At 68.6% G+C, this 113,754-nt stretch carries 109 protein-coding genes, 3 tRNA genes and 1 other RNA gene (2 of these 113 only partly in view); 64 read left to right on the plus strand and 49 right to left on the minus strand.

All coding sequences use genetic code 11. The features are described 5' to 3' along the window. The 3 genes from ASE16_RS06520 to ASE16_RS06530 form a co-directional block, all read left to right on the plus strand. Positions 1-503: the 3' portion of a UPF0182 family protein gene (locus tag ASE16_RS06520; RefSeq protein ID WP_200949583.1), read on the plus strand. The gene continues 2,437 nt to the left of window position 1, outside the view; the window shows 503 of its 2,940 coding nt (coding positions 2,438-2,940); its start codon lies off the left edge, out of view; its stop codon occupies positions 501-503. A gap of 197 nt (positions 504-700) precedes the next feature. Further along, a complete protein-coding gene (locus ASE16_RS06525; RefSeq protein WP_082581282.1) occupies positions 701-1,897 on the plus strand; it encodes an ROK family transcriptional regulator in 1,197 nt (398 codons plus the stop codon). Beyond that, positions 1,897-2,439 (plus strand): hypothetical protein, encoded by a 543-nt coding sequence (locus ASE16_RS06530; RefSeq protein WP_200949584.1) that lies wholly within the window; start codon positions 1,897-1,899, stop codon positions 2,437-2,439. The genes ASE16_RS06525 and ASE16_RS06530 overlap by 1 nt, the downstream gene beginning before the upstream one ends. 10 nt (positions 2,440-2,449) lie before the next feature. On the opposite strand, the gene ASE16_RS06535 is transcribed toward ASE16_RS06530, so the two are convergent. Continuing rightward, entirely contained in the window at positions 2,450-3,589 is a 1,140-nt protein-coding gene (locus tag ASE16_RS06535) for an ROK family transcriptional regulator (protein ID WP_055892546.1), read from the minus strand. A gap of 131 nt (positions 3,590-3,720) precedes the next feature. On the opposite strand from ASE16_RS06535, the gene ASE16_RS06540 reads away from it, so the two are divergent. Continuing rightward, positions 3,721-4,239 (plus strand): isochorismatase family protein, encoded by a 519-nt coding sequence (locus tag ASE16_RS06540; RefSeq protein WP_055892549.1) that lies wholly within the window; start codon positions 3,721-3,723, stop codon positions 4,237-4,239. Between the two features lie 13 nt (positions 4,240-4,252). On the opposite strand, the gene ASE16_RS06545 is transcribed toward ASE16_RS06540, so the two are convergent. Together ASE16_RS06545 and ASE16_RS06550 are read right to left on the minus strand one after the other, a co-directional pair. Continuing rightward, a complete protein-coding gene (locus ASE16_RS06545) occupies positions 4,253-5,569 on the minus strand; it encodes a hypothetical protein (RefSeq protein ID WP_157480175.1) in 1,317 nt (438 codons plus the stop codon). 35 nt (positions 5,570-5,604) lie between these two features. Continuing rightward, entirely contained in the window at positions 5,605-7,467 is a 1,863-nt protein-coding gene (locus ASE16_RS06550; RefSeq protein WP_162255969.1) for a DUF2207 domain-containing protein, read from the minus strand. 75 nt (positions 7,468-7,542) lie between these two features. Here ASE16_RS06550 and ASE16_RS19865 point away from each other — a divergent pair, with 75 nt between their 5' ends. Then, positions 7,543-7,827, plus strand: a complete 285-nt coding sequence (locus tag ASE16_RS19865) for a hypothetical protein (protein WP_162255970.1) — start codon at positions 7,543-7,545, stop codon at positions 7,825-7,827. A gap of 26 nt (positions 7,828-7,853) precedes the next feature. Next, the gene (locus ASE16_RS06560) at positions 7,854-8,534 is read left to right on the plus strand and encodes a pyridoxal 5'-phosphate synthase (RefSeq protein ID WP_055892559.1); all 681 of its coding nucleotides are present in this window, start codon (positions 7,854-7,856) and stop codon (positions 8,532-8,534) included. A 118-nt stretch (positions 8,535-8,652) separates the two neighbouring features. Here ASE16_RS06560 and ASE16_RS06565 read toward each other — a convergent pair. Continuing rightward, positions 8,653-8,729: transfer RNA gene (locus ASE16_RS06565), tRNA-Met, on the minus strand. 170 nt (positions 8,730-8,899) lie between these two features. Here ASE16_RS06565 and ASE16_RS06570 point away from each other — a divergent pair. From ASE16_RS06570 to ASE16_RS06595, 7 genes are read left to right on the plus strand one after another with little or no spacing between them, the layout of a single operon-like run. Then, positions 8,900-9,967 carry a response regulator gene (locus tag ASE16_RS06570; RefSeq protein ID WP_055892562.1) on the plus strand — a complete coding sequence of 356 codons (1,068 nt, stop codon included), beginning with the start codon at positions 8,900-8,902 and terminating at the stop codon, positions 9,965-9,967. Next, positions 9,964-10,965: an ATP-grasp domain-containing protein gene (locus ASE16_RS06575; RefSeq protein ID WP_055892564.1), complete on the plus strand. Its 1,002-nt coding sequence runs from the start codon at positions 9,964-9,966 to the stop codon at positions 10,963-10,965. The genes ASE16_RS06570 and ASE16_RS06575 overlap by 4 nt, the downstream gene beginning before the upstream one ends. Then, entirely contained in the window at positions 10,962-11,807 is an 846-nt protein-coding gene (locus ASE16_RS06580; protein ID WP_235500394.1) for a PHP domain-containing protein, read from the plus strand. The genes ASE16_RS06575 and ASE16_RS06580 overlap by 4 nt, the downstream gene beginning before the upstream one ends. Further along, positions 11,804-11,959 (plus strand): hypothetical protein, encoded by a 156-nt coding sequence (locus ASE16_RS19725; RefSeq protein ID WP_157480177.1) that lies wholly within the window; start codon positions 11,804-11,806, stop codon positions 11,957-11,959. The genes ASE16_RS06580 and ASE16_RS19725 overlap by 4 nt, the downstream gene beginning before the upstream one ends. Continuing rightward, complete coding sequence (locus ASE16_RS06585; protein ID WP_055892567.1) at positions 11,956-12,351, plus strand: two-component system response regulator; 396 nt, start codon at positions 11,956-11,958, stop codon at positions 12,349-12,351. The genes ASE16_RS19725 and ASE16_RS06585 overlap by 4 nt, the downstream gene beginning before the upstream one ends. Further along, positions 12,348-14,111, plus strand: coding sequence for a sensor histidine kinase (locus ASE16_RS06590; protein ID WP_055892570.1), 1,764 nt, complete (start codon positions 12,348-12,350; stop codon positions 14,109-14,111). The genes ASE16_RS06585 and ASE16_RS06590 overlap by 4 nt, the downstream gene beginning before the upstream one ends. Beyond that, positions 14,111-14,941: a carbon-nitrogen hydrolase family protein gene (locus tag ASE16_RS06595; RefSeq protein ID WP_055892573.1), complete on the plus strand. Its 831-nt coding sequence runs from the start codon at positions 14,111-14,113 to the stop codon at positions 14,939-14,941. The genes ASE16_RS06590 and ASE16_RS06595 overlap by 1 nt, the downstream gene beginning before the upstream one ends. A gap of 24 nt (positions 14,942-14,965) precedes the next feature. Here ASE16_RS06595 and ASE16_RS06600 read toward each other — a convergent pair whose 3' ends face one another. Further along, positions 14,966-16,162 (minus strand): pyridoxal phosphate-dependent aminotransferase, encoded by a 1,197-nt coding sequence (locus ASE16_RS06600; RefSeq protein WP_055892576.1) that lies wholly within the window; start codon positions 16,160-16,162, stop codon positions 14,966-14,968. A 171-nt stretch (positions 16,163-16,333) separates the two neighbouring features. Here ASE16_RS06600 and ASE16_RS06605 point away from each other — a divergent pair, with 171 nt between their 5' ends. From ASE16_RS06605 to ASE16_RS06620, 4 genes are all read left to right on the plus strand, one after another. Beyond that, positions 16,334-18,055, plus strand: coding sequence for a S1C family serine protease (locus ASE16_RS06605; RefSeq protein WP_055892579.1), 1,722 nt, complete (start codon positions 16,334-16,336; stop codon positions 18,053-18,055). 130 nt (positions 18,056-18,185) lie between these two features. Further along, positions 18,186-19,229: a glycosyltransferase family 2 protein gene (locus ASE16_RS06610; protein ID WP_055894350.1), complete on the plus strand. Its 1,044-nt coding sequence runs from the start codon at positions 18,186-18,188 to the stop codon at positions 19,227-19,229. A 2-nt stretch (positions 19,230-19,231) separates the two neighbouring features. Then, entirely contained in the window at positions 19,232-20,050 is an 819-nt protein-coding gene (locus tag ASE16_RS06615; RefSeq protein ID WP_055892583.1) for a CDP-alcohol phosphatidyltransferase family protein, read from the plus strand. After that, positions 20,043-20,924, plus strand: a complete 882-nt coding sequence (locus ASE16_RS06620) for a glycosyltransferase family 2 protein (protein WP_055892586.1) — start codon at positions 20,043-20,045, stop codon at positions 20,922-20,924. The genes ASE16_RS06615 and ASE16_RS06620 overlap by 8 nt, the downstream gene beginning before the upstream one ends. Before the next feature lie 7 nt (positions 20,925-20,931). Here ASE16_RS06620 and ASE16_RS06625 read toward each other — a convergent pair whose 3' ends face one another. From ASE16_RS06625 to ASE16_RS06650, 6 genes are all read right to left on the minus strand, one after another. Further along, complete coding sequence (locus ASE16_RS06625) at positions 20,932-21,906, minus strand: hypothetical protein (protein WP_235500395.1); 975 nt, start codon at positions 21,904-21,906, stop codon at positions 20,932-20,934. Between the two features lie 112 nt (positions 21,907-22,018). After that, positions 22,019-22,303, minus strand: a complete 285-nt coding sequence (locus ASE16_RS06630) for a helix-turn-helix domain-containing protein (RefSeq protein ID WP_235500396.1) — start codon at positions 22,301-22,303, stop codon at positions 22,019-22,021. Positions 22,304-22,436: 133 nt separating this feature from the next. Then, a complete protein-coding gene (locus ASE16_RS20075) occupies positions 22,437-22,757 on the minus strand; it encodes a hypothetical protein (RefSeq protein ID WP_235500397.1) in 321 nt (106 codons plus the stop codon). A 139-nt stretch (positions 22,758-22,896) separates the two neighbouring features. Next, a complete protein-coding gene (locus ASE16_RS06640) occupies positions 22,897-23,634 on the minus strand; it encodes an ABC transporter ATP-binding protein (protein WP_055892593.1) in 738 nt (245 codons plus the stop codon). Continuing rightward, the gene (locus ASE16_RS06645; RefSeq protein WP_402848953.1) at positions 23,634-24,443 is read right to left on the minus strand and encodes an ABC transporter permease; all 810 of its coding nucleotides are present in this window, start codon (positions 24,441-24,443) and stop codon (positions 23,634-23,636) included. Before ASE16_RS06645 ends, ASE16_RS06640 begins: the two co-directional genes overlap by 1 nt. Before the next feature lie 71 nt (positions 24,444-24,514). After that, on the minus strand, positions 24,515-25,207 hold the full coding sequence (locus tag ASE16_RS06650; protein ID WP_055892599.1) for an NTP transferase domain-containing protein: 693 nt from the start codon (positions 25,205-25,207) through the stop codon (positions 24,515-24,517). Between the two features lie 281 nt (positions 25,208-25,488). On the opposite strand from ASE16_RS06650, the gene ASE16_RS06655 reads away from it, so the two are divergent. Genes ASE16_RS06655 through ASE16_RS06665 form a run of 3 tightly spaced genes read left to right on the plus strand, consistent with a single transcriptional unit; the run spans position 25,489 to position 28,597 of the window. Continuing rightward, positions 25,489-26,715 (plus strand): ABC transporter ATP-binding protein, encoded by a 1,227-nt coding sequence (locus ASE16_RS06655; protein WP_235500398.1) that lies wholly within the window; start codon positions 25,489-25,491, stop codon positions 26,713-26,715. Continuing rightward, complete coding sequence (locus tag ASE16_RS06660) at positions 26,691-28,268, plus strand: hypothetical protein (protein WP_235500399.1); 1,578 nt, start codon at positions 26,691-26,693, stop codon at positions 28,266-28,268. The genes ASE16_RS06655 and ASE16_RS06660 overlap by 25 nt, the downstream gene beginning before the upstream one ends. Positions 28,269-28,312: 44 nt before the next feature. After that, positions 28,313-28,597, plus strand: a complete 285-nt coding sequence (locus tag ASE16_RS06665; RefSeq protein ID WP_055892605.1) for a DUF3039 domain-containing protein — start codon at positions 28,313-28,315, stop codon at positions 28,595-28,597. Positions 28,598-28,612: 15 nt separating this feature from the next. Here the strand turns inward: ASE16_RS06665 and ASE16_RS06670 are convergent, their stop codons facing one another. After that, a complete protein-coding gene (locus ASE16_RS06670) occupies positions 28,613-29,920 on the minus strand; it encodes a nicotinate phosphoribosyltransferase (protein WP_055892609.1) in 1,308 nt (435 codons plus the stop codon). A gap of 102 nt (positions 29,921-30,022) precedes the next feature. Between ASE16_RS06670 and murI the strand changes: the two genes are divergently transcribed. The 4 genes from murI (at position 30,023) to ASE16_RS06690 (ending at position 33,292) form a co-directional block, all read left to right on the plus strand. Further along, positions 30,023-30,844: a glutamate racemase gene (murI, locus tag ASE16_RS06675; protein ID WP_055892613.1), complete on the plus strand. Its 822-nt coding sequence runs from the start codon at positions 30,023-30,025 to the stop codon at positions 30,842-30,844. Between the two features lie 40 nt (positions 30,845-30,884). Then, positions 30,885-31,640: a ribonuclease PH gene (rph, locus tag ASE16_RS06680; RefSeq protein WP_055892615.1), complete on the plus strand. Its 756-nt coding sequence runs from the start codon at positions 30,885-30,887 to the stop codon at positions 31,638-31,640. Then, positions 31,640-32,239 (plus strand): RdgB/HAM1 family non-canonical purine NTP pyrophosphatase, encoded by a 600-nt coding sequence (gene rdgB, locus ASE16_RS06685; protein ID WP_055892618.1) that lies wholly within the window; start codon positions 31,640-31,642, stop codon positions 32,237-32,239. The genes rph and rdgB overlap by 1 nt, the downstream gene beginning before the upstream one ends. A gap of 150 nt (positions 32,240-32,389) precedes the next feature. After that, entirely contained in the window at positions 32,390-33,292 is a 903-nt protein-coding gene (locus tag ASE16_RS06690) for a cation diffusion facilitator family transporter (protein ID WP_055892622.1), read from the plus strand. Positions 33,293-33,365: 73 nt separating this feature from the next. Here the strand turns inward: ASE16_RS06690 and ASE16_RS06695 are convergent, their stop codons facing one another. The 4 genes from ASE16_RS06695 to ASE16_RS06710 all read right to left on the minus strand — a co-directional run bounded on the left by ASE16_RS06695 (position 33,366) and on the right by ASE16_RS06710 (position 36,733). After that, positions 33,366-34,091: a DedA family protein gene (locus ASE16_RS06695; protein ID WP_055892624.1), complete on the minus strand. Its 726-nt coding sequence runs from the start codon at positions 34,089-34,091 to the stop codon at positions 33,366-33,368. 125 nt (positions 34,092-34,216) lie between these two features. After that, positions 34,217-34,298, minus strand: a tRNA-Leu gene (locus ASE16_RS06700). Positions 34,299-34,315: 17 nt separating this feature from the next. Continuing rightward, complete coding sequence (locus ASE16_RS06705; protein WP_055892627.1) at positions 34,316-35,353, minus strand: LLM class flavin-dependent oxidoreductase; 1,038 nt, start codon at positions 35,351-35,353, stop codon at positions 34,316-34,318. Between the two features lie 105 nt (positions 35,354-35,458). Further along, entirely contained in the window at positions 35,459-36,733 is a 1,275-nt protein-coding gene (locus ASE16_RS06710) for an MFS transporter (protein ID WP_055892630.1), read from the minus strand. 72 nt (positions 36,734-36,805) lie between these two features. On the opposite strand from ASE16_RS06710, the gene prfB reads away from it, so the two are divergent. The 6 genes from prfB to ASE16_RS06740 all read left to right on the plus strand — a co-directional run bounded on the left by prfB (position 36,806) and on the right by ASE16_RS06740 (position 41,920). Then, on the plus strand, positions 36,806-37,921 hold the full coding sequence (gene prfB / locus ASE16_RS06715) for a peptide chain release factor 2 (protein WP_055892633.1): 1,116 nt from the start codon (positions 36,806-36,808) through the stop codon (positions 37,919-37,921). Beyond that, complete coding sequence (locus tag ASE16_RS06720) at positions 37,918-38,358, plus strand: GNAT family N-acetyltransferase (RefSeq protein WP_055892635.1); 441 nt, start codon at positions 37,918-37,920, stop codon at positions 38,356-38,358. The genes prfB and ASE16_RS06720 overlap by 4 nt, the downstream gene beginning before the upstream one ends. Before the next feature lie 97 nt (positions 38,359-38,455). Then, entirely contained in the window at positions 38,456-39,688 is a 1,233-nt protein-coding gene (gene ftsE / locus ASE16_RS06725; RefSeq protein WP_055892639.1) for a cell division ATP-binding protein FtsE, read from the plus strand. Further along, on the plus strand, positions 39,685-40,590 hold the full coding sequence (gene ftsX / locus ASE16_RS06730; protein WP_055892641.1) for a permease-like cell division protein FtsX: 906 nt from the start codon (positions 39,685-39,687) through the stop codon (positions 40,588-40,590). Before ftsE ends, ftsX begins: the two co-directional genes overlap by 4 nt. A gap of 70 nt (positions 40,591-40,660) precedes the next feature. Then, positions 40,661-41,137 (plus strand): SsrA-binding protein SmpB, encoded by a 477-nt coding sequence (smpB, locus tag ASE16_RS06735; RefSeq protein WP_055892644.1) that lies wholly within the window; start codon positions 40,661-40,663, stop codon positions 41,135-41,137. 42 nt (positions 41,138-41,179) lie between these two features. Next, positions 41,180-41,920, plus strand: a complete 741-nt coding sequence (locus ASE16_RS06740) for a tyrosine-protein phosphatase (RefSeq protein WP_055892647.1) — start codon at positions 41,180-41,182, stop codon at positions 41,918-41,920. Positions 41,921-41,961: 41 nt separating this feature from the next. Here the strand turns inward: ASE16_RS06740 and ASE16_RS06745 are convergent, their stop codons facing one another. Next, entirely contained in the window at positions 41,962-42,630 is a 669-nt protein-coding gene (locus ASE16_RS06745) for an SIMPL domain-containing protein (protein ID WP_055892649.1), read from the minus strand. Positions 42,631-42,757: 127 nt separating this feature from the next. Here ASE16_RS06745 and ssrA point away from each other — a divergent pair. From ssrA to ASE16_RS06765, 5 genes are all read left to right on the plus strand, one after another. Continuing rightward, positions 42,758-43,153, plus strand: a transfer-messenger RNA (tmRNA) gene (gene ssrA, locus ASE16_RS19375). An 87-nt stretch (positions 43,154-43,240) separates the two neighbouring features. Further along, complete coding sequence (locus ASE16_RS06750; protein WP_055892650.1) at positions 43,241-44,023, plus strand: thioesterase family protein; 783 nt, start codon at positions 43,241-43,243, stop codon at positions 44,021-44,023. A gap of 105 nt (positions 44,024-44,128) precedes the next feature. After that, positions 44,129-44,887, plus strand: coding sequence for a GntR family transcriptional regulator (locus tag ASE16_RS06755; protein ID WP_082581286.1), 759 nt, complete (start codon positions 44,129-44,131; stop codon positions 44,885-44,887). Between the two features lie 126 nt (positions 44,888-45,013). Beyond that, a complete protein-coding gene (locus ASE16_RS06760) occupies positions 45,014-47,182 on the plus strand; it encodes an alkaline phosphatase family protein (RefSeq protein WP_055892653.1) in 2,169 nt (722 codons plus the stop codon). 101 nt (positions 47,183-47,283) lie between these two features. Further along, on the plus strand, positions 47,284-50,598 hold the full coding sequence (locus tag ASE16_RS06765) for a LamG-like jellyroll fold domain-containing protein (protein WP_055892657.1): 3,315 nt from the start codon (positions 47,284-47,286) through the stop codon (positions 50,596-50,598). A gap of 75 nt (positions 50,599-50,673) precedes the next feature. Here the strand turns inward: ASE16_RS06765 and ASE16_RS06770 are convergent, their stop codons facing one another. From ASE16_RS06770 to ASE16_RS06780, 3 genes are all read right to left on the minus strand, one after another. Then, the gene (locus ASE16_RS06770; protein ID WP_235500401.1) at positions 50,674-51,558 is read right to left on the minus strand and encodes an alpha/beta fold hydrolase; all 885 of its coding nucleotides are present in this window, start codon (positions 51,556-51,558) and stop codon (positions 50,674-50,676) included. A gap of 65 nt (positions 51,559-51,623) precedes the next feature. After that, entirely contained in the window at positions 51,624-52,127 is a 504-nt protein-coding gene (locus ASE16_RS06775) for a hypothetical protein (RefSeq protein WP_055892659.1), read from the minus strand. Beyond that, positions 52,124-53,545: an MFS transporter gene (locus tag ASE16_RS06780; RefSeq protein ID WP_055892662.1), complete on the minus strand. Its 1,422-nt coding sequence runs from the start codon at positions 53,543-53,545 to the stop codon at positions 52,124-52,126. The genes ASE16_RS06775 and ASE16_RS06780 overlap by 4 nt, the downstream gene beginning before the upstream one ends. A 137-nt stretch (positions 53,546-53,682) precedes the next feature. Between ASE16_RS06780 and ASE16_RS06785 the strand changes: the two genes are divergently transcribed. Beyond that, a complete protein-coding gene (locus ASE16_RS06785; RefSeq protein ID WP_055892665.1) occupies positions 53,683-55,530 on the plus strand; it encodes a glycoside hydrolase family 15 protein in 1,848 nt (615 codons plus the stop codon). Here ASE16_RS06785 and ASE16_RS06790 read toward each other — a convergent pair. Beyond that, positions 55,502-56,728, minus strand: a complete 1,227-nt coding sequence (locus ASE16_RS06790) for a hypothetical protein (protein WP_235500402.1) — start codon at positions 56,726-56,728, stop codon at positions 55,502-55,504. The genes ASE16_RS06785 and ASE16_RS06790 overlap by 29 nt on opposite strands. Before the next feature lie 47 nt (positions 56,729-56,775). Then, on the minus strand, positions 56,776-57,786 hold the full coding sequence (locus tag ASE16_RS06795; RefSeq protein ID WP_055892667.1) for an adenosine deaminase: 1,011 nt from the start codon (positions 57,784-57,786) through the stop codon (positions 56,776-56,778). A 63-nt stretch (positions 57,787-57,849) separates the two neighbouring features. Between ASE16_RS06795 and ASE16_RS06800 the strand changes: the two genes are divergently transcribed. Further along, the gene (locus tag ASE16_RS06800; RefSeq protein ID WP_055892672.1) at positions 57,850-58,296 is read left to right on the plus strand and encodes a DUF2809 domain-containing protein; all 447 of its coding nucleotides are present in this window, start codon (positions 57,850-57,852) and stop codon (positions 58,294-58,296) included. On the opposite strand, the gene ASE16_RS06805 is transcribed toward ASE16_RS06800, so the two are convergent. The 3 genes from ASE16_RS06805 to ASE16_RS06815 are packed head-to-tail and all read right to left on the minus strand — an operon-like array spanning position 58,199 to position 61,295. Beyond that, entirely contained in the window at positions 58,199-59,179 is a 981-nt protein-coding gene (locus ASE16_RS06805) for an NAD(P)H-quinone oxidoreductase (RefSeq protein WP_055892675.1), read from the minus strand. The genes ASE16_RS06800 and ASE16_RS06805 overlap by 98 nt on opposite strands. Further along, positions 59,179-60,420, minus strand: a complete 1,242-nt coding sequence (locus ASE16_RS06810) for an ABC transporter permease (RefSeq protein ID WP_055892677.1) — start codon at positions 60,418-60,420, stop codon at positions 59,179-59,181. The genes ASE16_RS06805 and ASE16_RS06810 overlap by 1 nt, the downstream gene beginning before the upstream one ends. Next, positions 60,420-61,295 (minus strand): ABC transporter ATP-binding protein, encoded by an 876-nt coding sequence (locus tag ASE16_RS06815; RefSeq protein ID WP_055894360.1) that lies wholly within the window; start codon positions 61,293-61,295, stop codon positions 60,420-60,422. Before ASE16_RS06815 ends, ASE16_RS06810 begins: the two co-directional genes overlap by 1 nt. 130 nt (positions 61,296-61,425) lie before the next feature. Between ASE16_RS06815 and ASE16_RS06820 the strand changes: the two genes are divergently transcribed. Together ASE16_RS06820 and ASE16_RS06825 are read left to right on the plus strand one after the other, a co-directional pair. Continuing rightward, a complete protein-coding gene (locus ASE16_RS06820; RefSeq protein WP_055892680.1) occupies positions 61,426-61,785 on the plus strand; it encodes an ArsR/SmtB family transcription factor in 360 nt (119 codons plus the stop codon). Next, positions 61,782-62,258: an SRPBCC family protein gene (locus tag ASE16_RS06825; protein ID WP_055892683.1), complete on the plus strand. Its 477-nt coding sequence runs from the start codon at positions 61,782-61,784 to the stop codon at positions 62,256-62,258. Before ASE16_RS06820 ends, ASE16_RS06825 begins: the two co-directional genes overlap by 4 nt. A gap of 94 nt (positions 62,259-62,352) precedes the next feature. Here ASE16_RS06825 and ASE16_RS06830 read toward each other — a convergent pair whose 3' ends face one another. Further along, positions 62,353-63,150 (minus strand): inositol monophosphatase family protein, encoded by a 798-nt coding sequence (locus tag ASE16_RS06830; RefSeq protein WP_055892686.1) that lies wholly within the window; start codon positions 63,148-63,150, stop codon positions 62,353-62,355. Between the two features lie 117 nt (positions 63,151-63,267). Here ASE16_RS06830 and ASE16_RS06835 point away from each other — a divergent pair. After that, positions 63,268-63,343 (plus strand) — tRNA-Lys (locus tag ASE16_RS06835). 60 nt (positions 63,344-63,403) lie between these two features. Here ASE16_RS06835 and ASE16_RS06840 read toward each other — a convergent pair. Further along, on the minus strand, positions 63,404-63,877 hold the full coding sequence (locus ASE16_RS06840; protein WP_055892689.1) for a hypothetical protein: 474 nt from the start codon (positions 63,875-63,877) through the stop codon (positions 63,404-63,406). An 88-nt stretch (positions 63,878-63,965) separates the two neighbouring features. Next, entirely contained in the window at positions 63,966-65,063 is a 1,098-nt protein-coding gene (locus ASE16_RS06845) for an AI-2E family transporter (RefSeq protein WP_055892692.1), read from the minus strand. A 233-nt stretch (positions 65,064-65,296) separates the two neighbouring features. Here ASE16_RS06845 and ASE16_RS06850 point away from each other — a divergent pair, with 233 nt between their 5' ends. From ASE16_RS06850 to ASE16_RS06880, 7 genes are all read left to right on the plus strand, one after another. Continuing rightward, positions 65,297-66,490 carry an ROK family transcriptional regulator gene (locus tag ASE16_RS06850; RefSeq protein WP_055892697.1) on the plus strand — a complete coding sequence of 398 codons (1,194 nt, stop codon included), beginning with the start codon at positions 65,297-65,299 and terminating at the stop codon, positions 66,488-66,490. Then, on the plus strand, positions 66,487-67,677 hold the full coding sequence (locus ASE16_RS06855; protein WP_055892701.1) for a Gfo/Idh/MocA family protein: 1,191 nt from the start codon (positions 66,487-66,489) through the stop codon (positions 67,675-67,677). Before ASE16_RS06850 ends, ASE16_RS06855 begins: the two co-directional genes overlap by 4 nt. A gap of 82 nt (positions 67,678-67,759) precedes the next feature. Next, positions 67,760-69,025 carry an ABC transporter substrate-binding protein gene (locus ASE16_RS06860; RefSeq protein ID WP_055892704.1) on the plus strand — a complete coding sequence of 422 codons (1,266 nt, stop codon included), beginning with the start codon at positions 67,760-67,762 and terminating at the stop codon, positions 69,023-69,025. After that, complete coding sequence (locus tag ASE16_RS06865) at positions 69,025-69,981, plus strand: carbohydrate ABC transporter permease (protein ID WP_055892707.1); 957 nt, start codon at positions 69,025-69,027, stop codon at positions 69,979-69,981. Before ASE16_RS06860 ends, ASE16_RS06865 begins: the two co-directional genes overlap by 1 nt. After that, positions 69,974-70,828, plus strand: a complete 855-nt coding sequence (locus ASE16_RS06870) for a carbohydrate ABC transporter permease (protein ID WP_082581287.1) — start codon at positions 69,974-69,976, stop codon at positions 70,826-70,828. The genes ASE16_RS06865 and ASE16_RS06870 overlap by 8 nt, the downstream gene beginning before the upstream one ends. Positions 70,829-70,843: 15 nt before the next feature. Continuing rightward, positions 70,844-71,887, plus strand: coding sequence for a Gfo/Idh/MocA family protein (locus tag ASE16_RS06875; protein ID WP_082581288.1), 1,044 nt, complete (start codon positions 70,844-70,846; stop codon positions 71,885-71,887). Then, positions 71,884-72,921, plus strand: coding sequence for a Gfo/Idh/MocA family protein (locus tag ASE16_RS06880; RefSeq protein ID WP_055892710.1), 1,038 nt, complete (start codon positions 71,884-71,886; stop codon positions 72,919-72,921). Before ASE16_RS06875 ends, ASE16_RS06880 begins: the two co-directional genes overlap by 4 nt. A gap of 132 nt (positions 72,922-73,053) precedes the next feature. Here ASE16_RS06880 and ASE16_RS06885 read toward each other — a convergent pair whose 3' ends face one another. The 10 genes from ASE16_RS06885 to ASE16_RS06930 all read right to left on the minus strand — a co-directional run bounded on the left by ASE16_RS06885 (position 73,054) and on the right by ASE16_RS06930 (position 84,117). Continuing rightward, on the minus strand, positions 73,054-73,896 hold the full coding sequence (locus ASE16_RS06885; RefSeq protein ID WP_055892713.1) for an NAD(P)-dependent oxidoreductase: 843 nt from the start codon (positions 73,894-73,896) through the stop codon (positions 73,054-73,056). A gap of 27 nt (positions 73,897-73,923) precedes the next feature. After that, positions 73,924-75,162 (minus strand): RNA polymerase sigma factor, encoded by a 1,239-nt coding sequence (locus ASE16_RS06890; protein WP_055892716.1) that lies wholly within the window; start codon positions 75,160-75,162, stop codon positions 73,924-73,926. A 7-nt stretch (positions 75,163-75,169) separates the two neighbouring features. Continuing rightward, the gene (locus ASE16_RS06895; protein WP_055892720.1) at positions 75,170-75,511 is read right to left on the minus strand and encodes a YciI family protein; all 342 of its coding nucleotides are present in this window, start codon (positions 75,509-75,511) and stop codon (positions 75,170-75,172) included. A 65-nt stretch (positions 75,512-75,576) separates the two neighbouring features. Then, positions 75,577-76,656 (minus strand): glycosidase, encoded by a 1,080-nt coding sequence (locus ASE16_RS06900; RefSeq protein ID WP_055892725.1) that lies wholly within the window; start codon positions 76,654-76,656, stop codon positions 75,577-75,579. Then, on the minus strand, positions 76,653-77,702 hold the full coding sequence (locus ASE16_RS06905) for a hypothetical protein (RefSeq protein ID WP_055892728.1): 1,050 nt from the start codon (positions 77,700-77,702) through the stop codon (positions 76,653-76,655). The genes ASE16_RS06900 and ASE16_RS06905 overlap by 4 nt, the downstream gene beginning before the upstream one ends. 49 nt (positions 77,703-77,751) lie before the next feature. After that, the gene (locus tag ASE16_RS06910) at positions 77,752-78,696 is read right to left on the minus strand and encodes a carbohydrate ABC transporter permease (RefSeq protein ID WP_414843024.1); all 945 of its coding nucleotides are present in this window, start codon (positions 78,694-78,696) and stop codon (positions 77,752-77,754) included. After that, positions 78,693-79,679, minus strand: a complete 987-nt coding sequence (locus ASE16_RS06915; protein WP_055892731.1) for a carbohydrate ABC transporter permease — start codon at positions 79,677-79,679, stop codon at positions 78,693-78,695. The genes ASE16_RS06910 and ASE16_RS06915 overlap by 4 nt, the downstream gene beginning before the upstream one ends. A gap of 7 nt (positions 79,680-79,686) precedes the next feature. Then, positions 79,687-80,979, minus strand: a complete 1,293-nt coding sequence (locus ASE16_RS06920) for an ABC transporter substrate-binding protein (protein ID WP_055892734.1) — start codon at positions 80,977-80,979, stop codon at positions 79,687-79,689. 22 nt (positions 80,980-81,001) lie between these two features. Beyond that, entirely contained in the window at positions 81,002-82,027 is a 1,026-nt protein-coding gene (locus ASE16_RS06925) for a LacI family DNA-binding transcriptional regulator (protein ID WP_055892739.1), read from the minus strand. Next, positions 82,024-84,117, minus strand: a complete 2,094-nt coding sequence (locus tag ASE16_RS06930; RefSeq protein WP_055892742.1) for a hypothetical protein — start codon at positions 84,115-84,117, stop codon at positions 82,024-82,026. Before ASE16_RS06930 ends, ASE16_RS06925 begins: the two co-directional genes overlap by 4 nt. A 122-nt stretch (positions 84,118-84,239) precedes the next feature. Between ASE16_RS06930 and ASE16_RS06935 the strand changes: the two genes are divergently transcribed. Beyond that, positions 84,240-85,361, plus strand: a complete 1,122-nt coding sequence (locus ASE16_RS06935; RefSeq protein WP_055892745.1) for a hypothetical protein — start codon at positions 84,240-84,242, stop codon at positions 85,359-85,361. Between the two features lie 29 nt (positions 85,362-85,390). Here ASE16_RS06935 and ASE16_RS06940 read toward each other — a convergent pair whose 3' ends face one another. Genes ASE16_RS06940 through ASE16_RS06950 form a run of 3 tightly spaced genes read right to left on the minus strand, consistent with a single transcriptional unit; the run spans position 85,391 to position 88,069 of the window. Further along, positions 85,391-85,912: a DUF2017 domain-containing protein gene (locus ASE16_RS06940; protein WP_055894365.1), complete on the minus strand. Its 522-nt coding sequence runs from the start codon at positions 85,910-85,912 to the stop codon at positions 85,391-85,393. After that, positions 85,909-86,199, minus strand: a complete 291-nt coding sequence (gene clpS, locus ASE16_RS06945; RefSeq protein WP_055892749.1) for an ATP-dependent Clp protease adapter ClpS — start codon at positions 86,197-86,199, stop codon at positions 85,909-85,911. The genes ASE16_RS06940 and clpS overlap by 4 nt, the downstream gene beginning before the upstream one ends. A gap of 52 nt (positions 86,200-86,251) precedes the next feature. Beyond that, positions 86,252-88,069, minus strand: coding sequence for a glycoside hydrolase family 15 protein (locus ASE16_RS06950; RefSeq protein ID WP_055892752.1), 1,818 nt, complete (start codon positions 88,067-88,069; stop codon positions 86,252-86,254). Between the two features lie 30 nt (positions 88,070-88,099). Between ASE16_RS06950 and ASE16_RS06955 the strand changes: the two genes are divergently transcribed. Continuing rightward, the gene (locus ASE16_RS06955; protein ID WP_055894367.1) at positions 88,100-89,476 is read left to right on the plus strand and encodes a glucose-6-phosphate dehydrogenase; all 1,377 of its coding nucleotides are present in this window, start codon (positions 88,100-88,102) and stop codon (positions 89,474-89,476) included. Positions 89,477-89,574: 98 nt separating this feature from the next. On the opposite strand, the gene ASE16_RS06960 is transcribed toward ASE16_RS06955, so the two are convergent. Together ASE16_RS06960 and ASE16_RS06965 are read right to left on the minus strand one after the other, a co-directional pair. Further along, entirely contained in the window at positions 89,575-90,018 is a 444-nt protein-coding gene (locus ASE16_RS06960; RefSeq protein ID WP_235500403.1) for a hypothetical protein, read from the minus strand. A 154-nt stretch (positions 90,019-90,172) separates the two neighbouring features. Continuing rightward, complete coding sequence (locus ASE16_RS06965; RefSeq protein WP_055892760.1) at positions 90,173-90,370, minus strand: hypothetical protein; 198 nt, start codon at positions 90,368-90,370, stop codon at positions 90,173-90,175. A gap of 116 nt (positions 90,371-90,486) precedes the next feature. Between ASE16_RS06965 and ASE16_RS06970 the strand changes: the two genes are divergently transcribed. Continuing rightward, complete coding sequence (locus ASE16_RS06970; protein ID WP_055892763.1) at positions 90,487-91,641, plus strand: SLC13 family permease; 1,155 nt, start codon at positions 90,487-90,489, stop codon at positions 91,639-91,641. Positions 91,642-91,646: 5 nt separating this feature from the next. On the opposite strand, the gene ASE16_RS06975 is transcribed toward ASE16_RS06970, so the two are convergent. Beyond that, on the minus strand, positions 91,647-93,539 hold the full coding sequence (locus ASE16_RS06975) for a YhgE/Pip domain-containing protein (RefSeq protein ID WP_082581290.1): 1,893 nt from the start codon (positions 93,537-93,539) through the stop codon (positions 91,647-91,649). Next, positions 93,536-96,463, minus strand: coding sequence for an MMPL family transporter (locus ASE16_RS06980; RefSeq protein ID WP_082581291.1), 2,928 nt, complete (start codon positions 96,461-96,463; stop codon positions 93,536-93,538). The genes ASE16_RS06975 and ASE16_RS06980 overlap by 4 nt, the downstream gene beginning before the upstream one ends. Positions 96,464-96,584: 121 nt before the next feature. Here ASE16_RS06980 and ASE16_RS06985 point away from each other — a divergent pair, with 121 nt between their 5' ends. Beyond that, the gene (locus ASE16_RS06985; protein WP_235500404.1) at positions 96,585-97,244 is read left to right on the plus strand and encodes a TetR/AcrR family transcriptional regulator; all 660 of its coding nucleotides are present in this window, start codon (positions 96,585-96,587) and stop codon (positions 97,242-97,244) included. An 87-nt stretch (positions 97,245-97,331) separates the two neighbouring features. After that, positions 97,332-98,222, plus strand: coding sequence for an SGNH/GDSL hydrolase family protein (locus ASE16_RS06990; RefSeq protein ID WP_082581292.1), 891 nt, complete (start codon positions 97,332-97,334; stop codon positions 98,220-98,222). Here ASE16_RS06990 and ASE16_RS06995 read toward each other — a convergent pair. Then, the gene (locus ASE16_RS06995; protein ID WP_082581347.1) at positions 98,197-99,012 is read right to left on the minus strand and encodes a sugar phosphate isomerase/epimerase family protein; all 816 of its coding nucleotides are present in this window, start codon (positions 99,010-99,012) and stop codon (positions 98,197-98,199) included. The two genes, ASE16_RS06990 and ASE16_RS06995, sit on opposite strands and share 26 nt — an antisense overlap. A gap of 213 nt (positions 99,013-99,225) precedes the next feature. Here ASE16_RS06995 and otsA point away from each other — a divergent pair, with 213 nt between their 5' ends. The 7 genes from otsA (at position 99,226) to ASE16_RS07030 (ending at position 107,683) form a co-directional block, all read left to right on the plus strand. Further along, positions 99,226-100,704, plus strand: coding sequence for an alpha,alpha-trehalose-phosphate synthase (UDP-forming) (gene otsA, locus ASE16_RS07000; RefSeq protein WP_321164239.1), 1,479 nt, complete (start codon positions 99,226-99,228; stop codon positions 100,702-100,704). A gap of 58 nt (positions 100,705-100,762) precedes the next feature. After that, on the plus strand, positions 100,763-101,575 hold the full coding sequence (gene otsB / locus ASE16_RS07005) for a trehalose-phosphatase (protein WP_055892773.1): 813 nt from the start codon (positions 100,763-100,765) through the stop codon (positions 101,573-101,575). A 72-nt stretch (positions 101,576-101,647) separates the two neighbouring features. Then, entirely contained in the window at positions 101,648-103,342 is a 1,695-nt protein-coding gene (ilvD, locus tag ASE16_RS07010; protein WP_055892776.1) for a dihydroxy-acid dehydratase, read from the plus strand. 49 nt (positions 103,343-103,391) lie between these two features. Beyond that, positions 103,392-105,200: an acetolactate synthase large subunit gene (locus tag ASE16_RS07015; RefSeq protein ID WP_235500405.1), complete on the plus strand. Its 1,809-nt coding sequence runs from the start codon at positions 103,392-103,394 to the stop codon at positions 105,198-105,200. Between the two features lie 2 nt (positions 105,201-105,202). Then, positions 105,203-105,712: an acetolactate synthase small subunit gene (gene ilvN, locus ASE16_RS07020; RefSeq protein WP_055892785.1), complete on the plus strand. Its 510-nt coding sequence runs from the start codon at positions 105,203-105,205 to the stop codon at positions 105,710-105,712. Positions 105,713-105,802: 90 nt separating this feature from the next. Next, positions 105,803-106,831 carry a ketol-acid reductoisomerase gene (gene ilvC / locus ASE16_RS07025; RefSeq protein WP_055892789.1) on the plus strand — a complete coding sequence of 343 codons (1,029 nt, stop codon included), beginning with the start codon at positions 105,803-105,805 and terminating at the stop codon, positions 106,829-106,831. A 123-nt stretch (positions 106,832-106,954) separates the two neighbouring features. Beyond that, positions 106,955-107,683 (plus strand): copper homeostasis protein CutC, encoded by a 729-nt coding sequence (locus ASE16_RS07030; RefSeq protein WP_055892793.1) that lies wholly within the window; start codon positions 106,955-106,957, stop codon positions 107,681-107,683. A gap of 9 nt (positions 107,684-107,692) precedes the next feature. On the opposite strand, the gene ASE16_RS07035 is transcribed toward ASE16_RS07030, so the two are convergent. Continuing rightward, on the minus strand, positions 107,693-108,154 hold the full coding sequence (locus tag ASE16_RS07035) for an anthrone oxygenase family protein (protein WP_055892797.1): 462 nt from the start codon (positions 108,152-108,154) through the stop codon (positions 107,693-107,695). A 58-nt stretch (positions 108,155-108,212) separates the two neighbouring features. Between ASE16_RS07035 and ASE16_RS07040 the strand changes: the two genes are divergently transcribed. Beyond that, a complete protein-coding gene (locus ASE16_RS07040) occupies positions 108,213-108,902 on the plus strand; it encodes a TetR/AcrR family transcriptional regulator (RefSeq protein ID WP_200949587.1) in 690 nt (229 codons plus the stop codon). 33 nt (positions 108,903-108,935) lie between these two features. On the opposite strand, the gene ASE16_RS20080 is transcribed toward ASE16_RS07040, so the two are convergent. Continuing rightward, positions 108,936-109,325 (minus strand): DoxX family protein, encoded by a 390-nt coding sequence (locus ASE16_RS20080; protein ID WP_055892799.1) that lies wholly within the window; start codon positions 109,323-109,325, stop codon positions 108,936-108,938. 187 nt (positions 109,326-109,512) lie between these two features. Here ASE16_RS20080 and serA point away from each other — a divergent pair, with 187 nt between their 5' ends. From serA to ASE16_RS07060, 3 genes are all read left to right on the plus strand, one after another. Further along, the gene (gene serA, locus ASE16_RS07050; RefSeq protein WP_055892802.1) at positions 109,513-111,105 is read left to right on the plus strand and encodes a phosphoglycerate dehydrogenase; all 1,593 of its coding nucleotides are present in this window, start codon (positions 109,513-109,515) and stop codon (positions 111,103-111,105) included. Positions 111,106-111,306: 201 nt separating this feature from the next. Continuing rightward, positions 111,307-111,672 carry a YciI family protein gene (locus ASE16_RS07055; RefSeq protein WP_157480181.1) on the plus strand — a complete coding sequence of 122 codons (366 nt, stop codon included), beginning with the start codon at positions 111,307-111,309 and terminating at the stop codon, positions 111,670-111,672. Between the two features lie 34 nt (positions 111,673-111,706). Next, positions 111,707-112,945 carry an RNA polymerase sigma factor gene (locus tag ASE16_RS07060; protein ID WP_055892811.1) on the plus strand — a complete coding sequence of 413 codons (1,239 nt, stop codon included), beginning with the start codon at positions 111,707-111,709 and terminating at the stop codon, positions 112,943-112,945. Positions 112,946-112,975: 30 nt separating this feature from the next. On the opposite strand, the gene ASE16_RS07065 is transcribed toward ASE16_RS07060, so the two are convergent. Further along, positions 112,976-113,527 carry a TetR/AcrR family transcriptional regulator gene (locus ASE16_RS07065; RefSeq protein WP_055892814.1) on the minus strand — a complete coding sequence of 184 codons (552 nt, stop codon included), beginning with the start codon at positions 113,525-113,527 and terminating at the stop codon, positions 112,976-112,978. A gap of 59 nt (positions 113,528-113,586) precedes the next feature. Here ASE16_RS07065 and ASE16_RS07070 point away from each other — a divergent pair, with 59 nt between their 5' ends. After that, a protein-coding gene (locus ASE16_RS07070; RefSeq protein ID WP_055892817.1) for an MFS transporter crosses the window boundary here: on the plus strand, positions 113,587-113,754 show its beginning. It continues 1,365 nt past the right edge of the window; only the first 168 of its 1,533 coding nucleotides appear in the window; its start codon is at positions 113,587-113,589; its stop codon lies beyond the right edge, outside the window.

Here is a 113,754-nt window from a genome sequence, read left to right on the forward strand (position 1 = left end):
ACCTGCTGAGACAGGGCAAGACGGACGTGATCAACGGCAACCTGCTGACGCTGCCTGTGGGTGGTGGTCTGCTCTACGTGCAGCCGGTCTACGTCAAGTCGACGGGTGAGACCAGCTACCCGCTGCTGCAGAAGGTGCTCGTCGCTTTCGGCGACAAGATCGCGTTCGAGGACACCCTCGACCAGGCGCTCGACTCGCTGTTCGGCGGTGACTCCGGTGCGACGGCGGGCGACAACAACGTCCCGCAGACCGGGGGTGGCACGAGTGGCACCGGTTCCGGCAGTGGCGGAACGGGTTCCGGCTCCACTGGAGGCGGCAGCACGACCACCCCGCAGAACAACGCCGCGCTGCAGCAGGCGCTCGCGCAGGCCAAGCAGGCGCTCTCCGACCGCCAGGCTGCGCTGAAGGCCGGAGACTGGGCGGCGTACGGCGCCGCGGACCAGCGGCTCCAGCAGGCGCTGCAGGACGCGCTCGCCGCCGAGGGCACCACCGGCTCCAAGTAGCAGCAACTCCGCGAAGGGCGGGGTGTGCATCCAGGGGATGCGCACCCCGCCCTTCGTCGTGCGTCCACCGTGTATGTTCAGTCGCCGTACAAAGTAAGCGCCCGGTGGATGCGGACATTCCGCGGAATCACGGCCATGCGGCCCCAAGCATCACAAAATGCTTGCGAAAACTTTGATTGTCGACTTTACTAACAAACATGCTGGTCGACGAAGGACGGCGCTCCCTGGCGAGCGAACACGGCACGATCCCACAGGATCGCGGCATGGTGCCTGGGAGAGCCCTGCGCCCGCGCGGCAAGGTCCTTCCCGAGCACGCGCGCAACCACAATCGTTCGCTCGTGCTGCAGACCCTCTACCGCGCCGGTCAGGTGAGCAGGGCGGACATAGCCAGGGAAACGGGGCTCACCAGGGTCACCATCTCGGACCTGGTCGGCGACCTGATCGCCGAGGGGCTGGTGATCGAGCTCGGCCAGCGGGACGACGTCCGGCCGGGCAAGCCCGCCGTGCTCCTCGACATGAACAGGGCGGCGACGCAGATCGTCGGCGTCGACCTCAGTGAGCACTCCGTGTTCCGCGGGGCGGTGCTCGACATCGACGGCACGATCCTCGCTACGGCCGAGGTCGCCCTGGCAGGGAGCCACGGCGACGAGGCGGTGGCGAAGGTGCTCGCCCTGGTGGACAGGCTGGTCGGCATGACGACGGCCCCCATCCTCGGCATCGGCATCGGTTCCCCCGGAATCGTCGACCCGTCGGGCACCGTCATCGCCGCTCCCAACCTCGGCTGGACGAACGAAGACCTGCACGGCTTGATCGCCGAGCACACCGCTCTTCCGGTGTTCGTCGCCAACGATGCGAACGTCGCCGTCCTTGCCGAGCACGGTTTCGGGGGTGCGCACGGCGACATGATGCTGGTGAAGATCGGTCACGGTGTCGGCTCCGGGCTGCTCGTGGCCGGCGCGCTGGTCCTCGGCAGCCGGTTCGCCGCCGGTGAGATCGGGCAGGTGATGGTCGGAACGGACGACGGGGCGGAAGCGCCGTACGACAGGGAGAAATGCCTGGAGGCCTGGCTCGCCGTGCCTCGGCTGGAGTCGCGCGTCGCTGCGGCTGCCATCGCTGGCGAGCCGGTGCAGCACGTGCTCCGGGAGGCCGGCCAGCGGCTCGGCGTCGCCCTCGCGCCCATCGTGGGAGCGCTGAACCTGTCTGAGGTGGTGCTCAGCGGCCCGGAGGAACTGCTCGACGGCCCGCTGATCGACGCGGTGGGGGAGACACTGAAGAACAGGACGATGGCCGGTTTCCACTCGGATGCAACGCTGCGGATGACCAGTCAGGGGAGGGACATCGTGATCCGCGGGTGCGTCGTCATGGTGCTGTCCGCCCAGCTCGGGGTGTCCTGATGACCCTCCTGCTCGACCGGCCGCCGACCCTGGATGCGATCGCCAGGTCGTTCGCGATCTCGCCGGAGGCGGTGGACGCGCTCCCCGGCTTCCACGGGCGGTGCACGGTCGTCCGGCTCTCCACCGTCGACAACGAGGTGCTCGGCGTTCCGCGCTGGTCGACGCTCGCCGAGGCGTGGGGAGCGGAAGACTCGGACAGCGGGCAGCAGTGGTCGAGCAATCCGGTCGTGACCGTCGGTCAGGGCGACGACCCGAACCTCGTGCTGGCGACCCGGTCTCCCGTCGTGATCGTCGGGGTGGACAACGAGCGGCGTGCCTGGGTGCGCGCCGTCGTCGACGCTGTGCGCGCATCCTGCAGGTCGGTGCTCGTGGTGGATCTCGGCCACCGGCTGACCGGCCACAGTTACGCGGACATCGCGACGTTCGGCTTCGACAGGGCGCGCGGGGCGGCGCTGCTGGAGCTGCTGACCGGCGTGCGGGGGACAGCCCTCGAGGCGGCAGGGGAGCGGCGCGGCAGCGTGTCGCCGCCTGCGGCCTCCTAGAGCGCGGAGCTCAGAGCGCCCAGCTCACCCCGAGGGTCGCCTGCATGGCGTGCTGGGCCGCGCCGCGGAACGGCTGTTCGAGGGCGATCTTGGCATAGCGGAAGCTGAGCGGCATCGCGGCGCGCACGGTGTGCCTGGCCGCCTCGGCGCGCAGGTGGCCGATGAACTCGTCGCCGAGCTTGGGCGCCGTTCCGCCGAGCACGACGTTCGGCACGTCGAGGGCGGCGCCGACGAGGAGCAGCGCCCGCGCGAGCACGCGGGCTCCCGTGGCGATCCGCTCCTTCGACTCCTGGGTGGATGCGAGCCCTGCCACATCCACGGACTCCAGGTCGGCGCCGTGCTGCAGCCCGAGCAGGGAGGTGACGGAGACGACCTCCTCCAGGCAGCCGCGGTTGCCGCACGGGCAGAGGGGCGCATCAGGGCCGAACAGCACGGGCACATGGCCGATCTCGCCCGCACGGTGGGCGGCGCCGGCGAGGACCGTTCCGTCCACGATGAACGCAGCGCCCACGCCGGTGCTCAGCGAGACGAACATCTGATTGGCGCCGAACTGGTCGGAACTGGAGTAGTCGGCGAGCGCTTCCGCGTCGGCGTCGTTGACGAGGTGCACGGGCGCGTCGACGATGCCGTCGAGCGCCGCCCCGAGGTCGAGGTCCGTCCAGCCGAGCTGCACCGATTCGCGGATGAGCGGACCGTCCGCGATCCCCGGCACCTGGATGCCGACCGCGACCACCGTCGCCGGGGTGGATGCGGCGAGCCGGCGGACGACGGACTGCACGTCCTCGACAGCGCCGGGGGCGGACGGGCGCTGCGACAGGGTCGCCAGCTCGGCGCCGAGGAGGTTGACGACCGCGCCCCGCACGAGCCCCGGCTGCACGATCACCGAGAGCAGCACGTGTCGCTCCTGATCGACCTGCAGGGTCGTTGCGCGTTTTCCGCCCGTGCTCTCCGCGCGCTGGCCCTCCAGGACGAGCCCATCCGCGATCAGGCCGGAGAGCAGGGAGGAGACGGTGGCGGAGGTCAGGCCGGTGCTCCTGGCGATCCCTGCCCTGGTCGCGGTGCCGCCGCCGGAGACGACGAGCTGCAGAGCGCTCCGCAGGTTGCGCTCACGGACGGCAGCCTGCGTCGCCTTGCTGTGATCGTCTGCCACGTCTGTCCGCTCCTCGGTGCGCGTTGCTCCCCGCTGACGACCATAGCGAATCGGCCGCCGAGGGGAGGGGCGACGCTCCCGGGCTGCCGGCGGACTGGCGGGTGGGCGGGGGTCGGCGGATGATGGACCGCATGGGTTACGGACTGATGCTGGTGGACGTGCAGCGCAACATGCTCGATGGCGAGACGGCGATCGAGGGTGCTGCTGCGTTCCGGGACACGATGTCCGGCCTGCTGGAGCGCGCGAGGGAGGCGCGCATCCCGATCGTGCACGTGCAGAACGATGGCGATCCTGGAGACCCGGACGAGCCGGGCACGCCCGGCTGGGAGTTCGTGTTCCGTCCGCTGCCGGGGGAGCCCGTGGTGCGCAAGGACGTGACGAACACGTTCGAGTCGAACCCTGCGCTGGCCGACGTGCTGCACGCGATGGGAGTCTCGACACTGATCGTCGCCGGGCTGCAGAGCGAGTACTGCATCCAGGCCACGGCGCTCGGCGCGCTGGAGCGCGGCTTCGACGTGATCGTGCCCGCAGACGGTCACGCCACGTACGACGACGCGGAACCGGCAGCGGAGATCAGCGAGCGGGTGGCGATCGAGCTCGCCGCGGAGGGCGTGACGATCGTGGATCTGGTCGAACTGCGGTTCGACTGACGGCCCGGCTCAATCACTTCGTATACGCCTGGACAAGAGAGAGCCAGGCGCTGCCGAACGGTCCGAAGTCTTCGAGCTCCAAGGTCAGGCTCTGAGCGGCCGCCGTCATACCGGCAGCCTTCAGAGAAGCGATCATCAGTGTCGCGTACATGAAGTGGGCGAGGTAATCGTGACCGTCCGCATCACCTCGACGCAATGGCGTGCGCGCGTTTCTGGTTTTCCTGAGAGCGACATGCTTGATCTCGTTGTTCGTATTCCAGCTCAACTCGACAAGGGGGCGAAACGTGGTTCCAGCAGTGAGAAGCGGCTCGACCAGCTCAACTATCGTGTCCGTCGTAGTAGAGGTCTTGGTCGCTCCCGTGCTCTGCAGCCAGTGAGCGAGATGCTCCCAGGCGATGGCGAGCGTGCTGATTCTGGTTCGCCGATCCTGCGTGAGTGCGCGATGCTCGCTGCGCAGCACGGAAACCAGAAACGGAACCGCGTGACAGAGCCGCATCCAGCTCAGCACGCCACCGAGTCCGCCGATGGAATGGACGTCGAGCTTTCCCACCATGCCGACCTCCCTCCGAAGCCCCATCCAAGAACTTCTGGCGGCTTCGCCGAACACGGAGCGCGACCACCACTCGCAGTGCACGCGTTCGTCTGGGTGTTCCGGGTCAGATGAGAACACCCAGAGCTCGCGTACGGCGTCAAGTCCGATGCCGCCTACCGCCTCCAGAAGTGTCTGCGCCGCGACGAGCACCTCTCTGGCTTCGTCCAGCGATCTCGGCGTATCGAAGTGGAGATCGAGGCACGTTCGCTCCAGATCGCTGTCTCTGATCCTTCCGCGCGCACCCCACTCGTCCGAGAAATGGGACGAATACGGGAGAGCCGCGATCGTGGTCCCGCCCAAGAGGTCCGGGTCGAAGGCGGAGTCGAGTGCGTCGAGAACGGAAAGGTCGACCGGCCACAGGTGGCGGCCATCGACGCTGAGGTCGACCGCGGGCTCTGTGCCGGCGAAGAATCTGGCTGCGGCGCGTGGTTCCAGGTTGAGCGATGCTCCCGAGATGCGTGCGGGATCAGGACTGCCTTGACCAGCTTCGTACGCCCAGTTGATGAGGAGATCGTCAAGGAAAAGCTCTCGTGTCTCCATGCTCGAGTTGCCACCCGACACCGCGGCGTGGAATGTCGTTCCCGAGAATGAGTGTCCCTTCAACGACCTGGGGAGGAGCGGCCGCTGAAGGTCAGGCGGAAGCTGGATCGTCGGTCCTGATGGGTGCAGGCGAAGCAACGCCGCCTCGTCGATGTCGTGAACCACGACATTCAGACCTCGCTCGATCTCTGGTCGCATTCGACCGAGTGTACTGACGATTCACGCTGTCGGGCTCACCAGCCTCCGCCGCCTCCCCCGCCGCCTCCGCCTCCGGAGAACCCTCCGCCGCTCGCGCCGCCGGTGAGGCTGCTGCCGCCCGATCCCGAGTACGACGAGACGGGCGGGGTGGTCGCGAACGGCGCACCCTGGTAGAACGTGCTGAACGCGGCGATCTGGAGCGGGAGCAGTGCGGGGTTCGTCGCCCCCAGCATCCACTCCGGCTGCGTCGCCGTGACCTCGTAGGAGTGGGCGAGTTCGCGCATCCACTCCTTCTCGACGCCCCACACGATCGCGTACGGCAGCAGCTTCTCGTTGAGTTTGACCACCGCTGACCCGTCGCGCGCATCCACGCGTTCGGCGCCTTCCGGACTCTGCAGAACGCGGAAGCGGTCGGCTTCGGCCAGAGCGAGATAGTCGCGGAGGCCGAGCAGGTAGTCCCTTGCCTCGACGCCCTTCTCCGTGAGCAGGTCGGGCACTCTGGCGAGGATGAAGACGGCGACGGTGGCGACGATGACGCCGGCGAAACCCCAGCCGAGGACGGCGGTGGTGGCGTTCTCGTTGCTGGCCCAGGCGAAGAGCGCGATCCATCCGGCGAGGATCAGCAGCATGAGCGTGCGGGCGACGAACGGCAGCCTGCTCGCCGGGCGGGCGCGCAGCCCGCGCTCGTGGACCACGCGGTCGAGTGCGCCGCCGAGCCCGGCCAGCCGGTCGCCGAGCACCTGGTTCGCCGGGTCGAGCACTTCCTCGTCGCCTGGCTCTGCTGCTCCGACGACGCGCGTGAGAACGTCGCGTTCCGCATCGTCTCCCACTGTTGACGGGTCGACGAGCAGGCGCAGGCCGAACGGCTTCTGCTGCGTCGCATCCGAATGGTCGACGATCGCGGCGACCTTGGCGACGGCGAACCCGACGAGCTGCGCGGGTAGCGCGCGATCTTCGCGCTTCAGGAAGGCGGCGGCCAGGGCGGGGAACATCCCGGGCGGAGGGGTGTACTGGGGCACGATGATGCCGCGTCCGCGCGGTGTGCGCCAGAGGAGGACCCGAGCGACCACGATGCCCGCGAGGATCAGCGCGGAGAGCGCCAGGAGGATCCACGGGAGCACGGCGAAGGGGAAGGCGTCCCTGGCGTCCGGAGGGGTCGCGAAGGTTCCGGAGGCGAAGCCGACGGCCATCGTGACGTTCTGGTGCGGCGCGAGGGAACTCTGGCTCACCGAGACGACCGACCCGTCCGCCGCAGGGGTGGATGAGATGTCGCACGGAGTGGTGCTGCCCTCTTCGCCGACGTAGCAGGAGGCATCGCCGGTGAGTGCGCTGGTCAGGCCGCTGTCGAGGTGGAGGCGTGCCGAGACGCGGCCGAACGGCTGAGCCCACGCCGTTCCGTTCACGTCCCAGTAGAACTCGTCGTCGTGCGTGTCGGCGAACGGCCGTACGACGTAGCGCTGCGTGTATGTGATCACGTAGGTCTGGCGGCCGTGCACGTAGCTGTCGGCCGAGCCGATCTTCAGTTGCGCGAAGCCGCCTTCGTCGTCGCGCTCGAACGGGATGCTCCCGCCGTCGGCGTTCGTCACCGACACGACGGAGAGTCGCAGGTCGGTGTGCTGGTAGGTCAGCGGGATGGCGCGGACGATACCGTGGTTCTGGTCGAAGGACGGGAAGTCCGCGACGAGCGTCTCGACCGTGCGGAGGGCTGAGTCCTTGTCCGCGTCGCGCGTGAGGGTGTAATCGGCGTCGAACGAATCGAACGCGAAGTCGCTCGTGTCGGTGCGCACCGACCCGGTGACTGCGGACGGCGCGCCGACGGCCGCCGCAGGCGCGGCGCCGGTGAGAGCGGACACGAGGACGACGGCGACAACGGATGCTCGAACTCCACGCCAGGACACGAGTCCGAGGCTACCGGAGTGTGCGGCGGCCCACCCGTGCGGCGTCGCCAGGGCGTCTGGCAGTATCGGGGGGACGTGGATGCGAGGGGGATCGTGATGCGGGCGACGAAGACGACGCGCGGCGCGGGGGCGGCGAAAGCGGACACAGGCGAGTTGTCGCAACTCCCTGCCGGGCCGATTCTGCTGCGCCTGCGCCGGCTGCTGATCACGACCGGCCTTTCCGCCGTCGTCTACGCCGTGCTCGCGACGGGGAGCAAGGGGCGGTGTTGCGGCGCGGGAGGGCCCGGAGCGGCGCAGGGCACCCAGACCTACCCGTTCCCGTTCAATTCTCCGCAGCTCAGCGTCACCACCACCCCGTGAGTGCGGTCGTGGACGACAATGGCGCCATGACATCTCAGCGCGCATCCCTGAGCTCACCCCTCCGCGAAACGCTCAGGGCCGTCCCATCGGTGGTCGGCGTCGCGCCGCCGTGGGAGCCGTCGTCCGCGCCGGACGACCCGCGTGACCTTTTCGTGACCTGGCTGACCGACGCCATCGACGCCGCTCTGCCCGAGCCGCACGCTGCGACCCTGTCGACGGTCGACGAGGATGGACTGCCGGACGTCAGGGTGCTCGTGCTGAAAGATGTCACGGACGACGGCGGATTCTCGATCGCCACGACCGCCGAATCGGCGAAAGGCGTCCAGCTCGCCCAGAATCCGGGTTGTGCCCTGAGCTTCTACTGGGGTCCGCTCGCGCGCGCGGTGCGCATTCGTGGCGTCGCCCGGCTTGCGCCCGCCTCCGTGTCGGCCGCGGACTTCCTCGCCAGACATCCCGCTGCCCGCGCGCAGGTGCTGGCCGGACGCCAGAGCAGTGTCCTGGCCGACCGCGCCGAACGCGACAGGCTCCTCGCAGACGCGCGGGCCGCCGTCGACGCCGATCCGGGTCTCGTCGCCCCTCAGTGGACGGCCTGGACGATCGAACCGTCGTCGATCGAATTCTGGCAGGGCTCGCCCGACCGTGACCACCAGCGACTCCAGTACCTGCGCACCGCATCCACGTGGGATCGGCGCTCCCTCTGGCCGTAGCACCCGCCTCTGCTGGGCATACGTAGGCGGGGAAAGATCGCCGGGGGAAAGATCGCCGGGGGAAAGAACTCCGAGGGAAAAAACAAGGCCCGGATTTCCGTGGAAATCCGGGCCTTTCTGGTTGCGGGGGCAGGATTTGAACCTACGACCTCTGGGTTATGAGCCCAGCGAGCTACCGAGCTGCTCCACCCCGCGTCACAAGAATTTACTTTAGCACCGGCTGCTGTTCAGCAAAAATCGAGGCCGAATCCCGGGCGTGCCGCGCGCGCATCCCGTGTTTGGTAGAACGATCTGTCGATGCCCCGTGTTTCGGGGCGGGCCTGTTCCGGTGGCCGCCGGTAGAGTCGGTGGCAGGGAGGGCGTCCATGCCGAGTTCGCTTCAGAAGTACCGGGTCTGCGTGATCGAGGACGATCCCGACGTCGCCTTCTACATGAAGACCGTGCTGGAGAAGCGGGCGGATGCGGTGGTCGTCGCGATCACGGACCCGTCCAAAGCGCTCGCCGCCATCGCCGACTTCGAGCCGGACCTCGTGCTCACCGACATCGAGATGCCGGGGATCTCCGGGCTCGACCTGCTGAAGGTGCTGCGCAGCCAGTACCCGGGGATGCCGGTCGTCGTCATGACAGCGCACGTCTCCGTCGACTACGCCGTCTCCGCTCTGCGCGCGCAGGCGGACGAGTTCCTGACCAAGCCCGTCTCCTCCGTCGACCTGGTGTCGATCGTGACCAGGCTCGCGGAGCAGGGACGGACCAAGAAGGCGGCGCAGCGTCCGCAGGTGGTCCTCGCGATCGGCGCGCATCCAGACGATGTCGAGATCGGCGTCGGCGGCATCCTGTCCGCCCATCGGGAGGCGGGCAACACCGTCGTCATCCTCACCATGTCGCGGGGCGCCAGGGGAGGGGATGCGGACGACAGGCAGCACGAGTCGCTGTCGTCGGCGGAGCTGCTGGGCGCCAGGCTCTTCATGGAAGACCTGGAGGACACCCAGATCTCCGCGGCGGACCCGACCGTCGGCATCATCGAGCGCGTCGTCGCCGAGGTGCAGCCGGACATCGTTTACACGCATTCCGCCCACGACCGCCACCAGGACCACCGCGCCGTGCACTCAGCGACGCTCGTCGCGACGCGGTCGGTGCGCACGGTGTGCTGCTACCAGAGCCCGTCGGCGACGATCGACTACCGGCCGACCAGGTTCGTGCCGATAGATGGTTTCACAGACGCGAAACTGCGCCTGATCGACTGCTTCCGGTCGCAGACCGAGCTCCGCTCATACCTCGAACCCGACTTCGTGCTCGCCACGGCGCGCTACTGGTCGCGGTTCGGAGGCGGCCAGAGCTGTGAGCCGCTCGAAGTGATCAAAGACACCGCAGACATCTCGGTGCCCGCATCGTCCCTGACGGCGGACGCCCGAACCAGAGGAACAGAGAAGTGACCCGAGTTCTCGTGACAGGCGCCGGCGGCCCTGCCGGCGTCGCCGTCATCCGCTCCCTGCTGGCCCGCGACGACGTGCAGGTGCTCGCCGCCGACATGGACGGCTGGGCGAGCGGCCTGTACCTCGTGGCCGCCGCCGACCGGCGCATCGTCCCTGCCGGTAAGTCCGCCGGGTTCGTCGACGAGCTGATCCGGATGTGCGAGGCAGGCGGCGTGGATGTTCTGTTCTCCACGGTCGACGTCGAGCTGCCCGGCCTCGCTGCACGGCGCGACGACCTGCTCGCGGTCGGGACGGCGCTCGCCGCCCCGAGCATCGAGACGCTGACGGTCTGCCTCGACAAGTACCTCCTCGCGGAGCGCTGCGCCGGGCGGCTCGCGGTCCCGGAGACCCGGCTGCTGAACGCGGACGGCGTCGCGCACGACTGGACGTTCCCTGTCATCATCAAGCCGCGCAGCGGGGCGGGGTCCCGCGGCGTGCGCCTGATCCAGGACCGCGACACGCTGGAGGCGCTCGGCACGGACGAGAGCATCCTGATCCAGGAGAACCTGCCGGGGGACGAGTTCTCCGTCGATGTGCTCGCGGCGCCCGACGGCAGCGTGATCGCCGCCGTTCCCCGCTCGCGCGAACGGGTGGACTCTGGCGTCTCGATCGCCGGCCGAACGGTCAAGCGCGACGAGCTCTCGCAGACCGCCGCCGACGTCGCTCGCGCCATCGGGCTCACTGGCGTCGCCAACGTCCAGCTCCGCTACAGCACCGCGGGCGTCCCCGCGCTGCTGGAGGTGAACCCGCGTTTCCCCGGCGCGATGCCGCTGACGATCGCGGCGGGCGTCGACATGCCGTCGCTCCTGCTCGACCTGGTGACCGGCGTCGATGTGCCGAGGACCGTGGACTTCGTGGAGCTGGCGAACGTCCGGTTCCTCGAAGACGTCTTCCTCGACCCGGCCGACGTGCTCGTCTCCGAGAACGCAGCCCACACCGAAGGCCCGGGCGAGGAGTGACCGCTTCCGGCCGCGAGCTGCTGCTGGGCGACTACCACGTCCATTCGACGTTCTCCGACGACGCGGTCAGCACGCTCGCGGAGAACCTGGCGGCGGCCGGCGCTGCAGGGCTGCGCGAACTGCGCCTGATCGACCATGTGCGCGCGTCGACCACCTGGGTGCCCGAGTTCGTCCGCGCCGTCGCGGCAGAACGCATCCCTGACGGCCTGGCGGTGTTCACCGGGGTGGAGACGAAACTGCTGGATGCGTCCGGCGCCATCGACACGCCGCCCGACCTCATCGTCGGCACAGGCGGGGTGGGAGCGATCGTGATCGGGGACCACCAGTTCCCCGGCACGGACGGGCCGTGGTCTCCGCGCGAGACGACGGAGCGTCTGGCAGCGGGGCTCTCCGCGGACGACGCGCTCGACCTGCTGATCACGGCGAGCATCCGCGCGATGAAGCGAACACCGAACGCGCAGCTCGCGCACTGGTTCTCGATCCTGCCGAAGGTGGGACTGTCCGAGGACCAGCTCGGGAGGGACAGGCTCGCCGCCTGGGCGGCCGCAGCGGCGAGCACGGGCACGATCGTCGAGGTCAATGAGAAGTGGGCGTGTCCTGGGCCGGACGCGGTCGCCGCCCTGATCGCGGCGGGCGCACGCATCGTCGCATCCACCGACAGCCACGTCGCGACGGACGTCGGCCGCTACGAGCGTGTGGCGCGCATACTGGAGGACGCCTATGGTCGTTCCCAAGCGAGCGCGGAACAATCGGCGCACACAGCGTCATCAACCAGCGCGGATTCGACCAACGCAGAGCCGACCAACGCAGAGTCATTCAATGCAGGGGAGGAGGACCGATGAGCCCCATCGACATGAACAGCGAGCAGTACGACGAGATCCAGCGCGAGATCGACGCCAACAAGCGCTGGGAGTACCGCCTGCTCCCGTACGCGGGGATCGCCCTGGTCGTGCTGGCCGCGATCGTCGTCGTGCGCACGGTGTTCCTCTCATGAGCGAGGCAGGCGCGCCCCGCGTCGTCATCGCCGACGACGACGACGACATCCGCGGGCTCATGCTCATCGCCGCCACCCGTGCGGGCGTCGAGGTCGTTGCTGCCGTCGACAACGGTCCTGCAGCGCTCGAAGCTGTTCGTGCCGGCGGCATCGACCTCGTGGTCCTCGACATCTCGATGCCGGGTATGAACGGCGTCGAGGTCGCTGAGGCGGTCAGGGCCGACCCTGTCGCGAGCGCGACGCTCATCCTGATGGTGTCGGCATCCGTGCAGCTCCTCACCGACCACGGCGTCGTCGCCGAACGCTCGGACAGCTTCATCATCAAGCCGTTCAGCCCCAAAGTCCTGACCGCACGCATCAGGGACATGCTCGGGATGGAGGCGACGGTATGACCATCGACCGCTGGCTCGGCCGCATCTCGATCGACTCTCCCAGCCCGTTCGTCAAGCAGATTCCGACGATCATCGGCTTCCTGATCGCCATCGGCGTCATGCTGCTGCCGCTCAGCCCCGGCCCGACGAACACCCTGTTCTTCTATCTCGGCGTCGCGCTCGCGGTAGTGGCGACGGTGGTCTCGTTCGCGTTCCCGTGGCGCAGGCTGCGCGCGGAGTGGTCGATCCTCATCCCCGTGCTGTCGCTGATCGCGGTCGGCCTGTTCCGGCTCGGCACGGGCGGTTCGAACTCGCCGTACGGCGCACTCCTGCTGCTCCCGTTCGTGTGGATCGCGACGGAGGAGGGCAGGATCAACGCCGTGATCGCGGCGCTCGGCACCTTCCTCGTGCTGCTCGGGCCCCTGGTGGCATCCACCGTGCCGACGACCGTCGGCGACCTGGTGCGCGCGATCTTCTCCCCGCTGATCTACATGATCGTCGCGGTCGTCATCAACGAGATCGCGCACAGGGTGCGTGTGCAACTCGCCGCCGCCAACGAGGCGGCGAAGCAGCGCAAGGAACTGCTCGAACAGGCCGTGCGCTCGCAGGACGAGCTGGTGCTGAACGAGTCCAGGCTCAAGACAGCGAACCGCCTGATCCAGAGCATCTGGAACGCCGTGACGGAGCAGTCGGTGATCGGCACCGACCTCGACGGGCTCATCGACGTCTGGAACCCCGGCGCAGAGAAGATGCTCGGCCTCACCGAGAAGCAGGCGCTCGAAGGCCACAGGCACATCATCGAGTTCCACCTCGCCTCGGAGCTGGAGGAACGGCTCCGCGACATGGATGCGCGCGTGCAGACCGTGTCGAGCGCCGAAGACTTCTCCGCCCTCGTGGATGCTGTCCGCTCCGGGTACGCCGACGTGCGCGACTGGACCTATGTGCGGGCGGACGGCAAGCTGGTGCCGGTCCAGGTGGCCGCGACGCCGCGCCTCGACGAGAACGGTCACAGGGTCGGCTTCATCTTCGTCGCGACGGACATGACGCAGGCGCGCGAGTTCGCCAGGCTGAAGGACGAGTTCGTCGGCCTCATCTCGCACGAGCTGCGCACGCCGCTGAGTTCCATCCTCGGCTACCTCGAACTGATGCGCGACGACGAGGACGACCCGCTGTCGCAGGAGCAGTTGCAGTACCTGGGCGTGGCGGAGCGCAACGCCCACCGTCTGCTGCGGCTCGTCGGCGACCTGCTGTTCACCGCGCAGGTGGAGTCCGGCCGCTTCCCGCTGGAGCAGAAGGACCTGGAACTGGGACCGCTGGTCACCGCGTCCGTCGAGTCCGCCCGGCCGGTCGCCACGAACGCAGGGGTCGCGCTCACGGCCGAGCTGCCGGAGGAGTCCGTCACGATCTTCGGCGACCCGCTGCGCATCGGCCAGTCCATCGACAACCTGGTCTCCAACGCCATCAAGTTCACGCCGTCCGGCGGACGCGTCACCGTCGCCCTGTCCCGTGACGGCGGGGATGCGGTGATCGCCGTCACAGACACCGGTATCGGGATCCCAGCGGTCGAGCTCGGGCAGCTCTCCAACCGGTTCTTCCGCGCCTCCACGGCCACCCGCAACGCCGTGCCGGGCGTCGGGCTCGGGCTCACGATCACCAAGGCCATCGTCACCGCGCACGGCGGGAGCATCGACATCGCCAGCGAGGAGGGCGTCGGCACCACGATCAGCCTGCGCCTCCCTCTCGAAGTGGCTGCGACGGCGGCACTGGACGGTGGTCGCTGATGGACGAGGCCCAGCGCGGCAGTGCAGAAGGCATCGCCGTCGCGGTCGTGCAGTTCGCGCCGACCGACGACACTGTGCACAACAGGGACTCCGTCGCGGCGTTCGTCGCCGTCGCCGCCGGGCGCGGGGCGAAGCTGGTCGTGTTCCCCGAGTATTCGTCGTACTTCGTGCATCCCCTCGGCGATGGGTTCGTGCGGAACGCGGAACCGATGGACGGCCCGTTCGTGGGCGCACTGGTCGCTGCCGCCCGCGAGCATGGCGTGTTCGCGGTCGCCGGGCTCGTCGAGAGAACCGACGACAAGCACCGGTTCTCGAACACCATCGTCGCAGTCGCTCCGACGGGCGATGTCGTCGCGACGTACCGCAAGCAGCACCTGTACGACGCATTCGGGGCCCAGGAGTCCGAGTGGGTGGTGCCGGGCGCCATCGACGCACCCCAGACCTTCGAGGCGCACGGCATCACGGTGGGGATGCAGACCTGCTACGACCTGCGATTCCCCGAGGTGACCAGGCGGCTGGCCGACGCGGGAGCAGAGCTCGTTCTCGTACCGGCCGAGTGGGTGCGCGGACCGCTCAAAGAGCAGCACTGGCGCACCCTGATCGCGGCGCGCGCCATCGAGAACACCCTCTACGTCGCCGCCGCGGACCACACGCCGCCGATCGGCGTCGGATCGAGCACGATCGTCGACCCGATGGGCGTCGCGCTGGCCACGATCGGCGAGACGACGGGGGTGGCCGTCGCCGAGGTCACCGCGGAGCGGGTGCGCGCCGTGCGCGAGGTCAATCCGGCGCTCGCGCTCCGGCGCTACCGGGTGGAGCCGATCGACTGACGGCAGGGGCGAGGGGAGCCGGCCTCAGCGCCGCAGGCCCGCCAGCTGAGCGGTCGCCCGCTCCAGCACCTCCGTGCGCTTGCAGAACGCGAACCGCACCAGGGATGCGGTCCCCGCGGCGTACTCGTCCGTGCAGAACGCGGACAGCGGCACGGCGACCACCCCGGCGAGGTCGGGCAGCTCGCGGCAGAACGCCACAGCGTCAGTGAAGCCGAGCGGAGCGGCGTCGGCGACGACGAAGTACGTCCCGTCGGAGTCCGCGACCCCGAAGCCGGCAGCGCGCAGCCCGTCCGACAGCAGGTCCTTCTTCCGCCCGAGGGTCGACGCGATACCGGTGAAGTAGTCGTCGCCCAGTCGGAGCCCTGCTGCGATGGCGGGCTGGAACGGTGCGCCGTTCACGTAGGTGAGGAACTGTTTCACCGCGAGGATGGCCGTCACGAGCTCCGCAGGGGCGGTGAGCCAGCCGACCTTCCACCCCGTGGTGTTGAACGTCTTGCCGCCGGAGGAGATGCTCACGGTGCGCTCCCGCGCCCCCGGCAGCGTCGCGATCGGCACGTGCGGCACGCCGAAGGTCAGGTGCTCGTACACCTCGTCGGTGACGATGATGGCGTCGTGCTCGTGAGCCAGTTCGACGATCGTCTGCAGCACCTCCGTGCTCAGCACGGTGCCCGTCGGGTTGTGCGGGGAGTTCACGAGGATGATCCTGGTGCGGTCGGTGACCGCATCCCGCAGCTCGTCGAGGTCGGGCTGGAAGCCGGGAAGGCGGAGCGGGACCGTGCGGTGCCTGGCGTCCGCCAGGCCGATCAGCGCGCCGTACGCGTCGTAGAACGGCTCGAACGTCACGACCTCGTCCCCCGGCTGGAGCAGGGCCAGCAGGGTGGCGGCGATGGCCTCGGTGGCTCCCGCGGTGACCAGCACCTCCCTCTCCGGGTCCACGGTGAGTCCGTAGAAGCGCTCCTGGTGCTCCGCGATGGCGTGCCGGAGGTCGGGGATGCCGATGCCGGGCGGGTACTGGTTCTCTCCTGAGCGGATGGCGGCGACCGCGGCGTCGAGCACCTCGGCAGGACCGTCCTCGTCAGGGAAGCCCTGCCCGAGGTTGATCGCGCCCGTCCGCACGGCCAGCGCGCTCATCTCGGCGAAGATCGTCGCAGCGATCGCTCCGTCTGCGCCGAGCAGGCCTGCGCCGCTCGCCGCACGCTTCCACGCGCCTGATACCGTCATGGGCACATCCTCTCCGCGTCGTGCTGTTCCAACCTACGGGGTGTCGGTCGTCGCACGCATTCGGTACGTTGTGCAGAGTCATTGACAGGCAGTAGCTCGTCCACAGGGGCCGCAAATAGAACACCCAGGTTCGCATCCCAAGCTGTCAGTGCTTGGAAGGAGCAACACACCATGACTGACACCCCGATCACTCCGGAGCCCGCGAAGGCCCAGCACGACGCCGACACCGAGTCGGTCGCGGGTGCTGCAGCCGAGACCCCCACGAACGCCGAGGGGCAGACCGCGGCGGAGGCGACTCCGGCCGCCGAGGCCGCACCCGCTGCTGAGGCTGCTCCCGCAGCCGACGCCGCACCGGCTGCACCGACCGCACCGGCCTGGGAAGCCCCGGCCGCCGCGCCGGCCGCTGCCCAGACGGATGCGCAGCCCACCCTCCCGCAGCCAGGTGCGCCCGTCGCACCGGCCGCCAGCCAGACTCAGCCGACGCAGCCGGTGCCGCCGCAGCCGTACGGCCAGCAGCCGACAGCGCAGCAGCCCAACTACGGGAACGGCTCGTTCGGGCAGCCCGCATACCAGGGCGCACCGCAGCAGCCGTACGCCCCGCACGCCCAGCACGGCCCGTACGCCACCGCCCCTGGCGTCGCGACCGCCGCCAAGCCGGCCAAGAAGCGCAACACCGGCATGATCATCGCGACGCTCGCGATCGGCGCCCTCATCGGCGGCGTCGCCGGAGCGGGAGCGGGCGTCGGCATCTACGCGGCGACCAGCTCGAACAACGCGACAATCAAGACGGTCTCCGGTCCGCAGAACATCACGGTCAACGACGCCAACAACGCCACGACGGTCACCGCCGTCGCCGCGAAGGCGTCGCCGAGCGTCGTCACCATCTCCGTGACAGGCTCGAGCGAGGGAGGCACGGGCTCCGGCATCGTCCTCACCTCGGACGGCTACGTCCTCACCAACACGCACGTCGTCACCCTCGACGGCCAGGCGTCGAACGTGACCGTCAGCGTCCAGGACAACGACGGCAAGATCTATTCGGCGAAGATCGTCGGCACCGACCCGACCACCGACCTCGCCGTGATCAAGCTGGACGGCGCATCAGGGATGACCCCGATGAAGTTCGCCGACTCGAGCAAGCTGAACGTCGGCGACACCGCCGTGGCGATCGGCGCACCGCTCGGTCTCTCCGGCACGGTCACCGACGGCATCGTCAGCGCCCTCAACCGCAGCATCAGCATCGCGTCGTCCGCCGCCCCGAAGTCGGGAGACGACTCGTCCGGTGGCAGCGGGGGAGACACCAACGGCAACCCGTGGAACTTCGACTTCCCCGGTCAGGGCGGCTCCGGCTCCGGCTCGCAGCAGTCCACCACGACGGCGACGATCTCTCTCCCGGTCATCCAGACCGACGCCGCGATCAACCCCGGCAACTCCGGCGGGGCGCTGCTCAACAGCAAGGGTGAGCTGATCGGCGTCAACGTGGCCATCGCGAGCGCGAGCGGTTCGTCGTCGAGCGGCACCCAGTCGGGCAGCATCGGCGTCGGCTTCGCCATCCCGGCGAACCTCGCCGAGCGCGTTTCGCAGGAGATCATCAAGAACGGGTCCGCAACGCACGGCCTGCTCGGCGCCTCCGTCACCGACTCGTCCTCTGACGCCAAGGCGACCAACGTCGGCGCGATCATCAAGGACGTCACCTCCGGAGGGGCAGCGGCCGGCGCGGGCCTGAAGGCGGGCGACGAGGTCGTCAACTTCAACGGCCTGCCGATCACGAGCGCGACCGACCTGACCGCTCAGGTCCGCGCCCTCGCGGCCGGAGCCAAGGCGGACGTCACGTACATCCGCGACGGCCAGACCAAGACAACGACCGTCACGCTCGGTTCGCTCCCCGCGAGCTGATCGCCGACACCACCATCACGAGGCCGTCCCGCAGCAGCGGGGCGGCCTCGCGGCGTTCGGGGGCGGGCTCCCAGGCGCGCCTGGACGCGGCTGATAAGCTCGAACGACCCGAAAACGACGAATGGAACCGATGCCGGACAACACTGTGCACACCCTTCCCGGTGTCTCGTACGTGATGCCCGTTCTGAACGAAGTCACTCACGTGCGGGCTGCCGTCGACAGCCTGCTCGCCCAGGACTACGCAGGACCGTTCGAGGTGACCGTCGCGCTCGGCCCGAGCATGGACGGCACCACGGAGCTCGTCGAAGAGCTCGCGGCCGTCGACAACCGCATCCACATCGTCGAGAACGTCGTCGGATCGACGCCGGCCGGGCTCAACCTGGCCATCCGCCAGTCGCACTATCCGGTGGTCATCCGAGTGGATGCGCACTCCGTCCTGCCCACCGACTACGCCCGAATCGCGGTCGAGACCATCCTGGAGACCGGGGCGGACAACGTCGGCGGGCTGATGGATGCGCAGGGCACCACGGCGTTCGAGCGCGCCGTGGCGCGGGCGTACGGCAGCCGCATCGGTCTCGGCGGCACCAAGCTCCACGTCGGAGGCGAAGCAGGGCCGGCGGAGACGGTGTACCTCGGCGTCTTCCAGCGCGACAGGCTGATCGAGGTCGGCATGTTCGACGAGGACATCAAGCGAGGTCAGGACTGGGAGCTCAACCGCCGGCTGCGCTCGACCGGCGGCACCGTGTGGTTCACCCCGCGCCTCAAGGTCACGTACCGCCCTCGCCCCAACCTCTACCGCCTGGCCAGGCAGTTCGTGTCGACCGGCGTGTGGCGCGGAGAGCTGGCCCGTCGTTTTCCCGCCGCCAACGGCGTGCGCTACTTCGCGCCCCCGCTGATGGTGCTCGGCGTCGCGGTCGGCCTGATCCTGGGGATCGCCGGCATCGTCCAGGCCATCCTCGGAGCCGCCCCCTGGCTGCTCATCGGCTTCGCCATCCCCGCCTTCTACGTGCTGATCGTCGTCGCCTCGGCCATCGTGTGGGGGCGCAAGGACGGCTTTCGTTCGTTCCTCTGGTTTCTCGTAGTCTTGCCGTGCATCCATTTCTGCTGGGGGAGCGGCTTCATCCTCGGATACCTCTCGCTCACCCGCAACATCACGGCCCACACGGGAAGGTAGCCATGTCAGCCCCAGGCACCGGCGCGCACGGAGCGCGCCCGACCTCGATCGCCGAGCTGCGCGCGGTCGCGCAGCCGCCCGAGGTGCGCGGGCGTCGCAACGCCGAGCACTGGACGGCGTCGCTGTACCTGCGCAACCTGTCGCCGTACCTCACCTGGTTCCTGCTCAAGACCTCGATCTCGGCCAACGGCGTCACCGGCCTGATGATCCTCACGGGATGGGCGACGGCCGCGAGCCTCCTCATCCCCGGCATCGGAGGCGCCGCGCTCGCGCTCATCCTCGGCCAGCTGCAGATGCTGGTCGACTGCTGCGACGGCGAGGTGGCGCGCTGGCGCAGGACATCGTCGCCGGCGGGGATCTTCCTCGACAATGTCGGGCACTACTCCACCGAGACGCTGATCGCGATCGCGCTCGGCATCCGCGCAGCGGGCTACCCGTTCGAGGCGCCCGCCGACTACCTGTGGACGAACCTCGGCACGCTGCTGGCCCTCATCATCGTGCTCAACAAGGCGCTGAACGACATGGTGCGCGTCGCCAGGGCGAACGCGGGTCTCGGCAAGCTGGCCGACACCCAGGCGGCGTACGCGCCGACCCACGGCGTCATCGCCCGGCTGCGTCGCGCCGCACGTTTCGTGCCGTTCCACCGGCTTTACCACTCCGTCGAGCTGACGATCATGATCTTCGTCTTCTCGATCATCGGGCTCTTCATCGGAGATCAGCTCGCCAACCGCATCTTGCTCGCCGTTCTCGTGCCGCTGGCGCTGCTGGCGCTGATCGGGCACTTCGTGGCGATCATGTCGTCGAAGAGGGTTCGTGGCTGACCGGCAGGTCGCCGTCGTCGTGCTCACGCAGGGTACGCGTCCGGCCGAACTGCGCCGCGGGATCGACTCCGTGCTCGCGCAGACCGGCGTCTCGACCGACGTGGTGGTCGTCGGCAACGGTTGGGACCCCGCCACGTCCGACCCTGCACTGCCTGACGGCGTCCGCACGCTGCACCTGCCGGAGAACGTGGGCATCCCCGCCGGACGGAACGCGGGCGTCCCTCTGGTCTCCGGCGACATCCTGCTGTTCCTGGACGACGACGCGTGCATCCCGTCGCAGACCTTCCTCACCGACGCCATCGGACAACTGGATGCGGACCCCGGCATCGGGATGATCCAGCCGCGCATCGTGGACCCCTCCGGAACGATGTCCCCTCGCCGCTGGATCCCGCGCATCCGGAAGGGCGACCCCGCACACCCGAGCAACGTGTTCTCGGTGTGCGAGGCGGTCATCGTGCTCCCACGGCGCGTCTTCGACGCCGCCGGCGGCTGGGCCGCCCCGTTCTTCTACGCCCACGAGGGAATCGACCTGGCCTGGAAGGTGTGGGATCAGGGGCTGCGCACCTGGTACGCGGGCGACCTGATCGCCAACCACCCTGCCGTCTCCCCGACGAGGCACTCGTACTACTACCGTCTCAATGCCCGTAACCGGGTGTGGCTGGCGCGGCGGAACCTGCCCGCTGTTCTCGTGCCGCTCTATGTCGGATCGTGGACGGGCATCCAGTTGCTCAGGTGGTTCAGGAAGCCGGCGGTGCTGAAGGCGTGGTTCGGCGGCTGGAGGGAAGGCTGGCGCACCCATCCGGGGGAGCGGAGGCCACTGCGCTGGCGCACGGTGTGGCGCATGACCCTCGCTGGACGCCCGCCGATCGTCTGAGACGCTGTCAGTCGTCCGCGCGTTCGTCGGCGTCCTGGTCCTGCTCAGCACGTTCCGGCTCGCCCGTGGTCAGTTCGCCCTGCCGTGCTGACCGCCGGCGAGGAACGGCCCCTTTGAGGACGGTGCCTGCTCGCAGTGCCGCGGTCCCTGCGCTCGCTCCCATCCGCCGGACGCCGTCGCTCGTCGCTGCGATGGACCGTCCTGCGATGCCCGGCTTCTTCTCCCCGGCCGTGACGGCACGGACGACAGGGGCGGTGGCGGCGGGGAACACGGCGGGTGCACCGCCGAACGCCAGCCGTGAGTTCTGCACGACGCGCCGGCCCAGGATATTGTTGCCCGCTCCGCCGATGACGGCGCCGATCCCGAACGGGATCGCCCTGCCGATCACGCTGGCGCCGCCGCGCACGGCGAACTGGCGGATGAACGCGCTCTTCAAGCGGTCGACCAGCGGCCCGACCATCATCGACGGAAGGCTCGAGGTGACGAGCTCTCCCCAGTACGCTGAGCGCCCTGCGCCGCCTCCGGCGACCTGACCAGCCAGCTGGCGAACCAGGTCGGAGCCCTCCCTGCCCAGCATCATGGTGAGGACGAGAGCGCGAGCGCGCTCCGGGTCGTCGACCGCGATGCCGTGCAGCTCACTGAGCGACTGGGCGTACAGAGCAGTCGCTTCGAGGAATCCGGCCGTCTCCAGTCCGGAGAGTGCGATGGTGATGCCCGTGCCGATCGCGGGAATGACGGCGGTCACGCCGACAGCCGCGCCTCCGGTGGTCACGGCGGCGAGATAGCGGCGCTCCAGGATCGCGGCGATCTGTGCGGGGGACGCCGCCGGGTTCCTGCGACGGATGCCGCGCAGGTGGGCGAGGACGGCGGGCCGGTGGATCGCGAGCAGCCGATCGAGCGTGGTGTTGACCACGCGAGGCGTCTCGGCCCCCGTCTGCTGCCCGCCGGTGACCGATACGAGCGGTTTCTGCTGTTTAGCCATCGACCCCGAGTGTATGCGCACAATCTGCGAGGAACACAGGGATTGATTTTCCCCGTGTTCCTCGCAGTGCGTGTCTCGTGTCGGTGCTGGTGTGGAGAGCGGAGCTGCTCGGTCAGGGACCGAGCAGGCTGTTCCCGTGCCGCGACCGCAGGTACTCGGCGGCGGGCAGCACGCTGTATGCAGCGGGGAGGTGGTCCCCGTTCAGCCCTGCGGTGAGGGCTGCGACGTCCACGCCGAAGACGCTCGCGATCCGCAGAATGGTCACGAGGCTCGGGTTGGCGACGCCGCGTTCGATCTTTCCGTAGTTGGTGACGTGCATCTGTGCGAGGTCGGCGACGTTCTCCTGGCTGAGGCCGAGCTCGACGCGGACGTTGCGCACGCGTGCACCGAAGATCACGGCGGCTGGGGACAAAGGCTCTGGTGACATAAACAATGAATACGACGATGCTGCGTCGGTCGCCAGAGCCGAGATGCCTCTGACACACTCACTGCGTGCATAAAGGATGTAAAATACATACCTCTCGCCCGGCTCAGAAGCTGACGTTCCAGAGGTATTCCGTGCCATCCGGCCGGAACCAGCGCACGACGAGGATGGTGTCTGCTGCGATGTCGGGGCCGATGACGGTCGCGTCGATGGCAGCGCCCGGCACGACGGCGGATGGAGCGCTCACGCTCAGGCGGGAGCGGCCGGCGATGCTGACGGTGACCCCGTGCAGGATCTCCTCGCTGGTGTTGACCAGGCGGTACAGGGGAGGCGCGCTGCGGTCGACCTCCCATGGCACGCGATGGGCGACGGCGGTTGTCTGGGTGGCGGACGATGGACTGCGTAATTCACGGCGACGGCGGATCATGGGAACAATCTAAAATTCGCGTCCGACGCTGGGGCTCTCAGAGGGGGCGTCTAGGCCCTTTCTGTGGAGAACTCCTCGAATTCTTTTTTGTGGAGGGATTGGTGCACCCCAAAGAATTCGGTCTGATCAGGGTTTTCGATCAGCTTCCGTAATCGCGGTTGTAGAGGTCCAGCACCTCGTCGATGGAGCTGTCGAGCACCAGCGACCCCTTGTCGAGATACAGTCCCCTGTCGCAGAAGCGGCGGAGATCCTTCTCGTTGTGCGAGACGAAGAAGAGCGTCCTCCCGCCCTCGAGCAGTTCCTCGATGCGCCGGTAACATTTCTCGCGGAACCCGCGGTCGCCGACGGCGAGCACCTCGTCGACGAGGATGATCGGCTCCTCGAGCTGCGAGATGACGGAGAACGCGATGCGCACCTTCATCCCGCTCGACAGGTGCTTGTACGGGGTGTCGACGAAGTCGCGGATCTCTGCGAAGTCGATGATGCTGTCGAACCTCTCGTCGATCTGCGACCGTGACATGCCGTGCAGTCCGGCTGTCAGATAGACGTTGTCGCGTACCGTCAGGTCGTCGACGAAGCCGCCGGTGATCTCGATGAGCGGCGCGACGCCGTCGTCGACCTTCACGGCGCCCTCGTCGGGGAGCATGACGCCGGCGACGAGCTTCAGCAGGGTCGACTTGCCCTGACCGTTCCTGCCGACGACACCGATCGACTCGCCCTCGTTCACGGCGAAGGTGACGTTGCGGAGCGCCCAGAAATCGTCGGGACGCGTCCTTCGCTGACGGGAGCTGAACAGGTCCTTGAACGAGCGCCGGCCTCCTCGGTTGCGCCGGAACCTGACGCCAAGCCCGGAGACGTCGATGATGGGTGCCTGCATCAGATCTCCTTCAGGACGGCGCGCTCGCTGCGGCGGAAAACCAGGATGCCGATCGCGAGGAGGACGAGAGAGACCAGCGCGCTCGTCAACACCAGATACCAATCGAGCTCCTTGGCGAAGAAAGCAGCGCGATACAGGCTGAACAGCCCGGTGAGCGGATTGAACGCCGCCAGGTCTTTCAGGATGTGGATGTGCTCCAGGTCGCGCGCGCTGTAGATGATCGGGGACGCGTAGAAGAGGAAGCGCAGGAACAGCTTGATCGCACGCTCCAAGTCGCGGAAGAACACCACGAGCGGTGCGACGATCAGGCCGACGCCCATGGTCAGGATGACCTGGATCACGATCGCGAGTGGGAACAGCAGGATGTCGATGTTCACCCTCGCGCCGCCGACGATCGCGAAGAACGCGAGGACGGGGAGGGAGAGCAGGAACTCGATGCCCTTGGATGCGACGATCCTGTTGACCCAGATCGAGCGGGGGATCATCGTGGACCTGATGAGCTTCGACTCGCGCAGGAATGCTCGCGTGCTGTCCGAGACCGCGCCGTTGAACCACATCCACGGAAGCAGGGCGGCGAGCAGGAAGACGATGTACGGTTCCTCACCGACATCGCGGTGGAAGATCTGCGTGAAGACCAGCCAGTAAATGCCGCTCATCACCAGCGGGTCGAGGATCGACCACAGGTAGCCGAGCGCGCTCGTAGAGTACCGGACGCGCAGGTCTCGCTTCGTCAGCAACCAGAGGGAGTGCCGATAGCGGGCGAACTTCGTTCGCTGCGCAGGGCGCACTGCAGTGAATGTACTGGTCACGGAACCCATCGTATTGATCGAAGCTGCGTGCTCGTCACGCAGCGGATTCGACTATACGAAAAAACCCTGCACTAAACGAAAAGGTTCGCCCGCTCGAGGTCTTCCTGGAAGTCGACCTCGACCGCGTACAGGTCTGAAATGTCGACGGGCTCGACGAGCAGGGCGTCCTGCTCGATCGCGAGCTCGATGCCGCGCTCGAAGTAGTCCTGGTCGCCGACGCGCTGCAGCTGACGGAGCAGGGCGGCCTTGTCGGTGCTCGACACGTAGTTGATGCCGACGGCCTCGCCGAGACCGTTCTTGACGGTCTTGGAAAGCTCCTGGATGTATCCCTCGGCGCCGGTGGTGTACTTGACCTCCTCGTCGGCGACCGACGAGGTGTTGACGGTGACGAAGGTCTGGTCGCGGTTGACCGTCGCGGCGGCGCGAACGAGGACGGCGGGGTCGAAGACGACGTCTCCGTTCATCCAGAGCACTCCGCCGTTGCCCGACGCCTGCAGGGCGCGCATGAGGCTCTTGGAGGTGTTGGTCTGGTCGTACTGCTCGTTGTAGACGAAGGATGCGTCCGGGAACGCTTCGATGATGTGCTCGAGCTTGTAGCCGACGACGATGGTGACCTTGGCGTCCTTGCCGAAGGCAGCGTGGATGTTGTCGAACTGCTGCTGCATGATGGTGCGGCCGTCGCTGAGCTCGGTGAGCGGCTTCGGAAGGCTTCGTCCGAGGCGGCTGCCCATGCCGGCTGCCAGAATCACTACCTGGGTCGTCACAATTGTCTCCTTGGGTTCCGTGCGGACTGGAGATGATGACCTGCTGGACACCACTTAACCGAAGTCTGGTAGAGGGTTCGCCCAGGGTTCAGCCGCACTTACGCGTATCGACACCCCTTCATGCCTCGACCAGAATACCGGCGCACCCTTTCGAGGGGCAGGGGTTGACCGATGTCGTTGTTGGGTCGTTATGTTCCTCACAGGACTTTCCTAGGCTGCGGGACCCCGGCAGTTGGCGGGGTGGGGCTCACAACCCGCGGGCGGCTTGGTACGTTAGCTGGGTGAGTTCCGAGCAAGCGCGACCAGACAGCACCGAGCCGGTCACGGCGCGCACGCCGGCGGCTCCACGACGGAAGACGACAGACACGGCACCAAGCGCTGGGGAGCGGACGGGGGACGAGATGGCCGCGAATGCGACAGAGGGGGACGGCGTGACCTCGCCCCCGAAGAAAGCGGCCACGAAGCCGCAGGCGAAGCGCACGCCGGCCGTGAAGACGGCCGCTGCAGCGGCAGGATCGAGTACGCGCAGCGCATCGCCGCGCGCCCCGCGGACGACCAAGCCGCGCGCGACGAAGGCGGCTCTGCCCGTCGAGACCACCGCCACGATCGAGGTGGCTGCGCCCGCCGAGGTGGATGCGCCCGCCGAGGTGGCTGCGCCCGCCGAGGTGGCCGCACCTGCCGTCGCCGATGCGCCGGCCCAGCCTGCGGCATCCACCGTCGCAGCGACGCGTTCGACCCCGTCCTCCTCCGCCAGCGTGCTCAGCGTCACCGGCCTGTACAAGCGGTTCGGCGAGACCGTCGCCGTAGACGGCGTGTCGCTGGACGTGAAAGAGGGCTCCTTCTACGGCATCGTCGGCCCGAACGGCGCGGGCAAGACCACGACGCTCTCGATGGTCACCGGCCTGTTGCGGCCGGACGCCGGGCAGGTGCTCGTGCACGGCATCGACGCCTGGTCCGACCCTGTGCGCGCAAAGCGCGCGATCGGCGTGCTCCCCGACAAGCTCCGCCTGTTCGACAGGCTGACCGGCGCCCAGCTGCTTCACTACTCGGGCACGCTCAGGGGCCTGAGCGCCAAGACCGTGCGCCTGCGCAGCGCCGACCTCGCGTCCGCGTTCGGCATCGAAGACGCCCTCGACCGCCTCGTCGCCGACTACTCCGCGGGAATGACCAAGAAGATCGCCCTCGCCGCTGCGATGATCCATTCGCCTCGGCTCCTGGTGCTCGACGAGCCGTTCGAGTCCGTCGACCCCGTGTCGGCGGCCAACGTGATCGAGATCCTGCAACGGTATGCGGCCGCCGGCGGAACGGTCGTGCTGTCCAGCCACGGCATGGACCTCATCCAGCGGGTGTGCGACAGCGTCGCGATCATCGTGCAGGGCAAGGTCCTCGCGGCGGGCACCATCGACGAGGTGCGCGGAGAGCAGACCCTCGAAGAGCGCTTCGTCGACCTGGCAGGCGGACGCAAGGCAGCGGAGGGCATGGAGTGGTTGCACAGTTTCTCGGACTGAAGCTGCGCCTCATGGGCAACGCCTTCCGGCGGAGCCCGTGGCAGGTCGTCGGCCTGTCGGTCGGGCTGGTGTACGGCTTCCTCATCACGTTCGTCGTGGTGGGCAGCCTCATCGCCGCACGGTTCGTGCCGGACGTCGCCCAGGTGCATCACGTGCTGGTGGTCGTCGGCTCGATCGTCGTGGCCGGTTTCTTCCTGCTGCCGCTGGTCTTCGGCGTCGACGACACCCTGGACCCCCGGGCGTTCTCGCTGTTCGGCATCCCGAACCGCCAGCTCTCGACAGGGCTGCTGCTCGCGGCGCTGATCGGCATCCCGTCCATCGTGCTGAGCATCTGCGCTGTCGCGACGGTCGTCACCTGGTCGCGGGATGTCGGCACGACGCTCATCGCGATCGTGTCGGCCGTGCTGCTGGTGCTGACCTGCATCCTGGCCAGCCGCGTCTCGACCTCCGTTGCGTCGTTCCTGCTCGCCACGCGCAGGTCGCGGGAGTTCGGCGGCGTCATCGGAATCCTCATCATCGTGCTGATCGCGCCGGTCATCATTCTGCTGATCACGATCGACTGGGGCCGTGACGGTCTCGGCGTGCTGTCCGGATTCGCCGCCTGGCTCGGCTGGACGCCGCTCGGCGCGGTGTGGTCGGTGCCAGGCGAGGCGGCGGAGGGTGCGTGGGGCATCGCGGTGCTGAAGCTGGTCGTCGCCGCCGCGACGGTCGGGCTGCTGTGGCTGGCCTGGACGTCGCTGGTCGCGAAGATGCTCGTCACGCCGCAGCGGGAGGCGCACGCCAAGGCGTACCACGGCCTCGGCTGGTTCGGCAGGCTCAAGGGCGGCCCGACCGCGGCGATCGCCGCCAGGTCGATGACGTACTGGGGCCGCGATCCGCGCTACTGGATCTCCCTGGTGATGATCCCCGTCGTTCCTGTCTTCGTCATTGTGGCGCTGACGCTGGCCGGGATCCCAGGGCACTATGTGTCGCTCGTGCCCCTGCCGCTGGTGTGCCTGTTCCTCGGCTGGACGATCCACAACGACGTCGCATACGACAGCACGGCCATCTGGCTGCACATCGTCTCCGGCACGCGCGGCATCGCGGACAGGGTCGGCAGGATGTTCCCTCCGGTGCTCATCGGCATCCCGGTCGTGGTGGTCGGTTCGATCATCACGGCCGCTGTCTACGGCGACTGGGCTGTGCTCCCCGCGGTCGGTGCGCTGAGCGGGGCGATCCTCCTGATCGGACTCGGTCTGTCGAGCCTGTTCTCTGCGCTGTTCCCGTATCCGGCGACCAAGCCAGGCGACAGTGCGTTCGCCCAGCCGCAGACCTCCGGCGCATCCGCAGCGCTGGTGCAGGCCTTGAGCTTCTTCGCGATCCTCCTTCTCGCGTCGCCGATCATCGTGTTCCTGGTGCTCGGCCTGACGCTCAGCCCGTTCTGGTTGGGGATCGCCCCCGTCGCCGCCATCGTGCTCGGCTTCGGCTCCCTCTTCGGCGGCCTCTACCTCGGCGCGAAGGCGTTCGACCACCGGGGGCCCGAGCTGATGGCCTTCGCCAACCGCAACGACTGAGCAGGCCACGAGCATCCGGGCAGCATCGAACGTAGACTGGATGCATGTACGAGGACAGCATTTCGGAACCTGGTGGCCTGCCGGACGGCGGAGGAACGGCGACGCTCGACCGCGAGCTCGAAGAGCTTCTGCAGAACGAGGCCATCGAGCCGGGTGACCACGAGCGCTTCTCGCACTACGTCAAGAAGGAGCAGATCCTCGAGTCGGCCATGACGGGCAAGCCGGTCAAGGCGCTCTGCGGCAAGATGTGGACGCCTGGCCGTGACCCGCAGAAGTTCCCGGTCTGCCCGAGCTGCAAAGAGATCTACGAGAAGCTCCGCGACGAGTAGTCGAGCCTCAGAGTCTCAGACGTAGAGCGTCGGAAGCACGGGGTCGCCCCTGCTCACCCGGAGCGCCTGGTCGGGCAGCTCTGCCAAAGCCATTGCGCGGTGTTCCCGCGCCGCGACGGTTCCCGCCTGGCCGAGGTGTTCGCGGTGCACGACCCCGTCCGTGATGAGCGGCACGAGCAGGTCGCGTCCGCGATCCTCCACGGATGCGCCGCGCTCGATCACGTGGATGGCCTCCGCAACAGCGGTGCCGTTCTCGTCCAGCCGCCGCACGGGATGCTTGCGGCCGCCGACCGTAGCCTTGCCGTCCGACTTCTTGGCCACGGAGATCCACTCGCCCGTGCCGTCCTCGCTGCGGTGCGCGACCAGCTTGTAGACCATGCCGGACGCCGGATGGCCGGAGCCGGTGACCACAGAGGTGCCGACGCCGTACGAGTCGACGGGGGAGGCGGCGAGCCCGGCGATGGTGAACTCGTCGAGGTCGTTGGTGACGGTGATCTTGGTGTTCACGGCGCCGAGGGCGTCGAGCTGGGCGCGCACGCGACGCACGAGGTTCGGCAGGTCGCCTGAGTCGAGCCTGACCGCGCCGAGCTCCGGGCCGGCGACCCGCACGGCGGTGTCGATCGCCGTCTCGACGTCGAAGGTGTCGACCAGCAGCGTCGTGCCTGGACCGAGTGCATCCACCTGGGCGCGGAAGGCGTCCTCCTCGCTGTCGTGCAGGAGGGTGAAGGCGTGCGCGGCGGTCCCCATCGTCGGGACGCCCCAGTGCCGTCCCGCCTCCAGGTTGGAGGTGGCGCTGAAACCGGCGATGAACGCCGCCCGCGCCGCGGCGACCGCTGCCCGCTCGTTGGCGCGGCGCGACCCCATCTCGGCGACGGGGCGGCCACCGGCGGCCGTGACCATCCTGGCGGCGGCGCTCGCGACGGCGGAGTCGTAGTTGAACACGCTGAGGATGAGCGTCTCGAGGATGACCCCTTCCGCGAACGGCGCGTCGACGACGAGGAACGGGGAACCGGGGAAGAACACCTCGCCCTCGCGGTAGCCGGCGATGGTGCCGCTGAACCGGTAGTTCGCGAGCCAGTCGATGGTCGCATCCCTGACCACGCGGTTGTCGCGCAGGTATTCGAGCTCCGAGTCGCCGAAGCGGAACTGCTCGATGAGCTCGAGCAGGCGACCCGTCCCCGCCAGGATGCCGTAGCGGCGCCCGGCCGGCAGACGGCGGGTGAACGCCTCGAAGACGCACTCCCTGTCGTGCGTGCCCTTGAGCAGCGCGGCGTCGAGCATCGTGAGTTCGTAGCGGTCGGTCAGCAACGCGGAGGAGGCCATCACCCGCTCAGCCTAGCGAAGGCGGCGCTCTGCCCGTCGCTGACCCCGTCGTCGCCGGTCGGCGGCGGTGGTCTCCTGCCCATCGTTGTATGGTGGCTTCTTGTGACCGATGCACCGATTGGGATTTTCGACTCGGGTGTCGGCGGACTCACCGTCGCACGCGCGGTCCGCGATCAGCTCCCGAACGAGTCCATCCTCTATGTGGGCGACACCCTGCACTCGCCGTACGGCCCGAAGCCGATCGCCGAGGTGCGCCGGTTCTCGCTCGACGTGCTCGACTTCCTGGTGGACCAGGGCGTGAAGATGCTCGTCATCGCCTGCAACACCGCGTCCTCCGCAATGCTGCGGGATGCGCGTGAGCGCTACTCAGTGCCGGTCATCGAAGTCATCCAGCCCGCCGTGCGCCGCGCGGTCGCAGCGACCCGCAGCAACAGGGTCGGCGTGATCGGCACGGTCGGCACGATCAACTCGCGCGCATACGAAGACGCCTTCGCCGCCGCACCGTCGCTGGAACTGTTCACCAGGGCGTGCCCGCGCTTCGTGGAGTTCGTCGAGGCCGGGGTCACCAGCGGGGACGAGGTGCTGCAGGTGACGGCCGAGTATCTGCAGCCGCTGCGCGACGCCGACGTCGACACGCTCGTGCTCGGCTGTACGCACTACCCGTTCCTCAAGGGCGCCATCTCCTACGTGATGGGGGAGGGCGTCTCGCTCGTCTCCAGCGACACGGAGACGGCGAAGGACGTCTACCGCACCATCGTCGGCGGCGGACTGGAGCGCACCTCGCCGCTGCCCCCGACCATCCACTACGAGGCCACAGGCGCGGACACCGAGACGTTCCTGCGGCTCGCCCACCGCTTCATCGGCCCGCAGGTGGCATCGGTCGACCTCGTGCAGACGGGCACGATCGACCTGCCGCGCCCCTGACCATCATTCCCACCGCATCCAGCACCATCGAGGAGACACCGTGACCGACATCATCCGCGCAGACGGGCGCACCGCCGACCAGCTCAGGCCGGTCACGATCGAGCGTGGCTGGAGCAAGCAGGCCGAGGGCTCAGCGCTCATCTCGTTCGGCAACACCCGCGTGCTCTGCACCGCCTCGTTCACCAACGGCGTTCCCCGCTGGATGGCCGGCAAGGGCAAGGGCTGGGTGACGGCGGAGTACTCGATGCTGCCGCGTTCGACCAACAGCCGCATGGACCGCGAGTCGGTCAAGGGCAAGATCGGCGGACGCACCCACGAGATCAGCCGCCTGATCGGCCGCAGCCTGCGCGCCGTCGTCGACATGAAGGCGCTCGGCGAGAACACGATCGTGCTCGACTGCGACGTGCTCCAGGCGGACGGCGGCACCCGCACCGCGGCCATCACCGGGGCGTATGTTGCACTCGCGGACGCCCTCGAGTGGGGCCGCGAGCACCGCTTCATCGGCCAGAAGGCCACCCCGCTGATCGACTCCGTCTCCGCGGTCTCCGTCGGCATCATCGACGGTGAGCCGATGCTCGACCTCGCTTACGTGGAGGATGTGCGCGCCGAGACCGACATGAACGTCGTCGTCACCGGGCGCGGCCTGTTCGTCGAGGTGCAGGGCACGGCGGAGGGCGCACCGTTCGACCGCAGGGAACTGGACGCGCTCCTCGACCTCGCCGTCGGAGGCGCAGAGACGCTGTCCGGCATCCAGGCCACGGCACTCGCTGCGGCGCTCAGTGGGGCGGAGCGCTGATGGTCCGCGTCGTCCTCGCCACCCACAACCATCACAAGGCGGCCGAGTTCCAGCAGATCCTCGGGGATGCGGTCCCCGGCCTCGAGATCGTGGCGTACGACGGCCCGGAGCCGGTCGAGGACGGCGTCACCTTCGAGCAGAACGCGCTGATCAAAGCACGGGTCGCCACCCAGCACACCGGCCTGCCTGCGCTGGCGGACGACTCCGGCATCTGCGTGGATGCGATGGGCGGCGCCCCCGGGATCTTCTCCGCGCGCTGGGCCGGCTCGCACGGCGATGCGGAGGCGAACCTCCGGCTGCTGCTCGACCAGCTCTCCGATCTGCCGGTCGGCACGCGCGGCGCGCACTTCACCGCGACGCTCGCCCTCGTCACGCCTGAGGGGGAGGAGACGGTCGTGCAGGGCATCTGGCCAGGCCGCATCGCGCGGACGGCGCGCGGCAGCCACGGTCACGGCTACGACCCGATCTTCGTTCCGGAAGGGCACGAGAGCACGGCGGCAGAGCTCGGGCCGGTCGTGAAGAACGCCGAGAGCCACCGTGCGCGCGCGTTCGCGGCGATCGCCCCGGCGCTCAACACGCTCGTCGCGCGCTCCCGCTGATCGGTTCGGACCTCCGATCGGTTCATGCCGCTTCAGTGCCCGCTGTTCCGGCCCAAGGACGCGCTGCGTGGTGAGAATGAGAACGGCACTCATTCCTATCTAGGCCGGGCATCTGGCGGGTCGCGCATCCACTGCATACCGTTGGTGGTGATGAGTCACAACCACGGGCATTCCGCCAACCGCAACCGACTGCTGATCGCGATCGGTATCGTCGCGACCGTGCTGGTCGTCGAGGTGGTCGGCGCCTGGCTGAGCGGTTCCCTCTCCCTGCTGGCGGACGCCGGGCACATGCTCAGCGACCTGACCGGGCTGATCGTGGCGCTGCTGGCGACCATCGTCGCAGCGCGGCCGGCGAGCGACAGGCAGACCTTCGGCTATCGCAGGGCGGAGGTGTTCGGCGCGCTCATCAACGGGCTGATCCTGCTGGTCGTCGCCGTCGTCGTGACCATCGGCGCCATCGGCCGGCTCGTCTCGGGCGAGTCGGAGGTGCAGAGCGTCCCGATGCTGATCGTCGCGGCGATCGGCCTGGTCGCCAATCTCGGGGCGCTGCTGCTCCTGCGACCGGCCGCAGGGCACTCGATCAACATGCGCGGGGCATACCTGGAGGTGTTCGGCGACCTGGTGGGGTCCGTGACGGTCATCGTCGCGGCCGTCATCATCCTCACGACGGGCTTCGACCCTGCCGACGCGATCGCCTCGCTGCTGATCGCGGCGTTCATCGTGCCACGCGCCTACCTGCTGCTGCGGGATGTGATGCGGGTGCTCAGCGAAGCGGCGCCCGCGGACACGGACGTGGCGGAGATCAGGGACCACATCCGGAAGACATCGGGGGTGGTGGCCGTCCACGATGTTCACGTCTGGGCGATCACCTCGGGGGCGCCGGTGTTCACGGCGCACGTCGTGGTGGAGCCGTCCGTGTTCCAGTCGGGCAAGACAGGGGAGCTGCTCGACGAGCTGTCCGGCTGCCTGGCGAAGCACTTCGACGTCGAGCACTCGACGTTCCAGCTCGAACCAGCCGAGCACGCCGCGCACGAGGACGAGTTCCACGCCTGAGCGGCCGATGACCGCCTGACCACCTGACCACCTGACCGCCAGCGATGGAGGTTCGGCCGTCAGACCGACGGCGTCACGACTCCGGCGTCGGGCGCGGTTCAGCCGCGGGCGCCGGTGCTTCCTGCGCTGCCGCAGCCTCAGCCGCCGCCTTCTTCTTCGCCTTGTGCAGCGACTGGAAGTAGTGGATGAGGGTGGGCACCAGGGTGATCAGCACGGCGCCGATCAGGATGATGTCGATGTAGCTGGAGACGAAGTTGGCGACCGGCGGGATGTAGCCGATGAGGAAGCCGAAGTAGGTGAGACCCGCACCCCAGATGAGCGCGCCGATGGCGTTGTACAGCGAGTACTTCTTGTAGTTCATGTGGCCGACGCCCGCGGCGACGGGGGCGAAGGTGCGCACGATCGGCACGAAGCGGGCGACGATGACGGCGAGGGCGCCGAAGCGGTCGAAGAAGGAGTTCGTGCGGCGCACGTTCTCCATGCTGAACAGACCGCTCTCCTTGCGCTCGAACACTTTCGGCCCGAGTTTGTGCCCGATCAGATAGCCGACTTCACCGCCGAGGAACGCGGCGAACGCGATCACCAGACAGACCCACCAGATGTCGATGCCGAAGACCAGCGCTGTGTGGGTGAGCAGCCCGGAGATCACCAGGAGGGTGTCGCCTGGAAGCAGGAATCCGACCAGCAGACCGGTCTCCGCGAACACGATCGCGCCGACGACGACGAGCGCCCACGGGCCGGCGGCGTCGATGATGGTGTGCGGGTCGAGCCACGGAATGAGTCCAGCGTGATGGATCAAGGTTCTCCCAGGAGAGGAAACGACGGGTGCTGCCGAGTTTACTGGCCTGAGGCTGCAGAGAACATGCGAATGTGCACGCGCTGAGCAAAGATCGTCCTATGGTCTGACTTTGCGCTTGCTGTGAGTGCGGGAGAAGGGACTTGAACCCTCACGCTCGAAAGCACAGGAACCTAAATCCTGCGTGTCTGCCAATTTCACCACTCCCGCGGTCGCGCTATGCGCGGCTACGACAATAGCTCATGCACGCGCGGGGCGACCTCTGTTCCGTACAGCTCGATGGCCTTCATCAGGTGGTCGTGGCCAAGGGTCCCGTTGCTGATCTTGAGGTCGAAGCGCTCGATGCCGAGACCGTTCGCGGTGTACGCGATCTTCTTCGCGACCGTCTCGGGCGAGCCGACGAACAGCGCGCCGTCCTCGCCTGCCTCGTGCTCGAAGCGCGCGCGGGTCGCCGGCGGCCAGCCGCGCTCTCGGCCGATCCGGTTGGTCATCGCCTCGTAGTGCGGCCACAGCGTCTCCTTGGCCTCCTCGTCGGTGGCGGCGATGAAGCCGGGGGAGTGAACGCCGATCGGAAGGGACGCATCCTGGCCGGACTGCTCGAGCGCGTTGCGGTAGAGCTCGGCGAGCGGCTTGAACCGCATCGGTCCTCCTCCGATGATCGCGAGCATGAGCGGCAGGCCGTAGTGGGCGGCGCGCACGACCGACTCCGGGCTGCCTCCGACACCGATCCAGGTCTTCAGCAGGCCGTTCTCCAGGTGGGGGTACACCGACTGGCCGTCGAGGGATGCGCGGAGCGCGCCCGTCCACGACACCGGCTCCTGCTTGCGCACCTCGGTGAAGAGGTTCAGCTTCTCCTCGAACAGCTCCTCGTACTGGCCGAGGTCGTAGCCGAACAGCGGGAACGACTCGATGAACGAGCCGCGGCCGAGGATGACCTCCGCCCGGCCGCCGGAGACGCCGTCGAGCGTTGCGAAGCGCTGGAACACGCGCACGGGGTCGTCCGAGCTGAGCACCGTGACCGCGGAGCCCAGGTGGATGCGCTCGGTCTGGCCTGCGATGGCTGCCAGCACCACCTCGGGGGCGGAGACGGCGAAGTCCTTGCGGTGGTGCTCGCCGACGCCGATGAAGTCGAGGCCGACCTGGTCGGCGAGAACGCCTTCCGCGACGACATTGCGCAGCACCTGCGCCTGGGGGAGCGGCTGTCCGTCCGCGTCGTTGGTGACGTCGCCGAACGTGTCGATTCCGAGTTCGAGCTTCGTGCTCATCGTGTCCTCATCCCGTGCTGTGTTTACATGCGTTTGCATGTACTTCTAACACTGCTGCACAGAGACTATTCCGCGGTGGCTCTCCGCGGTGGCTAGCGCGTGCAACTACTCCGCGGGGCGGACGCGAGGGCGACGCGGCACGTAGCGCGGGATGTACCGCGCGAGCATCCCGGCGCCGACGAAGCCGAGCACGCCGATGGCGCCCGCTGCGAAAGCGAGGGAGGCGACGGCGGTGAGCAGCGACACCAGCAGCGGAGCCGCGGCCTGGCCTGCGTCTCCGGCGAAGCGCCACGCGCCGAGGAACGGCGCGGGCTGATCCTTCGGCGCCAGGTCGGCGCCCAGGGTCATGATGATGCCGGAGCCGATGCCGTTTGCGACGGACAGGAAGAGGGAGACGCCGATGTACCAGGCGACCCGCGCATCCAGATCGTGGGTGAAGGCGAGCGTGAGGAAGCCGATCGAGAGTCCGAGCATCGACGGCAGGGCGCTCCACATCCGGCCGAAGCGGTCCATGATCTGGCCGCTCGCGTAGAACAGGGCGAAGTCGACGGCGCCTGCGATGCCGATGATGAGCGCCGTGTTCGCCTCGCTGAGCCCGATGCTGATCGCCCAGAGCGGCATGAGCACCGTGCGCGCGGAGCGGATGGCGCCGATCAGCGCGACGCCCGTGCCCATCCTGGCGAGCACGGCGCGGAACGACCAGATGGTGCGGAACAGGCCGTGCGTGCGCTCCTCCGCCTCCTCCTCGCCAGCGGTGAGCACCTCGCCGCCCTCGACCGCTGCTGCGGCGCTCTGGCCGAACATCTTCTCCGGGTCCGGAAGCACGATCAGCACGATGACGGAGCCGAGGCAGCTCACGATGAAGATCCAGAACACCGACTGCGTCGACCCGGTGACGCTGATGACCAGCGACGCGATCAACGGCCCGATGAACCAGCCGCCGCGGAAGATACCGCCGAGCGTCGACAGCGCCCTCGCCCGGTACTTCTGTGGAACGTACGAGGTCATGAACGCGTGCCTGGCGAGCGCGAACACCGCCGTCGCGAGGCCGACCACGAAGATCCCGGCCATGAGCACCCAGTAGTTGGGTGCGATCAGGCACACGCCGACGCCGAGGATCGCCACGACCGCCGCGTAGATCATCGACGCGCGCTCTCCGATGCGCGACACCACCCAGCCGCTGGGGATGTCGCCTGCCAGTTCGCCGAGCATCACCATTGAGGAGATGAACCCGGCGATGGCGAGGCTCGCGCCGAGGTTGCCGGCCGCGATCGGGATGATCGGGATGATCGCGCCCTCTCCGATGGAGAAGAGCAGCGTGGGGAGGAATGCGGCGAGAGCCACCGACTTGAAAGTGAATGGTCGCTCGTCGGTAGTCATTTCGTTAACACACTACAACTGGATGCGCGGGGCTCCGGCAGCCTGACCTCGCCCGGTAGTCTGGAAGGCGACATGATTGAAATCGATCTTTCCCAGCAGATCGCCGAACTGCGCTCGACGTTCGCCGACATCCGCTCCGTGGTCAACGTGGACGCTCTCACCGCCGAGATCGCCGCCCTCAGCGAGCAGGCGGGCGCTCCCGATCTCTGGGACGACACCGAGAACGCCCAGAAGGTCACCAGCGCGCTCAGCCACCGCCAGTCGGAGCTCGCCCGCATCACCACGATCGAGCGTCGCCTCGACGACCTCGAAGTGCTCGTGGAGATGGCCAACGACGGCGAAGGAGACGAAGCGACAGCGGCGGAGGCGAAGGCCGAGCTGGAGTCGCTGCAGAAGAGCCTCGGCGAGCTCGAGGTGCAGACCCTGCTGAACGGCGAGTACGACCCGCGTCCTGCCGTCGTGACGATCCGCGCCGGTGCCGGTGGCGTCGACGCCGCCGACTTCGCCGAGATGCTGCTGCGCATGTACCTCCGCTGGGCAGAGCAGCACAAGTACCCGGTCAAGGTCATGGACACCAGCTACGCGGAAGAGGCAGGGATCAAGTCGGCGACCATCGAGGTCGACGCCCCGTACGCGTTCGGAACGCTCTCCGTCGAGGCAGGCACCCACCGCCTGGTGCGGATGAGCCCGTTCAACTCCGCAGGCAAGCGCCAGACGTCGTTCGCCGCCGTCGAGGTCATCCCGCTGATCGAGGAGACCGAGTCGATCGACATCCCGGACAACGACATCCGCGTCGACGTCTTCCGCTCCTCCGGCCCCGGTGGCCAGTCGGTCAACACCACGGACTCCGCCGTGCGCATCACCCACCTCCCGACGGGAACCGTGGTGTCGATGCAGAACGAGAAGAGCCAGATCCAGAACCGCGCGGCCGCCATGCGCGTGCTGCAGAGCCGCCTGCTGCTCCTGCAGCGCGAGGCGGAGGCCGCCGCGAAGAAGGAGCTCGCCGGAAACATCACGGCGAGCTGGGGCGACCAGATGCGCAGCTACGTGCTCGCGCCGTACCAGATGGTCAAAGACCTGAGGACGGACTACGAGGTCAACAACCCCACCAACGTGTTCGACGGCGACCTGGACGGCTTCATCGCCGCCGGCATCCGCTGGCGGGCAGGCGCCAAGGCGGACGCGTGAGCGCGCAGCCGTCCGCGGTCGTCGAGGTCGCAGCAGCGGTCGACGACGAGCTGGTGGATGCGGTCGTCGGCTTGCTCCCGCAGCTCTCGTCCAGCGCGACCTTCGACAGGGCGCTCCTGGAGCGGGTCGTCGCGAGCGAGGCGGCGACGCTGTTCGTGGCGCGGCTCGACGGCGCGATCGTCGGCATGGCCACCCTCGTGGCATACGCGATCCCGACCGGCGTTCGCGGACACATCGACGACGTGGTGGTCGATGAGAGCACCCGAGGTCGCGGCGTTGCCCGCAGTCTGCTCGAGGCCATGATCGCCCGCTCGGCCGAGCTCGGCATCCGCACCCTCGACCTCACCTCGCGTCCGTCGCGGGTGGCGGCGATCCGGCTGTACGAGTCCGTCGGCTTCGTGCGCCGCGACACCAACACGTTCCGATTCGCCGGATAGCGCGCTGACGGCTGGCGTTCGGGCCGCGTCCAGGCTTGCCGCGTATTGGTATGTCGCTACTGCGGATCGGCGCAGGGTTGCTTAGTCTCTAGAAGTCATGATCCGGTTCGAACACGTCTCCAAGCAGTACTCGGGCACCTCGCGCCCGGCACTCAACGCCATCAACCTCGAAGTGCTGCGCGGGGAGTTCGTCTTCCTCGTCGGTGCGTCCGGCTCGGGCAAGTCGAGCTGCCTGCGGCTCATCCTCAAAGAGGAGAAGCCCACCACGGGGAAGATCCATGTGCTCGGGCAGGACCTGGGCACCATCTCGTCGCGCAAGGTCCCGTACTTCCGCCGCAACATCGGCGTGGTGTTCCAGGACTTCCGGCTCCTGCCCAACAAGACCGTCTTCGAGAACGTGGCGTTCACGCTGCAGGTGATCGGCAAGTCGCGCGGCTTCATCCAGGAGGCCGTCCCCGACGTGCTGAAGATGGTCGGCCTCGACGGCAAGGCGCAGCGCCTTCCGCACGAGCTGTCCGGTGGTGAGCAGCAGCGCGTCGCCATCGCCCGTGCCGTGGTGAACAAGCCGCAGGTGCTGCTGGCGGACGAGCCGACGGGAAACCTCGACCCGGCGACCAGCGCCGGCATCATGGCGGTGCTCGACCGCATCAACGCCGGGGGCACCACGGTGCTCATGGCCACGCACGAAGCGGCGATCGTCGACCAGATGAAGCGCCGCGTGATCGAGCTCGTCAACGGGCAGATCATCCGCGACGAGCGCCACGGAGGGTACGGCGTCACCGCCGCCGTCCCTACACTGCAGGCAGCGCCGGCCCAGGTGGATGCGCAGCAGGCTCCTGCCCCGGCGCAGCAGCCGGTCTACGCGCAGCAGCAACACGCCGCATACGCGCCGCAGCAGGCGGCGTACGAGCAGCAGCAGCCGATGACCAGGCCGCAGGTTCCAACCTCCGATCCGGCCGGACCGGTGAGCGTGCCTGTGCCCGTCCAGGCCGCGCCGCAGCAGACGCGACCCGCCCCTGGCGAGTCGCAGCAGCCGGCGCCGGTGCAGCAGACCGGCCCAGCGCATCCGGAGTCGGTGCAGCAGCAGCCTGCTCCACCGGCCGCAGCGCCCGCCGCCTCGGCACCCGAGCCTGCACAGCAGCCGTCGCACTACCCGGCGCCCGTGCAGTTCGCGACAGCCGCGCAACCGGTGACACAGGCGCCCCCGCCTCCGCCACCCGCGAGCGAGGACCTGCCCGACCACCTCAACTTCACCGCGAACCTCGACCTCCGGGGTCTGCGAGACGACAGCGACCGCGACGGAGAGCAGAACGTGGGGCCGACCAAATGAGATTCGGCCTGATCTGGTCCGAGGCAGCCAACGGGCTGCGCCGCAACGTGTCGATGGTGGTTTCCGTCATCCTCGTCACCTTCATCTCGCTGACGTTCGTCGGCACCGCCGTGCTGCTGCAGATGCAGATCAACCAGATGAAGACGTACTGGTACGACCGCGCGCAGGTAGCCGTGTACATGTGCACGGAGACCGACAACTGCGTCGGAGGCGCGGCGAACGACCAGACCATCGCCGCGGTGAAGAAGCAGCTGGAGTCGCCGGAGCTCTCGCCGTACATCCAGAAGTTCTACTTCCAGGATCAGAAGCAGGGCTACGAGCAGTTCAAGCAGCAGTTCAAGGGCAACTCGATCGCCGACTTCGTCACGCCGGAGATGATCCCGCAGACGTTCTGGGTCAACCTCAAAGACCCGAGCAACTCGGCGGTGCTGACCGAGACGCTGTCCGGTGCTGCCGGCGTGCAGAGCGTCGTCGACCAGCGCAGCTACCTCGACCAGATCTTCTCGATCCTCCGCGCTGCCAGTTTCACCGCCATCGGGATCGCGGCCCTGATGCTCGTCGCGGCGGCGCTGCTGATCGCGACGACCATCCGATTGTCGGCGTTCTCGCGAAGACGGGAACTCGGCATCATGCGGCTGGTGGGCGCATCCAACCGGTTCATCCAGACCCCGTTCATCCTGGAGGGCGTGTTCGCGGCACTGATCGGCTCGATCATGGCGGCGGGGGCGGTGTATGCGATCGTGCACTTCTTCGTGCGCGGCTACCTCTCGGATCGCATCCAGTCGATCAACTTCGTCGGAGACACGGATGCGCTCGTCGTCGCGCCCTTGCTGCTGCTGATCGGCGTCGTCCTGGCGGCCGCTTCGGCCAACTTCGCGATCAGTCGCTATCTGAAGGTCTAGTTCGCTATACACTGGATGGCTGCCCTGCGTTCGCGGGGCGGCATCCGATCGAACGCGTCAGGAGTGAGCTGTGCCCAGGGAACGTGGCCAGAAGGTGGTGGCCACCAATCGCAAAGCCCGCCACGACTACACCATCGAAGACACCTACGAGGCCGGACTGGTCTTGACGGGAACCGAGGTGAAGTCGTTGAGGGCTGGTCGCGCATCCCTCGTCGACGGCTACGCGTTCGTCGACGGCGGGGAGGCGTGGCTCGACGCCGTGCACATCCCTGAGTACGCGGACGGCACCTGGAACAACCACGCCCCGCGGCGCAAGCGCAAGCTGCTCTTGCACAAGGCGCAGATCCTCAAGATCCACAACAAGGTCAAAGAGGGCGGGTACACGATCGTCCCGCTGCAGATCTACTTCAGCGACGGACGCGCGAAGGTCGAGATCGCCGTCGCGAAGGGCAAGCGCGAGTACGACAAGCGCCAGGCGCTGCGCGAGCGTCAGGACAAGCGCGAGGCGGACAGGGCGATGTCGAGCAGGAAGCACCTCGGGGAGTAGCGGCACTGCTGCTGTGCTGGTGGCGAGTGGCAGGATGAACGCATGAGTTCGATCGAGCAGCGCATCCCGGTCAATGGCACGTACAACTTCCGCGATGTCGGCGGATACCGGGCGGACGGCGGCACCATCCGCTCCGGCAAGCTCTTCCGGTCGGACGGCCTGCACTCGCTGGGCGAGCCCGGCAAGAACGAACTGCGCGAACTCGGGGTGCGGATCATCATCGACCTGCGCGACGACTTCGAGAAGCGTGCGCTGCCGGACGACCTGGACGGTCTCGACGTCGAAGTGCTTGCCCTTCCGGTGTTCGAGGGCTCCGGCGCCTCCCAGTCGACGATCGGCGCCACCCTCGCCGACCTGTACGCCAAGATCGTGCTGCAGCACAGGGATGTGGTGATCACCGCCCTGCGCGAGATCGCCGACACGGGCGATGAGGGCGTCGTCGTGCACTGCACGGCGGGCAAGGATCGCACGGGTATCGTGATCGCCCTCGCGCTGCTCGCTGTCGGCGTCGACCGGCAGACTGTGGTCGACGACTACGCGCGCACGCAGGCGAACCTGGCCGGGCCGTGGCTCGAGGGGATGCTGAAGCTGGTGCAGAGCCACGGCGTCGAGGTGACGCCCGATCTGCGCGTGATCATGGGCGGCAGCCCGCCGGAGGCGCTGGAGTCAGCGCTCGACCTGATCGACCGTGAGCGTGGCGGCGTGCATGCGTACCTGCGGGACGGTGGCTTCGACGACCTGGAGCTCGCCAAGCTGCGGTCTGTGCTGGTCGACGCTGGCTGATACGGCGAGGGCGCACGGCGGGCTCGACCGGCGCGCTCGGCTCAGGATGCGGCGAAGCGCGCGTGCACCTGGACGGCGATGGTGATGTCCTCCGGCTTCAGCGCCAGCGTTCCTCCCGCGTGGTCGTTCGACGCCGCTCTGGCGAACATCGGTTGTTGCGTCTGCGGCGATGAGGTGTGGTCGCCGAGCATCCCGGGGTCGCTGAGCGCGAGCGGCTTGACGGAGCCGAGCCCGAGGCTGGTGGCGTAGACGGTCGCCTTCGCGACGGCGTTCTCGACCGCCCTGCGACGCGCCTCCTGCACCAGCGACTGCTTGCGCGCCTCTGTCAGCGCCCAGGTGACGCCCGATACCGTGACGCCGTCGAGCAGAGAGACCACGCCGACCCAGTCCGACAGCGCGCCGAGGTCGCTGAACTTCGCCTCGATGCCCACCTGCGCGTGGTGAACGATCGGCAACTGCTTCCCGTCCTGATTCCACGGTCGTTCGCCCCACACGCGCAGCTGGTCGGACGCCCACCAGGTGACGGGCCCCGACTGCGGGTTGTGGATGTCGCGCAGCTCGCTGGTGAGGGAGACGTGACGCTGCGTGGTGCGGGCGAGGACTTCATCCCTGCTCTTGCCGTCGTATGCGACGGTGAGGCGGACGGTGCCGCGCTCCGCCGGCTGGTGCAGTTCGTACTCGCCCTGGACGGTGATGATCGTGTCGGCCATCCTCCGATCGTGGCATAGAACGAGGGTTTCGGATGTTGTAAGATGAGAAGCTCGCCGCAAGCGGTGAGAACAGTATCTGGACAACTCAACAGCGCGTGACAGCGACCCAGCCTCACCGGCTGCGCACGGGGATGATCGGTTTCGACATTGTCTGCGAGAGTGTGAGAAGCGGGTCGAGGATGCATGCTTATCTCGTAAACGATGCATGCAAACAATAAGTGCCAATTCAAAGAGCACTGTCTCTGCCAAGGCAGACTTCGCCCTCGCGGCGTAAGTTCTTCTAAAGCAACTTATGAGACCGTCAAGCCGGGAATAGCTCTCTACCCGGATTCTGGCGTCATTTAGAGAGCTTGCTTCCACGTTGAGTATCAGGGCGCGGAGGGACTCACACTGATGCTGGGCTCGTCGGTTTAGGTGCCAGTGGCGAATTCCGGAGCCGAGTAGAACGACATCACTGGCTACACCCGTAGAAGGCATATGACCACAGCAGTGGACGGGGGTTCAATTCCCCCCATCTCCACCACTGGTCGCTGTCACGCGTTGTTCGAGTCGAAAAGGCCGCCAGGAATGGGCGGCCCTTTCTCGTTCCTGTGACCACAATGGTGGAACGATGAGCTCTTACTTCGAACGCCTCGACGCCACCCGTTTCCGCCCGCTGCACGACGCAGGGGGAGCGTGGAATAATGCGGAGATCCATTTCAGCCCGCTCGGCGGCCTCGTCGCGCACGCGATGGACCTGCACCGCGCGGCGCGTGGCGACAATCCGTCGATGTCGCTCGCGCGGCTCAGCTTCGACATTCTCGGGTTCCTGGCCGCCGAGGTGTGCGAGGTCGAGGTGGAGACGGTGCGCCCAGGCCGCACGATCGAGCTGGTGCAGGCGACCGTCGTCATCGCGGGCAGGCCGGTCGTGCTCGCCCGCGGCTGGTACGCGATCGACAGCGACACCAGGGCGATCGCCGGAGGGGAGACGGCGACGCTCGCCGTCCCGGATGAGCGTCACCGGTTCTCGATCGCGGACACCTGGCCGGGCGGCTACGTCGCGTCGCTCGAGATGCGGGCGCTCGAAGCGCCCCGCCCAGGGCGCGCGACGGCGTGGCTGCGCACGGAGCTCGACATCGTCGGCGGCGAGCAAGCCAGCCACCACGCGTCCTTCATCGCCCTGGTCGACACGGCCAACGGGGTCGCCGTGCGGCAGTCGCCGAACGAGTGGATGTTCCCCAACCTCGACCTCACCATCCACCTGCACACCCAACCCACCGGCCGCTGGGTCGGGCTCGATACGACCGTGACCTTCGGGCCGACCGGCCAGGGCCTCACCAGCACCGAGCTTCACGACGAACGCGGGCCGGTAGGGCGGGCGGAGCAGACGCTGACGGTGCGGCCGATCCGCTGACACCGGCGGCGACGCCGCTGCGCACCGACGCCGCTGCGCACCGGCGCGCCCTCCCGTTAAGCACCCAGCCACCTCCCGGCCGCCTGCCCGCCATATCCTCCTGGGGTGGTGCAGCAGCAGCAGGTTCCCGGCCCCGTCGCGCGATCGCAGGATCTCGCCGTCGAACTGCGGCGGCGCATCCACTCAGGAGAGTTCGTGGCGGGGATGCGGTTGCCGAGCGAGGCGGCGCTGGCGGAGGAGTACCGCGTGACCCGCAGCCTGGTGCGCGGGGCGATGGCGAAGCTGGCCAGGCTGTCGCTCGTGCACTCGCGTCCGAGGGACGGGTGGGTCGTTCACGCGCGGCATCACGCGCAGGAGTTCGACCGGATGCTGTCGTTCGCGCAGTGGGCGGAGGCGGGTGGTCGCGCCGCAGGGGGAATGATCTCGTCCAGGGAGCGCCGGGCGGCGGGCGTGGCGGAGGCGCAGGGGCTCGGGGTGCGGCCGGGGGAGCGCATCCTGAGCTTCACGCGGGTGCGAACGCTGGACGGGCTGGTGGTCATGGTCGAGCGGTCGGCGTGGGCGCCGTGGGTCGCGGACGTGGTCGATGGGATGCCGGACGACGTGGCATCGACCACGGCGGCGCTCGCCGCGGAGGGGATCACGGTGACCTCTGGCCGTCACAGGATCGAGGCGGTCGCAGCGTCGACCCAGGATGCCGGGCTCCTCGGCGTGCGCAGGTCCAGTCCGCTGCTGCAGGTGACCAGGTCGACGGCGACGAGGGACGGCCGGGTGGTCGAGCTCGGGGTCGACCGCTACCGGGCGGGGACGATCGCGTTCGACGTGAACGCGGGGGAGAGCACCAGGGCCCTCACGCGCCCAGTGTGAACACTCGGCGCGCCGATTCCGCTGGAGAACCGCATCCCGCGTGATTGGTCGTCCTGCGTTCACCGCGGGTTTCCTTCGGTTTGGTCGGCTGTCCGCGGCTGTGAACGAACCAACACGAGGAGACCAATGTCCAGCGAGCCGGAAGACTTCATCCCGGACCCTTACCAGCGCGCGGAGACCGTTCCGCCGGAGATCCTGCGGTCCGGGCTGTCCAGGCGTGGGATGCTCAAAGCGCTCGGCCTGCTCGGAGGGGCAGCCGTGCTCGGCGGGACGACGGGGGCGGCCTTCGCCGGTCAGGCCGCATCAGGGAGCCAGCGCGAGACGGCAGCACGGTATGTGCTCCCCGAGGGGTTCGCCGGTGACATCAGCGACCTGAAGCACGTCGTGGTGCTCATCCAGGAGAACCGCGCGTTCGACCACTACTACGGGGCGCTTCCCGGGGTGCGTGGCTTCAGCGACAAGCAGGCCCTGCGGTTCCAGAACGGCACGGACGTGTTCTCGCAGCCGAACGGCTCGTCGTTCGTCAAGCCGAGCAGGGTGACCACCGTCGCCGGCACCACGACGGGACTCGACCACTCGTACTCCGGTGGCCTCGGCGCCTGGTCGAACGGCCGCTACAACAACTGGATCGGCGCGAAGGGACCGGCGACGATGCAGTACGTCACCGGCGAGGAGATTCCGTGGCAGTGGTCGCTCGCCAGCGCGTACACGATCTGCGACGCCTGGCACTGCTCCGTCATGGGCCCGACCACCCCGAACCGGCTCTACCACTGGACGGGCACCTCCAACGGGGTCACGGACAACGGCGCGGAGTCGAACGGCACGCGCGCCTGGCAGACCTACCCGGAGGCGCTGCAGAAGGCGGGCGTCTCCTGGCGCATCTACGTCGACAACAGCAACAACGGCAGCAGCTGGGTCGGCGACTACACCGACAACCCGATCCGCGGCTTCGCGACGTTCACCACCTCAGGCTCGACCGCCACCGACGCAGCCAACCGGGTGGATGCGGTCAAGAACGCACAGGGGACCGGGCTGGTCTGGCGGGCGGGCTCGGCCCCGTACGCGCCGACCGGCGCCCCGAACAACGACAGCGACGCCAACCTCAACGCCGTGCTCGGCGACTTCATCGCCGCCTGCCAGCCTGGCACGGCGCATCCCCTGCCGCAGGTGTCGTGGATCGTCGCACCGTACGGCTGGACAGAGCATCCGTCGGCCAACCCCGAGCACGGCGCGCACTTCAGCAACCGGGTGCTGCAGACGCTGCAGAGCAACCCAGAGCTGTGGAAGAGCACGCTGCTGATCATGACGTTCGACGAGAACGACGGGTACTACGACCACGTCCTGCCGCCGTACGCCGAACCAGGCACCCCCGGCGAGTACTCGGGCAGCACGCCCATCGGCTACGGCGCTCGCGTGCCGGCAATCCTGGTGTCGCCGTGGACCAGAGGCGGCTGGGTGAACAGCGAGACCTTCGACCACACCTCGATCCTGCAGTTCCTCGAGACCTGGACGACAGCGCTCGGCACCCCGGCGCTCAGCACGACCATCACGGACTGGCGGCGCGGCATCAGCGGCGACCTGACGAGCGCGCTGGACTTCGCGCATCCGGTGGTGGACATCCCCTCGCTGCCCGACACGGAAGCACTGGTGCAGATCGCCCGCGCCGGAGGCATCATCAGCACGCAGGTTCCGCCAGCGGACAAGTGGGAAGGCGGAACGCTCCGTCCCCGCCCGCTCTCGTTCCACCCGCACGGCACGTTCGAGGAGGACAGGGAGACCGGTACGGTGACCGCGCGCCTCAGCCTCGCCGGAGGACCGGCGGGCAAGACGGTGAGCCTGCAGGCGTTCCCCGACAAGTACCTGCCGTTCACGAACACGCCGCACACCGTGTCCGCGACAGCGCCGGCGGCGTACAGCTGGGATGCGGCGGCGCACGACGGCCGCTACGCCTTCACGGTCTACGGCCCCGACGGCTTCGTGCGCTCGCACGCCGGCACGGTCCTGCCGGCCGGGCAGGACAACGCCGGCGTCCCCCGGGTGGACGTCGACCTGGTCACCGGCGGCGAGCCTGTGCTCGGCATCGCGCTGCACAACGACGGGCTGGAGGCCGTGCATTACGGCCTCGCCGCCAACGACTTCGCCGGAGGGACGCGCAGCGTGTGGGTGCACCCCGGAAAGGCCGAGAAGGTGACCTGGCCGACCACGGACGGCTGCTACGACGTGATCATCACGGCCGACACCGGAAGCGGGTGGCAGCACCGCTACGCCGGACGGGTCGCCCAGCTCAGCGCCTGAGCGGCCTCGGGTCCCGTCAGCTCCGTTCCGATCAGCCGAGCACTCGTTCGCCCAGCCCCCGTTCGTCCAGACCCCGTTCGCCCAGACCCCGAAAGACACCCATGACCGTGCAGCGTCTCCTCCGTCGTCTCTCCCCGCGCACGCGAGCGCACCGCATCATCGCCGCCGCCGCCGCGCTGGCCGTGGCCGTGGTCGGCGCGGTCGCCGTGGTCGGCGCGTCGTACGCAGCGAGCGCGAGCCCGGCGTTCGACCCGCAGGACGCCATCACGCCTGTCGCGTCGTACACCTTCGACGGCGACGCAGGAACGACGGTCGCCGACTCGTCCGGCAACGGGAACGACGCCGCGTGGAAGGGGACACCGGCGTACGTCGGCGGTGTCTCCGGCAGCGCGGCCGTGGTCAGCGGCGGCGTCAACTACGTCAAGCTGCCGCTCGTCGCAGGCAAGACGGATGCGTCCTCCAGCTTCTCCTACGAGTTCTGGGTCTCCGAGCAGTCGCGGACCAGCTACGGCCCGATCGTCAGCAACCAGGACTTCGCGACATGCAACAACGCAGGACTGACCCTGTACAACCAGGCGACGGCCGGGGTGCTGGAGGCGTGCTGGGGGAAGACCGCGGGCGGCACCAAGGAGTATGTGCACGGCATCTCCAGCAGCATCCTGAACACCTGGCACCACGTCGCCGTCGTGGTCGACCGCTCGACGAACACCGGGACGTTCTACGTCGACGGCGTGCAGAAGGCGACGGCGCCGGCCGGGTCGATCACGGCGGCGACGGCGTTCGCCAGCGGGCTCGCGTTCAACATCGGCGGTCTCAGCGGCAGCGAGGACGACACGGGGGACGGCTACATCAACGCCTCGATCGACGACTTCAACTTCTTCGCAGCGGCGATCCCCGGCAGCCAGGTGGCGGCGGACTACGCGGCCAGCAAGCCGACCGTCGTCGCGTACACGGTGGCGTTCGACGGCAACGGCGCAGGCGGAGGGGCGACGGCGTCGCAGACCCTGACCTCTGGTCAGGCGGCGGCGCTGACCGCGAACGGCTTCAGCAGAGCGGGCTACCAGTTCCGTGGCTGGGCGACCAGTGCATCCGGGGCCGTCGTGTACACCGACGGGCAGACGGTCAGCGATCTCGCGACCCAGGCCGGAGCGACCGTGACACTGTACGCGGTCTGGAACCGCTACCGCGCGCAGGGGGACACGGTCGCCCCGATCGTCTCGTACGACTTCGACGGGGACACGGGGAGCGCAGTGTCGGACAGCTCCGGCAGCGGCAACGCAGGCGCGTGGTCCGGCACGCCGTCGTATGCGGCAGGAATCGCGGGGAAGGCCGCGTACGTCAACTCGCCTGCAGGGAGTCAGCAGGGGGTCAACTTCTTCTCTCTGCCGCTGATCGCGGGCAGGACGGACGCCTCGTCCAGCTTCTCCTACGTCTTCTGGATGAACGAGTCGGCGACCAGCTCCGACTCGCCCATCGTGTCCAATCAGGACTTCACGCACTGCTACAACAAGGGCACGACGCTGTACAACACGGCCGGACAGCCAGGAATCCTGCGCGCCTGCTTCGGCAGGAACGGCACGTCGACCACGCAGAACTACCTCGCGAACGTCAGCGGCAGCTCCGTGATCGGCGCCTGGCACCAGGTCGCCGTGGTGGCGGACAGGACCGCCGGCACCATGACCACCTACCTGGACGGGCAGGAGACGGCGCGGAGCACGGGGCTGACCAGCGCGTTCTCCCTGGTCAGCGGCAACCCGTTCCGGGTCGGTGCCGAGGGATCCGGCGCGGACACCGGCGACGGCTTCGTCAACGCCGCCATCGACGACTTCGACTTCTACGACGCGCCGATCAGCGCCGCGCAAGTGCTGAACGAGTACACCGCGACGCAGCCGAGCACCGAGCCGTCCGACACAGGAGCGACCATCGCCCGCGGGTTCGTGAGCGACACCTTCCGCGCGCCTCAGGTGCGGGTGGGCGGCGCGGTCGCGCAGCCGGTCGGCGGCCTCTGGAACGGCGACGCCGTGACCGCGTACAGTAAGGTCTCCGGCGACGACTGGCTGAGCGTCGGAGCGGACGGCACGGTCACCGGCACGGCCCCGGCGACGGCGCCGGCCGACCCCGCGACCATCACCGTGCAGGCGACAGACGGCGCCACCACGTCGCGCATCGAGGTCGAGGTCCCTGTCCTCGCCGCCGACGAAGAACCGCAGCTCGCCGCGGCGACCTGGAACCTGTGGGATGCGGGCAGTCACGTGAACGACGCGACGTTCAAGGAGCTGGCGGTGATCGCATCCAACGGGCTGGACGTGATCGGCGTGCAGCAAGACGACGGGACGGCGGCGGCGAGGCTCGCCCGTGCGCTCGGTTGGCACTCCGTCGAAGGGGACGGAGGGGTGGGCATCGTCTCCGCATACCCTCTGGATGCCGGCGCAGGGCTGCGACCGACGGCGGCGGGCACCACTCTTCCGGCCGTCTGGGCGACGGCCGACGTGCTCGGGCGGGACGTGCGCCTGTGGAGCGCAGGGCTCGACAGCGACGCATACGGCCCGCACGCTGCCTGCCAGGGCGGCGTGACAGACCAGGCTGCGCTGATCGACGCGGAGAAGAAGACGGCGAGGTACGACCAGTCCGTGGCGCTCGCGACGGCGGTCGGCGCGGACGCGAAGCGGGCTGGCGCGACGCCGGTGATCCTCCTCGCCGACCTGGAGTCGCCATCGGGCGAGGACTGGACCACCGCGACCGCCGCTGCGCACTGCGGCGTCGGCTCCGTGACCTGGCCGGTGCCCGCCGCTCTGACGAAGGCTGGACTGACGGACAGCTACCGCGCCGCCCATCCAGACCCGACGACCGCCGCCGGCAACTCGTGGTCACCCCTGGTGGCGACCGACCCCGCGTCGGGGACGGCCGAGCCGCAGGACCGCATCGACTACGTCTACTCCGCCGGCGCCGACCTGACGGTGGTCGGCTCCAACACGCTGGTCGCGGGCTGGCCATCGGCGAGGAACGTCGTGGGCAACGCCTGGACGAGCAACCACCGCGCGGTCGTGACGACGTTCCGGCTCGCCCCGGTCGCGGTGACGACGCCGACACCGACGCCCACTCCGACCCAGACACCGAATCCGACCCAGACACCGACGCAGACCCCGAACCCGACGCAGACCCCGAACCCGACGAGCACGCCGGCACCCTCCGGGACGCCGTCTCCGACTGATCCGGTGATTCCGTCGGCGACGGGCTCGGCCGATCCCGGCGATGCCCAGGCAGGCACGACCCCGCCGCACGGGCCGGGCGGCGACGGCCTGGCCTGGACGGGCTCGACCGTGCCCGTCGCGCTGGTCATCGCGGCGATCGCGGCCATCCTGGTCGGCCTCTTCGTCCGCCGCTCGCGATACCGCGCGAACTCCGACCGGCGCTAGCCGGCCACGGGTCGTGCGAAAGGTGCGGGCCAGCAGGCGCTGCCGCGCCTTTCGCACGACGCGATCCGGCGGCCGTCACGCGGGGTCGCGCAGCCAGACCAGTGCGAGCGGCAGTGCGGCCAGCGCGGAGACGTGGCCGTCGCGCTGGCGCAGCAGCAGGTCGGCGTTCGGGATGCGATCCAGCAGGGCGTGTGCGTGCGCAACAGGCACGACGCGGTCGGCGCCGCCGTGCACGAGCAAGGTCGGCGCCGTGACGGCCGCGAGGTCGATGCCCCAGGGCGTGACGTACGCCACGTCGTCGTCCGACTCGCCCGCCGGCCCTGAGGCGGAGCCGGCCTGCGCGTCGGCGCCGAGCGGGCCCCAGGCGCCGGAGAGCGCCGCCCAGTCGCGGTCGGTGAAGGAGGACTCGTCGAACTCGGCGCGCTCGGCGTGGTGGAGGCGCGCATCCCTGCCCATGATGGCGGTGAGCAGCGCCTCGGGGGAGGCCATGCCGTCGAACCAGTCATCGGTGTCCCAGCGGGGCGCCAGCGAGGCGATCGTGGCGACGGCTGTGACCCTGTCCGGAGCGATGGCGGCGCAGGCGAGCGCGTGCGGGCCGCCGCCCGATGCCCCGGCGGTCACGAACGTGTCGATCCCGAGCGCATCCAGCACCAGGAGGGCGTCCGCGGCCGCGGAGGCGATGGTGCGACCCGGGTTCTCCGTAGAACCCGGATACCCAGGGCGCGCCACAGAGACGACGCGCAGCCCTGCGGCATCCGCCGCCGCCGCGATCGGTGGGATGATCGCGCCCGTCTGCGGTGTGCCGTGATGCCAGAGCACCGTGCCGCCCGTGGTGGGTGCGCCGGTGTCGAAGTACCGGACGGTGCGGCCGTCCGGGGTGGTGAGCTCCGCGCCACCTGTCGGACCCTGTTCGCCCGCGTCGGCCTCGTCGCCCGCGGTGCCTTCCTCCTGCATGGTCATAGCCGGATCGTACGCCTGGTCCCTCCCGGCGCCGATGGATCACCGTCGTCCGTGGTCGAGCGCGGTCAGTGGATGATCGCTTTGAGGATGATCATGGCGACCCCGAACAGTGCGGTGCAGACGGCGCCGAGGATCCTGATCGGCCAAGAATCGCCGCGGAGCGCAAAGACGGTGAAGCCGAGGACGGCCAGGATCGCCACCCCCAGCCAGAGCGCCACCCAGAGGGCGACCGTGTCGTCGACGATCCGGAGGGCGCCGAGCAGGAGGACGACGGACGGCGGGATCGCGGAGGTGAGGAAGCCCACCGAGCGGCGCAGCGACCGGTTGAGCGAAACGGACAGGGGGGCGCGTTTGCCCATGTCGACGCCGTGGCCCGCGATTGTCCCCGAATACACGTGCGCCGCCCAGAAGACGACGACGGTCGTGATCACGGACACGAAGACCGACATCGAACTGGCGCCGTGAGCGCCGGCGGCCACGATCATCCCGTTGACGAGCACGGTGCCGTAGACCGACTCCTCCGTGATGAAGTCGACCCTGGCCCGGCGGAGGGCATCGGTCGTCGTCATGTCGCCCCCGCCGCGCGCGGCTCACGGGGATGCGCGCCGGTCGCGTCCCTCGGCAGGAACAGGGCGGCGACCAGGCCGCCGAGCCCGAGGATCGCCAGCACGGTCATCGCCGACCCGTACGCTGCGGAGCCCGCAGCGACGTTGGCGATCAGGATGGTGCCTGCCACAGCGGTACCGAGCGTCGAGCCCAGGTTCGATACGCTGCGGGAGAGCCCGGAGATCTCGCCCTGCGCCTTCTCCGGGAAGGCCGACTGGACGACGTTGACCGACGGCGTCAGCATCAGGCCGAGGCCGGCGCCGATGAGGAACAGCCCTGGGACGAACGACCAGTCCGTGCTGCTGCCGGCGACGAGCCAGATCAGGAGCACGATCCCCGGTACGCACAGGACGAAGCCGGTCAGGATGAGTGCGCGCTGCGAGAACCGGGTGGCGAGCCGCCCGGCGATCAGCGAGGTCAGCAGCAGCCCGACCGTCGCGGCCGTGAAGATCACCCCTGTGGCGATGGCGCTGTGCCCGCGCACCACCTGCAGGTAGGCGGAGACGGTGAACGACGTGCCCATCAGCACGATCCACTGCACGTTCTGGGTGATGAGCGCGATGTTCGAGAGCCGGTTGCGGAACAGTGCGGTGGAGAGCAGCGCCTCCTTGCCTGCGTGCTCGCGGCGCCGCACCCACCAGAAGAACAGGACCAGGATCACGATCCCCGCCCCGATGAGCACGATCATGAGAGGCACGCTGTTGTCCGCGGCGAGGATGCCGAGCACGACGGCGAACAGGCCGAGCGCGGAGAGCACGGCTCCGACGACGTCGAACGGGCGGCGCGGATCGGCCGGGACCGGATCGGTGAGCCGCCTGCTCAGCAGCAGGATGACGACGATGATCAGCGCCTGGAACAGGAACGCGGCGCGCCAGCTGATCACGGTGGTGATCAGGCCGCCGATCAGCGGCCCCGCCGCCGCCCCCAGGCCGCCGAGCCCACTGATCACGCCGAACGCCCACGCGCGTGTCGGGATGTCGGAGAGGTAGAGCGTGGTGAGGATGTAGACGGGCGGGATGAGGAGCGCGGTGCCGACGCCCTCCAGCAGGCTGTTGCCGATGATGAGCGCCCAGAGTCCTGGTGCCACCGCGCTCACCAGCGCGCCGACGCCGTAGACGATGAGCCCGAGGGTGAAGCAGCGCTTGCGGCCGATCTTGTCGGTCAGTTTTCCCGCCGGGATCATCAGCGCGGCCATGGTCAGCAGGAACAGGGTGATGCTCACCTGCACTCCCTGCACGGTCGTGCCGAGATCGCGCGAGATGTCGTTGATCATCACGTTCATGTTCGAGCCGGCGAAGCTGCAGATGAATTGCGCGAGAGCGAGCGGAGCGATGAGCCGGCGGACCCCGGCGTGGGATGAGGCCGTGAAGGATGCGGTCATGACGACCTCCTGCCGGAAAGGTGGGCTTTCCGCTGGCACCGGATCATAGTCCCAGACGGCCGCGAGGATAACCCTTGTGCTGGCTGTCGGCGCACACGCGGGTCTATAGTGGGCGCCATCGTCCGAGGAGGGCTCCCATGATGGAGACACCGAGACAAGAATTCCCCGATATCGCAGAGCACGGGCTGATCGGCGACCTGCAATCCGTGGCACTCGTCTGCACGGACGGGACGATCGACTGGTTCTGCGCTCCGCGATTCGACTCGCCGGCGGTGTTCGCGTCGCTGCTGGACAGGGAGAAAGGCGGCTTCTTCCGCATCCACGCCCTGGGCGACGACGTGCGGGTCAAACAGATGTACTTCCCGCAGACGGCGGTGCTGATCACCCGGTTCATGAGTGCGTCCGGGGTGGGCGAGGTCATCGACTTCATGCCCGTCGCAGACGATCCGACCGTTGCGACGGAGGAGCGGCGCATCCTGCGCGGCGTGCGGCTGGTGCGGGGAGAGCTGACGTTCCGGCTGGAATGCCGCCCGCGGTTCGACTTCGGACGCCGCCCCCACACCGCATCGCGGGCAGGAGGATGGGTGCGCTTCGACGACGGGCTGTCCGGCGCCGCGCTGTCCGGCGTGCACGACGACGAGCAGGTGACGGAGCTCGACGACGGGGATGCAGTGCTGGACGTCACGATGTCGGCGGGAGACCTGCGGCTGTTCGCGTTCCACACCGCTCCGGAGGCGGACGGCCACGGCCTCACCGTCGACCGCGGGCAGGAGCTGTTCCGGCAGACCGTCACGTTCTGGCGGGACTGGCTGAGCATCGGCACGTACACCGGCAGGTGGCGCGAGTCGGTCGAGCGGTCGGCGATGGTCCTGAAGCTGCTCCAGTACGCCCCGAGCGGCGGACTCGTCGCGGCTCCGACGGCCGCACTGCCGGAGCAACTCGGCGGCGTGCGCAACTGGGACTACCGGTACACCTGGATCAGGGACGGCTCGTTCTCCGTGCACTCGCTGCTGGCGCTCGGATACACGGAGGAAGCCATCGCGTTCTCGCTGTGGGTCGCCGACCGCGTGGCCGAGCAGGCAGGCGAGGCGTCCGGCCCGCTGAAGATCATGTACCGGATCGACGGGTCGAGCGATCTGGAGGAGCTGGAACTCGACGGGTTCGAGGGCTACGCGGGGTCACGTCCCGTCAACGTCGGCAACGGTGCTGCCGATCAGCTCCAGCTCGACATCTACGGCGAAGCCCTGGACGCCCTGTTCGTGACGAACCAGTACCGCAGGATCGGGCATCCGGGCTGGAGCAAGCTGCGCGCCGTCCTGGACTGGCTGGTCGAGAACTGGGATCAGCCGGACGAGGGTGTCTGGGAGACCAGGGGAGGGCGCAAGGACTTCAACTACGGGCGGATCATGTGCTGGGTCGCCTTCGACAGGGCGATCACCATCGCGAGAGAGCGCGGCCTCCCCGCGCCGCTCGACGTCTGGATCCAGGCTCGCGACGCCATCTACGAGCAGGTGTTCACGCGCTGCTGGAACGCGGACCGTCAGGCGTTCGTGCAATACCCTGGCACCGACGTCGTGGATGCGATCACCCTGTTGATGCCGCTGGTGGGGATGATCTCGCCGCACGACCCGATGTGGCTGTCCACGCTGGACGCGATCGGCGAGGAGCTGGTGACGGACAGTCTCGTGTACCGCTACAACCCCGCAGCATCGCCGGACGGCCTGCCGGGCGAGGAGGGGACCTTCTCGCTGTGCTCGTTCTTCTACGTCATCGCCCTGGCCGACGCCGACAGGGTCGAGGAGGCGCAGTACGCGTTCGAGAAGATGCTGACATACGGCAACCATGTCGGCCTGTTCGCCGAAGAGATCGATCCAGCCGGCCGCCAGCTCGGCAACTTCCCGCAGGCGTTCACGCACCTGGCGCTGATCCGCGCCGCCATCGTGCTGGACGCTGCCCTCACCCGGCAGGAGTCGCGGGGCCGGTAGGAGTTGTCGCGGGAGCAGGGGTCGCGGGAGCAGGGGTCGCAGCGCCGCTGACCCGCAGATACACGATCAGCCAGCTGAACACGACGACGCCAGCGACCAGCTCCGTCGCCGTGAGCACGTAGTAGCCGACAACGTAGAACAGCAGCATCACCACGATGGTGGCGAAGAACACGTAGCCGAGGATGAAGAACGACGCCGGAGCCTGCGGGAGCGCCGCGCGCACCCAGAACACGACGAGGGAGAAGGTCAGCACCATCCCGACGGCAGAGACGTTGTGCAGCACAGCGGAGACGTTGAGCGGGAAGACCCCAACGCCGGCGAGGAGCACCCCGATAAGGATGAGGGCCACCCGCACCCGGAGGAGCGCCGAGCGTCTCCGGCGGGCTCCGTCCTGACCAGTCGCTGTGCCGGTTGATTCCGGCGCGAGGCGGCGCACATCCGTCGCGTAGCGTGCGAGCGCCGTGACGATCACCCCGGCGACGATCAGGGTCAGGTTGAACGACAGCGACGACACGCTGCTGGACATGCCGAGGGCGCTGAGGTGGAGCATCCACCAGTGCGGGTCCGGCGCGCTGAGCATCGACGTGAGGATGCCGACGATGACGAACGCGGCGAGCACCGTCGACAGGCGCATGAGGTCCATCTGCACGGACGACAGGAACACGACGTACGCCGTGACCGCGCAGGCGACGGCGGCGAGGGCGGCAGCGGACAGGAAGTAGACCGTCGCGTCCTGGAATCCGTTCGCGAGCACGGCGCCGAGCGCGAGCCAGCCGAGAAGCGCGACCACCCCGTGCGCGACCGCGATGGCGATGGTATCGAACACGTCGACGGGGGAGACGTGCTGTGCGCGGCCATCCGTTCCCGCCGCTGTCCGGAACGGTCGGAAACCGTCTCGCGGCCACAGCCGACCAGCGATGTAGACCAGCACGCCGATGACCCCTGCCGCGATGGCCACGAACTGGCCGAGCGAGCCTGGACCGGCGATGGGCAGGCTGGCGCCCCAGAACACCGGGAGCGCGATGACGACCACCAGCACGAACGTGCCGCCGCCGGCGACGATGGCCGCGCCCTCGGCACTGAGTAAGGGCGTGCCGCGCACGGGAGCGCGGGGCTGTGCAGCGCCGGGCGGTGCGACGCCGGGCTGTGCAGCGCCGGGCAGAGGGGTGCGTCCTACGGTCGGCCTGGTGCGCGCCATCGTCATCACCCCCGGGGATGCAACGCGCTCACTGTATCGCTGTGGCGTCAGCCGCGCCAGGCATCGACCTCTGAGAGCAGTTCCTTCTTTCGGGCGTCGGAGGCGAACGACGCCTCGATGGAGGTGCGCGCGAAACGTTCCGCCTGCTCGGCCGTGACGCCGAGCGCATCCCGGACGGCGGTGAAGTTGTCGCCGACATAGCCGCCGAAGTATGCGGGGTCGTCCGAGTTGATCGTCACGCGCACGCCCGCCGCGTCCAGTCGGAGCAGCGGATGGTCGGCAAGCGTGTCGATCGTGCGGAGCCGCAGGTTGGAGAGCGGGCACATCGTCAGGGCGATGCGCTCCTCGGCGAGGCGGACGACGAGTTCGGGGTCTTCGACGGCGCGGATGCCGTGGTCGATGCGCTCGGCGCCGAGCAGGTCCAGCGCCTCGCGGATGTACGACGCAGGCCCCTCCTCTCCCGCGTGCGCGACGACGTGCAGGCCCTCGTCCCGTGCCTTGGCGAAGACGTCCTGGAACAGCGACGGCGGATAGCCGACCTCCGCCGAGTCCAGGCCGACGCCGAGCAGGAGCTCGCGGCGGCTGAGCCCGGCGTTCAGAATCGTGTCCGCCGCCTCCACCGGTTCGTCGCGGAGGAAGCTCAGGATGATGCCGCCGGTGATGCCGAGGTCGCGCTCCGCCTGCTCCAGCGCGGTGGAGATGCCGTCGATGACCGTCTCGATCCTGATGCCGCGGGCGGTGTGCGCCTGCGGGTCGAAGAACAGCTCGACGTGGCGGAGACCCTGGCTCGCCGCCGTGGTCAGGTAGCGGCGGGTGAGCTCGGCGAAGTCGCTCTCGGTGCGGAGCACATCCATCGTCGCGTAGTAGAGGGTGAGGAACGACTGCAGATCGGCGAAGTCGTACTGCGCCGCCAGCTTCTCCACCGAGGAATACGGCAGCGAGACGCCGTTCTTGCCCGCCAGCTCGAAGACGAGGTCGGGCTCGAGCGTTCCCTCGATGTGGAGGTGCAGCTCGGCCTTGGGCAGAGAGAACAGGGCAGAGTCGGAAGGTGCGGTCATCCTCCGATTTTCTCATCCGCGCGAAGGACGCGGCGACCGGATGCGCGCGCCTAGCCTCGGAGGGTGACCAGACTCGGCCGCCGTGCCCGCCTCGGAATCGCCGCCGCGTGCGTGCTGCTCGCCGGGCTGGCGGTGCACGCGTTCGCGGACGGCCCCGTCGGCGGCTTCGCGGGGGATGCGCTGTACGCGGCGCTCATCGCGGTGCTGTTCGCGTGGCTGGCGCCGCTTGCCGCCCGCTGGGTGGCGCCGGTGGTCGCGCTCGCGTTCTGCTGGGCGATCGAGTTCCTGCAGCTCACGCCGGTTCCGCAGGCGATCGAGTCGCGCATCCCCGGCAGCTCCTTCGTGCTCGGGTCGACGTTCCAGTGGATCGACCTGGCGGCGTACGCGGTGGGCGTCGCCGTGGTCGCGCTGGTCAGCCGACCTGCAGCAGGATCTTCCCCAGGTGAGCCGACGACTCCATCCGGCGATGCGCCTGCGGCGCGTCCTCGAGAGGGAACACCGCGTCGATGACCGGGCGCACCCGTCCCGCGGCGATCTGCGGCCAGACGTGCTCGCGCACCCCGGCCACGATGGCGACCCGTTCGGCCAGCGGCCGCGCCCGCAGCGTCGTGCCCCAGATCATGGCGCGCTTGCTCATCAGCAGGCCCGTGTCGATGGATGCCGGAGTGCGGTCGCGGGTGGCGATCGACATGATGCGGCCGCCCGTCGCGAGCGCATCCAGGTCGCGGGCGATGTACGCGCCCCCGACGATGTCGAGCACCACGTCGACCCCGCGGCCGTCCGTGACGTCGCGCACCACCTCGACGAAGTCGCTCTCCCGGTAGTCGATGGCCGCCTCGGCGCCCAGGGTGCGGCAGAACTCCACCTTCACCTGGCTGCCCGCCGTCGCGATCACGTGCGCGCCGAACACCCGGCCGAGCTGGATCGCCATCGAGCCGATGCCGCTCGATCCTCCATGCACGAGCAGCGTCTCGCCCTCTGCGAGCTCTGCGAGCTGGAACACGTTCGACCAGACCGTCGCCGTGACCTCCGGCAGGCCGGCGGCCTCCACGAGGTCGACGCCGGGCGGGACGGGGAGCACGAGGCCCGCATCCACGGTGACGTACTCGGCGTATCCTCCGCCTGGCAGCAGAGCGCAGACCTGGTCGCCGGCCGACCAGCCTGTCACCGAAGCGCCGACCTGGTCGATCGTGCCGGAGACCTCGAGGCCCGGCCACTCCGGCGCACCGGGAGGCGGAGGGTAGAAGCCGCGGCGCTGAGACAGGTCCGCGCCGTTCAGCCCGGCCGCCGCCACCCGGATGCGCACCTCGCGGTCCGCGGCGACGGGCTCCGGGACGTCTGCGACGGTCAGCACGTCCGCGTCCCCTGGAGCGGAGACGACGACGGCGCGCATCAGGAACGTGCCCCGGCCGTGTTCGAGCGCCTGGTCAGCACATCCCGGATCTTGACCTTGTTGGTGTACTCGATCGAACCGTAGCGGAACAGGCGCACCGCGATGCGGAGCACCACGGCAGACAGCACGAACAGCTCGACGATGATCACGATGGCCTGCCACAGCGGCAGCGTGCCGAACGCGTTCAGGATCAGCGCCGTGATCGGGGCCGTGTACGGGAAGAACGCGAGCACCTGCACGATCGGCGACTGCGGCGAGCTGATCGCGAAACCGGATGCGTAGAGCGGGATCACGATCGAGAAGATGACGATCGAGAACAGCGGAGCCGCATCCTTCGCCGTCGGCATCACAGCGCCCACCGCGACGAGCGTGCCGGTGAACAGCGCGAACCCGCCGATCAGGATGAGCGCGCCGACGATCATCTTCTCCGGCTCGAACACCAGCCCGGACAGGTCGAGGCTCGGAATGGAGAGCTGTTCCCGGAAGAACAGGTACCCGAACACGACAGGCAGGGCGAACACCGCCATCTGGATGATGCCGATCATGAACAGGGAGATGACCTTGCCGATGAGCAGACTCGTCGGGTTGATCGTGGTCAGGATCATCTCGGTGACCCTGTTCTCCTTCTCCTCGAGGGTGGAGTTCAGCATCTGGTTGCCGAGGAACACGATCACGATGAAGAACGCCACCAGGAAGATCAGGGCGGGGATGATCGCCTCGAAGCCGGGGGCGACGGCGCCGTTCTTGAACGTGGTGGTCGACGTCTGGATCTCGCCGCGCAGCACGGCGACGTCGGTGGGGGAGCCGATGCGCTTCTCGACGCTCGCCGAGAGCACGGACTCCGCCGCCGAGGAGTACTTGGCGTTCTGCAGCAGCCCGGCGTCCGCCCCGTAGACCTTCACCGTCTCCTTCGCCGGGTCGGCGGGGTAGTCGAAGAACGCCTCGGACGAACCGGCCTTGACGGCGTCCACACCGGAGGCGCTGCTGTCGGCCGGGGTGCCGCCGAGCTGCCTGGCGACGGCGGGATCGACCAGCCCGGACGCATCCACGTACTGGAACTCGAAGCGCGCGTTCTTCTGCGCATCGGCGGTCTGCGCCGTGGAGACATTGGAGGCGACGATCAGGCTGATCAGCGCGATGGCGAAGATCGGCACGACGATAGTGATCGCCCAGAACCGGCGCTTCGACACCGTACGGAGGAACTCGAACGAGACGACCGTCCCGAGGTTGTGCTGGGCCATCAGTCGGCCTCCCTGCTGTCTGCTCCGTACACTTCGACGAAGATGTCGTCGAGCGATTTCCTGGTCGGCGCGAACCGGGTGACGTCGAGGCCCGCATCCACGAGGGAGCGGAGGATGGCGGCGGTGTCTGCGTCGTTGGCGACGTCGAGCTCTGCGTGACCGTCCGCATCCCGTGCGATGTCATATGCCGAGGAGGAGGGGATCGTGCCGTCGTGATCGACGTGGATCACAGTGCCGCCGAACTGCTCCTGCACCTCGGAGACCGTTCCGTATGCGCGCGAGCCACCGTCCTTCAAGAGGATGACCCTGTCGCAGAGACGTTCGACCTCCTCCATATGGTGGGTGACCATCATGACCGTCGACCCCGCGCGCTTCTGATCGTCGATGATGTCCATCAGCAGTCGGCGATTGACGGGGTCGAAGCCCTTGGTCGGCTCGTCCAGGATCAGCAGCTCAGGCTCGTTCATGATGGTGACGCCGAGTTGCACCTTCTGCTGCTGGCCGCCCGAGAGCTTGTCTAGCCGCACCTTCTCCTTGTCGCCGATGCCGACCCGCTCGAGATAGTTGCGCGACCAGGTGCGCGCCTGCTCCTTGCCGAGACCCTTGAGTTTGCCGAAGTAGACCATCACGTCGATGACGGACTCCTTCTTGTAGAGCCCGCGCTCCTCCGGCAGGTAGCCGAGCCTGTCGCCGGCCTCCGGGCTGAACGGGCGGCCGTCGATGTGCAGCACGCCTCCGGTCGGCTGGTAGATGCCGAGGAGCGCGCGGATCGTGGTGGTCTTGCCCGAGCCGTTGCTGCCGAGGAAGCCGAACGTCTCGCCGCGGGAGATGTCGAAGGAGAGATCGCGGATGACGGTCGTGCGACCGAAGTCCATGCGGAAGTGGTCGATGTGCACGAGTGGTTCGCTGCTGGGACTGCTCACCCGTCCCACATTAGGGGTTGACGGTGGCCGCGACCGGGATTATCTTATTCAACGTAGTAGTTGATAAAGGAATTGGTTGGGTATGAATGCGGACAGCGAGGACAGGCTCGACAGGGCGTTCCAGGCGCTTGCCGATCCGGTGCGACGCGCGATCGTCGCCCGCCTCAGTACGGGGCCTGCGACGGTCAACGAACTGGCGGAGCCGTTCGCGATCACCACGCAGGCGATCTCCCGCCACATCCACGTGCTCGAAGAAGCCGGCCTCGTCACCAGGACACGGGATGCGCAGCGTCGCCCCGTCCACCTCGAACCATCCGCCCTCGAAGAGCTCACCTCGTGGATCGACCGCTACCGGCTCGTCCACGAACAGCAGTACCGCAGCCTCGACAGCGTGCTCGCCGACCTCGGCGACACCGTCACACACAAGGAGAAGAAGAAATGAGCAACCCCGTCACCATCACCGCGCCGGACGGCCTGCCGTTCGTCGACATCGAGCGCGAGTTCGACTTCCCGGTCGAGAAGGTCTTCCTCGCCCACAAAGACCCTGCGCTGCTCTCGCAGTGGAGCGGTCCGCGCGGCTACGAGATGGACATCAAGGAGTACGACTTCAGCACGGGCGGCCGCTACCGCTTCGTGCACCGCGACCCGGAGGGCGCCGAGTATGCGTTCCGCGGCGTCTTCCACGTCGTTCGCGAGAACGAGTTCGCCATCCAGACCTTCGAGTTCGAGGGCTACCCGGATGTGGTGAGCATCGAGTCGATCACGTTCGAGTCGCTCGACGGCGGACGCACCAGGGTCAAGGCGCACGCCGTGTACCCGACCATGGAAGCCCGCGACGGCATCGTCGCCTCCGGCCAGGCCAAGGGCGTCACCGAGGGCTACGAGCGCCTCGAAGAGGCCCTCTCCGCGCTCTGACGACCCCCTCCCGCCCTGCCGTCGCCATCGAGCCGGGACCTGTGTGCGCCGCCACCCGGCGTGTCGCGTACACAGGCCCCGGCTCGACTGTGCGTCAGGCGAGCGCGTCGAGGAGGGCGGGGTGCAGCAGGCTGTTGCTGGCGAGGGAGGAGCCGTTGCCGGGGCCGGCGTCTCCGGTGACGGAGGTGAACGTGCCTCCCGCCTCCTGCACGATCGGGATGAGGGCGGCGAGGTCGTAGGTCTTCACGTCGAACTCGCCCACCGCATCCAGCACCCCCTCTGCGAGCAGCATGTACGACCACATGTCGCCGTATGCGCGGTCCCGCCACACCTGCCTGGTGAGCGCGACGAGCTTGTCGAGGTAGCCTGCACCATCCCACTGGGCGATGCTCTGGAAGCTGATGGATGCGTGCTCCAGGTCGGCGACGGCGGAGACGCGAAGACGGCGGGGCGCCGCGCCGGACTCGGAGAGCCAGGCGCCGGCATCCCGTGCCGCCCACCAACGCCGGTCGAGCGCCGGCGAGCTGACGACGCCGACCACCGGCACGCCGTCGACGGCGAGCGAGATGAGCGTGCCCCACACCGGGACGCCACGCAGATAGTTGGCGGTGCCGTCGATGGGGTCGATGATCCACTGGCGGGAGGCATCGCCCTCTGTGCCGTACTCCTCGCCCAGGATGCCGTCGCCAGGTCGTTCGGCGGCGATCAGCTCGCGGATGGCCCGCTCGACCGCCAGATCGGCCTCGGTGACGTGAGTGCGATCCGGCTTCGTGTCGATGTGCAGATCCAGGGCACGGAATTTCTCCCGGGAGATCGAATCGGCGACGTCGGCGAGGCGCAGCGCGAGCGCGAGGTCGTCGGCGAACGGGGAGGATGCGGAGTCGGAAGTCACCCGACGAGCCTACCGACGCATGGTGAACAGACGGTGCCGAAGTCGAAGGATGCTCGATTGGCAATGAGGGCGAAGTGGATGCTAGTGTTGAGCCTCGTTCGGGTCGCCGAACAAAACGCACCTCTAGCTCAATCGGCAGAGCAACTGACTCTTAATCAGTGGGTTCTGGGTTCAAGTCCCAGGGGGTGCACCACAAGAAAAAGCCCGGTCGGATCATTAATCCGGCCGGGCTTTCTCGTTGCTCGGGTGAGGGTCACACGAGCGCGCTGATCTCCTCGCGCGCCGCGGCGATCAGTGCGTTGCGCGCGTCTACGACCGGCTGGTATGCCGCACGGTAGTCGTCGCTCCAGTAGACGACGCCCGCCTTCACGGCGTCGCGGAAGCTTTCGAGAGCAGAACGGACCTCGGCGGCGTGTGCCACGACGGCGTCGCCGCCGACGAGTTGCAGGGTGCGGAACTTCTGCGCGACGTCGCTGTCGACCAGCCAGTATCTGTCGGAGTCGGCAGCGAGCGGATCCGGGCAACCGTCCGCCATGCGACCGAGGGTGTGCGCTGCCGAGTGCGCAGCATCGATGAACGCGATGTAGCGCTCAGAGCGGGTCGTCCGCAGAGAGTCGGCCAACGCCTCCCTGCGCGCCTTCCTGTGGCGGATCGACTCGGCGGCGAACGAGCCGACGGCTCCGAGGATCAGGGTCACGATGGGGAGGGCGACGGTCAGCCAGTTCACGTCCTTCATTGTGGCGTAGGCGCTGCTGCCAGGGCGACGCCCCCAAATGGGACAGTTCAATCCCTCAGCCCGCAGCCGGCGCGGATCCTTAGCGCAGCTCTTTCCTCGGCATCACGATCTCTTTGATGATCAGGATGATGCCCGCGGAGATCGGGATGGCGACCAGCGCGCCAGGCAGTCCGAACAGCGTCGACCCCGCCAATGCCGAGATCAGCACCACGGAGCCTGGCACCTGCACGGCCTTGCCCATCACCTTCGGGGTGAGGATGTATGCCTCGACCTGCATGTAGATCAGCATGAAGATCAGGACGAACAGGCCGGACACGGGGGAATGGATGAAGGCCAGCACCGTCATAGCGGCCGTCGTCAGCACGGTTCCGATCAACGGGATGAGTGTGATGAAGAACGCCAGGATACCGATGAGGAAGGCACCTGGCACGTCCGTGAGCAGGAGCAGGATCACGCTGTAGACCGCGTTGAAGAACGCGAGGATCACCATCCCGCTGAGGTACTTGCCGAAGTTGCGCAGGATGCGCTCTGCGTAGCTGATGAACGTCGCCCTGTGCGATGCGGCGACCAGCTTGTACGCGGCCTCCTTGGTCGCGTCGTAGGTGGCGATGAAGTAGATGGTGAGGATCGCGATGAAGAACCCCGAGGTCAGGCCGTTCACGATCGAGAGGCCGAAGCCGACCAGGCCGGTGCCGAGCGACGCCCACACCTCCGGCTTCTGGACCTCGCTCGCCACCCAGTTCACGAGGGCGCCGAGCACGCCGTTGCTCGACGCGTTGGCCGGGTCGAACCAGCCCTGGTCCTTGAGGTTCGCCACCTCTTTCGGGATGGTCGTCACCAGGAACTGGACCTGCTGGATCACCAGGGGGAGCACCACCCAGACGATGGTGATGATGACGGCGATGAGGAGCAGGATCACGGTCACGATCGCCCACGGCCTCGACATGTGCCTGCGCTGGAACCAGCGGATGAGCGGATCGAGGCCCACCGTCGCGAACATCGCGAGGAAGACCATGAAGATGATCGAGCGCAGCCCGTACAGGGCGAACCCGGTGACGATCGCGCCCACCGCGCCCAGGGTGACGATGTAGCCGAGCGCCAGTGGGCTCCGCTGCAGCATGGACGGCTGCGGCTGGTCTTCGGTGGCGGCCGGTGGGGCTGGCTTGGTGAGGCGCATCACGCCCTCCTCGGCTCGGTGTATGGCTGGTGCTGAGCGTATTGCCCCCTGGCGGTCCGCGACAAGTCATCAGGCGGCACGGCGAGGCACGACAGGACGGATGCGTGTTTCGAATATGTAAACCCGTTTACTTCTATTCGCTTTGGTCTTGACGCCCGCATCCTGCCCATGCTTCACTTACGGCAGCAATTAAGCAACGGGGTTTCATTGTAAGCGAGCGGGAGTTTCGACGAATGGTATTCGGTGGACGCGGCCAGGAGCCCGACGCTTCGCGTCAGAGGGCGGCGAACGCCGCCCGGTGCGCGGTCGCCGTCCGAGAGGGCGGCAGGGGGACCGTCGCCCAGATCGCATCCCGCACGGGACTCTCCCGGCCCACCGTCGAGGTCGCACTCACCACGATGCGCGAGCGCGGTCTCGTGCTCGAGGTCGATGAGCACACGCTCGGAGGCCGCGGAGCAGGCAGGCCGGCCCGCCTCTACGACTTCGCCGCCGACCTCGGCTACCTCGTCGGCGTCGACATCGGCATCCACCGGGTGCGCGTCGCCGTCGCCAACCTCGCAGGAGCGATGGTCGGCTGGGCGGAGCAGGAGGTCGACGAGTCGTTCCTCGGGGCGAGCAGGATGAGCGTGGTGCGGAAGGTCGTGGCGGACTGCCTCGACGGCAACGGCATCGACAGGTCGCGGCTGATCGCCATGGCGGTGGCCGTCTCCGGGCTCGTCGGCGAGGACGGCAGGCTCATCGTCTCCCGCAACTTTCCTGACTGGGAGGGCGTCGACATCGCCGGTCACCTGCGCTCGGAGTTCGGCTGCGAGGTGGTGGTGGAGAACGACATGCGTCTCGCCGCTCTCGCGGAGCACAGGATGGGCGCATCCAGACTGGTCAACGACTCGGCGTACTTCTTCCTCGGGCACCGCATCTCGATGGGCCTCATCATCGACGGCAAGCTGCGCCGCGGAGCGCACTCCGCCGCAGGCGAGGTCGGCGAGATCGTCTTCTCGATGAAGGTCAGCGCGACCGGCCAGCTCAGCTGGAACTCCGCGCCGACAGGCGAAGAGGTGTTCCGGATGGCCGTGGACGGCGACGAGGAGGCGCGCGAGGAGATCGAGTCGTTCGTCGGCGGCCTCGCCACCGGCATCGCGACCCTGACGATGGCCATCGACCCGGACGTGGTCGTGGTCGGCGGCGGTCTCTCCCGTGCGGGGGAGGCGCTGCTGGAGCCGTTGCGCAGGGCGGTGATGCGCGAGATCCGTCTGCCCATCCACCCCACCATCATCCAGTCGGAGCTCGGCGCAGAGTCGGTCGTGCTCGGAGCGCTTGCGCTCGCCTTCGGCCAGTCGGCCGAGCGGGTGTACGGGACGGCGGACGTGCCGGAGCCCGATATCGACGTCGCAGGGGCAAAAGCCCTCGCAGAGAGGATCGCAGTATGACTTCGCAGGACGCAGGGGCGCCGCTGAGGCTGGCCGTGATCGGTGTGGGGGCGCGGTCGTACATCGCCGGTCACGCCGTCGACTCAGGGGCCGGTGTCATCGTGGCGGTGGCCGACCCGAGCGCGACAGCGCGGGCGCGCGCCGCCGAGGCGTTCGGCGACCAGCTCACCGCGTTCCCCGGCCACCGCGAGCTGATCGAGGCTCGGGATGCGCGCGGAGGCAACATCGTCGACGCCGCCTTCGTCACGTCGCCCGACCACACGCACGCCGAGATCGCGATCGACTTGCTGCGCGCTGGGATCGCGGTCTACCTGGAGAAGCCGCTCGCGATCAGCCTGGAGGACGCAGACGCCATCCTCGCCGCGGCGGCGGAGAGCGGGAGCAAGCTGTACGTCGGCCACAACATGCGGCACATGGCCGTCGTCACCCTGATGCGCGACATCATCAAGCGCGGCGAGATCGGCGAGGTCAAGGCGGTCTGGTGCAGGCACTTCGTCGGCAACGGAGGCGACTACTACTTCAAGGACTGGCACGCCGAACGCGCCAAGTCGAACGGGCTGCTGCTGCAGAAGGGCGCCCACGACATCGACATCATCCACTGGCTCGCCGGAGGATACTCGGAGCTCGTCACCGGGATGGGCGGCCTCAGCCTCTACGGCGGCATCGACGCCCGCCGTGACAACTCCGACCGGTCGATGCCGGACTGGTTCTCGCTGGAGGCGTGGCCGCCGCTCAGCCAGACGGATCTGAATCCCGTGATCGACGTCGAGGACATCTCGATGGTGAACATGCGGCTCGACAACGGCGTGTACGCGTCGTACCAGCAGTGCCACTACACGCCGGACTACTGGCGGAACTACACCGTCATCGGCACGGAGGGCAGGCTGGAGAACTTCGGCGACACCGATGGGGCCGTGGTGCGGGTGTGGAACACGCGCACGCTGTACGACCCCGTCGGCGACGCCGAATACCGGGTGAACGGAGACGAGCGGGGGCACCGTGACGCCGACAGGCTCACGGTCGCCGAGTTCATCCGGTTCGTGACGGACGGCTCCCGAACGGAGACGTCGGCGGTCGCGGCACGCAACGCGGTGGCGACAGCCGTCGCAGCGACAGAGTCCATCCGAGACGGTTCACGGCCCATCGCCGTCCCCGCCGTGGATGAACACGTGGCCACGCTGGTGTGACCACGGGGAATCCCCGGGCCGACGAGGACTGATCGCCGACCCGGGAGGCACCACAACAACACTCACATTTCAAGGAGAACCAATGCGAAAAGCCCTACTAGCCGCCGGGGCGGCGGTTGCAGCCGCAGCCCTTCTGGCCGGATGCTCGTCCAACACTGGAAGCGGCTCCGGTGCCACTGCCGATCATAATCTGTCGGCTTCGATCTCTTACGCGTTCTGGGACGTCAACCAGAAGCCGGCGATGGAGGCGCTCATCAAGGACTTCAACAAGGAGTATCCGAACATCAAGGTGACCACCCAGGTCACCCCGTACCAGAACTACTTCACCAAGCTGCAGACGCAGGGCTCGTCCAAGACGCTGCCGGACGTGTTCTGGATGAACGGTCCGAACTTCCAGCTCTACGCATCCAATGGGCTGCTGGAACCGGTGGGCTCCGGCATCGACCCTGCGAACTACCCGAAGGCGCTGAACGAGCTGTACAGCTACGACGGCAAGCAGTACGGGGCGCCCAAGGACTTCGACACGATCGGCGTCTTCTACAACAAGGCGGTGTTCGACAAGGCGGGAGTCGCGTACCCGACCGCCGACTGGACCTGGGACGAGTTCCACCAGAAGGCCAAGGAGATCTCCGACAAGCTGAAGGCGGACGGCGTCTACGGCGTCGCCAGCGGTCTGAGCGGCGGCCAGGAGGTGTACTACAACACGATCCTCCAGGCGGGCGGCGAGATCATCTCGTCCGACGGCAAGAAGTCCGGTTACGACTCCGCCGCGTCGATCAAGGGTCTGCAGTTCGTGCGCGACCTGGTCGCCGACGGCTCTTCTCCGACGCCGTCGCAGCTGTCGGACACCCCGCAGGACCAGTGGTTCATCAACAGCAAGTCCGCGATGATCTGGTCGGGCACCTGGCTGAACGCCGAGCTGCTCGCCTCGCCGATCAAGGACACGATCGCACTCGCTCCTCTGCCCAAGGGCGAGAAGCAGGCGACCGTCATCCACGGTCTCGCGAACGTCGTCGCGAAGGACTCGAAGAACAAGGCCGCTGCCGTCGCGTTCCAGAACTACCTCGGCGGCAAGCAGGCTGCGGAGACGCAGGCAGAGATGGGCGCGGCGAACCCCGCGTTCAACGGCACGCAGGACGCCTTCGTCAAGACGGCTCCCTGGGACCTGAACATCTTCGAGAAGGCGGCGGCGGACTACGCGTACCCGTACCCGATCTCGAAGAACACGGCGGCCTGGAACAAGGCGGAGAACGACCTCCTGCCCGACGCCTTCTCCGGCAAGCGCCCGGTGGCCGACGTCGCCAAGGACCTCGCCAAGCAGATGAACGCGGACCTCGCCAAAGAGTAATGTCCGTTTCCATCGCACCCCAGGAGGCGGGCGCCGTGACCACGGCGCCCGCCACCCGGTCGACGCCGCCGCGCAGACGGCGCACCGACCGGAAGGAATGGCTGTGGGCGGCTCTGTTCGTCGCCCCGCTGCTGTTCGGCGTCCTCGTCTTCTACATCTGGCCGATCATCCGCAACGCATACTTCAGCTTCACCACGTGGGGCGTCTTCGGCGGCGCGACCTGGAGCGGCCTGTCGAACTATCAGGCGATGCTGGCGGACCCGTCATTCTGGCGGTCGATCGTCAACACGCTCGTCTACATCGGCTTCCTGCTCATCGGCATCCCGCTCGCCGTGGTCTTCGCCAGCCTGATGAACCGGCCGGGGCTGCGCTTCGCGACCCTGTACCGCACGGCGTTCTTCCTGCCGTACGTCGCCATGCCCGCCGCGGTCGCGATGGTCTGGCGGATCATCTTCAACGGCGACTTCGGCGTCATCAACTACACACTGTCGCTGGTCGGGATCAAAGGACCCAACTGGCTCTCCACCGAGTGGTTCGCTCTCATCGCGGTGGGCCTGGTCGGGATGTGGATCTCGCTCGGCTTCAACCTGATCGTGCTCTCGGCCGGGATGAAGGGCATTCCGCCGGAGATGTACGAGGCGTCGTCGCTCGACGGGGCCAGCCGGATGCGGCAGTTCTTCTCGATCACGGTGCCGCTGCTCAGCCCGTCGATCTTCTTCGTCTCCGTCATGACGGTGATCACCGGCTTCCAGCTCTTCGACCTGCTCTACGCCCTGATGGGCACGCAGAACCCGGCGATCAACCAGACCCAGTCGATGGTGTACCTGTTCTTCGCCCACCAGCAGACGGGCGACAACGGCTACGCGGCCGCGGTCGGCATGGCCATCCTGCTGCTCGTCGGCGTGTTCACGATCATCCAGTTCCGGATGCAGAAGAGGTGGGTGACGTATGTCTAGCTCCGTCGTGGTCGGTTCCAAGACCGGCAAAGCGAGGATGGGGACGGGGCTCACCCACCTCATCCTGATCGTCGGATCGCTCATCATGGTCTTCCCCTTCATCTGGCAGATCCTGATGTCGCTGTCCACGAACGCGCAGGTCACCTCCGTGCCGCCGACCGTGTGGCCGGGCACGCTGCACTGGGAGAACTTCGCCCACGTGTTCGACCAGCTCCCGTTCCTCAACCAGCTCTGGGTGTCCGTCGCCGTCACGGTGATCCGCACGGTCGGTCAGCTCCTGCTCTGCTCGATGGCCGGATACGCGTTCGCCAGGATGTCGTTCCCGTTCAAGCGCACGATCTTCGCGCTGGTGCTGGCCATCCTGATGGTGCCGCCGCAGGTGTACCTGCTCCCGCAGTACCAGATCGTGCAGGGCCTCGGCTGGCTGAACACCATCGCCGGCATCGCGGCCCCCGGCATCTTCAGCGCCTTCGGCACATTCCTGATGCGGCAGTTCTTCCTCGGTCTGCCGGACGAGCTGGCGGAGGCTGCACGCCTCGACGGCGCCAACCACTTCCAGACCTTCTGGAAGGTGATGCTGCCGCTGGCCAAGCCCGGCCTGTCCGCCCTCGCGATCATCACGGTGCTCGCGTCCTGGAACGACCTGCTCTGGCCGCTCATCGTCGCGACGGACTCCACCCAGATGCCACTCTCCGCCGGCATCGCGACGCTCACCAGCCAGCGGTCAATCCCCGACTATCCGCTCCTGCTCGCAGCCAGCCTGCTCGCGATGGCGCCGGTGCTCATCCTCTTCCTGATCATGCAGAAGCGCGTCATCGACGGCATCGCATTCTCGGGCCTGAAGTAGAAAGAAACGAACACAGTGAAAACTCTCCGAGTCGGCCTCATCGGCGCCGGCGGGATCTCCCAGGTGCACGCGACCGCATGGGCGGCTCTCGGCGTCCAGGTGACCGTCTACTCCCACGAGGGGGCCGAGGCGCTCGCCGCAGAGTACGGTTTCGCCATCGCGCCCGATCTGGATGCGCTGCTCGCGGCGAGCGACGTCGTCGACATCGTCACGTCGAGCAGCAGCCACAAGGAGCTCGCGCTGGCCGCCATCGCCGCCGGTCGGCACGTCATCTGCGAGAAGCCGCTCTCTGTCACCTCGACCGAGGCGCGGGAGCTGGCGGACGCGGCCGACGCGGCAGGGGTGCGCCTGTTCCCTGCGCACGTTGTGCGGTTCTTCCCCGAGTACGCCGAAGTCAAGCGTCAGGTGGACGCCGGCCGGATCGGCGACCCAGCAGTGCTGCGGTTCGTGCGCGGCGGCCAGGCTCCGCGGGCAGGCTCCTGGTTCTTCGACGAGAACGCCGGGGGCGGCATCGTCCTCGACCAGATGATCCACGACCTCGACCAGGCACGCTGGCTCGCCGGCGACGTCACCCAGGTGTACGCGGTGCAGAGCCCGGCGAGCGTGGACGGCATCGTGCCGGGCATCGTCACCGCCCACGTCACCCTCACCCACGCGGGCGGGGCGATCAGTCACGTCCAGGGCACCTGGGGACCGGCAGGCACAGTGTTCCGCACCAGTGCCGACGTCGCCGGCACCAGGGGCACCCTCGAGATCGACTCGCGGACGGACGCCGCCAGCGTGCTCGACTTCCCGGCCGGCGCATCCGGAGACGGCTATCTGCCTCCCGCCACCCACGCGGTCAGTCCGTACACGACGCAGCTCGCCGCTTTCCTCCGTGCCATCGCCGATGGCACGGACAGCGTCGTGACGGCAGAGGACGGAATCAGGGCGGTCGCCATCGCGGAAGCGGCGGCGGAATCGCTCCGCACCGGACGCGCCATCGAGGTCGACACGGCGACGGGGCTCGCCAGGATCACCGGGATCGAGAACGCCCTCGCACAGAAGGTCGGCGCATGACCGCCGGAACAGGAGACACCGTGACCAGCACGCTCAAGATCGCCGTTCTCTCGTTCGCGCACCCGCACGCGATCGGCTACTGCCGGCTGCTCGCCGGCCGCGACGACATCGACCTGATCGTGACAGACCCGGACGGTGCCACCGCGCCGGACGCTGCGCTCCGCGGAGAGGCGCTGGCCGCATCCATCGGGGTGCGCTACGTGGCCGACTACGAGACAGCGCTCGCCTGGGGGCCGGATGCGGTGATCGTCACGGCGGAGAACTCCAGGCACCGCGAACTGGTGGAGGCGGCCGCCGCTGCCGGGGCGCACATCCTGTGCGAGAAACCCCTCGCGACGACGGTCGACGACGGCCGCGCGATGCTCGACGCCGCCGAACGCGCTGGCGTCACCCTGATGACCGCATACCCTGTGCGCTTCGCGCCGTCGTTCGTGGACGCGCTGGCGCGGGTGCGCGCCGGTCAGCTCGGTGACGTCGTGGGCATTCGCGGCACCAACAACGGCAAGCTTCCGTCCGACCGCGCCTGGTTCACCGACCAGACGCTCGCGGGCGGGGGCGCGCTGGTCGACCACGTCGTGCACTGCGCCGACCTGCTCGACGAGCTCCTCGGCGCGCTGCCGACGACGGTGCGGGCGGTGTCCAACCGACTGCTGCACGCCGACGACGGTCTGCAGGTCGAGACGGGCGGCCTCGTCACGGCGACCTACCCTGGCGGGGTGGTTGCGACCATCGACTGCTCCTGGACCATGCCGGAGAACGGACCGACCTGGGGCGGCCTCACGCTGCAGCTCACCGGCACGAAGGGGAACATCACCATCGCGCCGTTCGCCCCGCACGTCTCAGGGCAGACAGTGGATGGCCAGGTCTGGGAGGGCGTCGGCGACAGCCTCGACGCGCTGATGCTCGCCGAGTTCCTCGACGCCGTGCGCACCGGCCGTGCCGCCGTGCCGGACGGGCGCGTCGGGCTGCGCACGCTCCAGGTGGCGGATGCGGCGCGCCGCTCTGCCGTGGACGGGCAGCCGGTCACTCTGTAGGCATTCCGGCTCCGTCTAGGAGGAGCCCAGTCAAACCCTCGAGTTCTATAGCGAGTGCTCCACCGACCCCACCATGGACATGTTCGCCGGTCGCGTCGGGTGACGACGCACGGACGCCAGCAGGCCGGCCGCTCAGCGCGGCCTGGCGATGACCGAGAAGTCCTTCTCGCCGTCGCCTGCGTCGACCGCGTCCTCCAGCGCCGCCGACACCAGGGCGACGGCGGGGAGCGGGTCGTGCGAGGTCGCCAGCATCAGACGGGTGTCCTTCGCGAGGAGGGCAGCTGAGAACTGGGTGTCGTCGAAGTCGCCGGCCACCGCGGGGCCGCCCTTCATCGCGGCGATCGGGGCGAGGGCGGTGATGCCGAGGGTATCGAGCACCTGGGAGGTGCTGAGACCGCCGGACTCTCCGAGGCGGAGGGCTTCCACCAGCCCCTCGAAGGAGACGGCGAGGGCGAGGTTGGCGACGAGCTTGCCGGTGGCGGCCTGCGCAGGGGTGTCGAGCATCCGGAGCTTGTTGGGGTCGGCCCAGAGCGCGACGACGGTGCGCGCTGTGCGTGCGGCGTCGTGCTCGCCGCCGATGAGGACGCCGAGGGCCGCAGCGCGCGCAGGCGCGAGGGAACCGATCACGGGGGAGTGCACGTAGCTCACGCCGGCGTCGGCCGCCCACGCGCTGAACGCGTCGGCGTCGGCGGGAGAGACCGTGGTCACGTCGATCCAGACGGCGCCGGATGCGAATGGGAGCGCGCCGTCGACGATCACCTCGCGCACGGCGTCCGGCCCGAACAGTGCGGAGACGACCGCCTCTGCGCCGTCGACCGCCTCTGCCGCCGTCGCCGCCACGCGCGCGCCACGTCTGCCCATGGACTGGGCGGGCTCCGGCGAACGGTTCCACACGGTCACCCGGTGGCCGGCGTCGATGAGATGGGGGACGAGCTCACGGCCCATGCGGCCGAGCCCGAGGAATGCGATGTTCATGCATCCACTGTGCGCCGATGCGCGCGGCTAGGGAAGAGCGGCGCGCGAACGGGTGAGGAACGCGCGCTCGGCCGCGTTGTCGGTGAGCGCCAGCGCCGCCTCGTACTCGGCGGCTGCCTCTGCGCTGCGGCCGAGCCTGCGCAGCAGGTCCGCGCGGATCGCGTGCAGCAGATGGAAGGCGCCGAGCGCATCCAGCAGCCGGTCGGTCTCGGCCAGAGCCGCGGATGGGCCGTCGACCTCGGCCACGGCCACGGCGCGGTTGAGCGCCACGACGGGCGATGGATGCACGGAGAGGAGCTGATCGTAGATCGTCACGATCTGCGGCCAGTCCGTCTCGGCCGCGATGGTGGCGTCGTCGTGGACGGCCTGGATCGCGGCCTGCAACTGAAAGCTCCCCGGCCTGCCGCGGGCCAGGCAGCGCCGCAGGATGGCCTGCCCCTCCGCGATGCGGTCGGCGTTCCAGAGCGCGCGGTCCTGGTCGGGGAGCAGGACGAGACCGCCTGCCGCGTCGAGCCGGGCGGAGCGGCGGGCGTCGACGAGCAGGAGCAGCGCGAGCAGGCCGTGCGCCTCCTCCTCGTCCGGCATCAGCTCGACCAGCACCCTGGCCAGGCGGATCGCCTCGTCACAGAGCTCGTCGCGCACCAGCCGGTCTCCTGCCGACGCCGTGTAGCCCTCGGTGAAGATCAGGTAGACGACCGTGAGCACGGAGGCGAGCCTGTCGGGAAGGTCGGCGTCGGACGGAAGGCGGAACGGGATGCGTGCATCACGGATCTTGGCCTTCGCCCGCGACAGGCGCTGGCCCATCGTCGACTCCTGCACCAGGAACGCCCGCGCGATCTCCGCCGTGCTGAGGCCGCCGAGCAGCCGCAGCGTGAGCGCCACCCTGCTGGCGGGAGCGAGCGCTGGATGGCAGCAGGTGAAGATCAGGCGCAGCCGATCGTCGTCCACTTCGCCCTCCTCTGCTGTGGGTGGCGCGTCCTGTTCGTGCAGGAGCGCGGCCTCCGCCTCTCGATCGCGGCCGGTCGCCTCACGGCGCAGCCGGTCGATGGCCTTTCGCCTGGCGGTGGTGATGATCCAGCCGGCCGGCGCCGGTGGGATCCCGGATACCGGCCAGCGGTCGGCGGCGGTCACGAAGGCGTCCTGTACCGCGTCCTCCGCGATGCTCAGATCGCCGAAGACGCGGTACAGGACGGAGACCGAACGGCCGTACTCCGCACGGAAGACGCGGGCGATGTCGTCGCTGCCGTCGCTGCCGTCGCGATCCACGCGGGGCTCAGCCGGCGAACGGGCGCACTTCGATGGGCAGGGTCGTCGCGAGCGCGAGCCGCTTGCCCCAGTCGAGCGCCGCATCCAGATCGGGCACGTCCACGATGGTGAAGCCGCCGAGGTGCTCCTTGCCCTCGGCGAACGGGCCGTCCGTCACGAGCACGTCCTGGCCGCTCGGCCGCAGCACGGTCGCCGATGCCGCGGGAAGCAGCCCGTTCGAGAAGACCCACACGCCGTCGGCGCGCATGTCCTGGTCGACCGCATTCACGTCCGCCTCGATCGCGGCGAGCGCGTCCGGCTCCGGGATGGGGCCGTCCGGCTGGTAGACGCTGAGCAGGTACTGAGTCATGGTGTTCTCCGTTTCTCTCACCGTCTACACGAACGCGGCAGCGTTATTTCGACATCGCATCGCGATCAGGATGCAGTTTTCTCTCTGCGCTCCAGTTTCGCCACCCCGATCTTGGAGTCCGCCATGCCGTAGAACACGAAGAGCCGGCCGTCGATGTCCTCGATCGCGGTGGGGAAGACGACGTTCGGCACGATGCCGCTGCGCTCGTCCTCGGTCTCCGCCGCCAGCAACGGTGCGTCCGTGCGGTCGATGACACGCCATGGCTCGTCGCCGTCGAGGATCATCGCGCCGGCGCCGTAGTTGACGTTCTGCTGCTGCGCCATCGAGTTCACGATCACGCCGGTGACGCCGTGGTGCAGCAGCAGCCAACCCTCCGGTACCCGGATCGGGGCCGGCCCAGCACCGATCTTGAGCTCCTCGAACGGATACTCCGGCCCGGCCAGGAAGCGGTTGCCGCGCCAGCGGGCGAGCTCGCGGCGGTCGGCGAGCACCGCATCCAGGGGGATGAACGCGATCCAGATGCTGGGGCGAGGATCGGGGACGGTCGCCGGCGGCCGGTTGCCCTCGCCGGGCCGCACCTCGCCGAGCTCCCACACCGGGCGGTGCAGCACGGCGAGGCAGAGCGTGCCGTCCGGCGCCGTGACCGGCTCTGGGAAGAACACGGTGTCCTTGTTGTGGTACAGCCCGAGGTCGACGCCGAGGGCGTCGTCGTACTCGAACGTCACCGGTCCGAGGCGCTGCCACTCCCGCAGGTCGTCGGAGACCGCGACGGCCGTGCGGGGGCCGAGCGGGCCGAACGCCACGTACGTCATCACGTGCAGCCCCAGGCTCGGGATGAACGTCACGCGCGGGTCCTCGACGCCCGCGTTGTTCGCACCGGCCTCCCACTCCCTCTCCGGCTCCAGCACGACGCCATCGCGGGTGACGCCGACCGGCACGCCGTCCGTGAGCTCCACCCTGGCGAGGCCGACGCGGGAGACATTGCCGGCGGCGACGAGCCTGGGCAGCAGGTAGAGCGTGCCGTCCGGCGTGTGGCCGGTGGCCGGGTTGAGCACCCCCTCCACCTCGTGGGCGTTGCCCGGCTCGGGGGTCATGATGACGCCGGCTCTGGTGAGGGCGTACGGGAAGTCGTCGGGGGAGCTCATGCTTCCTCCTCGGTCGTTGGCTGGTGGCGTGGTGTGGTGTGGTGCGTGGATCGATAGAAGTACATCTCGCGTGTCCCGGCGGGCGCATCCCAGCCCTGGGCGAACGTCCAATCACCGGTGAGCTTCTGCAGGCCGCCCCAGGCGAGCGAGCCGCCGCGATGGACGGCGAGCTGCGTGAACGGGTCGTCGGGCGAGTACAGCGCCTGCGCCGCGGCGAAGTCGCCGTTCTCGTCTGCGTAGAAGAAGTCGAGGACCAGGTGATCCCCGTCGACGACGGCGCAGGCCACCTCGTGCAGGGAGCCGTTGAGCGGTGTGAGGTCGAGGTACGGCTGCTCGGCGAACGTCCACTGCACGAGGTCGTCGGAGTGGCCGACCATCGGGCGGCCTCCGCAGCCCTCGGACAGGAACATCAGGTACTCGCCGCCGATGCGCACGGCGTTGCCATCCGCATCCCGTGGCACCACGGCGCCCTTCGCCCAATTCTGCGACACGTCGTACGGCACGGCGAGGCCGCGCTTCTCCCAGCGCTCGAGATCGTCCGAGGTCGCGACCATGATGTCGCAGGCCACCTCGCCGTCCTCCGTGCGCCGGATCGCGTTGTAGAACAGCACGTAGCCGTCGCCGACGGCGTAGACCTTGGGGTCCTCGCAGCCGAGGGTCTCGTTCTGCAGCGTCGGATAGATCACCGGGTTCGCCTGCGAGTCCGTCCACACGCCGTCGCGACGGACGGCGTGCCCGATTCGGCTGGCGGTCGACTCCTTCCGCGGGGATGCGCGGTAGAAGAGGTGCAGCTCTCCGTCGCGTTCGATCGCGGTGGGGTTGAAGATCGAATCGCTGGTCCAGCCGATGCCGGTGGGGTCCGCCCACTGGCCGTCGAGATGGAAGGTGAGCGACGCGTCCCTGGCGAACGGTCCGATCGCCCAGGCCGGACGCTCGGGGTAGCTGGACGAGAACTGGTCGGTCGAGATGCGGTCGGTGAGCGCGTTGGTGTGCGCGAGGGCTTCGGCGTAGCTCGCGCGGAGGTCGTCGATGTCGACGGCTTTCACTGGTCTCCTTCTGTCGGAAAGGACGGTTCTGAACAGGGATGCTGTCGCGTCAGCCCTTCACGCTGGAGCCGATGTCGGTCGAGGTGAAGTAGCGCTGGAACACGATGAACAGCACCACGACGGGCGCGGCGAGCACGACCGCACCGGCGAGGATCGCGCCGTACGGATTGGTGGTCGACGCTGCGACGGTGCTGATGTAGTTGGCCAGCGAGACCGCGAGCGGCTGCATCGTCTGCTCCTTGGTGATCAGGAACGGCCAGAGGAACTCGTTCCACGGCCCGATGAACGTCAGCAGCAGCACGGTCACCAGCGCAGGACGAACGAGCGGGAGCGCAACCCTGCGGAGGATCATGAACTCGCCTGCGCCGTCGATGCGGGCGGCGTCGAACAGCTCCTTCGGTATCTGCAGGAAGTACTGCCGGAAGATCAGCACAGCCGTCGAGTTGATCGCGAACGGGAGGATCATGCCGAGATAATTGTCGGCCAGACCGTAGTTGCGCGCGATCAGCACGTAGAGCGGCACCATCAGGAGCTGGAACGGCACCACCTGCACGAGCAGGGCGAGCGCGAACGTCACGCCGCGGCCGCGCCATTGCAGGATGGACAGCGCGTACCCGGCGAGCAGCCCGAACACCACGGTGCACAGCAGCACGCCGCCGGTGAAGATCGCCGAGCTGGCGAGCCCGCTCCACAGGTTGATCCTGTCGTTGATGTTGACGTAGTTGTCGAGCGTCAGGTTGCCTGGTGACGGGAACGCGCCGGCGACGGTGGTGTCCGGCGTCGCCTGCAACGAGCCGACGAACATGTAGTAGAACGGGAACAGGAAGGCGATCGCCCCGATGGTGAGCACGACGCCCTGCAGGATCGCCTGCCCGCGGCTGAGTTGCCTGGGCGACGACATGTCCACGTTGCGGCGCTTGCGCTGCCTCCCGCGATCCCTGCCGGTCGGCGCCGCGCCGGTGTCGCCGGACGCTGGTGCTGCTGTCGTTGTCATGAGTCTCGGTCTCCCGCGAATCGGTTCTGCAAGAAGGCGATGATGAGCACGACGACGACGAGCACGATGCCGATCGCTGCCGCGTACCCCGGGTGGCCCTGCTGGATGCCCTGCTGATAGATCAGCAGCACAGGGGAGGTGGATGCGCCGTTCGGCCCTCCGCCCCCCGTCAGCAGGTACGGCTCTGTGAACAGGTTGGCCCCGACGATGGTGGACAGCAGCAGCACGAGCACGGTCGCAGGGCGCACGCCTGGCACCGTCACGGAGAAGAACTGCCGCACGCGGCCTGCGCCGTCGGTGGATGCGGACTCGTACAGCTCCGTCGGAACGTTCTGCAGCGCTGCCAGGTAGAGCAGGATGTAGAAGCCGAGCTGCTTCCAGGTGACGTAGACGGCGATCATCGGCATCGCCAGCGTCGGGTTGACGAACCAGCTCGGGTTCGGCGCGAGCGGGCCGAGGATCTGGTTGACGAGGCCGTCCTGGTTGAACAGGAACAGCCAGACGCCGATGATCGCGACGCTCGCCGTGACGTACGGCACGTAGTAGCTGACCCGCAGGAAGGTTCGGAACCGCTTGATGCTGTTGAGACCGCTCGCCAGCACGAGGCTGAGCACGACGGTCAACGGCACGTTGATGATCAGGAAGATGCCGACGTTCGCGAAGGACTGCAGCACGGCAGGGTCTGTGAAGGCCGTCACGTAGTTGTCGAGTCCGACGAACGGCCGGTCGACGTTCGCGCCGGGAGCCGCGAAGAAGTAGTCGAAGAACGACATGTAGATCGCGAACAGCAGCGGGTACGCGAAGATCACGATGACGAACACCAGGTACGGCGCGCTGAACAGCCAGCCGAGCGGGTTGCGCCCGAAGATGCGCTGCCGCAGCGGCTTCACGGCCTGATTGGGGCCGCGGCCGCCGTTGGGCTTCCGCCCGGAGGCGGGGGCAGTGCTGCCCCCGGCCGCCGGGGTGGTGCGGATGCTGGACATCAGCTGCCTACTTCTGGGTCTGCAGCTTGTTGATCTTGTCCGCTGCCGCCTTGAACGCGTCGTCGACGCTGCCGGAGCCGGAGATCACGGACTTGGTGTACGCATCCCGGAGCGCCTGCAGCTGGGCGACCGTGTTCGGGCCGGACGGGTCGTCGACTGTGCGGGCGGACTGGGCGCCGAACTCCTTGTACGCCGGGTGGGCGGCGAAGTAGTCGGCGTATACGGTGGCGAGGTTGTCACGGATCGGCATCTGTCCTGTGACGTTCAGGAGCTTGTTGTCCTGGTCCTTGCTGGTGGCGAACTTGAGGACGTCCCACGCCGTGCCCTGGTTCTTGCACGAGGTGTACATTCCGACGTTCTTGGCGTCGGGGAAGGTGTATGTCTTGTCCGCCGCGATGCCGTCCTTGGTCGGCACGGGAACGGATCCCCACTTCACCTTGTCTCCGTAGTACGCGATGGCCCACGGGCCGACGATGGCCATGGCCGCCTTGCCGTCGGCGAACGCGTCGCCCTGGAACTGCTCCTTGCCGGCCAGGCCGGCGGAGTAGATGCTCTTCCAGAAGTTCGCGACCTCGATGCCGTCAGGGCTGTCGATCGTGGCCTTGCCGTTCTCGATCAGGCCCTTGCCGCCCGTCTGCGCTGCCAGCAGCGGCAGGTAGTCGAAGTTCGGCTGGAAGAACTCGCTGGTCGGCGCCGGGTAGATGGCGTACTGCGCCGCTCCGCTGGAGGTGACCTGCTTGGCCGCCGCCAGGAACGAGGCGTATGTCGACAGGTCGGGGTTGTTCGGGTCGAGGCCGGCCTTGGCGAAGATGTCCTTGTTGTAGAAGATCATCACCGGGTTCTGCTTCCACGGCATCTGGTAGAAGTCGCCGTTCGCCGACTTGTACTGGTCGGCCGCGCTGCCGCTTCTGGCCTGGATGTACGAGTTGCCGTCGGAGAACTTCGACAGATCGACGAGGCCGCCCTGCTTCTCGAACTGACCGGTGACCGCCGGGAGGTTGTTGAACACGAGGCACGGGGTCGTTCCCGCCGTGATGGCCGCGCCGAGCACTTCTTCGGTGCTCTTGCCTGCCGGCACCTCCTGCGCCTTGATGGTCTCCTTCGGGTGAGCGGAGTTCCAGGAGGCGACCATCGCCTTGCCCCACTGCACCTCCTGCGCATTGTTCGAGTACCAGATGGTGATGGGGCCCTTGGCCTTCATCGCGTCGGACGAGCCGCCTCCGCTCGAGCCGCACGCCGCGAGGGCGCCCGCGATGGCACCCGCCGTGACGATACTGAGGATGATCCTGCGTCTGTGCATGATGATGATTCCTTACTGTGGGTCACTGACCGGCGGCGGGCGCCGCGGTCGATGCGCGCACGACGAGTCGTGCAGGGGGCAGGGCGACGTCGGCCGGTTCGTCGTTCTCCACCAGCCGCAGCAGTGCGGTGGCGGCGGCGATGCCCCATCCGGTCGGGTCGTTGTCGAGAGTGGTCAGGGACGGATACACGTACGTCCCGATCTGCGAGCCGTCGAGGCCGGTGATCGAGAGGTCCTGGGGGAGGCGCAGCCCGCGTTCGTGCGCGACGCCCATGCCCGCGATGGCCATGGGGTCGTTGCCGTAGATGATCGCCGTCGGGCGGTCGGCGCCGTCGAGCAGGGCCTTCGTGGCCTCGGCGCCCTGCTCCGGGGAGAAGTCCGTCGGCACGACGACGGGGTCGAGACCGGCGGCGATCATCGCGTGCTCGTAGCGCTCGCGGCGTTTGCGGCCGTGCAGCATGCGCTCGTCGCCGGAGACGTGCACGATCTTCGTGTGCCCGAGGCCGACCAAGTGCGCGACGAGCTCGTCGATGCCCGTGTCGTAGTCGCGGCTGATGACGGGGAACGGCGTGCGGTTGGTCGGCTCTCCCAACGAGACCGCCTGCATCCCGAGCCCGTCGATGAGCGGGATGCGGGCGTCGTCGGCGAGCAGGTCGGTGAGCAGGAAGCCGTCGACGCGCTTGTCTGCGGCGAGGCGGGTGTACGCCCTGCGTTCGGCTTCCTCGTCGGGGACGACCGTGAGGACGAGCACGAGTCCACGCTCGGAGAGCACCGTCTCGACGCCGGCGATGAACGCCGCGAAGAACGGGTCGACCTCGATGGTGTGCGGGTCGCGCCGCACGATCAGCCCGAGCGCGTACGCTCGCTTCGTGCTGAGCCCGCGGGCGCTCGGATTGGGACTCCAGCCGAGCTCGCGTGCCGCCTCCAGGATGCGGTCCCTCGTCTCCGGCGCCACCCCGCGGCGGTCGTTGAGGGCGAGGGAGACGAGCCCCTTGCTGACCCCGGCCGCGCGGGCGACGTCGTTGATCGTGACGGTGCCGGAGCTCATCGCGGCACCACCGTGGTGAATCCGCCGGCCTCGACGGCGACGATGGCGTGGCCGCCGAGCCTGGCGGGGGAGCCGACCTGGTGACCGGTCTTGTCGAACCTGGTCACGGTGACGGGGCCTGTACTGTCGAGCTTCTTCAGCGTCGGCAGCTTCGTGCCGTTCACGTACACGTCCAGGCCGGTGGATGCTCCGGCCAGCCCGAGGTGCGACACCACCGGCTGCACGAGCACGGCGTCGAGACTCACCTGTCCGCCGACCCGCGCCGTGATCTTCGTCACGGACGGGAGCACAGGGATGGGCAGCGTCTGCGGCTTGAGGTACACCGTCGTCGGCGCGATGCCTTGCGCTCCCACGGCGGCGTTCGCGCTCGTGCCGATCGGCAGGGTGAGCTTTCCGGCCGTCGCCGTCCAGCGCGTCGTGCCAGAGCCTCCGGAGCCGAGGTCGGCGATGGGCAGGATGCGCGCTGTGGCGTGTCCGGCGGGAAGGGAGATGGTGATCGTGTCACCGGTCTTCGCTGCCACGTACTTTCCGCCGGACCAGTTGGCCGACCCCGTCCACGCCGAGGGAGGCGTGACGACGCTGGCCGAGCCGGTCAGCGTGCCGTTCTCCGCTTCGATGACCGTGATGCCGTCCGTAGCGGTGGTGCGGGTGAGGGCGGTGGCCTGCGCTGCGACGGCGGGATGCGCATCCAGTGCCAGCATCGACAGCTCGGTGTGGATGACGGACTCGGCGCCGCAGTTGCGGTTCACCGTCGTGTCCGCCCCGATCCCGTCGACGCAGACGCCGGTGGCCGGATCGTAGACGGGGACTCCCGCCGGGTTGGCGCCGAAGTACCAGGCGGCCTGCGCAGCGGCGAGCTGGGTGAGCCCGGAGGCGCCGGTGGCGTCGGCGACGGCGAGCAGTCCTTCGAGGCGCGAGTCGACCCCGTATGCGATCTGAGTGGTGTCCGCCGGGGTCGGGGTCCAGCCGTTGTCCGGACCGCCGGAGGCGAGGAGCTGGGCGGTGAACTGCGCGGCGTCCGTCGCAGCGGTCGTCTGCAGGTCACTGCGGCCGAGCACCGTCGCTGCGCGGGAGAGCGCTGCGGGCTCCATGCCGCCCCAGGCGTGCCAGAAGGTGGGGGAGTTGGCCTCCGGCAGGATGGCACCGAACGGCCACTGACCGATGCCGCCGCTCGCGAGCTTCGCGATCCCCTCCGAGTAGCGGGAGAGGGCGGTGGTCGCCTCGGCGTCGCCGGGCGCGGCCTTCACGTACGCGCTCAGGCCGAGCACGGCCTCGGAGGTCGCGCTCGCGCTGCCGACGATCAGCCAGGCGGGCACGGTGACGCCGTTGGCCTGCGCGGTGCTGCCGTACTTCGCCAGCGACTGACGCTGCAGCGCTGCGATGGAGAGGTCCATCCGGTCTTTCAGGAAGGACGCGAACGCCGGGTCGGCTGTGCGGAAGCCCGCGTAGCCCTCGCCGAGCGCCCAGACCGTGCGGGCGAGCCAGAAGGACTCGGCCGAATCGCTCGGGTCGGGGAGCTCGACCGGGATCGCGGACGGGTTCAGCGTTCCGTCCGACTGCTGCCACAGCACGACGCCGCCCGCGTTCGGGCCTGTCGTGGTCTGCAGGTAGGTGAGGGAGCGCAGCAGCTGGTACGCCGACTGCTTGCTGCTCGCCGTGCCGTTCTGCGCCCAGTCGCGCAGGTAGACGACGGCGGCGCGGGAGATGTCGTCCGCGTCGAACGCGCCCTGCGCATACCAGCCCTTGGCCGCATCCGTGATGGGTCCGCCGCCGACGCGCGTGAAGCTGCCGTCCGCGTTGCGGTCGGCGTAGACCCACGGTGCGCGAGCCGTCGGCTCCTCCGCCTGTCGATAGGTGGTGTGGCCCGCGACGCCGGCCAGTAGAGGCACATCGGCCTGCAGCCAGTCGAGATGCGCGAGATTGGTCAGTTTGGCCGGCGCCGCTGCTGTCGCGGCCGTGGATGCGGCGGGTGCGATGGTGGCGGCCTGTGCCGGAATCGCGCCCATCGTCGCCGCCACCGCCGTGCCGAGAATGAGAGCGACGGCCGCTGCCGAACGTCGCTTCGCGCTGTGATTTCCGAGGTGTCGCATCGTTGCGTCCTTTGTCTCTAAACCGGTTTAGATGACGGTAGGCGCGTTTTCAGGGCTTGTCAACGGGGAGGGGCGAGACCAGACTGGCGAGACCGGACAGTGCGCGACCGAGGGAGTCGGAAATGGAATACAAAGACATTCCCACGAAGGCCGACATCGAGAGGATCGCAGCCCTGCGGCAGCCGGGATGCGTGACCATCTACCTGCCGACCGGAACCGTCCCAGCCGACGCGGACCGCGCCAGGATCGAGCTCAAGAACCATCTGGCGCAGGCGGTCAGAAAACTCGAGGAGGACGGCATCCCGAAACCGCGGATCGCCGCGATCCAGCGTGAGGGAGAGGCCATCCTCGAAGACAGGGACTTCTGGCGGTACCAGTCACGGTCGCTCGCCGTGTTCCTCGACGGCGACCTCAGCGAGACGTTCCGCCTTCCCAACCGGCTCGGCTCGTCCTGCGACATCTCCGACCGCTTCTACGTCAAGCCTCTGCTGCGCACGGTGACCTTCCCGCAGACGGCGCTGATCCTCGCCCTCGCTCAGAACTCGGTGCGACTCATCCAGGTCTCGCCCCAGGCGCCGGCGGCGACCATCGACGTTCCCGGCCTGCCGAAGGACGTCGCCTCTGCCGCGGGGCTCGCCTCGATCAGCGGCAGGGCGCCGGACGGACGCATCCAGGGCTCAGAGGGGCAGAAGGTCAGGATGCTCGAATACGTCCAGGCGATCGAGCGGGCGCTGCACCCGATCCTGGCGAACTCGACCGACCCGCTCATCCTCGCGGCGGCCGAGCCCCTGGTAGGCATCTTCCGCAACGCCAACACGTATCCGAAGCTCGTCTCGGAGACCATCACAGGCAACCCGGAGGAGAAGACGGACGAAGACCTCGCAGCAGAGGCGCGCTTGGTGCTCGACCAGGTGTATGCGGCCAAGGCGGAACGACTGAAGTCCGACATGGAGGCGCGCATGGCGGCGGGTACGGCCACCACCGACCTGAGCGACATCGCGAGGGCGGCCACGTACGGTGCGGTGGAATCGCTCATCGTCGACATCGACAGGCGGGTGCCAGGCACCCTCGACGAGGGGAGCGGCGCGATCACATACGCGGACGACGACGAGCCGGGGAACTACGGCGTGGTGGACGAGATCCTGCGGCGTGCGCTGGCGTCCAAGGCGACCGTCTACGCTCTGCGCGCGGAGGAGATTCCCGGGGGAGCAGCCGCGGCGGCCGCCGTGCGCTTCCCCGTCTGATCGGCGGCGGGTCGGCGGCGGGTCGGCGGCTACCGGTCGCCCTTCCACAGCGCGTTGACGAGCGTGTCCTGCACGAACGCCAGCCAGTCGTAGATCGCGCGCAGCAGCGCGGTCTCATCATCGTGGACGTCGCCGTCGTCTCCGTCCTCGACGATGCCGAGCCGGGAGGCCAGCACCAGGCGGATGTCGCCGATGGCACGCATCCACGCCGTTGCGTCGTGGGCGTCCAGCCGCACCTCGACGCGGCCGCGCGAGCCGGCCGGCCGGCCTGCCGCGCTCAGCGACTCCACCACCGTGACGGCGTTGAGTGCCTTCCGCTCTGCGAGCCCGTCCGCCGTGAACCGGCGGAACTCGGCCGACGCCTCTGCGTCCTCCGGGTATGCATCAGGGAGCAGCCGCAGCAGGGCTGGATCGCTCGCCGGATCGACGCCCGACCGCACGGACTCGACCAGCTCGGCGGCCTCTCCGGCCAGCCGCGCGATCACCTCGGCCTCCTCACGCTCGAAGACGGCGACGATCGCGCCGTCCCTCGCGCGCCGGAACGGCCTCACGCGTCCGCCTTGGTGAGCGTCGCCCACAGTCCGAAGTCGTGCATGGCCTCCACGTGCCGCTCCATCTCCTCACGCGTGCCCGTCGCCACGACAGCGCGACCCGCGTAGTGCACGAGCAGCATCAGTCGCTCCGCCTCCGCGCGAGGGAAGCCGAAATAGCTCTGGAAGACGTAGCTGACGTACGACATCAGGTTGACAGGATCGTTCCAGACGATGGTCACCCACGGCGAGCCGAGCTCGAGGCGTTCGCCGAGCTCCGTCTCCTCGACGGTCGATGCGTCCGTCATACCGCATCCCGTCTGGACGCATCCGTTTGAAGGGGGAACACGTTCACCGAGTCTACCGTCGCTGGTGCACGACGCTCCTGGTCGGTGCGTGCCCGACCCCCAGCGCATCCGAGATCGCGTCCGCAGCGCGCACCAGGGTCAGATGTGTGAGCGCCTGCGGCGTGTTGCCCACCTGCGACCTGCCGGAGACGTCGTATTCCTCCGACAGCATCCCGACGTCGTTGGCGAGCGCGACCAGCCTGTCCATCAGTGCGGTGGCGTCGTCGATCCGGCCGGAGCGCGCGTACTGCTCGACCAGCCAGAACGAGCACGCCAGGAAGGGATGCTCGCCTGGCGGCAGGCCGTCCACGCCGTTCTCGGTGTGGTAGCGCAGCAGCAGACCGTCGCGCATCAGATCGGTCTCCAGCGCGCGAACCGTGCCGAGCATCCTGGGGTCGTTCCAGTCGCAGTAGCCGACCTGGGCGAGCTGCAGCAGCGAAGCGTCGACGTCGGTCGAGCCGAAGGTCTGCACGTATGTGCCGCGCTCAGGATCGAACCCGTGCGCTTCGATGTCCGCCCGCACCTCGTCCCTGCGTGCACGCCACCGGTCGACGGGGCCGTCCAGCGCGTGGTCCTCGACGGCACGGATGGCGCAGTCGAACGCTGCCCAGACCAGTGCCCGTGAGTGCGTGAAGTACCGCGGGACGCCGCGGATCTCCCAGATGCCGTGGTCCGGTTCGTGCCAGTGCTCCTCCAGATAGCCCATCAGCGCCCGCTGCAGCGCCCAGGACAGACGGGTCTCCGCGACCCCGTTGCGGCGGCCGTGGTCGAGCGCGAGCATCACCTCGCCGATCACGTCGGCCTGGAACTGGGTGGATGCGTCGTTGCCGATCCGCACGGGAGACGCGCCCTGGTAGCCGGGCAGGGTGGTGATCTCGCGTTCTGTGAGATCCCGCTCCCCGGAGAGCCCGTACATGATCTGCACGTCGCTCGGGTCGCCGGCGACGGCGCGCAGCAGCCAGTCGCGCCAGTGGTCGACGTAGTCGTCGTAGCCGTGGGCGAGCAGCACGGAGATGGTGAGCGACGCATCCCGCAGCCAGACGTAGCGGTAGTCCCAGTTGCGTTCGCCGCCGAAGCTCTCCGGCAGCGAGGTGGTGGCCGCGGCGACGATGCCGCCGGTCTGCAGGTGGGTGAGCGCACGCAGGAGCAGCAGGGAGCGCACCACCTCCGACCGGTATGGGCCGTCGTGCTCGCAGCCCTCCGCCCACCTGGTCCACCAGTCGCGCGTGCGGGCGAGGGCCTTCTCCACGTTCGGCGCGGACGGGGTGTGCCGGTGGGAGCGGAACCAGGTGAGGCTGAGGTCGATGGTCTCGCCTGCGGTGATGCTGAACTCGCCGGAGTGCGAGTGGTCCGTCGCGCGCAGCGCAGAGCCGCGCACGACGATGGCGTCAGGGCCGGCGACCGCGATGAGGGCTGGAGGGTGCTCCGTCTCGTCTTTGCGCACCCAGGGCATCGCGGAGGCGTAGCCGAACCGGATGCGCAGGTCCTGCCGCATCCTGACGGTGCCGCGGATGCCGCGCACGCGCCGCACGAGGTCGGCGCGTCCGTCGCCCATCGGCATCGCGTCTGTGACCTCGACCTCGCCGTCGTCGGTGGTCCAGGTGGTGACGAGGATCATCGTGTCGCCCTCGTAACGGCGCTCCGAGTGCGCAGCGGGGTCGGAGGGTGCGAGCAGCCAGCGACCATGGTCCTCTGTGCCGAGGAGGGCGCCGAACATGGACTGCGCGTCGTAGCGGGGGAGGCAGAGCCAGTCGATGCTGCCGTCCCGTCCGACGAGTGCCCCGGTGAAGCAGTCACTGATCAGGGCGTAATCCTCGATGGGGAGCGACATGTGTTCCAGTATGGCCGTACTGTGATGGACATGACGCAGCAGGTGACCACTCTCGTGATTCTCGGAGCGAGCGGCGATCTTTCGTCCAGACTCCTCCTCCCCGCTCTCGGCCAGTTGCTGACGGATCACCCGGAACGGTCGGTGAAGCTGGTGGGCTCCGGCGTCGAGGACTGGACAAACGCGCACTGGCGCTCCGTCGTCCGCGCCGCGTTCAAGACCATGAAGTGCTCGGGCCCTGCCGTGGATGCGCTGCTCGCAGGCACGACGTACGTCCCGGCCGATGTCACAGACCCGAAAGACCTGCAGCGCATCCTCGATGCGGCGGACGGCGTGCCCGCGCTCTACTTCGCGCTGCCGCCAGCCATCGCTGCCCAGGCCTGCACGGCCCTGGAGAAGCTGACGCTCCCCGCCGGTACGACGCTCGCTCTGGAGAAGCCGTTCGGCACCGACCGCCGCAGCGCAATCGCGCTCAACACGCAGCTCGCGAAGCTCGTCCCAGAGGACCAGATCCATCGGGTCGACCACTTCCTCGGCCGGTCGACCGTGTTCAACCTGGTGGGGCTGCGCTTCGCCAACCGCATCTTCGAGCCGCTGTGGAGCAGCCAGCACATCGAGAGGGTCGACGTGATCTACGACGAGACCCTCGGGCTGGAGGGCAGGGCGCGCTACTACGACAAGGCGGGCGCGATGATCGACATGATCCAAAGCCACCTGCTGCAGGTCCTCGCCGTGCTCGCGATGGAGCCGCCGTCGACGATGGGCGCGCAGGACATCCGGGATGCGAAGGGCGCCGTGCTGCGCGCGACGCGCGTGTGGAACGACAGCCCCCTGGAGTCGAGCAGGCGCGCCAGGTACACGGCTGGCACCGTCGAAGGCGAGAAGGTGCCGTCGTACGCCAAGGAGCCGGGCGTCGACCCCGCCCGCGAGACGGAGACGCTCGCCGAGGTCGCCTTCCAGATCGACACCTGGCGCTGGGCGGGAGTGCCGTTCACGCTGCGCTCCGGCAAAGCGCTGGGGGAGCGCAGGCGCGAGATCGTCGTCACGTTCAAACCGGCCCCGCACATCCCGACCGGGTTGAAGGGCGTCAAGGAGCCGACCAAGCTGCGCATCATGCTCGCGCCGGACGAGATGTCGCTCGACCTCAACATCAACGGCCCTGGCGACCCGACCGAGATCGAGCGCGCCTCCCTCTCCGTCGAGTTCGGCCCCGGCCAGCTTCTGGCATACGGCGAGGTCCTGGAGGGAATCCTCGACGGCGACCCGTCGCTCTCCGTCCGCGGGGACACCGCCGTCGAGTGCTGGCGCATCGTCGGGCCGGTGATCGCCGAGTGGAAGAAGGACGAGGTCCCGCTCACCACCTACCGGGCCGGCTCGCGCGGCCCCTCCGCCTGGCACCCCCTCGGCTGACCGAGCACGGGCGACGACGCGATCGAGCCCAGGACCCCTCACCGTTCGACACAGCGTGTCGGGGGAGAGAGCCTGGGCTCGATGGATGCGTGCGGGGCTTACGCGGCGGAGCGCTCTGCCAGCGTGGGGATCTCGCCAGTGACCGGCTTGCGCAGGTCGGTCCAGACGGTGATCGGGGCGGGCTCCCAGCCGAATGCTGCCGGCTCGTCGTTGGCGGGGGATGCGGCTTCTGCCGGTGCTGTAGCGTCTGCGTCCGGTGCAGCGGCTTCGGAGGCGGCAGCGTCGGCGGAATCGGCGGTGGTGTCCGCCTCGGACGCGAGATGCTGCGGCTCCACGGTCGCGATGATCTCGCCCGCTGCGACGCGCTGGCGTGCGTCCACCAGGGCGGTCGTGATGCTGAGGCTGACCGATTGCGCGAGCACGGAGTGGAAGATCGTGTCTGTGTCGTCTGCGGCGCGGCGGGACACGGTCCATTCACCGTGCTCGCCGATCAGCTCGGCCACCTTGGTGTGCACGAGTTCGAGGATCTGCGCGTCCGTCAACTGCGGGACCGGAGGAACCGGTGCCAGGGCCGCCGGAACCGCGGCGGCGTGCCGCCTACGACCAAACATGGTCCAACCCCTTCCAGGCTGTTCTTGCACTTGAATACAAGTGTCCTGGAAGAAATCTCAGATTCGGCGCGGACACGCCGTGCGATCAGCGGGATTTCTCGCTGATCTCGGCTTCTTTCGACTCTTCGAGCACCGTGCCGACCGCGATCACGAGTGAGAGGGCCGCGCTGATCCACAGCAGGGGCACCCGCCAGTCCCTCGCCCCCGAGCGGGTGGTCTGGATGGTCGTCCAGAGTCCGAAGGCCGCACTGATGATCGCTCCATTGAAGATGAACTTGCGCATCCGCATCCTTTCGCTTCCGGTCAACGCTACCGGGTGCTGTCCGTAGCGTACGCTCGCAGAGGCGCGCCGAGAAGGCGGCGGCGCCGGATGGCGGCCGATGGCTCGAAGGAGGATGGATGCGCACCGCGATCGTCGGCGCTGTGCTCCTCGTGCTCGGAGTCGTCGCGGTCGCGACCGGAATCCTGCCCGTGCCGGAGGTGGCGCAGCTCTGGGACAGAGTGTGGCCCATCCTGCTGTTCGTGGTCGCGGTCACCGTGGTCACCGAACTGGCCGCGGAGGCCGGCCTCTTCACCGCGGTCGCGCAGCAGACCGCGCGCTGGGGTCGCGGGCGAGCCTGGGTGCTCTGGCTGCTGGTCGCCGCCGTCGCAGCCCTCAGCACGATCTTCCTCTCGCTCGACACGACCGCCGTGCTGCTCACCCCCGTGGTGATCGTGCTCGCCAGGCACGCTGGACTCGACCCGCTGCCGTTCGCGCTGACCACCGTGTGGCTGGCGAACACCGGATCCCTGCTGCTCCCGGTCTCGAACCTGACCAACCTGCTCGCGCAGCACGCGATGGGCGATCCGAGCCCGCTGCAGTTCGCCGCGCTCACGGTCGTTCCGGCCCTCGTGGCCATCGTCGTGCCGGTGGTCGCGATCTTCCTGATCTACCGCCGTCGCCTGCTCGCCAGGTACGAGACGGGGGAGGAGGACGGCATCGAGGACCCTGTGCTGTTCTGGTGGAGCGCCGCCGTGGTGGTCGCCCTCATCCCGCTGCTGGTGTCCGGCATCCCGGTGTGGCTGCCCGCGTCAGCAGCTGCCGTGCTGCTCGGCGCCGTGTTCCTGGTGCGCCGCCGCGCTGTGCTGCGGTTCGGGCTGGTGCCGTGGCAGCTCGTGGTGCTGGCGTCCGGCCTGTTCCTGTTCATCGAGGCGCTGCACGCGGTGGGGCTCGGCCATCTGCTCTCTGTCGTCTCGGGCACAGGGGAGTCGCCGCTCGCGCTGCTGCGCCTGTCGCTGACCGGGATGGTGGGGGCGAACGCGATCGACAACCTGCCCGCCTACCTCGCTCTCGAGCCGTCAGCCGATACTCCTGTGCGGTTGGTCGCGCTGCTGATCGGCGTGAACGCCGGGCCGCTCATCACGCCGTGGGCCTCGCTCGCGACCCTGCTCTGGCACCAGCGCCTCACGTCGTTCGACGTGCAGATCCGCTGGAGCCGCTACATGCTCCTCGGCCTGATCGTCGCCCCCGTCACCGTCGTCCTGGCCACCCTCGCCCTCGCCGCCACCCTCTGAAGGGACTACTCGGCGGGGAGGAGCTGGGCGACGCGGACGATGCGTTTGCGGGCGACGGCGATGAGGGAGAGCGCGAAGCCGAGGGCCGCCCAGAGCAGCAGACCGCCGAGGCCACGCCAGACCCCGTCCGTCGACTCCACCACACCGCGGAACGCCGTGATCGCCGCCGAGGTCGGGAACCACTGCATCGCGCTGGTGAAGAACCCTGGCACGGTCGACACGATCCCCGCCGCGAGCGTCACCACGACGACGAGCATCGACACGAACCGGCCGATGCCGCCGAGCAGCGCCACGAGCCCGTGGTTCACCGCAGCGAAGGCCACCCCGACGGCCATCGCGACGCCGGCGAACCCGAACCAGTGACCGACATCGAGCGACAGCGCGAACTGCATGATGCCCGCCACGAAAACGCCCTGCACGGCGCCGATCGCGGCAGCGGGAAGGAAGCCGTCGAGGGCGATCCTGCCGGATGCCCTGGTGGTGAGGATCGCCCTGCGGGACACCGCCTGCAGCACCAGGAAGGTCGCGAGCGCACCGAGCCACAGCGCGACAGCGCCGAACAGCGGGATGCTCGACTGGCCGAACCCGCTTGTGTCCGTGGACTTCTGCGTCACCGGCTGCGACGCGACGGTGGCGAGGTTGGAGCGCTCGTCGCTGGAGTAGCTCGGCAGCTTGGCCGTCGCCTCGGTGAGCCCTGAAGCGAGGGACGCGGTGCCTGCGCTCGTCTGGTCCGCCCCTGTCGCCAGCCCGGTCACGCCGGTGGCGAGCTGCTGCGCTCCGCCGGCGAGCTGCGATGCGCCCGACGCCGACTGCGCTGCTCCGGAGGCGAGCTGATTCGCGCCGGACGCGCTCTGTCCGATCCCTGCTGTGAGCGCCGGCATCCCCGCCGCGAGCTGCTGCGTCCCGGTGGCGACGGAACCGGCCGCATCCACCAGGCTCGGGTTGCCGCCCTGACCGGTGGTCATCCCTGCGATGGTCTGCTGGAGCCCGGCGCAGATCGGGTCTGCCGCGCCGTGCACGGCCGTGCACCCTGCCGCGAGCTTCTGCAGCCCGGCGACGGTCGCGTTCACGCCGCCGGCCACGCCGGAGGTGCCGGCGGCCAGCTGCTGGGTCTGGGCGGGAAGGGCGGCCGTCTGCTGCTGCAGTGTCGTCAGACCTCCCGCGAGCGACGAGACGCCGTCCGAGAGCTGGCCGACGCCGCTCGACAGCGAGGATGCGCCCGATGCCAGCTGCGTGGATGCGTCGCCGAGCTGGTGCGCACCCGCCGCGAGCTGCGACACCCCTCCCGATAGCTCCGTCGCTCCGCTGGCCGCCTTCGCGATCTGGTCGTGCAGCGTGTTGAAGCCGACGTAGACGTTCTCCAGGTAGGTGGAGGTGAGCTGCTTGTTCAGCACGGAGGTCGCCGTCGTGGTGACCGCCTGACTGATCGCAGGGTCGACCAGCTTGGACTTCTCGCTGGTCTGCACGTCGATGGTCGCCTGCTCGGCGTCGGCGGCGGAACCCGACGGGGAGGTGGCGGCCTTCGAGAAGTCTTTGGGGATGGTGACGACCGAGACGTACGTTCCGTCGGCGAGCCCGGCGTCCGCATCCTTCTGGTCGGTGAGCACCCAGCTGTAGTTGTCGCTCTTGCCGTTGAGCAGGCCGGCGGAGAGCTGGCGGCCGAGCGGCACGGTCTGGCCGTTGATCTGCACGGGCTGGTCGAGGTTGACGACGGCGGCCTTCACGTCGCTGAGCCGGTCTGTCGGGTTCCACAGCGCCCAGACGAGCAGGCCGCCGATGACGAGCGGGACCAGCAGCAGTCCGGCGATGGTGAGCCAGGTGACGCGCCGATCGGTGCGCATCCGTTCGAGGGAGAACAGGGAGCGCGGGCGGCGGAGCTGGGAGGTCGGGGTGGTCATCGGACGATCGCCTTCTCAGTGGTGCTGTCTGTCGTGCTGTCTGTGATGCTTGCCGCGGTGTGCGCAGGCGCCGTGTGCTGGCGGACGGTGTGCTCGCCATCGTGGTCGAGCTGGTCCGTCACGACGATCGAGGTGGGGTCGACGCTGTCCGGCAGCACGTCGTCGAGACCGGCGGGGTCGACCACGCTCACGACGAGCGCGAACGGGCGCTCCTCGATCCGCGCGCGGTTCACGGCGTCGGAGAGCTCGTACCGGATGCGCCTGCGCTCCACCGGATCCGTGATCGCGTCGACGGAGTCGATCGCCAGCACCTGCGGGTGGCCGGCCAAGGCTCTCCTCACATCGTCGACGGGGGTCTCCGTCGCGCCGAGTCGGACGACGGCGGTGCGGGAGCGCACCCCGGCCGCCCTGGTCGGCAGGGCGAGGCCTGCGACCTTGATCGTGCCGGCGTCCGGCTTCGTGCGCCCGGTGATCGCCATGAGCAGCGCGAGGGACGCCGTGCGGTCGTCGCCGTGCACGACGAGCACGTCGCCGTCCGAGATCCGGAACGAGACGTCGGAGAACAGGCGACGCCTCTTCGCACTGATCGCCAGGCCGTCAGCAGCGGCGATGTAGCGCCCGCCCGGCTCCGGCCAGTCGGCCAGGTCGAGCTCCTTCTGCAGGCCGTCGCCCTCCACGTCGAAAGACGGCAGGATGCGGTCGAGCCAGCGCGGCATCCACCAGGCTTTGTCGCCGAGCAGCTTGAGAACGGCGGGCACCAGGGTCATCCGCACGATGAACGCATCGACGAAGACGCCGACGGCAAGCCCCAGGGCGATCGGTTTGATAGAGGTGTCGCCCTCCGGCACGAACGCTGCGAAGACCGAGATCATGATGATCGCGGCGGCCGTCACGACCTTCGCGGAGCCGACGAACCCGCTCTCGACGGCGCGCCTGGCGTTCCCGCCGTGCACGTAGTCCTCGCGGATGCGGCTGACCAGGAACACTTCATAGTCCATCGCCAGCCCGAACAGCACGCCCATCAGGATGATCGGCATGAAGCTGATCACCGGGCCGGTCTTGGCGACGTTGAGCGCATCCGACAGCCAGCCCCACTCGAAGACGACCGTCACCGCTCCGAAGGCGGCACCGACCGACAGCAGGTAGCCGAGCGCTGCCTTGATCGGAACAGCGATCGAACGGAACACCATCGTCAGCAGCACGAGCGACAGTCCCACGACGAGGATGCCGAACGGCAGCAGGGCGCCGCCCAGCCGGTCGGAGACATCGATCTGCGCCGCGGTGTTGCCGGTGACCTTGAGGTCGACGCCGTACTCGTCGAGGAAGTGCTGGTGCTTGGCGCGGATGTCGGAGACGAGCTGCGCCGTCTTCTCCGAGTCAGGGCCGGTGGTCGGGATGACCTGCACGATGCCGGTGTCCGCCGTCTGGTTGGGCGTGGCGAGGGGCACGGCCGCCACACCGGGCATGTCGGCGAGCTCGTCGCCGATCTTCGTCATGAGGCCGACAGGGTCCGTGCTGGAGATAATCGAGCCTGTGACGATCAGCGGACCGTTGTATCCGGGGCCGAAGTGCTCGGAGATGAGGTCGTACGCGATGCGGGCAGGGTCGTCCTCGGCGTGCGAGCCGGCGTCCGGCAGGGCGAGCCTGAGTTGCGCGGCAGGGATGGCGGCGATGCCGAGCACGGCGACGACGGCCACGATCGTGACGATCGGGAACCTGGTCACGGTGCGCACCCAGCCGCGGAAGAACCCAGGAGGAACGTCGGCCTTGGCCGCGTGCGCGAGCGTCGGCGCGGATACGCCGGCCGCGGGCTCTGCTGCGGCCACGGTCGTGTCGACGGCGGCTCCGGATGCGCCTGCCGCCTTCGCCGCGCGCCGCGCTGCCCGCTTGGCCGCTCGACGGCCCGGCGTGATCCTCGCCCCCGCGAACCCCAGCAGCGCAGGCGTCAGCGACAGCGAGATGAGCACGGCAACGGCGACCGCTGCTGCTGCGGCGACGCCCATCGTCGTCAGGAACGGGATGTTCGCCACCGACAGCCCGAGCAGCGCGATGATCACCGTGATCCCTGCGAACAGCACGGCCGACCCCGCCGTCGCCGTCGACCGCGCGGCGGACTCCTCCGGATCGACCCCGGCCTTCAACTGGCTCTGATGCCTGGAGATGATGAACAGCGAGTAGTCGATCCCGACCGCGAGCCCCAGCATCAGCGCGAGCAGCGGCGTCGTGGACGAGATGGGCCCGAACAGGGTGGCGATGAAGATGAGCGCCATCGACAACCCGACCCCGAGCAGAGCGGTCAGCAGCGGCATCCCTGCGGCCAGGAACGAGCCGAAGGTGAGCACCAGCACGACGAGCGCGATGCCGACGCCGAGCAGCTCTGTGAGGCTGAGGGTGGGCAGGCTCTGAGAGAAGAGCTGCCCGCCGACGGCGACCTGCGACCCGGCCGGAAGCTGCTTCTGGAGCGCGGTGCCCGCATCCTGCAGGTCGGTCTTGGTGTCGGAGGGGACCGTGGTGATCTGGCCCTTCAGCTGCACGGTGACGATGGCGGCGGAGCCGTCGTCGGAGATGGAGCCCTTGACCTGGTCGCTGTACGGATCGGTGACGCCGGAGACGCCATCGAGCTTCTTCAGCTGCGCGACGGTGTCCTCGACCGGCTGTTTGACCCCCGCGTCCGTGACGGAATCGCCCTTCGGTGCGACGACCACGACCTGCGCCGAGGTGCCGCTGACCTGCGGGAAGGTGCGGCTGAGCGTGTCGAGCGCCTCCTGCGACTCTGTGCCGGGGATGCTGAACGAGTTGTCCGTGCCCTGGTTGAACAGCACAGCGCCGCCGCCGAGGGCGACGAGGAGCACGATCCAGAGGGAGACGACCAGCTTGCGGGCGCGAAACGCCCAGCGGCCGATCGAATACAGAATCGAGGACACGCGTTCTCCTAGATAATCGGGTGAAGAGTGAGGCAGTGGGGTTCGATACACCGTCGTATCCGATACCCGAATGTATCGGATACACTGGTGTATCCGGAACTCAGTTCAGGAAGGTTTCAGCTTGGAAACGACAGCTCTCAGAGAGGAAGCGCCGGCCGAGTCCGCGCGCCGCCAGAAGACCAGGTCCCGCCTGCTCGACGCCGCGTTCGACATCTTCGCCGAGCACGGCGTCCACGCCGCCAGCGTCGAGATGATCACGGAGGCCGCCGGCTTCACCCGCGGCGCGTTCTACTCCAACTTCTCCACCAAGGAGGAGCTGTTCTTCGCCCTGATGGAGCGCGAGATGTCGATGCGCATCCAGCAGCTGAGGGCCGGCGTCGCGCAGTACGTGGTGCCGAACGAGGACGACACCGCGGCCCTCGGAGACGACGAGGTCGTCGAGATCATCACCAAGGTGCTCGAACTCCAGTCAGACGACCGCCGCTGGTGGCTGGTGCAGACCGAGTTCCTGCTGCTCGCGCTCCGCGATCCCGCGATCTCCGCCGACTTCCTCCACTCGCAGGATGCGTTCTTCGCCCAGCTCACAGACATCGTCGTGGAAGCGCTCGAGACCGCCCACCGCCGCTTCACCATCGCCCCGGAGGAAGCGGTCCGCGTGATCGCAGAGCTCTGCGCGAACGGCGAGGCGCGCGCGCTGCTCTCCGGAGACGAGCGCACCTTCCCTGAACGGCTCTCCGCGAGCGTGCCGGCGGTGCTGCTCGCGCTGACAGAGCGCGTCTGAGCGCCTGCCGCAGTTCGCACACCGCGTTGAGCCGCAGCACGGCGTGCATCGAGCCCGCCCCCAGAATGCGCAGGTAACGTAGACCGGATGCGACGCAGAGCCATCGTCATCCCGATCATCGCCGTGGTCGCTGTCTGCGCGCTCGCCGGGGGAGCCGCCATCGCCTGGTCGGCGAACGCCGGCGGCGACGACGGCATCCGTGCAGGGGCGCCTCTCCGCCAGGAGACGACGCCGACACCCACGCCCACCGTCGATCCGTTCCCCGACGAGCCGCTGACGCCGGACACGCGCTATGTGGCACTCGGTGACTCGTTCGCCGCCGGAATGGGCGCAGGGGACGAGACCGGCCGGTGCGTCAGCAGTCCGAAGAGCTACCCGGACGTCTTCGCGGAGGAGTCCGGTGTCGACCTGATCGCGAACGCATCGTGCAGCGGCGCGACCACCTCCGACCTGCTGAAGCGTCAGCTCATCGCCCTCGACGACCGCACCGATCTGGTCACCCTCAGCATCGGCGGCAACGACCTCGGCGTCGCCGACATCGCCAGCGACTGCGCAGCAGGCAAGGCCATCCCGTGCCGGAACGAGCTGTCCTCGGCACTGTCGCTGCTCAACGTCCTGCCCGACCGATTGGATGCGGTCTACACCGCCGTCGCGAAGGCGGCGCCGAACGCGCGCATCGTCGTCACCGGTTACGCGCTCATGTACGACGCCTCCGACCCGAACGCCCCGGACTTCGGGCTGGCGGCCGCCATCAACGCCGCGACCGTCGGCCTCAACGAGGTCATCCGCACGGCGGTGGACGAGCAGCGGGCCAAGGGCGTGCCGATGATGTTCCTCGGCGTGAACTTCGACGGACACGGCATCGGCAACAAGACCCCGTGGGTCAACACGACGGGCTTCGCCGCGTTCCACCCCACCGCGGCCGGCTACCGGGAGTACGCGAGCGCGCTGATCAGGACGCTGGGGAAGGCGCAGTAGTCGACCCGGTGTGCGCTCTGGCGAACTCGAGCGTCTCCCCGAGCATCCCGAGCCGTTCGTCGTCCGTGCGTGCCTTACGGGTGTTGACCTCGGCGACGATGCTGCCTGACCAGCGGCGGTCGGCGAGCATCCTGAGCACCTCGGCGACCGGCTCGCCGCCGTGACCAGGCAGCAGATGCTCGTCGAAGACGCGGTTCTCGTCCAGGGGGCCTGAGCCGTCGCAGAGATGCACGTGCCGCAGGCGGTCGCCGAGTTCCGTGGCCAGCGCGAGAGAGTCGACGTTGCTGAGGGCGGCGTGGGAGAAGTCGAGAGTGACGGCGTCGCAGTCCATGGCCGCCGGATTCCAGCCGGGGGAGTACGCGCCAAGCGCCCTCCCGGCGAGCTTCCACGGGAACATGTTCTCCACGGCGATCTCCGTGCCGCTCGCCGCCGCGGTCTCGCGCACGATCGCCAGGAAGTCCTCCGCGTATCCCGACTGCCAGCGGAACGGAGGATGCACGACCACCGTGTCCGCGCCGACCGACGCCGCCAGCTCCGCCGACCGCTGCAGCTTCACCTGCGGGTCGCGCCCCCAGACGAAGTGCGTCAGCAGCAGCACGGGCGCGTGGACGGAGAGGATGGGCATCCCGTACCGGCCTGACAGGGTGAGCAGCGCATCCGGCGACTGGGTGGTCTCGTCGCGGGTGACCATCACCTCGACCCCGTCGAAACCGGCCTCCGCCGCGTAGCGGAAGCCGTCCTCGACCCCGAGCGGGTAGACGCACGACGTGCTCATGCCGATTCGCATCACGCGCGTCACTGTACCCACGGGGCCTGAACGCCGCATGACCGCCCGGAGAACGCCGGCGGCGCACAGGCGCCCTGGGTGGGGCTAGAACACGCTGGTACCCTGGCATACAGTGCGCAATGGCCGCGACCCAGACGGATTGGACACACCATCACACCCCACCCAAGCTCCTCCACGACCACCGAATCCACCGCGGAGTCCGAGACGTACGAACTCGTGATCGTCTCCAACAGGCTCCCCGTCGACCGGGTCACCGACGACGACGGCACCGCGAGCTGGCGGCCGTCGCCCGGGGGACTCGTCGCCGCACTGGAGCCCGTGATGCGGGCGGAGGACGGCATCTGGATCGGCTGGGCGGGCGTCGCGGACGAGGACATCGATCCGTTCGAAGCCGACGGGATCAACATCCTTCCCGTCCGGCTCAGCGAGCAGGACCTGCAGGAGTACTACGAGGGTTTCTCGAACGACACCCTCTGGCCGCTCTACCACGACGTGATCGCCCAGCCGAGCTTCCACCGCGAGTGGTGGGACACCTACGTCAAGGTCAACCAGCGGTTCGCGGATGCGGCCGCCGAGGTGTCGGCCAAGGGTGCGGTGGTCTGGGTGCACGACTATCAGCTCCAGCTCGTGCCCGCCATGCTGCGTGCGCAGCGACCCGACCTGGTGATCGGCTTCTTCAACCACATCCCGTTCCCGCCGTACGGGATCTACTCGCAGCTCCCGTGGCGCAGGCAGATCATCGACGGGCTGCTGGGAGCGGACGTGATCGGTTTCCAGCGCGTCGCAGACGCTGGCAACTTCTCCCGCGCCGTCCGGCGGCTCAAGGGCTACGAGACGCGCGGCCCGATCATCGAGGTGCCGATCGACACGGACGATCCGGATGCAGGGTCGCACCGCCACGTCACCACGAACAAGCACGGCGGCCTGGCGCGCACCGTCCTCGCCAGGCAGTTCCCGATCTCGATCGACGCCGAGCGCTACCAGGAGATGGCCAAGCGGCCGGAGATCCAGGAGCGCGCCCGCCAGATCAGGGAAGAGCTCGGCAACCCGGAGAAGATCCTGCTCGGCGTCGACAGGCTCGACTACACCAAGGGCATCGGGCACCGGTTGAAGGCGTTCGGCGAGCTCCTGGCGGAGGGGAAGCTCGACTCGGAGCACGTCACCCTCGTGCAGGTCGCGAGCCCCAGCAGGGAGCGCGTCGAGACGTACATGCAGCTCCGCGACGAGATCGAGCTGACGGTCGGCCGCATCAACGGCGACTACTCCACGCTCGGCCACACCGCCATCGCATACCTCCACCACGGCTACCCGCGCGAGGAGATGGTCGCCCTCTACCTCGCAGCGGACGTGATGCTCGTGACCGCCCTCCGCGACGGGATGAACCTGGTCGCCAAGGAGTACGTCGCCACCAGAGCGGACGACGACGGCGTGCTCGTGCTCAGCGAGTTCGCCGGGGCATCCGACGAACTCCGCCAGGCCCTCCTCATCAACCCGCACGACATCGAAGGGTTGAAGGAGACCATCCAGCAGGCCATCGCGATGCCGAAGCGCGAGAGGACCAGGCGGATGCGCGCCCTGCGCAAGCGCGTCCTCACCAACGACGTCGCCAAGTGGTCGGCCTCGTTCCTCGACGCGCTCACCCGCAGCGCCCACGGTGACCACCCGCTGCAAAACCCGCCCGTGAACAGGCGCTGAGCCGCATCCACCGACCTCGCGCCCGTGCAGGGCGACACGCACGACCAGAGAAAGCAGCATGACAGACACCGCCCCCGCAACACCGTCCGCCTCCGCCGTCGCCCTCGTCGACGCCCTCCGCGCGTTCGCCTCGACGGAGCGGATGCTCCTCGCGCTCGACTTCGACGGCACGCTCGCCCCGTTCGTCGACCGGCCGAAGGCGGCCAGGATGCTCCCGCAGGCCAAGGAGGCGCTCGACCGCCTGGAGGCGCTGCCGAACACCTGGGTCGCGTACATCTCCGGCCGGCCGCTCTCCAGCCTCGAGATCGTGACGGAGGCCGACGCCGACGCGCTCCTGATCGGTTCGCACGGCGTCGAGATCCGGTTCGGCCGCGACGGCGTCTCCCTCGACCTCAGCGTCACGGAGCAGGAGACCCTGCAGAAGCTCGGGGACGTGCTCGGCGCGCTCGTCGAATCCATTCCAGGCACGAGACTGGAGACGAAGCCGGTCGGATTCGGGGTGCACTACCGGCTGCTCGACGGTGACGAAGGCGCGAAGGCCGTCGAGGCTGCGTACGCTGCCGCGGCGTCCGTCAGCGACGACCTCACCATCCGCGACGGCAAGGACATCATCGAGTTCTCGGTGCGCGGCGCCAACAAGGGCGACGGCATCGAGCGACTGCGCGAGTACACGAAGGCGACGGCCGTGCTGTTCGCCGGAGACGACGTGACGGACGAGGACGGCTTCGCCGTGCTCCGGCCGGGTGCAGGCGACGTCGGCATCAAGGTGGGCGAGGGGGAGACCGCCGCGCAGTTCCGCCTGTCCGACGAGAACGCCGTCGCGACCATGCTGACGCTGCTCGCCGACGCACGCAGTTCCTCCGCAGCCTGACCGTTCAGCGGCTTCTCCACAGACCTGGGACATATGTTCAGAGCAGCATCTGGGACGTCCTAGAGTTGATCCATGCCTGACATCGATTGGAAACCGCGTTCGCGCGTCGTCACCGACGGAATCGAAGCAACCACGAGCCGCGGGATGCTTCGGGCTGTCGGAATGGGCGACGCCGACTGGGAGAAGCCGCAGATCGGAATCGCGAGCTCCTGGAACGAGATCACCCCGTGCAACCTGTCCCTCGACCGCCTCGCGCAGGGGGCGAAAGAGGGCGTGCACTCCGGCGGGGGATACCCGCTGCAGTTCGGCACCATCTCCGTCTCCGACGGCATTTCGATGGGCCACGAGGGCATGCACTTCTCGCTCGTCTCGCGTGAGGTCATCGCCGACTCCGTCGAGACCGTCATGATGGCGGAGCGTCTCGACGGCACCGTGCTGCTCGCGGGATGCGACAAGTCGCTGCCCGGCATGCTCATGGCCGCAGCGCGCCTCGACCTCTCTGCGGTGTTCCTGTACGCCGGTTCCATCGCGCCCGGCTGGGTCAAGCTCTCGGACGGCACGGAGAAAGACGTCACGATCATCGACTCCTTCGAGGCGGTCGGCGCCTGCAAGGCGGGCAAGATGAGCGAGGAAGACCTCAAGCGCATCGAGTGCGCCATCGCCCCTGGCGAGGGCGCCTGCGGCGGCATGTACACCGCGAACACCATGGCCTCCGTCGCCGAGGCGCTCGGCATGAGCCTTCCCGGCTCCGCGGCGCCGCCGTCGGCCGACCGTCGCCGCGACTACTTCGCCCACCGCTCCGGCGAGGCCGTCGTCAACCTGCTGAAGCTCGGCATCACGGCGCGCGACATCCTCACCAAGAAGGCGTTCGAGAACGCCATCGCCGTCGCGATGGCGTTCGGCGGCTCGACCAACGTCGTGCTCCACCTGCTCGCCATCGCCCGCGAGGCGGAGGTCGACCTCACGATCGACGACTTCAACCGCATCGGAGACAAGGTCCCGCACATCGGCGACCTCAAGCCGTTCGGCAAGTACGTCATGAACGACGTCGACCGCCACGGCGGCGTCCCCGTCGTCATGAAGGCTCTGCTCGACGCCGGCCTGCTGCACGGCGACTGCCTCACCGTCACCGGCAAGACCGTCGCGGAGAACCTGGCCGAGATCAACCCGCCTGCTCCGGACGGGGAGGTCATGCGCTCGCTCGACAACCCCATCCACGCCACCGGCGGCATCACCATCCTCAAGGGCTCTCTCGCCCCGGAGGGCGCTGTCGTCAAGACGGCCGGCTTCGACGCCGAGGTGTTCGAGGGTCCTGCTCGCGTGTTCGAGCGCGAACGCGGAGCCATGGATGCGCTCACCGAGGGAACGATCAAGGCGGGCGATGTCGTCATCATCCGCTACGAGGGCCCCAAGGGCGGGCCGGGGATGCGCGAGATGCTCGCCATCACCGCGGCCATCAAGGGCGCGGGCCTGGGCAAGGATGTACTACTATTGACGGACGGACGATTCTCAGGCGGCACAACCGGCCTGTGCATCGGCCACATAGCACCCGAAGCGGTGGACGCAGGTCCCATCGCCTTCGTGCGCGATGGTGATCTGATACGGGTCGATATCGCGGCTCGCTCCCTCGACCTACTTGTCGACGAGTCAGAGCTGACCGCCCGCCGTGAAGGCTGGGCGCCTCTTCCCCCGCGCTATACCCGTGGCGTCCTCGCGAAGTACTCCAAGCTCGTGCACTCCGCAGCGGAGGGCGCGGTCACGGGGTAGCTCCGCTTCCTCGCATCATCCGTTTCGTACGTAAGGGACTCGCCCACACATGTCCTCGGAACCTAGTTCTCCCAGTACCGTGTTGCCATCCGCGACGCCTGGAAAGGCGTCGCCCGAATCACTGACGGGCTCGCAGTCCGTCGTCCGCACCCTGGAGCTCCTCGGCGTCACCGACGTCTTCGGGCTCCCAGGTGGGGCCATCCTCCCCATCTACGACGCGATCATGGACTCCACCAAGATCCGTCACATCCTGGTCAGGCACGAGCAGGGAGCGGGCCACGCCGCAGAGGGCTACGCATCGTCGAGCAACAAGGTCGGCGTGGCGATGGCCACCTCCGGCCCTGGCGCGACCAACCTCGTCACGGCCATCATGGACGCGCACATGGACTCCGTCCCCGTGGTGTTCATCACCGGTCAGGTCTTCTCCACACTGATGGGGACGGACGCCTTCCAGGAGGCCGACATCGTCGGCATCACCATGCCGATCACCAAGCACTCGTTCCTGGTGAAGAGCGCGGAGGACATCCCGGCGACCATCGCTGCGGCGTACCACATCGCAGGAACGGGCCGCCCAGGTCCCGTGCTCGTCGACATCACCAAGGACGCGCAGCAGAACACGGTGCCGTTCATCTGGCCGCCCAAGCTGGACCTGCCGGGCTACCGGCCGATCACCAAGGCGCACGGCAAGCAGATCCTCGCGGCGGCACAGCTGCTCGCCGAGGCCAAGAAGCCCATCCTGTACGTGGGCGGCGGCGTCATCCGGTCCCGCGCATCCCAGGAGCTGCTCGAGCTCGCCGAGGTCACAGGTGCGCCGGTGACCACGACGCTGATGGCCCGTGGCGCCTTCCCCGACTCGCACAAGCAGCACCTCGGGATGCCGGGGATGCACGGCACGGTTCCCGCCGTGCTCGCGCTGCAGGAGGCGGATCTCATCGTGTCGCTCGGAGCGCGGTTCGACGACCGCGTCACCGGCAACACCTCGCTGTTCGCCCCGAACGCGAAAGTCGTCCACGTCGATGTCGACCCGGCTGAGATCTCCAAGATCCGGATCGCAGACGTGCCCATCGTCGGCGATGCCAAAGACGTCATCGTCGATCTGACCGCCGCCTTCACGGAGGCAACGAAAGAGCACGCACCGGACACGGTCGAGTGGTGGACGTACCTGAACGGGCTCCGCGAGGAGTTCCCGCTCGGCTTCGCCCCGACGACGGACGGCCTGCTCGCCCCGCAGCACATCATCAAGCGGATCGGCGAGCTGACCGGGCCGGAAGGCGTCTACGTCGCGGGAGTCGGCCAGCACCAGATGTGGGCAGCGCAGTTCATCAAGTACGAGCGCCCCAACGCCTGGCTCAACTCCGGCGGCGCCGGCACGATGGGGTACTCCGTGCCGGCCGCGATGGGCGCCAAGGTCGCCCAGCCCGACCGCGTCGTGTGGTCGATCGACGGCGACGGCTGCTTCCAGATGACCAATCAGGAGCTCGCCACCTGCACGATCAACAACATCCCGATCAAGGTCGCGATCATCAACAACTCGTCGCTCGGCATGGTGCGGCAGTGGCAGACGCTGTTCTACGACGGCCGGTACTCCAACACCGACCTGAACACCGGCCACGACACCGTGCGCGTCCCCGACTTCGTGAAGCTGGCAGAGGCGTACGGCGCTCTCGGCATCCGCGTCACCAAGGAGGAAGAGGTGGATGCGGCGATCAAGCTCGCGCTGGAGACCAACGACCGCCCCGTGGTCATCGACTTCGTCGTGAGCGCGGACGCCATGGTCTGGCCGATGGTCCCGCAGGGCGTCAGCAACAGCTACGTCCAGTACGCCCGCGACCACAGCCCGGCCTTCGGAGAGGAGTAACCATGAGCACGCACGTTCTGAGCCTCCTCGTCGAGGACAAGCCGGGTCTGCTGACCCGCGTCGCAGGCCTGTTCGCCCGCCGCGGCTTCAACATCGAGTCTCTGGCGGTCGGTACGAGCGAGGTCGACGGCCTCTCCCGCATCACCGTCGTGGTGGATGTGGAAGACCTCCCGCTCGAGCAGGTCACCAAGCAGCTCAACAAGCTGATCAACGTCATCAAGATCGTGGAGCTCGACCCTGCGCAGTCCGTGCAGCGCGAGCACCTGCTGATCAAGGTGCGCGTCGACAACACCACCCGCTCGCAGGTGCTCGAAGCCGTCAACCTGTTCCGCGCCCGCGTCGTCGACGTGGCGACGGACGCCCTCGTCATCGAGGTCACGGGCGACAGCGGAAAGACCCAGGCGCTGCTCAAGGTGCTCGAACCGTACGGGATCAAGGAGATGGCGCAGTCCGGCCTCCTCGCGATCGGGCGCGGCTCGAAGTCCATCACAGAGCGCGTCTTCAAGAACTAACTCGTCTGTCCGGGCGACGAGAGATTCAACTCGCCTGTCCGGGCGACGAACGACTCACTGCAGAACCACACGAACAAGGAGAATCCACCAGTGGCTGAGATCTACTACGACAACGATGCAGACCTGTCGATCATCCAGGGCAAGAAGGTCGCCGTCATCGGCTACGGCTCGCAGGGTCACGCGCACGCGCAGAACCTCCGCGACTCCGGCGTCGAGGTCGTCATCGGCCTCAAGGAGGGCTCGAAGTCGAAGCCCAAGGCCGAAGAGGCAGGCTTCCAGGTCCTGAGCGCCGCGGACGCAGCGAAGTGGGCGGACGTCATCGTCATCCTCGCGCCCGACCAGGTGCAGCGTCACCTGTACGCCGACGACATCCAGCCGAATCTCGAAGATGGCAACGCGCTCGTCTTCGGCCACGGCTTCAACATCCGCTTCGGCTACATCGAGGCGCCTGAGGGCGTCGACGTGATCATGGTCGCACCCAAGGGCCCAGGCCACACCGTGCGTCGCGAGTACGAGGCCGGCCGTGGCGTTCCCGTGATCGTCGCCGTCGAGAAGGACGCCACCGGCAACGCGTGGCCCCTCGTCCTCAGCTACGCCAAGGGCATCGGCGGCCTTCGCGCAGGCGGCATCAAGACCACCTTCACCGAGGAGACCGAGACCGACCTGTTCGGTGAGCAGGCCGTTCTCTGCGGTGGCGTCTCGCAGCTCGTCCAGTACGGCTTCGAGACCCTGACCGAGGCCGGCTACCAGCCGCAGGTCGCATACTTCGAGGTGCTGCACGAGCTCAAGCTCATCGTGGACCTGATGTGGGAGGGCGGCATCGCCAAGCAGCGCTGGAGCGTGTCCGACACCGCTGAGTACGGCGACTACGTCTCCGGCCCGCGCGTCATCGACCCGCACGTCAAGGAGAACATGCAGGCCGTTCTCGCCGACATCCAGTCCGGCGCGTTCGCCGAGCGTTTCATCGCCGACCAGGACGCAGGGGCTCCCGAGTTCCTCGCACTCCGCAAGAAGGGCGAGCAGCACCCGATCGAGGCCACCGGCCGCGAGCTGCGCAAGCTGTTCGCCTGGAATGCGTCGAACGACGACGACTACGTGGATGGCGAGGTCGCCCGCTGATCGTCGCCTGAGCGACCGACTGGCTAGTCTGGAGAGGTGCCGCTTCCGCCCGCGCGGAGGTCGGCACCTCTTCTGTCTTTCCCGGCCGCCGGTCCGCGTCGGCTTGATCATTTCGGAGGTTCCGTGTCCCGTCGACTCGCCGTCGAGATCGCCGTCCAGGACAGGGCGGGCGTACGCGTCGCCCTCGAGGCAGGAGCCGACCGCATCGAGCTGTGCTCCGCGCTCGGCGTCGGCGGCCTCACTCCGTCGGCCGCCCTCATCCAGGCGGCGGTCGAGGAGGCCGCATCGGCGGGACGCGACGGTTTCGTGCACGTCCTGATCCGGCCGCGCGCCGGTGGCTTCGTCTACGACGCTGACGAGGTGGAGCTCGCGGTGGCCGACATCCGGTTCGCCAGGGAGGCGGGAGCATCCGGGGTCGTGGTGGGCGCGCTCGACGGCATCGGCGCTGTCGACACGGACGCCGTCGCACGCTTCGTCGAGGCCGCGGGCGCCCTCGACGTGACCTTCCACCGCGCCATCGACATCGTTCCCGACCCGCTCGGCGCGCTCGACGCCCTCGCTTCGCTGGGCGTCCGGCGCATCCTGACCTCGGGCGGAGCATCGCGCAGCGTCGACGGCGTCGGGATGCTCGCCGCCCTCAGCGCGGAGTCGGCCGGTCGTGTGCAGATCATGGCGGGCGGGGGAGTGAGCGTCGCCGACATCGCCGCCATCGCGGTCACGGGCGTGGATGCGGTCCACCTGTCGGCGCGCACCACCGTCACCGGGTCGCCGTCCGGCCCAGGCGGGGGTGACGCGGCGTACGACGTCACTGACGCGGCGGTCGTGCGCGAAGCGATCGCGGCCGCGGGCTGAGCCCGCGCGTCAGGCCGGGGAGACCACCGCAGCCACGGCGAGCAGCGCCAGGGCTGCGACGCCTGGCACCACGCGCAGCAGGTGGAACGAGACCCACCGGTCGCGGCGCTCCTGCCAGTCGGCGGGCAGCGTGTCGACCGTCCAGGTCTCGATGGACTTCACGATCGGCACCTCGACCGTCATCGTGACGACGAGGGTGAGCGCGAGGAGCACGAACGCGATGCCGGCCAGGATCAGGGTCGCCGGCTGTCCGAACGCCGCCACCACGACGACCGCGATGGTGGACAGAAGCGTGAGCGGCATGAGCAGCGTCATCACGGGCGCCAGGTTGGCGCTCAGTCGGCGGACGAGCGGCAGCAGCACGGCGGGCTCGAAGGTCGCGATCGTGCGGGTCAGCGCGATCCACGGTCCCCAGTAGACGCCGACCACCAGGGCGACGAGCACGATGCTGACCACGATGAGGATGGACATGGCACTCCTTCACATAATTACAGTCACAGTATAAATCGTGTTGCTGTAAAATCATCGGGTGAGCGATCGAACGGTGGTCTGGGAGCACGACGACGCAGGGAAGAAGCTCGGCCTGCGCGAGCAGAAGAAGCGCAGGATGCGCCGCCTGCTCTCCGACACGGCCACCGAGCTGTTCGTCGAGCGGGGCTTCGACGCGGTCCAGGTCGCGGAGATCGCCCGGGCCTGCGGCGTCTCAGAGAAGACCGTCTTCAACTACTTCCCGAGCAAGGAGGCGCTGCTGCTCGACCGTGGCGATGCCACCAGCGCCGGTCTCCAGCGTGCCCTGGAGGACCAGACGGCACCCGCCTCCGCAGCGGTCGCTGCCATGCTCGACGGCGAGCTCGGACGCCTCACGGCCTGGATCGACGCTCAGCCGGATCCGCGCGAGGCGTACAGGAAGACCGCCAGGTTCGGCGACCTGATCGCCGAGACCGCGTCGCTGCGCGCGCACCAGCGCGAACAGCTCGACACTCTGGTCGTCCAGGCGAGCGGACTGCTCGCGCGCCGCTACGGCTATGCCGCCGACGACCCTGAGCCGCGGATCGCGGCGGTGGCGCTGATCGGCCTGGTCGAGATCCAGGCGCTCGCGCTGCGCCGAGAACTCGTGCTGGGGACGCCCGGCGCTCGCCTGCGCGCGGCGGTGGCGGGCGACGTCAGCCGCGCATCCACTGTCGTCGCTGCGGTCGAGGGGCGGCTCGGAGCGCGCTGAGGCCGCGGCCCTGGGCGCTTCGCCTCGCGCTGATCAGAGCGCGCAGAACACGCACAGCGCGATGAGCAGCAGCTGCAGCAGCAGGCGCGGCACGAGCGGCGTGCCGAACGCGCCGAACCGGTCGGGGTGGCGCGCTGCGTACGCATTCGCGGGGAACACCGCCACCAGGAAGATCACCAGGCAGATCGCCGCTGCGACACGGGTCGCAGGCACCAGCAGCCCGATGCCGCCCGCCAGCTCGCACACCCCGGTGAACGCGACCAGCACTTTCGGGGAGAGCGGGCCGCTCCAGCGCATCCTGGGCGGGATCATCGCCGCCATTCCGCGTGCTGGGCCCGGGACGAAGTGCAGCACACCCATCCCGATGAAGACGCAGGCCAGTGCGATCCGCACGACGAGCTGGGCGATATCGAAGGCGGTCACGCTTCCCAGTCTGCACTGTCCAGCGACCTGCTGGATGCGCGGCCCGCGCGCAGGCGGCGCCGGGAACGCCGCGTAACGCGGCGAAAGGAGCTCCCGCGCAGCCGGTAGAGTTGAGGCGATCCGCGCCCCGATGACCTGTGGCGCTTTCTCCCAAGCCAGCCTCTGCAACTCTGTAAGGAACTGCCACGTGACAAAGCCGGTCGTGCTGATCGCCGAAGAACTTTCGCCCGCCACCGTCGACGCCCTCGGGCCGGACTTCGACATCCGCACCGTGGACGGCACCGACCGTCCAGCGCTGCTCTCCGCCGTGGCGGACGCCGACGCCATCCTGGTGCGTTCAGCGACCAAGGTCGACGCCGAGGTCATCGGCGCAGCCCCCAAGCTGCGCGTCGTCGCCCGCGCTGGCGTCGGGCTCGACAACGTCGACATCAAGTCGGCGACCAACGCCGGCGTCATGGTCGTGAACGCCCCGACCTCCAACATCATCTCGGCCGCCGAACTCACCGTCGGCCACATCCTGAGCCTCGCCCGCCACATCCCCGCCGCGCACAACGCACTCGCCCAGGGGCAGTGGAAGCGATCGAAGTACACCGGGACCGAGGTCTACGAGAAGACCGTCGGCATCATCGGCCTCGGCCGCATCGGCGCGCTCATCACGGCCCGCCTGCAGGCGTTCGGCACCAAGGTGATCGCCTTCGACCCGTACGTCACGTCCGCGCGCGCCCAGCAGCTCGGCGTGCAGCTCGTCACGCTCGACGAGCTCCTCGCCGAGGCCGACTTCATCACCATCCACATGCCGAAGACACCGGAGACCACCGGCATGATCAGCGACGACCAGCTCGCGCTGATGAAGCCGACCGCGTTCATCGTCAACGTGGCCCGCGGCGGTCTGATCGACGAGGACGCGCTCTACCGCGCCCTCTCCACCAAGTCCATCGCCGGCGCGGGGCTCGACGTGTTCGTCACCGAGCCGCCCACCGATTCGCCGCTGCTCGCGCTCGAGAACGTCGTCGTCACCCCGCACCTCGGAGCATCCACCGACGAAGCGCAGGAGAAGGCGGGTGTCTCCGTGGCCAAGTCGGTGCGGCTCGCGCTGTCCGGCGAGCTGGTCCCGGATGCGGTCAACGTCGCAGGCGGCGTCATCGACCCGTACGTGCGCCCCGGCATCCCGCTGGTCGAGAAGCTCGGCCAGGTGTTCTCCGGCCTCGCGCACAGCCCGCTCACCAGCGTGGACGTCGAGGTGCGCGGCGAGCTCGTCGACTACGACGTCAGCGTCCTCAAGCTCGCGGCGCTGAAGGGCATCTTCACCAACGTCGTCAGCGAGACCGTCTCCTACGTGAACGCCCCCCTGCTCGCCGACCAGCGCGGCATCGAGGTGCGTCTCATCACCGACTCTGTCAGCGAGGAGTACCGCAACCTGATCACCCTGCGCGGCGCGCTCAGCGACGGCTCGCAGGTGTCGGTGTCCGGCACGCTCACCGGCACGAAGCAGATCGAGAAGGTCGTCGAGATCAACGGCTACGACGTCGAGGTCCCGATCGCAGAGCACCTCATCGTCATGGTCTACGACGACCGCCCCGGCATCGTCGCGGTCTACGGCCACGAGTTCGGCGAGGCCGAGATCAACATCGCAGGCATGCAGATCGCCCGCACGTCGGCCGGAGGCAAGGCGCTCAGCGTGCTCACGGTCGACTCGCGCATCCCGGAGGGTCTGCTCGAGAAGGTCAAGGTCGCGATCAACGCCGACCTGATGCAGGAGATCGACATCACCGAGTCCTGACCGGACCCGAACGCTGCACTCCGTTCGGACGGAGAACCCGCGCGCCACGCCGCGGGATTCTCCGTCCGAACGGAGTTTCGTGCATCCGGAGCCGGAATCTCCTTCTGAAAAAGTTCGGCGGGCTGTCGATTTCCGCGGTTGACTGACGTCGTAGTGGTGTTCACATCCGCTGCGCGCGAGCGCGAGAAGCAAGGAGACATCATGTCGGAGGAATACGTCCTGCTCATCAGGGAACCGAACTGGGACCCGACCTCGATGACAGAAGAGCAGTGGGAGGCCGGGATGGCCGGCCACCGGGCGTTCCAGGATGCGGTAGTCGCGGCCGGAGAGAAGATCCTCGCCTCGAACGCTCTGCAGCCGGTCAGCGCCGCCACCAAGATCACCCCGCAGGACGGCGGCGCCCCGCTGTTCACGGACGGCCCGTTCGGGGAGACCCGCGAGGTGGTCACCGGGTTCTACAGCTTCACCGCCGCCACGCCCGAGCAGGCGAAGCAGCTGGCCGCGCTCGTGCCGACGGACGGCTGGACCGAGCTGTACCCCGTCCTGGTGCTCGACAGGGTCAACTGATTGTGCCGGTGGTCGCAGCTTGTTTGAATGGGCTGTGACCACCGCCATCGAGCGCGCCTTCCGCACGGACGCCCCGCGCATCCTTGGGGCGGTCGCCCGCACCGTCGGCGACCTCCTCATCGCGGAGGACGCCGTGCAGGAGGCGTTCGCCCGCGCTGTCGCCGAGGCGTCGGCCGGGCGCGAACCGGCGAACCCCGCCGCCTGGATCACGACGGTCGCCAAACGGATCGCCGTCGACGCGCGACGCAGGGAGAGCACGGCGGCGCGCGCCGCACCCATGCTCGCCGCCGAGGCGGCCCGCGCGGCCGACCGGCAGGCGGAGATCGACATGCAGGCGAACGAGGTGTTCACCGGGGACGAGCGGCTGGAGCTCATCCTGCTGGTCTGTCACCCCGAGGTGGCGGAGGAGACGCGCGTCGCGCTCGCCCTGCGGTTCGTCTGCGACGTGCCGACCGCGCAGGTGGCCGAGGTGTTCCTCGTGCAGGAGGCGACGATGGCCGCGCGGCTCACTCGCGCGAAGAAGCGCATCCACGACTCGCGGCTGCGGTTCAGGGCCGGCGACGACGCCGACCTCGCCGCCAGGCTCCCGGATGCGCTCACCACCATCTACCTGCTGTACACGGTCGGTCACGCCCGCGCAGACGGCCGCCTGCGCACCGCGGGCATCGAACTGGCCAGGGATGCGTACCGCCTCCGCCAGCAGGACGACGAAGCGGCCGGACTGCTCGCGCTGCTGCTGCTCACCGAGGCGAGGCAGACCACTCGCCTGTCCGACGCCGACGAGTTCGTCACCCTCGCCGAGGCAGACCGCTCGCTCTGGAACGCGGCGATGCTGGCGGAAGGGGAGCGGCTCGCCACGGTCGCGCTGACCACGGCCGCGGCCGATGGGCCTGGCCGGTTCGCGCTGCAGGCGGGGATCGCCGGGCTGCACGGACTGTCGCCCACCTGGGAGAGCACGGACTGGCCGGCCATCGCGCGACTCTACGACGGACTGGTGCTGCGCTGGCCGTCCGCAGCAGCGCAGCTCGGCCGCGCCGTGGCGCGCGGGTACAGCCCCGACGTCGGGCCGGAGGCGGCGCTGGCGGAGCTGGACGCGCATCCCGAGCTGTTCGCCGGGGTGGTCGCCGCTCAGGCCCTCGCCGTGCGCGCAGATCTGTTGCGGCTGGCCATGGATGCGCGGGCCGGGGAGGCGTATGAGCGCGCGGTCGACGCAGCCCAGGATGCGCGGGTGCGGCGGTTCCTGGAGAAGCGGCGCGACGCGCTCGGCGCCTGACCGTCGGCCGCGCCTGTCGGCCGGCCCCTGTCAGCCGGCGGGGGAGTCCGCCAGGCGCTTCACCAGCTCGATCACCCTGTCCATGTCGGTCTCGCTGCGGAGCACGGCGTTCGTGTCGGGGAGCAGGGCGGTGTTGTAGTACATCCCGTCGCCGATCAGCATGATGACGCGGGCCACCAGTGGGTCTCCGACCGTGGACTCCAGGATCTCCAGCCAGGAGCGCTGCATGGCGGACAGCGCGTCCCGTGCCCGGCTGTCGGCGCTCTGGGCGAGCCGGGCGACGGCCACGATGGAGCGTTCCAGGTCGTTGTCGGTGGGGACGGACGTGCGGATGAAGTAGGCGACGGGGCCCTCCGGAGCCACCCGCATCCGTTCGAGGTCGGCGTCGACCTGGGAGCGCAGCCGGTCGAGGACGCCGTCGACCATCGCGTCCTTGGAGGCGAAGTGATAGAGCAGGCCGCCTTTGGAGACGCCGGCGCGCGCGGCGACGGCGTCGAGGGTCGCTGCGCGCTCGCTCTGCTCTCCGAGCAGTTCTTCGAAGGCGTCGAGGATGCGATCGCGGGCGGAGGGGGTGTCTGCCATGACGCCATCGTAGCCCGTCGGGGTTGAAAACTGTACCGTCCAGACGGTACAGTAGACGCATGTCCACCACGACTCCCACTACACCGACGCCCACCGCCGCCCCGCGCGCCGGTGCGCGCCAATGGGTGGCGCTCGCGGTCCTCATGCTTCCCGTCCTGCTCGTCTCTGTCGACAACACGGTGCTCAGCTTCGCGCTTCCCGCCATCTCCCAGGCCCTCGAACCGAGC

The sequence above is a fragment of the Leifsonia sp. Root227 genome, assembly GCF_001428745.1.
In the GTDB taxonomy this organism is placed as follows: Bacteria; Actinomycetota; Actinomycetes; order Actinomycetales; family Microbacteriaceae; genus Leifsonia.

Bases quoted from the DNA above. Each gene is read 5' to 3' on its own strand.
- ftsX (WP_055892641.1), top strand. From the start codon at position 39,685: ATGAGATTCGGCCTGATCTGGTCCGAGGCAGCCAACGGGCTGCGCCGC.
- ASE16_RS06585 (WP_055892567.1), top strand. From the start codon at position 11,956: ATGAGCGAGGCAGGCGCGCCCCGCGTCGTCATCGCCGACGACGACGAC.
- ASE16_RS06780 (WP_055892662.1), bottom strand. From the start codon at position 53,545: ATGACCGCATCCTTCACGGCCTCATCCCACGCCGGGGTCCGCCGGCTC.
- clpS (WP_055892749.1), bottom strand. From the start codon at position 86,199: ATGACGGACGCATCGACCGTCGAGGAGACGGAGCTCGGCGAACGCCTC.
- ASE16_RS06610 (WP_055894350.1), top strand. From the start codon at position 18,186: ATGCCGGACAACACTGTGCACACCCTTCCCGGTGTCTCGTACGTGATG.
- ASE16_RS06925 (WP_055892739.1), bottom strand. From the start codon at position 82,027: ATGAGCTCCGGCACCGTCACGATCAACGACGTCGCCCGCGCGGCCGGG.
- ASE16_RS06600 (WP_055892576.1), bottom strand. From the start codon at position 16,162: ATGACGGTATCAGGCGCGTGGAAGCGTGCGGCGAGCGGCGCAGGCCTG.
- ASE16_RS06955 (WP_055894367.1), top strand. From the start codon at position 88,100: ATGACGCAGCAGGTGACCACTCTCGTGATTCTCGGAGCGAGCGGCGAT.
- ASE16_RS06745 (WP_055892649.1), bottom strand. From the start codon at position 42,630: ATGGCCGACACGATCATCACCGTCCAGGGCGAGTACGAACTGCACCAG.
- ASE16_RS06920 (WP_055892734.1), bottom strand. From the start codon at position 80,979: ATGCACAGACGCAGGATCATCCTCAGTATCGTCACGGCGGGTGCCATC.
- ASE16_RS06810 (WP_055892677.1), bottom strand. From the start codon at position 60,420: ATGGCCCAGCACAACCTCGGGACGGTCGTCTCGTTCGAGTTCCTCCGT.
- ftsE (WP_055892639.1), top strand. From the start codon at position 38,456: ATGATCCGGTTCGAACACGTCTCCAAGCAGTACTCGGGCACCTCGCGC.
- ASE16_RS06690 (WP_055892622.1), top strand. From the start codon at position 32,390: ATGAGTCACAACCACGGGCATTCCGCCAACCGCAACCGACTGCTGATC.
- ASE16_RS06860 (WP_055892704.1), top strand. From the start codon at position 67,760: ATGCGAAAAGCCCTACTAGCCGCCGGGGCGGCGGTTGCAGCCGCAGCC.
- ASE16_RS06670 (WP_055892609.1), bottom strand. From the start codon at position 29,920: ATGGCCTCCTCCGCGTTGCTGACCGACCGCTACGAACTCACGATGCTC.
- ASE16_RS06710 (WP_055892630.1), bottom strand. From the start codon at position 36,733: ATGACTACCGACGAGCGACCATTCACTTTCAAGTCGGTGGCTCTCGCC.
- rdgB (WP_055892618.1), top strand. From the start codon at position 31,640: ATGGTCCGCGTCGTCCTCGCCACCCACAACCATCACAAGGCGGCCGAG.
- ASE16_RS06915 (WP_055892731.1), bottom strand. From the start codon at position 79,679: ATGTCCAGCATCCGCACCACCCCGGCGGCCGGGGGCAGCACTGCCCCC.
- ASE16_RS06615 (WP_055892583.1), top strand. From the start codon at position 19,232: ATGTCAGCCCCAGGCACCGGCGCGCACGGAGCGCGCCCGACCTCGATC.
- ASE16_RS06825 (WP_055892683.1), top strand. From the start codon at position 61,782: ATGAGCAACCCCGTCACCATCACCGCGCCGGACGGCCTGCCGTTCGTC.
- prfB (WP_055892633.1), top strand. From the start codon at position 36,806: ATGATTGAAATCGATCTTTCCCAGCAGATCGCCGAACTGCGCTCGACG.
- ASE16_RS06570 (WP_055892562.1), top strand. From the start codon at position 8,900: ATGCCGAGTTCGCTTCAGAAGTACCGGGTCTGCGTGATCGAGGACGAT.
- ASE16_RS06795 (WP_055892667.1), bottom strand. From the start codon at position 57,786: ATGACCGCACCTTCCGACTCTGCCCTGTTCTCTCTGCCCAAGGCCGAG.
- ilvN (WP_055892785.1), top strand. From the start codon at position 105,203: ATGAGCACGCACGTTCTGAGCCTCCTCGTCGAGGACAAGCCGGGTCTG.
- ASE16_RS06525 (WP_082581282.1), top strand. From the start codon at position 701: ATGCTGGTCGACGAAGGACGGCGCTCCCTGGCGAGCGAACACGGCACG.
- ASE16_RS06785 (WP_055892665.1), top strand. From the start codon at position 53,683: ATGATGGAGACACCGAGACAAGAATTCCCCGATATCGCAGAGCACGGG.
- ASE16_RS06605 (WP_055892579.1), top strand. From the start codon at position 16,334: ATGACTGACACCCCGATCACTCCGGAGCCCGCGAAGGCCCAGCACGAC.
- ASE16_RS06665 (WP_055892605.1), top strand. From the start codon at position 28,313: ATGTACGAGGACAGCATTTCGGAACCTGGTGGCCTGCCGGACGGCGGA.
- ASE16_RS07065 (WP_055892814.1), bottom strand. From the start codon at position 113,527: ATGGCAGACACCCCCTCCGCCCGCGATCGCATCCTCGACGCCTTCGAA.
- ASE16_RS07015 (WP_235500405.1), top strand. From the start codon at position 103,392: ATGTCCTCGGAACCTAGTTCTCCCAGTACCGTGTTGCCATCCGCGACG.
- ASE16_RS06895 (WP_055892720.1), bottom strand. From the start codon at position 75,511: ATGACTCAGTACCTGCTCAGCGTCTACCAGCCGGACGGCCCCATCCCG.
- ASE16_RS06845 (WP_055892692.1), bottom strand. From the start codon at position 65,063: ATGCGCCTCACCAAGCCAGCCCCACCGGCCGCCACCGAAGACCAGCCG.
- ASE16_RS06815 (WP_055894360.1), bottom strand. From the start codon at position 61,295: ATGGACTTCGGTCGCACGACCGTCATCCGCGATCTCTCCTTCGACATC.
- ASE16_RS07035 (WP_055892797.1), bottom strand. From the start codon at position 108,154: ATGTCCATCCTCATCGTGGTCAGCATCGTGCTCGTCGCCCTGGTGGTC.
- ASE16_RS06935 (WP_055892745.1), top strand. From the start codon at position 84,240: ATGGAATACAAAGACATTCCCACGAAGGCCGACATCGAGAGGATCGCA.
- ASE16_RS06900 (WP_055892725.1), bottom strand. From the start codon at position 76,656: ATGAGCTCCCCCGACGACTTCCCGTACGCCCTCACCAGAGCCGGCGTC.
- ASE16_RS06855 (WP_055892701.1), top strand. From the start codon at position 66,487: ATGACTTCGCAGGACGCAGGGGCGCCGCTGAGGCTGGCCGTGATCGGT.
- ASE16_RS06625 (WP_235500395.1), bottom strand. From the start codon at position 21,906: ATGGCTAAACAGCAGAAACCGCTCGTATCGGTCACCGGCGGGCAGCAG.
- ASE16_RS06990 (WP_082581292.1), top strand. From the start codon at position 97,332: ATGCGACGCAGAGCCATCGTCATCCCGATCATCGCCGTGGTCGCTGTC.
- ASE16_RS19725 (WP_157480177.1), top strand. From the start codon at position 11,804: ATGAGCCCCATCGACATGAACAGCGAGCAGTACGACGAGATCCAGCGC.
- ASE16_RS06760 (WP_055892653.1), top strand. From the start codon at position 45,014: ATGTCCAGCGAGCCGGAAGACTTCATCCCGGACCCTTACCAGCGCGCG.
- ASE16_RS06910 (WP_414843024.1), bottom strand. From the start codon at position 78,696: ATGACAACGACAGCAGCACCAGCGTCCGGCGACACCGGCGCGGCGCCG.
- ASE16_RS06880 (WP_055892710.1), top strand. From the start codon at position 71,884: ATGACCGCCGGAACAGGAGACACCGTGACCAGCACGCTCAAGATCGCC.
- ASE16_RS06870 (WP_082581287.1), top strand. From the start codon at position 69,974: ATGTCTAGCTCCGTCGTGGTCGGTTCCAAGACCGGCAAAGCGAGGATG.
- ASE16_RS06540 (WP_055892549.1), top strand. From the start codon at position 3,721: ATGGGTTACGGACTGATGCTGGTGGACGTGCAGCGCAACATGCTCGAT.
- otsB (WP_055892773.1), top strand. From the start codon at position 100,763: ATGACAGACACCGCCCCCGCAACACCGTCCGCCTCCGCCGTCGCCCTC.
- ASE16_RS06865 (WP_055892707.1), top strand. From the start codon at position 69,025: ATGTCCGTTTCCATCGCACCCCAGGAGGCGGGCGCCGTGACCACGGCG.
- ASE16_RS07055 (WP_157480181.1), top strand. From the start codon at position 111,307: ATGTCGGAGGAATACGTCCTGCTCATCAGGGAACCGAACTGGGACCCG.
- ASE16_RS06970 (WP_055892763.1), top strand. From the start codon at position 90,487: ATGCGCACCGCGATCGTCGGCGCTGTGCTCCTCGTGCTCGGAGTCGTC.
- ASE16_RS06885 (WP_055892713.1), bottom strand. From the start codon at position 73,896: ATGAACATCGCATTCCTCGGGCTCGGCCGCATGGGCCGTGAGCTCGTC.
- ASE16_RS06640 (WP_055892593.1), bottom strand. From the start codon at position 23,634: ATGCAGGCACCCATCATCGACGTCTCCGGGCTTGGCGTCAGGTTCCGG.
- ASE16_RS06770 (WP_235500401.1), bottom strand. From the start codon at position 51,558: ATGACCATGCAGGAGGAAGGCACCGCGGGCGACGAGGCCGACGCGGGC.
- ASE16_RS06765 (WP_055892657.1), top strand. From the start codon at position 47,284: ATGACCGTGCAGCGTCTCCTCCGTCGTCTCTCCCCGCGCACGCGAGCG.
- ASE16_RS06590 (WP_055892570.1), top strand. From the start codon at position 12,348: ATGACCATCGACCGCTGGCTCGGCCGCATCTCGATCGACTCTCCCAGC.
- ASE16_RS06545 (WP_157480175.1), bottom strand. From the start codon at position 5,569: ATGCGACCAGAGATCGAGCGAGGTCTGAATGTCGTGGTTCACGACATC.
- ASE16_RS06930 (WP_055892742.1), bottom strand. From the start codon at position 84,117: ATGCGACACCTCGGAAATCACAGCGCGAAGCGACGTTCGGCAGCGGCC.
- ASE16_RS06805 (WP_055892675.1), bottom strand. From the start codon at position 59,179: ATGCGCGCCGTCGTCGTCTCCGCTCCAGGGGACGCGGACGTGCTGACC.
- ASE16_RS06775 (WP_055892659.1), bottom strand. From the start codon at position 52,127: ATGACGACGACCGATGCCCTCCGCCGGGCCAGGGTCGACTTCATCACG.
- ASE16_RS06705 (WP_055892627.1), bottom strand. From the start codon at position 35,353: ATGAGCACGAAGCTCGAACTCGGAATCGACACGTTCGGCGACGTCACC.
- ASE16_RS06790 (WP_235500402.1), bottom strand. From the start codon at position 56,728: ATGGCGCGCACCAGGCCGACCGTAGGACGCACCCCTCTGCCCGGCGCT.
- ASE16_RS06740 (WP_055892647.1), top strand. From the start codon at position 41,180: ATGAGTTCGATCGAGCAGCGCATCCCGGTCAATGGCACGTACAACTTC.
- ilvD (WP_055892776.1), top strand. From the start codon at position 101,648: ATGCCTGACATCGATTGGAAACCGCGTTCGCGCGTCGTCACCGACGGA.
- ASE16_RS06975 (WP_082581290.1), bottom strand. From the start codon at position 93,539: ATGACCACCCCGACCTCCCAGCTCCGCCGCCCGCGCTCCCTGTTCTCC.
- ASE16_RS06560 (WP_055892559.1), top strand. From the start codon at position 7,854: ATGACATCTCAGCGCGCATCCCTGAGCTCACCCCTCCGCGAAACGCTC.
- ASE16_RS06965 (WP_055892760.1), bottom strand. From the start codon at position 90,370: ATGCGCAAGTTCATCTTCAATGGAGCGATCATCAGTGCGGCCTTCGGA.
- ASE16_RS06850 (WP_055892697.1), top strand. From the start codon at position 65,297: ATGGTATTCGGTGGACGCGGCCAGGAGCCCGACGCTTCGCGTCAGAGG.
- ASE16_RS06820 (WP_055892680.1), top strand. From the start codon at position 61,426: ATGAATGCGGACAGCGAGGACAGGCTCGACAGGGCGTTCCAGGCGCTT.
- ASE16_RS06530 (WP_200949584.1), top strand. From the start codon at position 1,897: ATGACCCTCCTGCTCGACCGGCCGCCGACCCTGGATGCGATCGCCAGG.
- ASE16_RS06950 (WP_055892752.1), bottom strand. From the start codon at position 88,069: ATGTCGCTCCCCATCGAGGATTACGCCCTGATCAGTGACTGCTTCACC.
- ASE16_RS20075 (WP_235500397.1), bottom strand. From the start codon at position 22,757: ATGATCCGCCGTCGCCGTGAATTACGCAGTCCATCGTCCGCCACCCAG.
- ASE16_RS06750 (WP_055892650.1), top strand. From the start codon at position 43,241: ATGAGCTCTTACTTCGAACGCCTCGACGCCACCCGTTTCCGCCCGCTG.
- ASE16_RS06595 (WP_055892573.1), top strand. From the start codon at position 14,111: ATGGACGAGGCCCAGCGCGGCAGTGCAGAAGGCATCGCCGTCGCGGTC.